Source organism: Enterococcus sp. CR-Ec1 (assembly GCF_002850555.1).
Classification (GTDB): domain Bacteria; phylum Bacillota; class Bacilli; order Lactobacillales; family Enterococcaceae; genus Enterococcus_D; species Enterococcus_D entomosocium.
Genome location: NZ_CP025223.1, coordinates 173,015 through 288,357, shown reverse-complemented (window position 1 = coordinate 288,357; position 115,343 = coordinate 173,015). Strand labels below are relative to the sequence as shown.

The window sequence follows — 115,343 nt, the reverse complement described above, 5'->3', positions numbered from 1 at the left end:
GGGAGGATTGAACAATTTATGATAAGTTGCCCCACAATTGCGGCACATGAAGCGGCCGGCTAAACGTTCTACAAGAACTTCTTCAGGAACATGAATATCAATAACGGCATCAAGTTTTTTGTTAAGGTCAGCTAGCATCTCATCTAACGCTTTTGCTTGATCCAAAGTACGAGGAAAACCATCTAATAAGAAACCTTTCTCGGTATCAGGTTCAGCTAAACGTTCTTTAACGATCCCATTTGTAACCTCATCAGGAACTAATGCGCCTTGATCCATGTATGATTTTGCTTTAAGGCCTAGTTCTGTTTCGTTCGCCATCGCAGCCCGAAACATATCGCCTGTTGAAATATGAGGAAGACCGTATTCAGCAACGATACGTTCTGCCTGAGTACCTTTTCCAGCACCAGGTAATCCCATTAAAATGAAGTTCATTCTAATTCCTCCTGTAAGTTTTTGAATAGTGTTGAGGAAATCCTCAACACTTCAATAACTTTAATTGATGAAACCAGTATATTTCCGTTTCAGCATAAGCCCTTCTAACTGCTTGGCAGTATCAAGTGCCACACCGATAATGATCAATAGACTCGTTCCACCTAGTCCGATCGATTGCGGTAAATTCCAAGCCATCTGAGCGATGATTGGAAGTAAAGCAACCAATCCTAAAAAGATCGATCCCACCGTGCTTAATCGCATCAACAAACGCGATACATATTCTTCTGTTCCTTTACCAGGACGCACACTCGGAATGTAACTTCCTTGTTTTTGCAAGTTTTCCGCTAATTTCTCAGGGTTCACTTGAACAAATGCGTAGAAGAAGGTAAACGCAACAATCAAGACAGTGTAGATGATCGCACCCGGTACAGTGTTGTAACTAAAGATCGTTTGCACCACTTCGTACCAAGTTTCTCCTCTATATGAACTACCTAATGCTTGAATGATCGCATTTGGTGTTGTAATAAAAGAACTGGCAAAGATAACTGGGATAACCCCGGCAGCATTTACTTTCAAAGGAAGGTAACTGCTGGTAGGCGCTCCTGCTACCCGTTTTGTATATTGGATCGGAATCTTGCGTTCTGCCTGTTGAACATACGTTACTAAAGTAATGACGATCAACACAGCGATCACAAGCAGCGCCATAAAGATAGCATTTAGCCAGATATCCGATTGATCCACGTTAATGAAGTAATCTTCAATCAATTCTTTGATGCTTGCTGGTAAGCGTGAAATGATCCCCGCAAAGATGATCATTGACACACCGTTTCCGATACCACGCTCGGTGATCTGCTCTCCTAACCAAGTGACTAACATCGTTCCGGCTGTTAAAATCAGTCCGATCACGATATAGGTTGCCATATTAGGATTGTTTACAAACCCGAGTTGAGTGTAATAGTTAAATCCAGCCGTTAATGTCATGGATTGGACAAAGCCTAATACCAACGTCAAGTAACGTGTTGCCTGATTTAATTTCTTACGACCCACTTCACCTTGTTTCGACCATTCAACAAATTTAGGGACGATATCCATCTGCAACAACTGAATGACAATTGAGGCAGTGATGTAAGGCGAAACCCCCATCGAGAAAATCGAAAATTGTTGCATGGCGCCACCACTTACCAAATTCAACATGTTTAAAAATGGTAGATCCGCGATGGTATTTAGGCGACTTGCGTCTACGCCTGGCACAGTAATATGTGTTCCCAGACGAAAGACAAACAAGATTAAGACGGTGAACAATATTCTGGATCTAATATCCTTAACCTTAAAGGCATCCTTCAATAGTCTGATCATTAGATCACCTCGATTGATCCACCAGCAGCAACGATTGCTTCTTCAGCTGCTTTTGAGAATTTAGCTGCTTTCACAGTCAATTTCTTCGTTAATTCTCCGTTAGCTAATACTTTGATTCCAGCTTTTTCGTCTTTGACGATTCCAGCTTCGTGTAAAGCAACAGGTGTTACTTCAGCACCGTCTTCAAAGCGGTTCAAGACATCAAGATTGATGACTGCATATTCTTTGCGGTTCACATTTGTAAAGCCACGTTTTGGTAAACGACGGAACAATGGTGTTTGTCCACCTTCGAATCCTAGACGTACTCCGCCGCCTGAACGAGCTTTTTGACCTTTTTGTCCACGTCCAGCTGTTTTACCGTTACCAGATGAAGTTCCTCGTCCGACACGGTTACGTACTTGGCGTGAGCCTTCTGATGGTTTTAATTCATGAAGTTTCATAGGTTTGGCACCTCCTTAATCAAACTAGATCTGCTGATCCTTAGACCTCTTCAACGTCCACTAAGTGAGAAACAGTGTTAACCATGCCTTTGATTGCATCATTAGCAGGTTTTACAACTGTTGAATTCAACTTTGTAAGACCTAACGCTTTTACAGTATCACGTTGGTTTTGGGGACGTCCGATAATACTGCGTTTTAAAGTAATTTTCAATTCAGCCATTATAGTGTCCTCCTTAACCGATTAATTCTTCTACTGATTTGCCGCGAAGTGCTGCCACTTCTTCAGCGCGTTTTAATTGTTTTAAACCTTCAACTGTTGCGCGAACAACGTTGATTGGTGTGTTAGAACCTAAAGATTTAGATGTGATATCAGCTACCCCAGCTAATTCCAATACGGCACGAACTGGTCCACCAGCAGCTACCCCAGAACCTTCTACAGCAGGTTTCATAAGGATGCGTCCGCCGCCGAATACACCGATAACTTCGTGAGGGATTGTAGAACCAACCATTGGTACTTCCACCAAGTTTTTCTTCGCGTCTTCGATTGCTTTACGGATTGCTTCTGGTACTTCTTGCGCTTTACCAGTACCGAAACCTACGTGTCCGTTTTTGTCACCGACAACAACTAATGCAGCAAAACGTAGACGACGTCCACCTTTAACAACTTTAGTTACACGGTTGATCGCAACAACGCGGTCTTCTAATTCCAAATGTTTTGGATCAATATAAACCATGAATGGTGTTCCTCCTTCTCTTAAAATTCCAGTCCATTTTCGCGAGCTGCTTCAGCTAAAGCTGCTACACGGCCATGGTAAAGGTATCCACCACGGTCAAAGACTACTACTTTAATACCTTTTGCTGCTGCACGTTCTGCGACTAATTTACCGACAGCTTGTGCTTGTTCAGTTTTTGTTGCACCTGAAACTTCTTTGTCTAAGGCAGAGGCACTTGCTAGCGTCACACCCGCTACGTCATCAATTACTTGTGCGTAGATGTTTTTGTTCGAACGGAACACGTTTAAGCGTGGGCACTCAGCAGTACCAGAGATTTTGTTACGTACACGACGATGTCTTTTCTGACGTGTCTTGTTTTTATCTGGTTTTGTAATCACAATTTGTCACCTCTTTTAATTTTGCTAGCCTAAGCTGCTAGTCGTAAAGAATTACGACTATTTACCAGTTTTACCTTCTTTACGGCGTACAAATTCGCCAACATAACGAATTCCTTTGCCTTTGTAAGGTTCTGGAGGACGAACGCCACGGATATTGGCAGCCAATTCGCCAACGACTTCTTTATCTGATCCTTTAACGATCACAGAAGTGTTTGAAGGAACTTCGATTTCGATTCCAGCTGGCGCTTCGATTTCAACTGGATGAGAGTAACCAACGTTCAATACAAGTTTTTTTCCTTGTAATTGAGCACGGTACCCAACCCCGATTAATTCTAACGCTTTTTGGAAACCTTCAGAAACACCAACAACCATGTTGTTGAAGTTTGCACGGGTAGTTCCGTGGATAGTTTTCATTTCTTTACTATCATTTGGACGAGTGAATGTTACTTCGTTTCCTTCGATATTCATTGTGATATCAGAAGAGAAAGTACGTGTTAATTCACCTTTAGGTCCTTTAACTGTAATGTCGTTTCCGTTTTGCTTGATTTCAACACCAGCAGGAAGAACGACGATCTTATTACCGATACGACTCACTTAGAGGCACCTCCTTGTGGAATATTTTAAATTACCATACATAAGCGACTACTTCGCCGCCAACATTTTTTGCTCTAGCTTCTTTGTCAGTGATTACACCGTCAGAAGTTGAGATAATCGCGATTCCTAGACCATTCAATACTTTTGGTACTTCGTCAGCTTTGACATAAGCACGCAAGCCTGGTTTAGAGATACGTTTTAAGTTTGTGATAACACGTTCACCGTTTTTACCGTATTTAAGAAATACGCGGATCACGCCTTGTTTGTCATCTTCAATGTATTCAACATCGCGGACGAAACCTTCACGTTTCAAGATTTCAGCGATATCACGTTTGATTTTTGAAGCAGGTACTTCTAGGCTTTCGTGTTTAACCATGTTTGCGTTACGCACGCGCGTTAGAAAATCTGCAATTGGATCTGTCATGACCATGGGATAATTTACCTCCTTTATGCGAGTATAGTTTACCAGCTAGCTTTCTTCACGCCGGGAATTTGTCCTTTATAGGCAAGTTCGCGGAAGCAAATACGGCAAAGATGAAATTTACGATAAACTGAATGTGGACGTCCGCAACGTTCACAACGAGTATATTCTTGCGTTGAGAATTTAGCAGGGCGTTTGTTTTTAGCAATCATTGATTTTTTAGCCACGTAGTTCGCCTCCTTTTTTTATTTTTGGAATGGCATGCCTAATTGTGTCAACAATTCACGAGATTCTTCATCTGTGTTTGCTGTTGTTACAATCACGATATCCATACCACGTACTTTGTCGATCAAATCATAATCTACTTCAGGGAAAATCAATTGTTCTTTGATACCTAAAGTGTAGTTTCCGCGTCCGTCGAACGCTTTTTTGCTCACACCGTGGAAGTCACGGACACGTGGCAATGACACACTTACTAGTTTATCTAAGAATTCATACATTCTTTCGCCGCGTAGAGTTACTTTCGCACCGATTGGCATTCCTTCACGTAAACGGAATCCTGCGATAGATTTTTTCGCTTTTGTGATCAATGGTTTTTGACCTGAGATCAATTGTAATTCTTCAACAGCTTTGTCTAAGTTTTTAGCATTAGAAACAGCGTCACCGACACCCATGTTGATAACGATTTTATCAACTTTTGGTGCTTCCATGATTGAGCTGTAGTTAAATTTGTCCATTAATGATGGGACAACTTCTTTTGAATATTTTTCTTTAAGGCGGTTCATCTGTTAGCCCCTCCTTCCTTCATCAGATTATTTATCAAGAACTTCTCCGGTTTTCTTAGAAACGCGGACTTTTTTGCCGTCAACTTCTTTGTAACCGACACGCGTAGCTTCACCGTTCGATGGATCAACCACCATCACGTTAGAAACATGAATTGGTGCTTCCATTTCAACGATTCCGCCTTGAGGAGCAGTTTGAGAAGGTTTTTGGTGTTTTTTGACAACATTGACACCTTCAACAACGACTTTGTCATTTTTAGGAAACGCTGCTAGCACAACGCCTTCTTTGTTTTTGTCTTTACCAGTGATAACTTTAACTTTATCGCCTTTTTTAACAAACATGTTTGTTTCGCACCTCCTTTAGATAAGAATCACTATTACAATACTTCTGGTGCTAGGGAAACGATCTTCATAAAGTTGCCTTCACGCAATTCGCGGGCAACTGGGCCAAAGATACGAGTTCCACGAGGGCTCTTATCGTCACGGATAATAACCGCAGCATTTTCATCGAATTTGATGTATGAACCGTCTGTACGACGAGCTCCTGATTTAGTACGAACGATAACGGCTTTAACGACGTCACCTTTTTTGACAACCCCACCTGGCGTTGCTTGTTTAACCGTAGCAACAATCACGTCACCAATATTGGCAGTTTTACGACCAGATCCGCCAAGGACTTTGATCGTTAGAATTTCACGGGCACCTGAGTTGTCCGCCACTCTTAATCGGCTTTCTGCTTGGATCACGATGTGTATCCTCCTTTCAGATTTTGCAATTCACAATCTATATAGGAAAATCTCGTGTGATTAGATAATCACTGCCTTTTCAACAATCTCTACTAGACGGAAACGTTTCGTAGCTGATAATGGACGAGTTTCCATAATTTTCACGATATCGCCAACTTTTGCTTCGTTGTTTTCATCGTGTGCTTTGTATTTCTTAGAATAGTTCAGACGTTTGCCGTAGATAGGGTGGTTTTTCTTTGTTTCAACGACAACAGAGATAGTTTTATCCATTTTGTCTGATACCACGCGACCTTGGTAAACTTTGCGTTGATTTCTTTCTTCAGTCATACGCTAAATGGCCTCCTTCCACTATTACTTAACTTGTTCACGCAATACTGTTTTAATGCGTGCAATCGATTTACGTACTTCTTTGATACGTGCAGTGTTTTCTAATTGACCTGTTGCTAATTGGAATCTAAGATTGAACAATTCTTCTTTCAATTGTTTTTCTTGATCTAGCATTTCGGCAGTGGTTAATTCTCTGATTTCTTTAACCTTCATTCGATTCACCACCCATTTCCTCACGTTTTACGATCTTCGTTTTCACTGGTAATTTGTGAGAAGCAAGACGTAGCGCTTCGCGCGCAACTTCTTCAGGTACACCGGCAATTTCAAACATGATTTTACCACGTTTAACTGGTGATACCCATCCTTCAGGAGCCCCTTTACCAGAACCCATACGTACCCCGATAGCTTTGGCAGTATAAGATTTGTGAGGGAAAATTTTGATCCATACTTTCCCGCCACGTTTCATATAACGAGTCATTGCGATACGGGCAGCTTCGATTTGACGGTTTGTGATCCAGTGTGATTCAACAGCTTGTAAGCCGTATTCACCGAATGCTACTTCTTTTCCGCCTTTCGCTTCGCCACGCATTTTTCCGCGGAACTCACGACGGTGTTTTACACGTTTAGGTACTAACATGTTTATTTCCCTCCTTTCTCAGTGTTCTTTTTAGTTGGAAGAACTTCTCCACGATAAATCCACACTTTAACTCCTAGTTTTCCGTATGTTGTATCTGCTTCTTCCCATGCGTAATCAATGTCCGCACGTAATGTATGAAGTGGAACTGTTCCTTCTGAGTAACCTTCTGAACGAGCGATATCCGCACCATTTAGACGGCCAGAAACTTGTGTTTTGATTCCTTTAGCGCCAGAACGCATTGTGCGTTGGATCGCTTGTTTTTGAGCACGACGGAAAGCAACACGGTTTTCTAATTGACGTGCGATTCCTTCGCCTACTAATTTAGCATCTAAATCTGGTTTTTTGATTTCAACGATGTTGATGTGAACTCGTTTGCCAGTTAGGCTATTTAATTCTTTTCTTAGGTTTTCGACTTCAGATCCGCCTTTACCGATAACCATACCTGGTTTAGCTGTGTGGATTGAAATATTCACGCGGTTTGCTGCACGCTCGATCTCAACTGTAGACACAGCGGCATCAGCAAGTTTAGATGCGATAAATTTACGGATTTTCAAATCTTCATGTAGAAATTCAGCATACTCTTTTTCAGCATACCATTTAGCATCCCAGTCACGGATGATGCCTACACGCATTCCAATTGGATGTACTTTTTGCCCCACTGATTGTCCCTCCTTATTTTTCTGATACGACTACAGTAATATGACTTGTACGTTTGTTGATCGGTGAAGCTGAACCTTTCGCACGTGGACGGAAACGTTTCATCGTTGGTCCTTCGTTTACGAATGCTTCAGAAACAATCAAGTTTTCAACATCTAAGTCAAAATTATTTTCTGCATTGGCAATAGCTGACATCAAGACTTTCTCGATGATTCCAGCTGCTTTATTTGGTGTGAACTTTAAGATCGCGATTGCTTCAGCAACGCTTTTCCCTCTGATTAAGTCAATAACTAGACGAGATTTACGAGGAGAAACGCGGACTGTTTTAGCAGTTGCTTTCGCTGATGTGATTTGTTCTGCCATTTTTGGATATCCTCCCCTCAAAATTAGCGTCTTGTTTTCTTATCATCGGCAGCATGTCCGCGATAAGTTCTTGTTGGTGCAAATTCACCTAATTTGTGTCCTACCATGTCTTCTTGGATGTAAACTGGTACATGTTTCCGTCCATCATACACAGCAATTGTAAATCCGATAAAATTAGGGAAAATTGTAGAACGACGTGACCAAGTTTTGATCACTTTTTTCTTTTCAGCGCCTTCTTGTGCTTCGACCTTTTTCATCAAATGGTCATCGACAAAAGGTCCTTTTTTCAAACTACGACCCATGGTGTACCTCCTCTCAAAATGTGCGACACACGGTCAAGTATATTACTTAGTTTTACGACGACGAACGATAAGTTTGTCTGATTTTGCTTTTTTGTTACGTGTTTTGTAGCCAAGTGCTGGTTGTCCCCAAGGAGAAACTGGTGCTTTACGTCCGATTGGTGCTTTACCTTCACCACCACCGTGTGGGTGATCATTAGGGTTCATTACGCTACCACGTACAGTTGGGCGTTTGCGCATCCAACGAGAACGACCGGCTTTACCGATGTTGATCAATTCGTGTTGTTCATTACCAACAGAACCGATTGTTGCACGACATGATGCTAAGATCATCCGTACTTCACCAGAGTTCAAGCGAATCAATACGTATTTGCCTTCTTTACCAAGTACTTGAGCACTTGTTCCAGCTGAACGAATCAATTGTCCACCTTTACCAGGTTTCATTTCGATGTTGTGGATAACAGTACCGACTGGAATGTTTTCTAGTGGTAATGCATTCCCTACTTTAATATCTGCATCTGGACCAGAAACGACAGTCATGCCAACTTCTAATCCTTTAGGTGCTAAGATGTATGCTTTTACTCCATCCTCGTAATGTACTAACGCAATGTTAGCAGAACGGTTTGGATCATATTCAATCGTTTTAACCGTAGCAACGACGTTGTCTTTGTTACGTTTGAAATCGATCAAACGGTATTGACGTTTGTGACCGCCACCTTGATGACGAACCGTGATACGTCCGTTGTTGTTACGACCAGCATTGTTTTTCAAAGGAGCTAACAATGTTTTTTCTGGTGTTGAAGTTGTGATTTCAGCGAAATCAGAACTTGTCATATTACGACGGCCGTTCGTGGTAGGTTTGTACTTTTTAATCGCCACGTCTTTTTCCCTCCCATGTAAAATTTATGCGTGAGTTGCTTATTCAGCAGCTTCGAAAATTTGGATTTCTTTAGAATCTTCAGTTAAAGTCACAACAGCTTTGCGACGTTTTTTTGTATATCCTGCATATTTACCCATGCGTTTGAATTTAGGACGAACGTTGATGATGTTCACGTTTGCCACTTTCACTCCGTCAAAGGCAGCTTCTACAGCTTGTTTTACTAAAGTTTTGTTAGCTTTTGTGTCCACTTCAAAAGTGTATTTCTTGTCATCCATGGCAAGCATTGATTTTTCAGTGATCACTGGGCGTTTAATAACGTCTAGTAAGTTCATTATGCAAGCACCTCCTCGATCTGAGTAAGAGCAGTTTGTGTCACTAACATTTTGTCGTTAGAAACGATGTCTAGCACACTAATGTTATCAGCAGTAACTACAGAAACTTTTGGCAAGTTGCGCGCAGATAAAGCGGCAAAGTCGTTTTCAGATTCTAAAACTACCAATACTTTAGAGTCAATTGTCAAGTTAGCTAAAACTTGTTTGAATTCTTTTGTTTTTGGAGCATCAAAGCTTAATCCTTCTACTGCTACCAAGTTATTTGAAGCAACTTTTTCTGACAATACAGATTTCATTGCTAAGCGACGAACTTTTTTAGGAAGTTTGTAGCTGTATGAACGTGGTGTTGGTCCGAAGACTACGCCACCTCCACGCCATTGTGGTGAACGGATTGAACCTTGACGGGCACGTCCAGTTCCTTTTTGGCGCCATGGTTTACGGCCACCGCCACGAACGGCACTGCGGTTTTTCACAGCGTGTGTTCCTTGTCTTAATGAAGCGCGTTGCATGATGATTGCATCATAGACAACTGATTCATTTGGTTCGATTCCGAAGATTTCTTCGTTCAATGTAATTTCGCCATTTTGGCTTCCATCTTGTTTGAATAATGCTACATTCGGCATTCCTTAGTTCCTCCTTTCTTCCTATCTACTTATTTAGCTTTCACAGCTGATTTGATTGTAATCAATGATTTTTTCGCGCCAGGTACATTACCTTTGATCAAGATAACGTTGCGTTCTGCGTCTACGCGTACGATTTCCAAGTTTTGGATCGTGATGCGATTTCCGCCCATACGTCCAGCAAGACGTTTGTTTTTAAATACACGGTTAGGTGCAACTGGACCCATTGATCCAGGACGACGGTGGTAACGAGAACCGTGAGCCATTGGTCCGCGGCTTTGTCCGTGACGTTTGATAACGCCTTGGAATCCTTTACCTTTCGAAGTGCCGGTTACATCGATGATGTCTCCTGCTTCAAAAATATCAACTTTGATTTCTGATCCTACTTCTAAGCCCTCTAGCTCTACATTCTTGAATTCGCGAATGAAGCGCTTAGGAGCCGTGTTTGCTTTTGCAACATGACCTTTCGCAGGTTTGTTAGACAAAACTTCACGCATATCTTGGTAGCCGACTTGAATTGCTTCGTAGCCGTCATTTTCGATTGTTTTCACTTGTAGCACTACGTTTGGTGTAGCTTCTACTACAGTTACTGGAATCAATTCGCCAGATTCAGTGAAGATTTGAGTCATTCCCACTTTTTTCCCTAAGATTCCTTTGGTCATGATTACACCTCCATCTTAATTATTATAGTTTGATTTCGATATTAACACCGCTTGGCAAGTCTAGCTTCATTAAAGCATCAACAGTTTTTGGTGTTGGATTCACAATGTCGATTAGACGTTTGTGTGTACGCATTTCGAATTGTTCGCGTGAATCTTTGTATTTGTGCGTCGCACGGATGATCGTGTACAAGCTGCGTTCAGTTGGTAATGGAATTGGACCAGATACGCCAGCTCCAGTTCTCTTTGCAGTTTCTACGATTTTATCCGCTGATTGATCTAAAATACGATGTTCATACGCTTTTAAACGGATACGAATTTTTTGTTTTGCCATTGTTTTCCCTCCTTCGCCTATTTTGAAAAGTAGACATAGCTCCACGAAAATTTTCCGTCACGCTCGTCCATGGCAAAGCGTCCGGGCGTGTCGCAACCTCTCGTTTCGTAGCCGGCAGAAAATTTCTTTGCTGCCAGTGTGACTTACGTATTTACGTAAACAGCACCTTTATGATTATATTACGGATAAACATTGATTGCAAGCTTTTTTTATGGAAAAACCGGGATTCTTTTGCATTTCTTTCAGAAAATTTTCTTTTGTTTTCGAAACACAAAAAAAGAAGCGTTGCCCGCTTCTTTTAAGCGCTTCTTCAATTCCTATTTATATAGAAGCAAACCTGCTATTGCGGCGCTTCCTCATTCATACGTCCTTGGGCGTGGGTATAGGCACCATGCCACACATGGCCCACATAGGGATTGATGACCACGCCTTCTTTGATTGCTGCTGTGACAAAGGCTTTTGCTAAGCGAATACTTTCCACGACGGGTTTGCCTTTTGCAAGACCAGCAGCGATCGCTGCTGAAAAGGTGCAGCCTGCTCCGTGATTAAAATCGGTAGCGATTTTGTCACTTTCCAACAGGAGGAAGGATTCTCCATCATAAACAAGGTCGATGGCTTTTGCTCCTGGCAAGCGATGACCGCCTTTGATCACGACGTATTTAGCACCTAATTGATGGATTTTTTCAGCAGCTTGCTTCATGGCTTCCACACTCGTCAAATCACCCAAACCTGAAAGAATCCCCGCTTCTACTAAATTAGGGGTGACAACATCTGCTAAAGGCAACAAATGCGTGATGATGGCATCGACACTTTTTGGCTGTAAGATTTCTGCGGTCCCTTTGCAAGCAATGACGGGATCGATCACCACATTTTTGACTTGCTGTTGTTGAATCATCTTCGCTGCTTGCACAATATTGTCTTCATTGCCTAACATCCCCGTTTTAAGGGCATCCATCGGATCACCTGCAAAGGCGGAGATCAATTGCTTTTCAACAAGCGCTGGTTCCATTGCTGTTACTTCATGGCTCCAACCCGCTTGTGGATCCATCGTGACGATCGAAGCAATCGTGGCAAAACCAAAGACACCATACTCCTGAAACGTTTTTAAATCTGCTTCGATACCGGCACCTCCGGTTGAATCAGACCCGGCAATTGATATTACTTTTTCCATCTTCCTCATCTCCTTGTGCTTTTTGCTAAGTATAGTCAATCTTCCCCTTGACGAAAAGAACCATTTGGCTTATTTTTAAACCATCCAATTGAAAAAGGTGGTGCAGGATGGCTTCATCAAGTATCGACAAACAAAAGAAACAACCGATTTACCAGCAGATCGTGACCCATTTTATCGAAGAGATCCAAGCGGGAACCTATGGGCCTGGGGATCGTTTACCACCAGAGCGCAGCCTTGCTCAGACTTTTGACGTCAACCGTTCCACCGTCGTCAAAGCGTTAGATGAATTGAAAAGCTTAGGATGGATCGAACGAAAACAAGGCAGCGGCTCTCGCGTATTGGAAGGTCGTTGGGGGAACCGACAAACACCGCTTTCTTATTTGCGCTCGTCTTTAAGCAGCCCTTACTTGCAGCAAGACCCTTACGTTCAACAGATTCAGCACTTGCGCACCGAGAAGGATGTGCTGGATCTGTACACAGGTGATCTACCTACCGATCTGATTCCCGACTTCACGTTTCCCGCCTTTACATGGGAAGAGATCCGCAAAGAAAGCACCAAAGTATTACCGACTGGTTATGAGCCTTTGCAAGAAATCTTATTGCAGCACCTTGCTGATTCCTTCAATTTGCCCATCAGCGGTCAAAAACTAGTAATTACTGCCGGTTCGACGCAAGGAATCACCTTGCTGATGCAAGTCTTATTGCATGCGGGGGATTGTATTGCGACAGAGGACCCTTCTTTCTTGTTCTCTCTCCCCTTGTTTTCCACGATGAATGTCCAGCTGATTGGGATCAAGCAGGATAGTGAAGGGATGCGGCCTGCGGCATTGGAAAAAGTGTTGAAGGAAAAGAAGATCAAATTCGTCTATCTGAATCCCACCTTCCAAAACCCAACTGGCCACACCATGAGCGAGCATCGGCGCCAAGCGATCATCCGCCTTTGCCAGACCTACCAAGTACCGATCATAGAAGACGATGTTTTTAGCGAGTTGGCTTTTGATGAAGTACCGCCCAAGCTAAAATCCATGGCTCCCGAAACCGTCATTTATTTAGGCTCGCTTTCAAAATTACTTGGGTCATCAATCAAAATCGGCTGGCTTTTGGTGCCAGAAGCGTTAGCCGACCAATTTGCCCAAGCGAAAAAACGGATGGCGATCGATACCACGATTTTCCCGCAAGTCCTTGCCAACATCGCCTTACGCTCCTCTGATTACCACCAGCAGCAGCGGACACTGCTTACAGAAATGGCCCAGCGCCAGCAAGACCTACTCCAACTCTTGCAGGCATTTCAGGAGGACTGGCAATGGCAGCCGACGAAAGGCGGTCTTTACCTGTGGTTGACTTGGCGTCACCGCACATTGACTCGCAAAGATTGGTCGCTCTTTTTGGCGAACGATTGCTTAGTAGCACCTGCGTTTCTTTTCAGTAACGATACGAATGGCTTGCGTTTGAACTATACCCGCTTAGCCAAAGATGATTTACCACGATTTCAAGAACGATTCACAAAAATCACCCAACAGTTAAAGGAGCAAACCTATGAACGAAACCATTGAGCTTTTGCACAATCATCGCACTTACCGACAATTTGACCCTGACTACCGCTTGAGCCAAGAACAAGTAACCGCGATTTTGACTGCCGCTCGTCAAGCACCAAGCTGGATGAATGGGCAAGCCTATTCGATCCTGGTGATCGACGACCCGCAGATCCGCCAACAAATGGTCGAATGGAATCCCGGCAATCCTCATATCGCAGCAAGTTCGCTCTTTCTGCTGTTTCTCGCAGATTTAAACCGAACCAAAAAAGTTGCTGAGAAAAAACAGACCCCCTATCCAATCGATGAGGGCTATCAGCCATTATTGATCGCCACCACTGATGCCAGCATTGCTTTACAATCTGGTGCGATCGCTGCTGAATCGCTGGGCTTAGGTACCGTCATTTCCGGCAGTGTCCGCAAAGACAGCGCCAAAATCGCTGAATTGTTGCACTTACCGGAATATGTCTACCCTGTGGCTGGCTTGAGCATCGGTAAACCAATCGTAGAAATGAAGGTCAAGCCTCGCTTGCCAGAAGAAGCGGTCATTCATTACAACCATTATCACGACTATTCTTATGAGGCGATCGAAGCCTACGATCAAACAATGACTGATTTTGGAGAAGCTCGCGAGACCAAACCATGGTCAGAAAAATTTGCTGGGTTTTACAGCAATCGCCCTGACCAAGGATTTGACGCCTTCTTGAAGAAGCAAAAACTAATAAAATAAAAAGCACCGCTCTCTTTAGCTTCGATGAACCGCAGTGGATTCGTCAACGCTAGAGATGGCGGCTCTTTTTTGGTTCTACGAGTCAAAAAAAAAGAGCAAAAGCGCGTACGCTTTTGCTCTTCGATCAATCAAATTAAGCTTGGATTGAAGTTACAACGCCTGAACCAACAGTACGTCCGCCTTCACGAATTGAGAAACGAGTTCCGTCTTCGATAGCGATTGGGTGGATCAATTCAACGTCGATTGTTACGTTATCACCAGGCATAACCATTTCAGTTCCTTCTGGTAATTCAACAACACCAGTTACGTCAGTTGTACGGAAGTAGAACTGAGGACGGTAGTTAGTGAAGAATGGAGTGTGACGTCCACCTTCTTCTTTTGTTAAAACGTAAACTTCAGCTTTAAATTTTGTATGAGGTGTGATTGTACCAGCTTTAGCTAATACTTGTCCACGTTGGATGTCTTCACGAGCAACCCCACGTAGCAATGCACCAATGTTATCCCCTGCTTCAGCATAGTCTAACAATTTACGGAACATTTCAACACCAGTTACAGTTGTTTTAGCAGTTTCTTCAGCAATACCAACGATTTCAACTTCGTCACCAACGCGAACTTGTCCACGTTCAACACGGCCTGTAGCAACAGTACCACGTCCAGTGATTGAGAATACGTCTTCGACTGGCATCATGAATGGTTTGTCAGTGTCACGTTCTGGAGTTGGAACGTATTCGTCAACTGCAGCCATTAATTCCATGATTTTTTCTTCGTATGAAGCATCGCCTTCAAGAGCTTTCAAAGCAGAACCAGCGATTACAGGAACATCGTCGCCTGGGAAGTCATATTCTGACAATAAGTCACGAACTTCCATTTCAACTAATTCTAGTAATTCTTCGTCATCAACCATATCCATTTTGTTTAAGAAAACAACGATGTATGGTACACCAACGTTACGTGATAACAAGATGTGTTCACGTGTTTGAGGCATAGGACCATCAGCAGCAGATACTACTAAGATCGCGCCGTCCATTTGAGCAGCACCAGTGATCATGTTTTTAACGTAGTCCGCGTGTCCTGGGCAGTCAACGTGAGCATAGTGACGTGCTTCAGTTTCGTACTCAACGTGAGCAGTTGAGATAGTGATTCCGCGTTCGCGTTCTTCTGGAGCGCCATCGATTTGGTCGTAAGCTGAAGCTTGAGCCAAACCTTTTTTAGATAATACAGTTGTGATAGCAGCTGTAAGTGTAGTTTTACCATGGTCAACGTGTCCGATCGTACCAATGTTTACGTGGGGTTTAGAACGGTCAAATTTTTCTTTTGCCATTTTAAAATGTTCCTCCTAAAAATGCAGTTTATTTTTTATATTTGATAGGTAGGGAGCCGCAGCTCCCCATCCCTTATCATCGATAATATTGTACACGAAACTCAGAAAAAAATATAGCTTTTTACTTAATTTCCTATACTTCCATCAATTATTCAGCTTTGCCGCCGTTTTTCTTGATGATTTCTTCTTGAACAGATTTAGGTACATCTTCATAGTGATCAAATGTCATCATGAACGTACCGCGACCTTGTGTTGATGAACGAAGTGTTGTTGCGTAACCGAACATTTCAGCTAATGGCACGATTGCGTTCACGATTTGTGAGTTACCGTGTGCTTCCATTCCTTCTACGCGTCCACGACGAGCAGTTACGTGACCCATAACATCACCTAAGTAATCTTCTGGTACAGTGATAACTACTTTCATCATTGGTTCAAGAATTACTGGGTTTGCTTTCTTCGCTGCAGCACGTAAAGCCATAGAAGCTGCAACACGGAAGGCAGTTTCACTTGAATCGACATCATGGTATGAACCATCATAAAGTTTTGCTTTGATGTCTACTAATGGGTAACCGGCTAAGACACCGTTCGCCATTGAGTCTTCAAGTCCTTTTTCAACTGCTGGGATGTATTCACGAGGAACCACACCACCGACAATCGCGTTTTCGAATTCGAAGCCTTTACCTTCTTCGTTTGGTGTAAATTCGACCCATACGTGACCGTATTGACCTTTACCACCAGACTGACGTACAAATTTACCTTCCGCTTGTGTTGCTGCACGGAATGTTTCACGATAAGAAACTTGAGGCGCACCTACGTTTGCTTCAACTTTAAATTCGCGACGCATACGGTCAACTAAGACGTCCAAGTGAAGTTCTCCCATACCAGCGATAACAGTTTCGCCTGTTTCAGCGTTTGTTTCCACACGGAATGATGGATCTTCTTCAGCAAGTTTTTGTAAAGCAACCCCCATTTTATCTTGGTCAGCTTTTGATTTAGGCTCAACAGCGACTTCGATAACTGGTTCTGGGAATTCGATTGATTCAAGGATTACTGGTGATTTTTCATCACATAGTGTATCCCCAGTTGTTGTGTCTTTCAAACCAACAGCAGCGGCGATATCGCCTGAGTATACTGTTTGGATTTCAGCACGTGTGTTGGCGTGCATTTGTAGGATACGACCGATACGTTCGCGTTTGCCTTTTGAAGCATTCAATACGTATGATCCAGAGTTCAAGATACCTGAATACACACGGAAGAATGTCAAACGACCTACGAATGGGTCAGTCATTACTTTAAACGCTAATGAAGCAAATGGTGCTTCATCGTCAGCCGGACGATCAGTTTCTTCGTCTGTTTTAGGATTGATCCCTTTAATCGCAGGAACATCAAGTGGTGAAGGCAAGTAGTCGATGACTGCATCCAACATCAATTGAACCCCTTTGTTTTTAAAGGCAGATCCACAAAGAACAGGGAAAAAGTCAACAGTCAATGTTGCTTGACGAATACCAGCTTTCAATTCTTCTTCAGTGATTTCTTCACCTTCCAAGAATTTCATCATTAGTTCTTCATCAGTATCAGCAACAGCTTCGATTAATTTTTCGCGCCATTCTTCAGCTAATTCTACATATTCTTCAGGAATTTCAGTCTCTTGGATTTCAGTTCCTAAGTCATTTGTGTAGATTTCAGCTTTCATTTTTACTAAGTCGATAATACCAGTAAAGTCATCTTCCGCACCAATTGGTAATTGGATTGGGTGAGCATTTGCTTGTAAACGATCATGTAAAGTTGATACAGAGTATAAGAAGTCTGCACCAATTTTGTCCATTTTGTTACAGAATACAACACGTGGTACGCGGTAATCTGTCGCTTGACGCCAAACTGTTTCTGTTTGAGGTTCTACACCTGATTGTGAGTCCAACACAGTTACAGCACCATCAAGTACACGCAATGAACGTTGCACTTCGATTGTGAAGTCCACGTGTCCTGGTGTGTCGATGATATTTACGCGGTTTTCTTTCCATTGCGCAGTTGTCGCAGCAGAAGTGATTGTGATCCCACGTTCTTGTTCTTGTTCCATCCAGTCCATTTGAGAAGCACCTTCATGTGTTTCACCAATTTTATGGATTTTACCTGTGTAATAAAGGATACGTTCAGTTGTCGTTGTTTTACCAGCGTCAACGTGGGCCATGATCCCGATATTACGAGTTTTTTCTAGCGAAAATTCTCTTGCCATTCTAGGTTGTTCCCCTCTCATTCTTACTTAACTTAAGCTAAGGTTGTCTCAGTACCTTCCAATAAAAAGCAGTGAGGATCTTACCAACGATAGTGAGCAAATGCGCGGTTGGCTTCCGCCATTTTGTGTGTGTCTTCGCGTTTTTTCACAGAAGCACCAGTGTTGTTTGCTGCATCCATGATTTCTTTTGCAAGACGTTCTTCCATTGTGTGTTCGCCACGCAAACGAGCGTAGTTTACCACCCAACGAAGACCTAGAGTTGTACGACGTTCAGGACGTACTTCTACTGGTACTTGGTAGTTAGAACCACCGACACGGCGAGCTTTAACTTCCAATACAGGCATAATGTTTTTCATTGCTTGTTCGAAAACTTCCAATGGATCATTTCCTGTAGATTCTTTGATAATGCCAAAAGCATTGTAGATAATATTTGCAGCAACACCGCGTTTACCATCAACCATTACACGGTTGATCAAACGAGTTACTAATTTTGAGTTATAAATAGGATCTGGTAAAACATCACGTTTTGCAACAGGACCTTTACGAGGCATCCGTAACTCCTCCTTCCGAGATATCAGTTCTGATTTAAATAAGATTCATTTGATCTGTTTGTCTTAAAGATTAAGCTTTAGGACGTTTTGTACCATATTTAGAACGAGATTGTTTACGATCGTTAACACCGGCAGTATCCAATGCACCACGAACGATATGGTAACGTACCCCTGGTAAGTCTTTTACACGTCCACCACGTAACAAGACCACGCTGTGTTCTTGTAAGTTGTGTCCGATACCTGGAATATAAGCTGTCACTTCAATCAAGTTTGACAAACGAACACGCGCATATTTACGTAGAGCTGAGTTCGGTTTTTTCGGTGTCATAGTTCCCACACGAGTAGCTACCCCACGCTTTTGAGGTGAGTTAACATTCGTTTGAGCTTTCTTGAAACTGTTATATCCTTTGTTCAATGCTGGTGAATTTGATTTTTCAACCTTGGATTTACGAGGTTTACGTACTAATTGATTAATTGTAGGCATCCCTAGTTGTCCTCCTTCCTTGATTCGCTTTATAGTCCCACACATCCAGGTGGTTCTTTTTTTGCGATAAAAAATAATGCATTCTCTGCATTCATATCAACTATGCTTTGATAGACAGTCAGCACGTCTCCAACGAGAGACCTGTAGATAAAGCACCTTTGATAGAATATCATGCTTATTCTTACCTGTCAAGTATCCTCCCAAGCTTTTTTCAAAAGAAATCTGTTACGAAAAAATCCGCAAATTTTGCGCTTCTTCCTATATAATAGAGACAAAGCATTTATTTAAAAAAGGCGGGAAGAAAATGAACCTAAAAGAAATGGTCGGCATTGAAGCGGCTAGTTATGTAAAAGATGGCATGGTCGTTGGCTTGGGCACTGGCTCAACAGCCTACTACATGATTGAAGAACTGGGTCGACGTGTAAAAGAAGAAGGTCTATCGATCACTGGTGTCCCAACTTCTTGGGCATCGAAAAAACAAGCAGAAGGATTAGGTATCCCGATTCGCACCATCGATGAAGTGGACGCTGTGGATCTAACGATCGACGGTGCAGATGAGATCAGCAAGGATTATCATGGCATCAAAGGCGGCGGTGCAGCCCTTTTATTCGAAAAAATCGTGGCGTCTAACTCCAAAAAAGTTTTGTGGATCGTTGATGAATCGAAAATGGTCGAAACACTTGGTGCCTTCCCGTTGCCAGTGGAAGTGATCCCTTATGGCAGCCAACAGCTGTTGCGTCTGTTCGAGAAGAAAAACTACCATCCAAAACTGCGTCTGAATGAAGAAGGCGAACCGTTAAAAACCGATTGCAGCAATTACATCATCGATCTTCATCTAGAAACGATCACCGCTCCTACTGAGTTGGCACAGGAATTAGATGCTACAGTGGGCGTGGTTGAACACGGTCTGTTTTTGGATATGGTTCATACGATCATTGTCGGATTGCCTGAAGGACCGAGTACCAAGCACGTTAGATAAAGGAAACAAAAAAGGAGAAGCAAAAATGCTTCTCTTTTTTTCGTTATTTTTCTTCAATCGACTTAATTTTTATTATTTTTTGTGCAAATTACCCTATCATTTAAGAAATAATTATGATACATTCAATAAAAAGGGAAAGGTAGGAGGGTTTATGAAAATCATAGGCTATGCTCGTTCAACGATCACCGACAACTCAACAAGTGAACAATTAAACAAGCTCGAAGAATTTGGGTGTCATGAATTTTTCCATGAGACATTTAGCGTGGAAGAAAGTGAAGAAAATCATTCATTGGAGTCAGTGGTGGCACAAATGCAGCCCGGCGACACCTTAGTCGTTACGGAACTGCATCGTTTAGGGAAAACGACCAGACAGCTGACCGATCTCACTGATCTATTAAAACAGCGAGAGCTTCATCTGGTTTCACTGGCAGAACAAATCGATACCCGCGGTCCGATGGGACAGGTTTACTTCAATTTAATGGAAGGACTTGCGATCATGGAACGCTCACTCATCAAAGAGCGCACGCTGGTCGGCTTAAATAAAGCCCGCAAAAAAGGCAAAATTGGCGGTCGTCCAAAAATCGATCCAAAAACGATTAAAAAAATCCGTCAATTGTACTACGAAAAAAAAGAAACGATTCAATATATTTCTGAAAAATGCGGTGTTTCTGTAGGTACATGCTATAAATACATAAAATTATCCGAAGAAGAATGGAACAAGTTACGTTCATAGTTGTCGACTCCCCCTAGAACAGCATGAAACAAAAGCGGTCCTCTTTTTAATGATCCCCTTTTGTTTTTCCTTAAGAATGGCGTTTTCCCCCAGCTTTTCCTCCAAAACCATGGAAATTCTTTGAGAAAGAGTGTACAATAAATACGGAATTGAAAATTTCAGAAAAATATCGAATATCTAAAGGAGAGTTTTACATGCCAAAATTAGTATTTTCTCGTCATGGACTAAGCGAATGGAACAAATTAAACCAGTTTACCGGTTGGGCTGATGTTGATCTAGCGCCAGAAGGTGTCGAAGAAGCAATCGAAGGCGGACGTAAAATCAAAGAAGCAGGCATCGAATTTGACGTTGCTTACACATCTGTTTTAACTCGTGCCATCAAAACTTGTAATTACATTTTAGAATATTCTGATCAACTTTGGGTACCAACGATCAAATCATGGCGCTTAAACGAACGTCATTACGGTAAATTACAAGGTTTAAATAAAAAAGAAACTGCTGAAAAATACGGTGACGAACAAGTACACATCTGGCGTCGTTCTTACGATGTTTTACCTCCATTGATGGAAGCTTCAGATGAAGGTTCTGCTGCAAACGACCGTCGTTATGCAATGCTTGACCCTCGCGACGTACCTGGTGGAGAAAACTTAAAAGTTACTTTAGAACGTGCATTGCCTTTCTGGCAAGATGAAATCGCCCCAGCATTAAAAGACGACAAAACTGTCTTAGTTGCGGCTCACGGAAACTCTCTACGTGCATTAGCAAAACATATCGAAGGTATTTCTGACGAAGATATCATGGATCTTGAGATCCCAACTGGTCAACCACTTGTTTATGAATTGAACGATGATTTGACTGTTGCGAAAAAATACTACTTATAAGCCTCGCTTATCGCTGCCCTTTTTAACCAAAGGGCAGTTTTTTTATTGGCATTTTCTCCCCCCTCTTTTATAATTGAGGGCATACTCGAAAGGAGCTTATTATGAAACTAGTCAAAAATGATACCGTTTTATTTTTAGGTGACAGCATCACAGATTGCGATCGTGATCGCCAAGACCCCCACGATTTAGGACATGGGTTTGCCCGTCTCGTTGCCGATCAGCTGGCAGAGAAATTCCCCACTGCGGGCTTTACCTTTTATAACCGCGGGATCGGCGGCAATAAAGCTGCCGATGTCTTAGCCCGTCTCCAAGAAGATTGCCTCCAATTAGCGCCTGACGTCTTGGTCTTTATGATTGGGATCAACGACACGTGGCACAATGCCGGTGGTCCCGATTTTGGTTCAGAAGCTGCGGCAACGTCCTTTGAGGCAACCTACCGTCAAATTCTGGAACAAGTGACCCAACAGGGGATCACGCGTATTTTCTTGCTGGAACCTTTTGTATTGCCATATCCTGAAGATCGCCAAACCTGGCGGATCGATCTTGATCCGAAAATCCAAATCGTTCGTCGCTTAGCTGCCGCCTTTCATTGTCAACTGCTGCCGCTGGATGGCTTGTTTGCCGAAGCATCCGTCGCTAGCTCCCCACAGGCACTGACAGGCGATGACGGTGTGCACCCTACTCCTGCAGGACACGCCTTGATTGCGAATCAGCTAATGGCCCGTTTGGCTTTTTCTTCTGAAGGGTAAATAAACAGACCGCTCCGCGACAACCAAGTCGCAGGAACGGTCTGTTTAATGATTAAAGATAGGTTGAAGGAGTCAAGGAATCTTGGTAGATTGCGATCACGTCTTCTTCTTGTAGCGGTACATACGCATTTGTTGCAATAGAGCTGAATTGAACTGCTTGAGCCGCCATTTCAGCAAAATGAGTGTCATCGGCGATTCCCACTTCTGGCAAAGTCATCGGAATATCGCAAGAAGCAAAAAAGTCATACAGTTTTTGAATCCCCATTCGGGCAGCTAATTCTGGCACTGCTTCTTGGACACCAAAGACTTCTCTGGCAAAACGCGCAAATTTCGGCGCCGTTTCTTCATTCAATACATGAAGCATCCAGCGTGGGGTCAGGATCGCTAAGCCGATGCCATGGGTAATGTCATAAAACGCACTCAACTCATGCTCCATCGCATGACAAGACCATGCACCACCCTTGCCGCTTCCAGTCAAACCATTTAAGGCTAAGGTGCTCGCCCACATCAAATTCGCCCGTGCGTCATAGTCCGAGGGATCCTTTAATGCGATGGGCAGATTTTTAATGACTGCTTTTAGCAATCCTTCTGCTACACCGTCTTGGACATCTGTTCCTTCTGTTTTACTGAAATAATTTTCAATCAGATGGCTCATGATATCCGCTGAACCGGCAGCCGTTTGATAACGACTGACACTAAAGGTCGTTGTTGGATCTAAAAAGGATACTTTCGGTAAAAATTCGGGTCCGTGAACGCCAAGTTTTTGTTTCGTTTCTAGATTAGAGATCACTGCGCCGCGATTCATTTCACTGCCGGTAGCCGCAAGGGTCAAGATCGTTACTAATGGAATCGCTGGTCCTTGATAGCTTCTGGAAAGTACTAAGTCCCAAGGCTCTTGCTCACTGCAAGCCGCCCCAGCAATCACTTTGCTGCAATCAATTACAGAACCGCCGCCAACAGCTAAAATGACGTCGATCTTTTCTGAACGACAAAGAGCGGCTCCTTGACGAACGGTTTCGATTCGTGGATTTGGATCGACACCAGTCAATTCAGTGACTTGATTGCCGTTGGCAGTCAATTGCGCCATGACTGCATCGTACAAGCCGTTTTTCTTGATACTGCCGCCACCATAGACTAGCAAGACGTTTTTTCCAAATGTATTCAGTACTTCTGGCAATTCGTTCAGACGGTCTTTCCCAAAACGAATGTCCGTCGTTACATGAAACGTAAAATTATTCATTGTCTCGTCTCCTTTTTACACCTTTTCTTTTCATTAAACCATTTTCTGGCAAAAGTGCAACGCTTCTTCGTGGCTTTTTGCCAACAAAAAAAGATAACACATTCTCGGTTGCATGCAAACCAATACGATTTGGCTGCTTGCTCTCTCAAAAGCAAGCAGCCCTCGCATCGTTCATGCACCGATCCTGTGGTATCTTTTTTACGCAATCGCTGTTTCTAAGCCAACTTTGATCATGTCGTTAAACGTCGTTTGTCTTTCTTCTGGCGTTGTTTCTTCTCCAGTGATGATGTGGTCGCTGACAGTACAGATCGCTAAGGTTTGAACGTGGAATTTCGCCCCTAAATAGTATAAGGCTGCGGCTTCCATCTCAACACCCATCACTCCAAGGTCTGCCAACTGTAACGTTTCCGTCATGTCATCTTTGTAGAAGGTATCTTCAGATAAGATGTTGCCGACGTGGGTCGTAAATCCTGATTCAATCGCTGTATCATAGGCTTTACGCAGCAGTGCAAAGTCAGCGATTGGTGGGAAATGGAAACTTTGGAAGTTTTTTGCCACCATCGATGAACTTGTTGCTGCCGCTTGGGCAATCACAAGATCACGCACGTGGACATCTTTTGAGATGGCACCACACGTACCGACCCGAATCAATTTCTTCACGCCGTAAGAGTTGATCAATTCATGGGCATAGATGCTCGCTGAAGGCATGCCCATGCCGGTTCCTTGGACAGAGACCCGCTCGCCCTTATAAACGCCTGTATAGCCCAACATTCCCCGAACATTGTTGTAACAGATCGGGTCTTCTAAAAATGTTTCAGCAATATATTTTGCCCGCAGTGGATCACCTGGTAACAAGATTTTGTCTGCGATCTCGCCTGCTTTTGCTTCGATATGAACGCTCATTCGTTTTTCTCCTTTGGTCTGCTTTTTATAGTACTGCTAACGTTTCTTTGATCAACGCTTTAAATTCTGCCTTGACCCGTTCCGTCGTTTCCACGACTTCTTCGTGATTCAAGCTCGCTTGCATACCAGCAGCCAAGTTTGTGATGCAAGAAACACCTAAGACTTTCAAGCCACTGTGAACAGCAACGATCACTTCTGGGACAGTCGACATACCGACAGCATCGGCACCGATCGTCCGAGCAAAGCGGATCTCTGCTGGCGTTTCATACGTAGGACCTGAGAAGCCCATATAGACGCCTTCTTTTAAGTGCAATCCTTTTGATGCGCCAACTTTTTGTGCCGCTTCCCGATAAGGCAAATGGTAAGCTTGGCTCATATCTGGGAAACGTGGACCCATTTCTTCTTCGTTTTCACCAATCAGTGGGTTGTCCCCCATAAAGTTGATTTGATCGGTGATCAACATCAAGTCTCCAGGCTGGAAGCTTTCGTTCACACCGCCACAGGCATTGGTCACGACTAAGGAATGAGCTTTCAATGCCGCCATCACACGGACGGGGTAAGTGACCGTCTGCATCGAATGGCCTTCATAATAATGGAATCGTCCTTGCATCGCTAAGACTTTTTTCCCAGCTAATGTTCCATAGACCAATTGTCCAGCATGACCGACCACTGTCGAAACAGGAAAATGCGGGATATCGTTATAAGGCAACACGATTGGATTTTCGATCTCATCGGCTAGTTCACCTAAGCCAGATCCTAAAATCAACCCAAATTCCACTTCACCGACGCCGCTTCCTTTGATAAATGCCGTTGTTTCTTGTAATTTCTCATGTAACGTTGTCATTTCATCACCTCTAATTTAAATGTTTTAAAAAGCTTGTTCCGTTTTCTGTAGCTGAAACACCAAAGTTTTCAGCGATCGTTGCGGAAATATCCGCATAGTAGCCTTGTGGCAATTGGCCTTGGCCTTGAAATTTCTTGCTGTACGCTAGTAATGGCACATATTCTCTCGTGTGATCCGTTCCCGTAAAGGTTGGGTCATTGCCGTGGTCAGCTGTGATCAACAGCAGATCCTCGTCTCCCATTGCTTCTAAGAGTTCTGGAATACGCAAATCAAAATCTTCAATGGCGTGGGCATACCCTACGACATCGCGACGGTGACCATAAAGCGCATCGAAGTCGACTAAGTTCGTAAAGCTTAGACCCGTAAAGTCTTGTTTCATCACCTTCAATAATTGATCCACACCGTCCATATTGCTCTTCGTCCGTACAGAATCGGTGATTCCTTGCCCGTTGAAGATATCATTGATTTTCCCAACGGCGATCACGTCTTTTCCAGCTTCTTTCAATGAATCTAACACTGTATGGCCAAATGGATCGAGTGCGTAGTCATGACGATTGCTCGTACGAGTAAAGTTTCCAGGCTCACCGACATAAGGACGCGCGATGATGCGGCCGATCATATACGGCTCATCTTTCGTGATATCCCGAACGTACTGACAAATACGATACAATTCTTCTAATGGAATGATTTCCTCATGAGCGGCGATCTGCAACACTGGGTCAGCCGAAGTGTAAACGATCAGATCCCCGGTCTTCATTTGATGTTCGCCAAAGTCATCAATGACTGCTGTCCCAGAATACGGCGCATTGCAGACGATTTTGCGTCCAGAGAACGCTTCGATCTGTTGCAATAATTCATCGGGAAACCCATCTGGAAATACGCGGAAAGGCTTTTGGATATTCAAGCCCATGATCTCCCAGTGACCCGTCATCGTATCTTTCCCAACAGAAACTTCTTCCAATTTGGTTGCATACCCATCATGGTCAGCTACCGCCTTTACGCCTTCTAAAGGACGAATCGTCCCTAGGCCTAATTGTTCCAAGTGAGGGATCGTTAAGCCTGCTTCTTTTGCAATATGGCCTAATGTATCTGAACCGACATCACCAAAAGCTGCCGCATCAGGTGCTTCACCAATTCCGACTGAATCCATCACGATCAAGTGTACACGTTTAAACATTCTATTCCCTACTTTCTTTATTTTATGCTTTTACAAGCGGATCTACTACCTCTATCATACTAAACTTAAGCAAAAATTGCGCTGGGTTGCTTTGGAAATTTCCTGACGCTTTCCTTTCACCCAGAGGATAGAAAAAGGGCAGGACGCAGCAACACATTCATGTCCCATAGCCCCACCCTTTCATACTGAAAAAATTATTTAGATTTAATGTAGTTCTTCCCGTTAGCTTTCGGACCAGCAGCTTTTCCAAGGAAAAGAACGAGCACGATGATCGTCAAGGCATAAGGCGCAGCTTGTAAGTAAACTGCTGGAATGGAAGAGATGATTGGCAGCTGGCCACCTACGATACTGATGTTTTGCGCGAAACCGAAGAAAATCGCTGCGCCCATCGCACCAAGTGGATTCCATTTACCAAAGATCATCGCAGCCATCGAGATAAACCCTTGACCGGCGATCGTTGTCACAGCAAAGCGACCCGCGATCGATTGAGCAAACAAGGCACCGCCCATCCCACCAAGGAATCCAGAGATCAAGACGCCTGAGTAACGCATCACGTAAACATTGATCCCTAAGGTATCAGCTGCTTGAGGATGCTCACCGACAGAACGAAGACGCAACCCAAAGCGTGTTTTGAAAATCACGAACCACGCGATCACTGAGATCAAAATAGCGAAGTACGCCGGTAAGAACGTTTGATTAAAGAAAATCGGGCCAATGATAGGAATATCTTTAAGAATCGGGAAATTGAAATACCCCAATGTCCGTTGGATGTTATCGGTTTGCCCTTTATTGTAGATCGCTTTAACTAAGAACACGGCCAAAGCTGGTGCCATCAAGTTCATCACCGTACCACTGATGATGTGGTCTGCACGGAAGTTGATGGTTGCCACCGCATGCAGCAAGGAGAAAACCACACCGACAAGTCCGCCGACGAGCATCCCTAACCACGGTGTCCACGCACCAAATTGTGACGCAAATTCAATATTGAAAACAATCGAGCTAAAAGCACCCATAACCATGATTCCTTCAAGACCCACGTTAACGATCCCGCTTCGCTCTGAGAACACGCCACCTAGCGCCGTCAAAATCAGAGGAGACGCATAAATCAATGTTTGAGTGACGATCGAAGAAATTAAACTAATATCCATTAGATGGTTCCTCCTTCCTGATCTTGATCGTTTGGTTGGGCTTCAATCTCCTGTACGACCAGCGCTTCTTTTTTGCCGTCAAAGATTTTTGCCAACAAGAAACGAATCACAAAACTGATCGCTACGAAGAAAATAATAATTGCGATATTAACATCAACTAATTCAGATGGAATACCTGCAAACTGCATGCCTTGTCCACCTAATTTCAAAATACTGAACAAGAGGGCTGAAAGCAAGATTCCGATCGATGAGCCGCTTCCTAACAAGGATACAGCCATACCGTCAAACCCGATGCTTAATGATGACCCTTGAACGAAGAAGTTTTCAAACGTTCCTAGTCCTTGAACAACTCCACCTAATCCGGCAAGTGTCCCAGAGATGATCATGGAGATAATGATCGTCCGTTTGCTGCTCATCCCAGCATATTCAGAAGCGCTTGGGTTCAAGCCCACCGCGCGGATCTCATAACCAAGAGTGGTTTTTTTCATCAAGAACCAAACCAAAACTAAGAAGATCAAGGCTAAGAAGATCCCTAAGTTCAAGCGAGAGTTGCTCGTGATGCTTGCTAGAAACGGCGTCTGCATGGAGGCATTTTCCCCCACCATTTTCGTGACCCCTTTTGTCGTGATCATGGATTCACTCATCACATTATTGACTAAATGGTTCCCCGTATAAAGCAAGATATAGTTCATCATGATCGTCACGATGACTTCACTTGTTCCAAAGAATGCCCGTAGGAAACCAGGAATCGCAGCTGCGATCGCCCCGCATAAAGCCCCTACGATCACGGCTAATGGCAAGACCACCAACCGAGGCGCATCCGGCATCGCCAGTGCGACCCAGATACTGGCAACCCAACCTGCTAGCGCTTGACCAGAAAGACCGATATTGAAGAATCCTGCTGAGTTTGCAACGGCAAATCCCAGAGCAGTAAAGATCAAGGGTCCTGCTGTAACAAAAATCTCACCAATGTTGCGGGCATTTAACCCACCTGTTTGTCCGTTGATAAAAACGGTCCGGAACATTTGTGTATACCCTGTGATCGGGCTGTAGCCGAAGGCCGCCATGATGATTCCGCCAAGGACGAATCCCAACAAGACAGCGATGATCGGCACTAATATATTGCGGATCTTTTCTTTGCGGTTATTCAACCGAACCACCTACTTCCTCCATTTGCAGCTCTCGTCTTGCTTCCTCCAAGGAGTACCCTGCCATCAACAAGCCAAGCTCTTTCTCTGATGTTTCTTTCGGATCAACGACCCCAACGATCTCACCAGCATGAATAACAGCAATGCGGTCTGATACATTCAAAATTTCATCTAATTCAAAGCTGACTAATAAAACAGCTTTGAACTTATCCCGTTGTTCAATCAAGCGTTTGTGGATAAATTCGATCGCTCCGACATCCAACCCACGGGTCGGATTGGCAACGATCAATAGATCAGGATCGCGGCTGATTTCTCGTGCGATAATCGCTTTTTGTTGATTCCCGCCGGACAATGCCCGTGCCGGTACGATCTCATTGACTGTTCGTACGTCAAATTCTTGAATCAAGTCACGAGCAAACTCGTTGATTTCTCCATAATCTAAGACACCTGCATTACTCAAAGGTTTTTTGTAGTAGGTTTGTAAGGCGATGTTTTCTGATAACATCATATCCAAGACAAGCCCGTATTTATGGCGGTCTTCTGGCACATGACCAACGCCGGCTTCGGTGACTTTCCGAGGCTTGAAGTTGGTGATGTCATCGCCATTCAGCAAGACCTTGCCACTTTCGACTTTCCGTAAACCAGTGATGGCTTGTAACAGCTCTGATTGCCCATTGCCATCGATCCCAGCAATCCCCAATACTTCACCTGCACGTACTTCTAAGCTTAAGTTTTTGACTGCTTCTAAGCCACGGTTTTCTTTTACGACTAAGTTTTCAACAGAAAGCACGACTTCTTTTGGTGACGCTTCTTTCTTCGGTGTCTTGAAGGACACAGAACGACCAACCATCATATCGGCCAACTGTTGCGAGCTGACGTCTTTGACATTGACAGTGCCGATCCCTTGTCCCCGACGGATAACTGTACAACGGTCTGCCACCGCTTTGATCTCATCCAGTTTGTGGGTGATCAAGATAATCGATTTGCCTTCACGCACCAATCCGCGCATGATTTCGATCAGCTCTTCGATTTCTTGCGGTGTCAAAACTGCCGTTGGTTCATCAAAAATCAGTACATCTGCGCCGCGGTAAAGAGTCTTCAAGATCTCTACCCGTTGTTCCATCCCGACAGAGATGTCACGCACATAAGCATCTGGATCAACCGATAAACCATATTGTTCAGAAACTTTTTTGATTTCTTTGCGGGCTTTCTTGCGATCTAACACACCGAGATGATGGGGTTCGCTCCCCAAAATGATATTTTCTGTTACAGTAAAGGCGTCTACCAGCATGAAATGCTGATGCACCATACCGATCCCCAATTTGTTTGCTGCGGTCGGACTCGTGATATTCACTTTTTCACCATTCATCCAGATTTCACCAGATGTTGGTTCCAATAATCCTGACAGCATATTCATCAAGGTCGACTTGCCCGCTCCATTTTCACCAAGCAATGCGTGGATTTCTCCCGGCCTTACTTGCAAGTTGACATCGTCATTGGCTTTGAACGTTCCAAACTCTTTGGTGATATGACGCATTTCTACAACATATTTTTCCTCAGCCAAATTACTCACATCCTTACTTTCTAATTCGCTTATACAAACCATTCGTCATGTCAAAAAAATAATTGCTATTGCTTAGGATGATTACTATCCTCATGAAAACCCTTAGCTTTCATCAACATAGTAATCCAACAACGATCATCTTGCCCTAAGCTAGGGCAAGATAACCGAAAAGCATAACTTTATTTTTCAGGTGTTTCTGGTACTTCTACTTTGCCGTCGATCACGTCTTGTTTCGCTGTTTCGATCGCTGCTTTGGCATCATCTGAAAGGAAACCTTCAGTAATGTCTACACCGCCATCTTTCAAGCCGTAAACAATGTGTTCGCCGCCAGGGAAGTTATCTTCTAACGCACGAGTTGAGATATCTTGTACCGCTGCGCCAACACCTTTCAATGTTGAAGCCAATGTGAAGTTATCTTCTTTGCCGTCAGCAGTTGTAAAATTACCTTCGTCTTGTTGATCGCTATCTACACCGATGACCCAAACTTTTTTGTCTTCTAGGTCTGCTTCGTTCAATTGTTCGTTGATTGCTTTTGCTTCTTGGAAGACACCTGCACCAGTACCGCCAGATGCGTGGAAGATTACGTCAATGCCGCTTTGGTACATTGAAGCTGCCAAAGCTTTCCCTTTGGCAGGATCACCAAATGATGCTGCATATTGAGGATCAACTGTGATTTCTTTGCCTAATTTTTCAGCTGCGTCTTGAACACCTTTCATGAAACCAGCTTCGAAACGGTCGATAACGACGCCTTCTTCACCACCGATGAAGCCGACTTTGTTTGTTTTGGTTGTATAAGCTGCTGCAAAACCAGCTAGGTAAGCTGCTTCGTTGTCTTTAAATGTTGCTGAAACAACGTTGTCTTTGCCTTCGATCACATCATCGATGATCCCGAATTGTGTATCAGGGTTTTGATCAGCTGCTGCTGCGATTGAATCTTTCAATAAGTAACCCACACCGAAAACTGTTTTGAAACCATTTTGAACGGCACCATTTACGTTTGTTGTGTATTCTGATGCTTCATTTGATTGCACGTAGTCATAACCACCAGCACCGCGAGCGATCCCGTGTTCTTCCCCCCATGCTTCTAAGCCTTCCCATGCGGATTGGTTGAATGAACGGTCATCCACCCCGCCGATATCGGTAACGATTGCGACACTATGCGCTGCATCAGTCGTACCGTCTGCAGAACCGCCACCAGTTGAATCAGTTGAACCTGAATTTCCTCCGCCACAAGCACCAAGTAAAGTCAACCCAGCTACTGCAACAATACCTAAACTAAATAATTTTGCTTTTTTCATTGCTGTAAAGCCCCCTAAAAATATAGTTTTTTTCAACAGCCGCATCGACTGAATGAACATGGTTTATAAATCTTTGTTCGTAAAGTAATAAGGCAATAGGCCTTCTACCGTGGTTTCTTTGATCACTCCATCATCGCCGACTAAGGTCACCGGCATATCTGGCGCACAAAATTCCACCATGACCTGGCGGCAAGCACCGCAAGGAGAGATCGGTTCTGGCGTATGACCCGCCACAACCAAATGTTGAAACTCTTTTTCGCCTTCAGAAACGGCTTTGAAAAAAGCGGTTCGTTCTGCGCAATTTGTTAAGCCATATGAGGCATTTTCAATGTTAATCCCTTGATATATCGTACCATTTTTGGCAACGAGACAAGCACCGACCGGAAACTTAGAGTACGGCACATACGCTTTATCTAAGGCGGAAACGGCGGTGTCGATCCACTCTTTTTTCGCTGTTGTCATTGTCTTCCCCGCTCTTGTTTTTATTTTTTGCTACTTTACTTAATAATGCTAAGCTTAGTAGCCAGCACCTGTTGAGCCAGTCACGATAGCAACACTTGCGCTTGTTCCTAAGCGATTTGCCCCCGCTTCGACCATAGCTGCAGCTTCTGCTTCGTTGTGGATACCACCGGAAGCTTTGACACCCATTTCTGGTCCTACTGTTTCACGCATCAAGCGAACATCTTCAATGACTGCCCCACCAGTTGAAAAGCCAGTTGAGGTTTTCACGAAATCTGCACCGGCTGCTTTGGCTAATTCACAGGCTTTGACGATTTCTTCGTTGTCTAGTAACGCTGTTTCAATGATTACTTTGACAAGCGCTTTGTCTTTGGCCGCTTCAACGACTGCTTCGATGTCTGCTTGAACTTTTTTGTATTGTTTTGATTTCAAGGCACCTACGTTAATTACCATATCGACTTCATCTGCGCCATTTTTGATCGCATCTGTTGTTTCATAAGCTTTGACTTCAGATGTGTTTGCCCCTAAAGGAAACCCGATCACGGTACAAACAGCCGTTGGTTCGCCTTGTAATTTTTCTGCTGCTAATGAAACCCACGTTGGATTGATGCAGACAGAATAGAAGTGATAGGTTTTTGCCTCTTCGATGATTCGTAAAACATCTTCCTCCGTTGCGTCTGCTTTCAAAATCGTGTGGTCGATCATGCGATTCAATTCCATTTTTATTCGCTCCTTATTCTGTAATAATGTCATGGATCAATGGCGGTTCTGCGCCATCTTCCCCAATTTCAATATTTTGGTCGATCAATGCTTTGACATCCTCGATTGCTTCGGTATTGCTATAGATCGTCAATAGCGATTCTCCTTCAGTTACGGATTCGCCAACTTTCTTATGCAATTTGATGCCCACGGCATGGTCGATGTCTTCGTCTTTGGTCTTACGACCTGCCCCTAACATCATCGCCGCGATCCCTAGCTCATTGGCAACTAATTTCGTCACCACGCCGCTAGTTTTCGCTGGGACCTCCACTTCATATTTCGCTGTCAAAATCTTGCTCGGGTCATCGATCACTGAAGCGTCTCCGCCTTGATCTATGATCATCTGTCTGAATTTTTCTAACGCTTTGCCTGAATGCAAGGCTTCTTCCAACAGTTGGCGTGCTTCTTCCAATGAATCAGCTTTTTTCGCTAAAACGACCATTTGGCTGCCCAGTGCATAGCACATTTCTTCCAAGTCTTTCGGTCCTTTTCCTTGCAGTGTATCAATAGCTTCCACCACTTCCAAACTGTTCCCGATCGCTTCCCCTAGAGGTTGTGACATATCAGAAATGACTGCCATCGTTTGGCGATTTGCCAATTTTCCGATGCGGACCATCGTTTGGGCTAAGCGTTTGGCATCCTCCAAGTTTTTCATAAAGGCGCCATCGCCTGTGGTTACATCTAACACGATCGCATCGGCACCTGCCGCGATTTTTTTACTCATGATCGAGCTGGCGATCAATGGGATCGAACTAACCGTTGCCGTCACATCTCGTAAGGCATACAGTTTTTTGTCCGCAGGAGCTAAATCTCCTGATTGACCGATCACGGCCACTTTGCTTTCGTTGACTAATCGGATAAAGTCGGCTTCAGAAAGCTCGATTTTAAATCCAGGGATCGCTTCAAGCTTGTCTAACGTCCCACCGGTATAGCCTAAGCCGCGGCCAGACATTTTCGCAACCGGTACGCCAACACTAGCCACTAATGGCGCTAGGATCAACGTGGTCGTATCACCAACACCACCAGTCGAATGCTTATCGACTTTGATTCCTTCAATTGAGGATAGGTCGATCACTTCGCCAGAATTTGCCATTGCTAGCGTTAAGTTCGTGATCTCTTCATCTGTCATATCTACATAAAAAATAGCCATCAACAAGGCACTCATTTGATAATCTGGAATACTTCCTTCAGTATACGCAGTTACAATGTAGTCAATTTCTTCCTTCGTCAATGACTTGCCGTCACGTTTCTTTTCAATTAAATCCACCATTCGCATCGAAATGACCCTCGCTTCCTTTAACATTATACAATAATTTTTCGTAGGGTAAACCACTTTAGTAAAACAGTTTACTAAATATCGCAAAACTATGAAAACACTTACAAGAAGAAATATACCGCATTATTTCTCGCTTGTCAATGTCTTCACGCTCTCACGAATAATTAATTTTGTATCAAAAATCTTATTTGGAATTCGCCGTGTCGGAAACTCAATGGCGTCCACTAAAAACTTCGCTGCGGTAAAACCGATTTCAAAGGTCGGCTGCATGACCGTGGTAAGCGGTGGTGTGATATATTCCGATAATTTCAAGGCATCAAAGCCGATCACCGAGTAGTCTTCTGGTACTTTTTTGCCAGCCTCATAAATCGCTTGATAACAGCCGATTGCCATGGCGTCGTTGCCGCAGAAAAACGCTGTGATCTCTTTGTACTTCAATAATTCCTTCGTTGCTTCGTACCCGCCGGTAACCGTTAATTCAGCATTTTCTACATATCGGCCTTTAAAAGGGATCTGATGGTCCTTCAAGGCATGGCGATAGCCATTGAACCGTTCCTCTAATTGATAGTAGCCGGTGATTTCTTTGAGCATCGCAATGTTGCGGTGACCGTTTTTGATCAAATAACTGACGGCTTGGTAGGCACCTTCGTATTCTTTCACGATTAAACGACCATTGTCCCGCTGATTGATCCCGCGATCGACTAAAATAATTGGTCGGTCATCAAAGAACCCGCTCTTCAAGGAATAATCCTCCGGCAGTAAATGCGGCGTCGCTAATAAGATACCATCTACCGAACGATGAGACAGTTCATTCAAATATTGAACCTCTTTTTCTTGGCTGTGGCGCGAATTGCATAACACTAGCATGTAACCTAGTGGATTGAAATAACTTTCCGCCCCTTCAATGACTTTAGAGAAAAAGAAATCCGTCACATCAGGCACGATCATTCCGATCGTTTTTGAATGGCGGTTGATAAGATTCGAAGCAAAAAAATCCGGCTTATAGTGATATTTATTTACGATATCTAAGACCCGCTTCCGGGTTTCTTCACTAAAACGGCTGCCTTTATTGTTTAGGATCTGCGACACGGTCGTGACAGAGACGCCAGCCATTTCAGCAATCTGTTTAATCGTCAATTTCATCTGCTTCTCTCCTCTCTTGCCTAAAGTGTAGCAAATTTTTCTCAAAAAAAATAGCACACTTTCAACAAGTGTGCGACTTTCTTTTTCGTTGATCAAAAATAGCCCGATGATATAGACAGCTGATTAACCAACGCTGCAATTGCCCGAAAGGCTGTTGGCAATAGGCTTTTTGAGAAACCAACTGGTCCAGTTGCTGCTAACCAGCGCTTGCCTTGGCGATGCCTTTGATCTGCTGAGAATCAAAGAGCAGCTACGCTTCTTTTACGCTTTGAATGATGTAATAGCCTTTGTCTTTTTTGATGATTTCGGCATTGCCAAAGGTCTCTTGCATTTTCTTTTGAGCACTCGGCGCCCCTTGTTTCTTTTGGATCACGATCGTTAAAGTCCCCCCTGTTTTTAGTAGCGGAAACGCCCCTGTCAAAATCTCATGGACGACTTCTTTTCCTGCCCGAATCGGTGGATTGCTGAGGATCGCCGCATAAGCAGGTTGATTTAATTGGGCATAGATATTGGATTGATGGATATCTACCTGTTCAATGCCGTTACGCTGGGCATTGCCTTTTGCCAAATCCACTGCCCGCTGATTGATATCGATCATCTCGACAGGTCGCTGACTTGCATAAGCCAACGACAAGCCAACAGGACCATAGCCACACCCAACGTCTAGCAAACTTCCTTCTGGCAGCTCCGCCCACTCAAACGCATCGATCAGCACCCGCGAGCCGTAGTCCACCGTCTCACGGGAAAACACCCCGCTATCTGTCACAAAATGAAAGTTCTTTCCTCTTAATTCAAACGACCACTGTTCAAAATCATGGGCCGTATCAGGATTTTCTGTATAGTAGTGATTACTCATGTTTATGCTCCTTTCTTCTATTCCCTTTTCGCTTGTTTTTTCTACTGGCTTCTACTGGTTTTTTCCTTGTTTCTTCTATTTGAACGAGTGAACATAGTGAAAACACCAATAAAAAGGCGTGCAAGATTTGTCTGCTGTTTCTTTCTAATCATACCGAAAAACAGCCAGAAGTAAACGCCCAGCAAAAAAAACAACGAAAAAACAGTTTTTTGTTGTTTCTGCAAAGGAAATCATGTCTTTTTTCCAAGTTCAGCTGGTTTCTATGGTAAAATACTTTCGAACAGTGGCCTATCGCTTCTAAGAGAAACCGATGATGCCGCAAAAAAGGAGCCTACTATGCAAGAAACCATGAATTTTTATCAAATTCCTCGTGAGCAATGGCAAGGGTTTTATACGAACGGAATGATGCCTTTCACTCAAGAAGAATTGGATAATATCAAAAGTTTGAACGACCGGATCTCGGTCCAAGATGTGGAAGATGTTTACGTGCCTTTATGCCATCTGATCCATCTTTATATGAAAGAGTTTGAATCATTGACCCTCAGCAAGGGACTCTTTTTACACCGCTATGTTAAAATGCCGCCTTTTATCATCGGCATCGCCGGAAGCGTCGCCGTCGGCAAAAGCACCACCGCACGGCTCGTCCAAAATTTGTTGGCCCGTTTGTTTCCCCGCAGAACCGTCCAACTGATCACCACTGACGGCTTTTTGTACCCGAACGAAGTCTTGGAAGAACGCGGCAACTTGAATCGCAAAGGATTTCCAGAAAGTTATGACATGGAAGCCTTGATCAACTTTTTGAATGCGGTCAAATCAGGAGAACCAGACATCCAGATCCCCGTCTACTCCCATGAAGTCTACAATATTATTCCTGATACGTATGAAACGATCAGTCAACCAGATATCTTGATCGTGGAAGGCATCAATACCTTGCAATTGCCTGCCAACCAACAAATCTATATCAGTGACTTTTTTGATTTTTCAATTTTCGTGGATGCCCAACCGGCACTGATTGAAAAATGGTATTTGGAACGATTTGAATCATTACTAGACACTGCCTTTCAAGATCCCAGCAATTATTATTACCAATATGCGATCGGGGATCGCAAGGAAGCGATTAAAATGGCAAAAGAAGTATGGAAAAATGTGAATTTAAAGAATTTACACGAGTATATCTTGCCTACACGCAGCAGAGCCGATATAATTCTTCATAAAACAAAGCACCATTTGATCGATGAAGTGTTCTTGCGCAAGTATTGACCGCTTCATTTTTATAATTATGCTGTTGAAAAGGCCCAGCCTTTTTTCAATAAAAACTAAAAGAATTGAGGTAATTTATTGTGACAAACGTTGACACTTTGCCAAACGTCGAAAAAATTATCGTACTTGATTACGGTAGTCAGTATAACCAGCTGATTACACGCCGTATTCGTGAGTTCGGTGTTTTCTCAGAATTATTGAGCCACCGCATTACCGCTGAAGAAGTAAAAGCGATGAATCCCAAAGGGATCATCTTATCTGGCGGACCAAACAGCGTCTACGACGAGAACTCTTTCGGCATCGACGAGAAAATTTTTGATTTAGGCATCCCAGTTTTAGGGATCTGTTACGGCATGCAGTTGATTACTTATAAATTAGGCGGAACAGTTGAACCTGCCAAAAACCGTGAATACGGCAAAGCAGAATTGGAAGTCACTTCTGATGCAGCGGCCCTTTTCCAAAACACGCCCGCAACCCAAACCGTGTGGATGAGCCACGGGGACTTGGTCACTCAAGCACCTGCAGGCTTTGATGTCGTGGCAACGAGCAAAGATTGCCCGATTGCTTCTATCCAAGATGCAGAACGCAAAATGTACGGTATCCAATTCCACGCAGAAGTTCGCCATTCAGAATACGGCAACGACTTATTGCGTCACTTTGCCATTGACGTTTGTCAATGTACAGGTGATTGGACAATGGACAACTTCATTGATATGGAAATCGCAAAAATTCGCGACCAAGTGGGCGACAAAAAAGTCTTGCTTGGTCTTTCCGGCGGGGTCGATTCTTCTGTCGTTGGTGTTCTTTTACAAAAAGCGATTGGCGATCAACTGACTTGTATTTTTGTTGACCACGGCCTCTTGCGTAAAGGGGAAGCCGAGCAAGTAATGGAAAGCTTAGGCGGCAAATTCGGCTTGAACATCATCAAAGTTGATGCCAAAGAACGTTTCCTATCAAAACTTGCTGGGGTTTCTGATCCTGAAGAAAAACGCAAGATCATCGGGAATGAATTCGTGTATGTCTTCGATGATGAAGCAACCAAACTAGCTGGCGATGAAGGCGTTTCTTTCCTTGCCCAAGGAACCCTTTATACCGACGTCATCGAATCAGGAACCGAAACTGCTCAAACCATCAAATCACACCACAATGTGGGTGGTTTACCTGAAGACATGCAATTCAAATTGATCGAACCATTGAACACCTTGTTCAAAGACGAAGTCCGTGAATTAGGGACTCAACTTGGCATGCCAGACAGCATCGTATGGCGCCAACCATTCCCTGGACCAGGTCTAGGTATTCGTGTCCTTGGCGAATTGACAGAAGAAAAACTAACGATCGTCCGCGACTCGGACGCAATCTTGCGGGAAGAAATCGCAAATGCCGGCTTAGACCGCGACATTTGGCAATACTTCACCGTCTTACCAGGCATCCGCTCCGTCGGTGTCATGGGTGATGGCCGGACCTACGATTATACCGTCGGCATCCGTGCAGTCACTTCAATCGATGGCATGACCGCTGACTTTGCCCGCATCCCATGGGAAGTCCTACAAAAAATCAGCGTCCGCATCGTCAACGAAGTCGCACACGTCAATCGAATCGTGTATGATATTACGAGCAAACCACCTGCTACTGTGGAGTGGGAATAAAGTAGCAACCTCACTTGGTTGCGAAATGTTGATTTAACAGTTTTTAGTTCACTTGGAATGGATAACAATGACCTGTTTTACCTAGGTTCACCACCAAAATCCCGTCAGATTTCTCTGACGGGATTTTTGATTTAGGCTTAATCTGACAACCCTTTCGGGAAAATACGATAAGAAATTGTTGATTCTCGTTAACTATGTTAATCCCAATAGTGGGACTAACGCTCATATTGGAAATCAGATACGATAAAATAAGCTTAAATGCTTTTATTGCCTAAGTTTCTATAGAAGGTTTTTATTAAAAAATAAAAAACACTAAAAAGGGTGGACCTGAACTATGAAGAAGAAAGCTGTCGTTTATTGTGTTACGGGGTCACATATTCAATTAGCTGCAGTATCCATTGCGTCAATAGTAAATACTTATGAAGGGAATGAACCTTTAGATATATTAGTAGTTGTAAATGAACTAGGGAACGAAGAAATACTGAAATTGAAAAGTATTTCTAGATTATATGGAGAAAAAAATGTAATTATTACTATTTGGTATCCACCTAAAATAATAAACGAAATAAAGAATTATAGTAATTCGCGTTTTCCTGAAGTCACTCTGTGGAGATTATTTCTACCTTCATATTTTAGCAATTATGATTACATTCTCTATTTAGATAATGACACTATTGTATACGATGACGTATCCAATTTCTTTGATTTGATCCCTGATCAAAAATCAATTGCTGCAGTTAGAGACTTCTACTTCTCAGTTATAAGTGATACAGAGGACAGCTTTAAATATTTTGGCGTAAAAACTATGAAGAATTACTTCAATTCTGGAGTTATTTTATTTAATGTAGTTGTGTTCAATGAACAGATACGACCAGAAGCCATAGTACGTATGATAAATAAGAATGAATACTTGTATTTAGATCAAACCATTTTAAACATTCTTTGTGAGAGAAGTGTTGAGTTGTTGCCTTATGAATACAATTACCAGAAAGATGATCATTGGTTATTTGATTGGGCAAAAAATGTGAATCCACTCAAATTTTTGAAAATTGAAAAAGCTAGAAAAAATATAAAGATTCGACATTTCGTTGAATTTGAAAAAAATTCGATGCCCTGGGAGCATCTTTCCATACAAGATAAATGGGAAAAAGATTTTTGGAATTATCTGTATGAAATCAAGTCAACAAGTTTAAGGAGTGGAAAACAATGAAAAAAAATTTTTTCAAGAATTCGTTCGTTATTTTTAATTGCATTAATTTACTCTATAGGAACAATTTCTGTAGATGCAAAGTCAGCCGACATAGCGAAGACGCCTATTGTTGATTATTACTATCCTGGAATATTGTATGGTACAGCTACTTGTGTTAACGAATACGGTACCATCATTTACGACTCAAACTCACTAGGAGAAGCCTACCAAGAGGCTGTCAATGAAGCTGCGCAATCATGGAATCAGTCGATTGGGAGATCGGTAATTGTCGAAAAATCAAGTGTAAATGCAGCAGATAACCAAGTTGATTTAGTTTTGCAATCAACGGATGGCGATTCCTATGCAGATATGGGGTACTCCGGATTTGGTTGGGGGAATAGTACGAACAGAATATTTTTGAATAAAGCTGCTTTAAATGACGCATCATCTGGAAAAGGAACCTCCGGCTACGTACAGCTGGTTTCAACTATCCGACATGAAATGGGGCATACTTTAGGTCTCCAACATGACAATGGATCAGTGATGGCTGATTTATATGATGCCCAGGTTAGCAACAATCAAGAGATGCTGGATGCAGCGCAAAAAACGGCGGACTCAATTTCTAAGGGGATACTTCCTGCTGTCCCATTATTCAACAAATATGCGATACTAAATATCCTTAATAATAGGGATAAAATCTATTATTTGAATAATCATCGTTCTAATCAAATTGCCTCAATCTTTTTAGATTCTCCTGCTGGAAAAATTTCTGGCGTTACTTTCATCGATCAAACAGTTGAAATAACAGGTAACTATAATTTGTATAAACTGTCTCTGTCCCCAAGAGATCCGTATGTAGGAACAATTTCTAGTAATAATCTTATGAATAGAACTGTTTCAGTTACTGAAGATATTGTTTCTATTTATGGTCAACACTATTATCTTTTTGAAATTGATGGAGAAGAGTATATTGTTAATCGCCGCGCCTTCGGATAAATTCGCTACCAATTCTTACTTGAAAAGTTGCCACTGCAATCTTGGAAAAGTGTGCTTGCAATCTTAGATACATTCTTTAGTGGCAAACATACGCCTTTTAAGTAAGAAGAAAATTAGCAAACGTTTCATGCTAATGCGCAAGTTTTCAGCATTTTCTGTGAGGATTTTTTTGACAAAACCTCGGCCCTTGAAAAGTAGTTAAAGGAATTAATAGTCAAAGAAAAGTCTATGTTTAGCCTTTCATCGTATCATTTTCTAGCTGACAAAAAACAGCTAGAGATTGATCCCTAGCTGCTGATGATGAGACAGATAGCATTGAAACACCTTACTCGACTACAATCACTTTATTTCCACCGTCTTGCTCCGCAAAGTTCACCGTAAATAGATTCGTCGAAGCATCATAACTGATTCCATCGCTTTGAGAAACGATTTTTTGGTAGTCTTTTGGCAATTTTAAGGTCATGGTAGTCGTTGTTTGAGTTGGATCAGAAAAGGCATAGATGGTTTTGCCTTCTCTACTTGTTCTAATCAATGAAAGAGGTTTGTTAGTAGTAATATCGGCGACACTACCTCCATCATTCTGCCAAAAATTGATACCTAAATAGTCAGTTTGATCAAGTTTTACGGCTTGAACTTCCGAGGTATTGGCTAAAATCTCCAGCGGTTCTTCTTGGGCATAGGCAGTCAGTTCTGTTTCATTGATACCTGGCAACATGACATACGCATAATGATCCTCCATGGGATTTTTGCCATGATTGATCAAGAATTTTCGATATTCTCCGGTATAAACCGCATTACTTGGAAATGCCTCATTGATTTCTGTATAGCTGCCTGTTCGTGTTTCACTTACCACGTTTACTGTCGTTTCTTCTGGAAAATAGTAACCGATATTGGCCTGGGAATGATCGGAGTCTAACAACAACCACTGCTTGCTACTTGTTTCATTTAACTGATCAATACTTCCTTGATCAGAAAGGATTTGATAAGTATACGCATCGTTTAGTAAGCGATTATCCACGACCGTCTCAATAGAAGCTGTCGTATCACCAGTGATTCCCGCACCTAAAGCGACAATCTGCCCATCAATGATAAACCACGATTTTTTTGCCCGCACGTTCATAGGTAAAACATTCCCGTTATTTTTTGTACCCGTTTTGTTTAATGCCATTCCCACCGCAGCTGCACCATCATAAGCCACACCGCCTACCCACTTTTCTGGAGACGTTACCGTTGTAAAAGCTGAATTTTCATCCGCTAATTGTATGGTGTCCACGGTTGTTCCTGGCAAGCGATATGGATCGACGGTCGGCCAATAGCTAGAATTGAATTGAACTTGATCATCATTATAGAGGTAGAGCATCCCGTCTGCTGTATGCCACCCACGCTTGTTTTCCTTGTTGCCAGCTTCAAAGGAAGAAATGCGACTGGAATATAGTCCTAAACCCACCATATAATCAGTTGTTCGTTGAACAAAGCGATCCATTGAAGCGTACAGTTTTGTTCCCGTAAAAGGTAATGCATCCCCTGTAATCGATGGGTCTGCCAAGAGATTCATTGTCATTTGTAAATCATTGAAGTCTCTTGCATTCGTCAAATAATAGTCTGGATTTTCTTTGAGCCAATATTTGGCAGCTTCACGGAATCTTTGCTGGTATTGAGTTGGTGCGAATTGGGATACGATCAGCAAATTATAAACTGTTGATGAGCCATAACCGACTTTGTTTTTGGCTGGAGCTCTTGAAATCGAACGACCATTGACCAACGGCAACATTTCTCCTTGATAGATCAACGGCAAGAATGCTTGATCAACATTTTTGACAAACGTTTGTACGAGATCGGCATCCATTTCAAAACTTGACCCTTGCGTGATAGCTAGAATTTGTCCCACACCCTTGATCAGTACATTTCCATAAGAACCAGTATAAGGGATCGTATTATGCTGAATAAAGGAGCCATCTTTATAAAAACCATCGCCTTTTGTGACTAACTGAAATACTTCTTCGATACTTGCTGAAGCTTGGGTGATTTTCCCAGCGTCCCTTTGCAAAATGCCCAAGCCTAATACAGTAAGCGCGAGATCTGTACGATTAGCACCAGAAGTCACAAAATTTGGAATAAAAGCAAGCTCAGTAAAACTGCCTTGTGTCTTCGTATACAATTGCTTGAAGGGATCTGGTACATAACTGCTGATAATGGCAGTGTATTGCTGTAATTTCTCGGACGGTAACTCAGCGCCTAAAATCATTAAAGTACTGATCAGTTTTTGCGGGACACCGATTTGCCAATCCCACCAGTTTCCATGGTACTTTTTCCCATCATACCCTTTTCGAGTGACCATGAAATCTATCCCATCAATAATCGTCGTCGCCACTGCATCATCTTGATACAAAGAACTACCTTTCGTGCCATAGGCTAAAGCCATTTTCTGTAATTTTGTAAATTGAGTCGTTACATCCGCTGAAGCAGTATTCCCTTGTTCGAGGGGCCATAGGCTCGTTCGATCAGATGCTTTATTTATGGTTTGATACAACGCCTCAGCTTCTGAGGTGACCATCTGCACGTAATCAGCCATAGTCGGATTATTTGGATCATAGTGATCGGAAACCAGTTGATTTTGCCATTTTTCTTGCAGCTGCATAAATTCTGCTGTATGATCTTCCACGGGCAAGCTGCCGATAGGACCGCTGCGCATCGATAATACCTTCAGCTTAGATAAATTGCCAAACAAACGGATACCCACATACCCGGACCAGTCCCCATCAATTGCCGTACCATTGGGATAGTTTACCTTTTGATTCTCATAAAATAGCTGATCATTTAAAAAGGCACGAAAACTCGAGCCCTCATACTGAAGCAAGAGTTTATATTTTTGTCCCGCAATCAAAGTAGGTCCAGAAATAGCTGTCAGCCATTTTCCACCTGGTTGACCAAGTTGCCACTGCCCATCACGATTATAAGCAAACGATTGCCACTGATCTGTCTTTTGTTCATCTGCGCGAAAGACCACCCCAATGTTCGCTTGGTCTTCATATAAGAAAGTAGTTTCAAAATCCCCTGAAGACCGCTTGGGAGCATCTTTGTTGAGCGTTACTGATTCCAGATTGGTGCCTTGCTTCGTATTACTGATCATTAAACCAGTAGCATTTTGTGCTACTTCGGCTTTCCCGACTAAATCTTGCCAAGACCCTTTCTGGTTTGAAAAATCCGAGTGATAGATCGATTCTGCTTCCGGCAATTCGGGTATTTGTTCCTCGGCATTTCCAGAAAGACGAGTGGCGCCAACTACCGAATACAGCAACAAGAAACACCCCATGATCAGCAGATATTTTTTCCCTTTTTCCATCCTTTACTCCTCCTATTTCCCCGCGCAAAAGATAGCGCTATCATTTCGTGGAATAGGAAAAGAGTGAAGAAATTCATTTCCGCACTCTTTTCCATTTAGTTCAACTATTCTAAAAAAGAAAACAGGTTGACTACCCTAACTGCTTATACGATTTACAAAACAATCACAGCAGCTGCCCATTTCCTTTTACACCATGATTCTTTCCTAACCCAAAATACCAAATGCACTCAAAACGATCGACAAGATCAAGATGATCCAAATCACTCGAGTGGAATTTAGTTTCTTTTGGCCTAACATCCAGTAGGTCAGCAAGACGAGCAAGATAGGTACAAGGGATGGCAAGATGGCATCCAACGTGTCTTGGATCACTAATTCGACGCCGTCTTTTTATAGACAAAAGGAACAGTTGCTTTGACGACAGAGGGAATCAAGGCACCAATCACTGTGACCCCTAAAACGGTTGCGGCATTGGTGAAGGCAGATAATTTGTCTTTCAAGGTCGTCACTAATTTGACCCCTTGTTTGTAACCTAGGGGAAGCAACGCTGCCCGACCGAAAAGTAACGCGATGTTGGCGATGATCCAGATGACACAACCAACGACGGAACCATTTTGCGCCAATGTGCCAGCAACAGAGCCAAAGATCGTTCCCCAAATCACGTGGAACAAGGAGTCACCGACACCGGCTAAGGAACCCATCAAGGCCGTTTTCAAGGCGATGATCGTTTCTTTGGCTTTGTGTCCGTCTTGTTCTTCAATCGCGACATCGATCCCCATGATCAAGTTCCCAAAGATCGCATTGGTATTAAAAAATTGATTGTGGGTCCGCAGCATATCTTGCAGCTGGGTTTCATCATGGCCATAGAATTTTTTCAAGACGGGCAGGATGCCGTAAAGGTAGCCTGAACTCATCATTCGCTCATAGTTCCAGTTTAATTGGCTTGCCAAAATATAACGCCAGCTAATGGTATTCAACTCTTTTTTTGTCAGTTTTTGATCACTCATCGCCATCATATCCTCCTTCAAAATCTCCGGCAGCTGCCGTTGCAACCGTGCCTTTTTCGCTATCACGTTTAAAGACTAACATTGCTGCTACAAGTCCGATGATGGAAACGCCGAGCATTGGTACTTGCAGATACGCAGCTAAAAAGAAGCCTAATAACAAATAAGGAATGTAGTGCTTTGTTGGCAAGTAGCGCAATAAGATCGCTACCCCGACGACTGGCAAGACGCCACCAGCGGTTTTTAGTCCGGTCATCAGCCATTCTGGCGTGTTATCGGTAATCGTCGTAACGACTGCATCTCCAGCTAAAAGCATCAATAAAATCGGAATCGCCCGTGACAATCCCCATAAGAAAGAACCCGATAAAACTAACCGTGGGATTCGTTTGACTTGCATGTTGTCGATGGCTCTATCGATCCGGTGTAGTAGAAATACGTTACAAAAACGAGCCACGACATCCAGTTGCAGCATCAGCAAGGACACTGGAACTGCTAAGCCGATGCCATATTCCGCGCCGTTTCCTGAGATCACGGCAAACGCTGTTCCCAGTACTGCGCCGGTAAAATAATCCGGGACGGATGCACCACCAAATGCGGCGATCCCCAAACGCATCAACTGTAAGGTCCCACCGACCATCAAACCGGTCTTTAAGTCCCCCATGATCATTCCAGAAATCATTCCGGCGATCGCTGGTTGGGTCAACGTATTGGAAATAAGTGAATCATTAATAGCAATAAAAGCATAAACAGTAATAAGAATGATTTGATACGCTGCTAAATGCATGAATTTTCCTCCTAATTGTATGAACGAGTCTTAACTGGCTAGTTATCGATCGTTATGTCGCCTCAGATAAATCGTGAAAAACACTCGTTTTTTGACAAATCTTCCGCTACATATTCTCCTCGATTCAATCCCTGCCTGGTTTATCCTCGTAATTTCTCCATAAAGTCGATCGATGGTTCATTGGGTACAAGCTGTGCCGTGACGGTGATGCCTTTTGCGGCGATCGCTTCAAAGATCGGCTCTTCTTCTGGCAGTACTTGAATGCTTTTGGTCACTTCCCGTGCGCCTTCTTTGTAGCTCATGTTGCCGACGTTGATCGCTTTGATCGGTCCATCTGCTTCAATATAACGCAAAACATCTTGGGGATTTTTGAAAAGTAAAAACAACCGTTGTTTTCCATAACGACCGGCGCGAATATTTTTGGCTGCCGTTGCCACTGGAAGGACGGAAAGTCGCATCGAAGTTGGCGCTGCCATTCGTAAAGAAGATTTTTGTAATGGGTCTACGGCGGCTTCATCATTGGCTACGATGATCCGTTGCGTGTTTAAACTGGTGGACCAGATACCGGCGACTTGTCCATGGATCAAGCGCTCATCGATTCGACTATTGACGATATTTTCTTGCCCAGCATACGCACTGTAATCCCCTAATTCCTCTTGCTTTTCTTCTAACATCTCTTGTTCTGCTTGGTTCATCCCTGCTTTGACATCAACGATGTTTTCTTTGGCTAAGCAAAGCAGCTCTTTGATCGTCGCTCGTTGATTGACGACTGCCTCGATCACTACGGACAATGTCATTCCAGCGAAGATCGCCACTTCGTCATCCTCTAAATAATTCTTGACTGCAACGTTGCACGGGGTTCCTCCTAATAAATCCGCAATAATCAATGTTGAACCGTTAAGGGCTTTCATTTTCTCGTTCAATTCTTTCTCAAATTGTAGATTGTCACTATCTGGTCGTAATGAAACGGTGTGAACGTTTGCTTGCTGGCCTACGATCATCTCCAGACTGCTTTTGACCCCTTCTGCCATGCCGCCATGACTGATCAATACAATGTTTTCCACTAATTTCCCTCCTACTCCGCAGGTCGCCCCACTTAACATGTTATGTTCCTTGTAAGCATACTATACCACATGGCAAGCCATTCGTAAACCTAATATCTTAACATATTGAATTTTATTTTTCAGGCCTGTATAGACTGGAAAACAACGAATTTTCTACACTAATTAAGTGGCAGGAAAGGATTTAACATGTTATGCTTGATGTATTCATATGGAATGGAGGGAAACCACTGTGCTGCCAAAGTATGAGCAGATCAAGCAAGATCTTTTACAAGAAATCAAAGACCATAAATTCATTCCCGGTGATAAGTTTTATTCAGAGGCAGATATCAAGCGGATGTATTCTGTTAGTTCAATCACGGCAGTCAAAGCGTTGAATGAATTGACGAGTGCTGGCTATCTGTATCGCATCCAAGGCAAAGGGACCTTTGTTTCAAAAGCAAAAGTATCTCAGAGTGTGAAGTTTTCCGACATTGAGCTGCATTCACTGGACCAAGAAAAGGTCAAGGTCCTTGCGGTGGAAGAAGGAAATGACCCAGAGATTTTGAAAGAATTAGGATTGGCTGCCAGTGCTTCCTACTACCGAATCAAACGAGTCCGCTATTTTGGCGACGTTCCTTTCTTGGTTCACATCACTCATTTGCCGAAGAAGCTGATGAAAGAACCGATCGCCAAAAACCTCAACCAATATGCTAGTGTTTATGAGCGGGTCCGAAAAGACTTTGCGATCGACATTTTCTCATTGGCTTCTGTTGAAACCAACGAAATCGTCTTTCCTGATGACGCTGAATTGTTGAACTTATTGCAACTGAGCTTCCGAGAGCCTGCGGTCAAACAAGTCAAGCACTCCTATTTGGCAGATGGAAGTGTCGCTGAATACATCGTCAGCTACAAGCATTGGAAATATTTCAAAACAAAAATAGAAGTAGAGCCCGCGTAAATTTGGGTCTCTACTTCTAGTTTTTTATTCTACGACAGGTTGATCACAGAAAACGAGTTCCTTGATCTCAACGCCATCGGTTTCAAATACCACGACTTCGTTGCTGCCTTTTTTCAAAAATTCTTTCGGACAGTATAAGGAATGCACGGGGCCACGTTGCCAATAGCGACCAAGATTGATGCCATTGACGATAACGACGCCTTTCCCATACCCACGGCAATCGATAAACGTATCTCCTACCTCTGTCAGCGTGAAGGTCGTTTGATAAAAGGAGGGGTGTGTCGGATTTTTTCCTGCTTGATAATCGATGGCTTGTAGCTGCTCTGCGGAAAGCGTCAATGGGTAATGACGATAGCCTTGATGAAAATGAATATCTTGCATGATGCCTCCACGGATACCTTTGGCTTGTGTAGGCCCGTTCAATTTAAACCCGTAATTCACGCGCCCTAAGTTTTCCACTAAGACATCTAGCTCGATGGTTTCTTTATCTGGTGCCCCTTGGATCAACAGCTCCTCGCCTAGCGTTTCTTGGTATTGAATCGCCTGTAATTGGCCGTCGGTAAAAATATGCAACCGATCGCTAGCTTCTACCACTTTTAGTTTGTTTTCTCGATGATAGTTTTTTAACTGAACCGAATAGAGCAAATAGCCGTAGCCTGTGCTGGCAGCTTCCATTGTTAGAGGATACATGCTTTCTTGTGGTGCCATCAGCTGATCTTTGATAGCCAATAATGAGACACTGTTTTCGATGGGAAAGGTTCCTAATGCCGCTAATTGCTTGGTCCGTGGTTTGGCTTGCCACACTTCGGGACAGGCTTCTTTTATGGCTTTTTGTACATGATAGTATTTGTCGGTAGGTGCTCCTGCTTCTGTCAGTAAAGCATCGTAATCATAGCTGGACACTTGTGGTAGATCCAGCGCTCCCCGAGCGGAACAGCCATTGTAAAAGCCAAAGTTCGTGCCTCCATGGAACATGTAGAGGTTCAAGGAGCCGACCGCTAACATCTCTTTGACTTCATTAGCTAAGTCTTGACCGTCTCGCTTGATGATCGGCTCGCCCCAGCGGTTGAACCAGCCATCCCAGTATTCCATGCACATGATGGGCCAATTTTTGCCATGTTTTGCCATGAAATCTTTCATCACAGCCGCATTTTCCTTGGAACGACTGCCGAAATTGCCTGTGACAAAGACGTCGTCTTCAATCAATGTCCCAGCGTCCAAGACTTCTTCCCATGCCCCATCTGAGGTAAACAAGGGTACATCGATGCCGTATTCTTCCATCAACTCCTTGGTCTGGCGCAAATACGCTTTTTCCATTCCATAAGAGCCGTACTCATTTTCCACCTGCATCATGATCACTGGTCCCCCATGGGTGATCTGCAACGGCACAAGCTTTGGCAATAAGACCTGGAAATAGTTGCGCACCTTTGCCATGAAGCGTGGGTCGGTTGAGCGCAACCGCATCGGTTCATTTAACAGCCAAGCTGGCAACCCGCCAAATTCCCATTCAGCACAGATGTAGACGGACGGGCGTAAAATGACCATCAAGCCTAGCGTTTGGGCTTGCTTTACAAAAGCACAGATGTCTTTCATTCCTTCAAAGTCGTAGACTCCTTCACGAGGTTCGTGGAGATTCCAAGGAATGTAGGTCTCAACTGTGTTGGCTCCCAGTGCTTTTAGATTGTAGAGGCTATCTGTCCATTGCGCCGGTGTCATGCGGAAATAATGGATCGCTCCGCTGATCAATTTGATTGGTTTTCCATCTAACAAAAAATCTTCTTTTATCTCAAACGTTCGCATGTCGTCTTCCCCTTTACCAGTATCTTTGCCAATCAGGCAATGCCAATCGGATCAATCCTTCTAAATAGAAATAATCACCCCAAAGATTGGGCTCATCGATGCCTTTGCCTTCCGCATGAGCATACACACCATGCAGCAATAAGCCTTCATTTTCTGGTACTTGGCTCGCTGCATACTGCTCGCCTAATTGGTAAAGCATTCCTTTAGCGATTTTTTGGGCATCGGGATATGCACCCATTTTCTCTGCTTCCAACAAGCCACAAGCCGCAATCGCTAAAGCAGAGCTGTCTTTTTCAGCAGGATGTTGGTCGTTAAAATCAAAGTCCCAATACGGCACCAAATCTGCTGGCAAATAAGCCAAAAACACCTCCACGATCTGCGGATAATTTTCTGGAAAAGGCTGGCTATGCAGGTAGCTTTCATTCAAAGGAAGCCCTAAAATCGCCCAGCTCTGTCCTCTTGCCCAAATCGATTGGTCGCTGTTTCCTTGATGCGTCGCACCGTGACTTGGCTGCCCCGTCTCAGGATCGAAATAATACGTATGAAAGGTGGTGGCGTCATTCTTGATGACGGTCTTTCGGACTGTCTGATAATGCTTACTCGCGGCCTCTGCGTAACGAGGCTCTCCCGACAATTGAGTTGCTGCAAATAAAAGCGGCAAGTTCAGTAGCGAATCAATAATCAAGCGGTATTCTTGTGGGTCGCCATAAGTGCCCCATGCTTGAATAAATTCCCCCTTTTCTTGAAACCGTGCCAGCAAAACATCTGCTGCTTGAATGACTTCTTGCTTGCAGTGTTCATTGCCAGTGATCTTGTAGCCCGCACCGGCAGATAAGCTATATAAAAAACCAATATCATGATGATCTAATACAAAATGGTCGTCTAAACGCGTTTGAAAACTGTCGATATTTGCCATAGCTCGATCAAGAAAGTTCTTTTCCTTGGTCCACTCATAGGCGAGCCACAACATCCCGGTCCAAAAGCCATTGGTCCAATCATCGTTGCCTTTCAGCCGATATTTGCCATTGGTGGCACAGGCTGAAGGAAACTGTGTGCCAAAGCGCTGACTATTTTTTTCGATCTGTTGGATGCACGCGGTGATTTTATCCGCTACCCACACATCGGTCACTTTTTCTCCTAACAGGATCAAGCGTTGTTTGTTCTCTTGCAGACGCATGTTTACCCTCTCCTTAACTTGTTAACATATTAACTTAAATCATTATAACGTAAACGCACAAAAAAAGCGACCTCCCTTTGTTGATTCCCAAAAAAAGAGCATGACAACTGCACACAAATGCAGACCTGTCATACTCTCGTCCTCTTTTTTTAACAGTTCCAACCAAATACTTCGATTTGTGAAAGAGCTGGGAAGGGGGAATCATCCTCTGCTTTTTGCAGCTCTTTATAGGTCAGCTTAGTCGTTTCTTTTTTCGGAAAACGGACTTCTTGAAAAGACGCCGTATTTGTCGTTTCCACCACCAGCTCTTCTCCATCAGCAAAGACCAAGGTCCCTTTGGTCCAGTAGCTATCATGGGGATAATCTGCCCGCAATAGGAAGCGAACCCGATCAATCAAGACGGGACGACCAAACTCAATGGTCAACGCAGCATCGGCTTGCTGATTGATGCCCCAAGAAGCAAACGGATACGACCCGTGGGATCGGTTGCCATATTTTCCATCAATCGCATTCTTAGCAAAAAAGACGGAATCATCTCGCGTTTCCACATTCGCTGAAGCATGAGGATACGCCCCTGTCGCTGACTTTTGATCATGGGCATTGAAGGATAAATTTTGATAATTCGTGATCTCAAACGCATGGGCTTTGCGCACCATCAGGTGATGGCGCTGCGAGGTAAAGGCCGTTTCCACCAAGGACTTTCGAGCGGATTCCGTCCAAGGAATCTGATACTCCCAAGTGGATTGGGAAAGATAGATCAGTGATGGTGCTAAGGTTTCATCAAGCTGAAGGACATAATACGGATTTTCCCCCGTCACCTCAATAACGATCTTATCTCCTTCCTCATAGGGATAGTTTTTAATGGCTAATACGGCCAAATCATCATCAGAAACTTGAAATGGCGCGGGTTCTTTTTCATGGTCGATGCGACCGACGATCACCTGGTCCTGCTTATTTTTTATTGCTAGCGTAATCATTTGGATCGATCCTTTCTTTTTCTACGATACCACCGACTAAACAAATCAAACGGTGCTTCCCTGGCGGAATATGTTGTGCTAAGTATGGAAAACTGGTTCTTGGAAAAAAGACGGAGGTATTGGCTTCTGGCTGAACAATACTGGCTTGTTGATAGCCTTCGATGTTGATGATTTGAGAACAAAAGCCCCCTTCACTGACTCGACTCCAGGTCGGTCCTGTTTGGGCCTGAGGCAACCGTCCAGTCAGCGGTACACTAAATCCGCCCTCACGAAGGTCCAACGAAATCGTCGTCGTCAACTCGTGCACGCGCACATGCCACTGACCAAATGGATAAATCTCAGTTTCAATAACTACCTCCTCAAAGGGAGCCCATTGGAAAAAGACGCCTTTTTCCGTCACTCGATAATCCATGACTGCGCCCTTCGTGCGAAAATAGCTGCCATCTCGAGCAATAGCTAATGTGCTATCGAAGGCGCCTTCGGCATACGTGACGCCGGCTTTCGGCACACTGAAGCCAAATTTGCTCGAATAGACGAATTTGCTGTATTTTGCTTGAGCATGCGCTTGCTGTTCAAGCATCAAACCTGCAGGATACCCCAACAAATGATGGTTTTTTTCATTGTGCACCAGCAACATATTGCCTTTTTCAATCCGTTTTTGCAGCTCTCTCTTGATTGGCTCAGGTTCAGCCCGCCAAAAAGGATGCGTTTCTGCGACCGCTAAAAGCAAAAAGGTCTTAAGCCCCCAGTAAGGCGAGCCTGGTGCATTGTACCCTTCTGCCATCACTTGATTTTCATAGTGGTATCCGATGGACAAGCGACCATCGAAAGTGAAAATCTCCTGCGCCATCCAATTGCGCAAGTGTTTCGCCAGTAGTCCTCGCATCTGTCCCCATGGGATCGCTTCGACATCTGCGAAAACCAGCGCCGAGAAAAAAGCACCTTGCGCAAACCGATAGGTCAGGCTCCGGCCATAGGGCAAGGCTTCGCCGTCTTCATCAAAATAATAGATGAAGTCTTGGGCAAATCGGGTGGCCCGTTCTTTAAAACGCTGTGCCCATTCTGGGTCTTCGTCTTGCATAAATGTAGCGTAAATCAAGCCATAATAATGAAACGCAAAAGGAATATAGTAATCTCGCTGCGTCGTTTTCCCATCTACGTACCAACCATCGCCAATGTACATGGAATCGATCAATGCCAACTCTTGGGACAATGCTTCTTTTGCCAACGGTTCCCCACAGTGAAACAGGGCAATGCGAATCAACACTTTGAAGAATGTCCAGTTGTTCTTAGGAATCTTGCACGCAAGTGCTTGGGATAGCCAAGCCACTAGCTTTCGCTGGTTCTTCTGCGGCAACGCTGTCCAAAAAGCATCCTTTTGCAATAAAAGAGTCAATGACAATGCGGCTGCTTCCACGATGTATTGATCATAATCCGTGATCCTTCCCCAGTAAAATGCGTGTTCAGGATCTGTCCCCGCCATCACTTTTTCCACATAAGCTGCTCGTAACGGATCATCTGAGCAAATCCTCCAATAAGGCGCCAACCCCCACAAAGGACGCACAAGCGCTTCCATCTCAGCCCGTGTTCGGTCATACACGGCCCCACTGCTACCTAGATTCAATCCTGGATAGTCATCTGCCAATATTGCTGCTTGCAAAGGAGCGATCATGTCTTCCAATGCCCGCTGATAATCCAGACGCGTCAAAAACGGATTCTCTTTGATTGCCATTTGCTTCATACGCCATCTCCTTCTGTCAATTTACAGAACAGAATAGCAAGCAACGGCTTTTTTATCAAGCGATCTTCTACTGGCAATACTGTTGAAAAATGAGAAAAGATTTTGAGGGATTTTTGACTTAACCTGTTAACAAAAAAGAGGAATTGAAGCTATGGGAAAGTGATTGGAGAAATGGCGAAAGTTAACTGATTTAATATTAAGAAAATATGATAATCAATAGGAATATTTATTAAAAAAATCATAGAAAAGTTTTAAACTCATTTACTAATCAACACATACAAACACCATTGAAATACAAATACGCGACAGCAGTTGAAACTGCTGTCGCGCGCTTTGGGTCTTATGCTTTTAAAAAGCCAAGCATGAGGCACACTCCTACTTGCAACGATTGTCTGAGTTTTTCTGTTTCTATCTTTTTGCTCCCCTGCTCATTCACAGCCTTTTTTATAATTCATCTCCATTAGAAGCAATCACTTTCTTGTACCAATAAAACGAGTCTTTCCGATAACGAGCCAAACTTCCTTGTCCTTGGTCATCTTGATCCACATAGATAAAGCCGTAGCGTTTTGACATTTGAGAAGTTCCGCAACTGATCAGATCAATGCAGCCCCATGGCGTGTATCCCATGAGATCAACACCGTCTTTAACGGCTTCGCGCATTTGTTCAATGTGTTTTTTTAAATAATCGATTCGATACGCATCGTGGACTTCCCCATTGACTAACTCATCTTTCGCTCCTAATCCATTTTCACAAACAAATAAAGGTTTTTGGAAACGATCATATAATTTGATCAATGATATTCTTAACCCAATTGGATCAATTGGCCAGTCCCATTGAGAGAGCTCTAAATATTCATTTTTAATTGGGCTATCAAAAGTACCTGCTAATTTAGATGCATCTTCTCTCGCCTCCGCAACATGAGACATATAATAACTAATGGCCACAAAGTCCACTGTCCCCTCTTTAAGGTTATCCGCGTCTTCTGGTCGGATATCGATGGACAAGTCATTCTCTGAAAAGTAGCTATAAATATAGCTAGGATAATACCCCCGTGCTTGAACATCTGGATAAAACATATTCAACTGGTTGGATTTCACTGCTTGCAGTTGATCTTCTGGCTTTGTCGTATGTGCATATGCTTCTATTTGATTGATCATACACCCAATCTCTACATCAGGAATAATTTCTTTCGCAGCTTTTACAGCCAATGCGCTTGCCAAGAATTGATGGTGAGACGCTTGATATGCCGCTTGCAATGAATCATCCACTAAATCTTCTAAGATCCCCGCCCCTGTATATAAGCTATTAAGATTCATATTCATTTCATTGAACGTGATCCAATACTTCACCTTATTTTTATAGCGTTCAAGAATGACTCGGGCATACTTCTCAAACAAGGGAACTAGCTCACGACTGATCCATCCGTTGTACTTCTTCGTCAGTTCGATCGGCATTTCATAATGTGACATCGTTACCAAAGGCTCAATACCATATTTCGCACACTCATTGAAAACAGCATCATAAAAAGCTAGTCCTGCTTCATTCGGCTCATCTTCAAGTCCCGTGGGGAAAATCCTCGCCCATGAGATTGATAAGCGAAAACATTTAAATCCCATTTCTGCAAATAAAGCAATATCTTCTTTGTACCGATGGTAAAAATCAATGCCCCAACGTTTTGGGAAAAGATAATGTTCAGGATGCATCGCATACTCAGCTAACTCTTTTGAAGTAACGTTAAAAGTAAAATTATTTACTTTTCCAGAAGCATAAGGGTCTTTGTATGCGGCAAAATCTGAAGTGGATAATCCTTTTCCGCCTTCTAAATAAGCACCTTCGATTTGGTTAGCAGCGGTAGCTCCTCCCCATAAAAAATCATCTTTAAATCCTGTAAATTTTTTCATTATTTTCTCTCCTTTTCTATTATTGAATGCACATCATCAAGCGCGATGTCGTTGACTCCACATGCCTATCTCCAGTAATGATCACGTCTAAAAATTCTGAGCTATTGGTCACAATGATCATTGTTGTTAGATCATACCCACTTCTAGCTATTTTTTCTAAGTCAAACCTAATGATGGGTTGTCCTTTTTCGACTGCTTCGTCTGCTGCAACAAGATAATCAAAAGATTCGCCTTGCAGCTTGACAGTATCGATCCCAACATGGATCAAAAGATCGACACCTTCTTCTGAACGTATTCCTACCGCATGCTTCGTCGGAGTCATCATCGTGATTTTCCCGGAAAATGGTGCGTAGACTACGCCTTCTTCTGGAAAAATTGCTACCCCTTTTCCCATTAGCCCTGTTGAAAATGTCTCATCTGCAACGGTCGCTAAATCTCTGACCTCGCCTTCCATAGGAGAATAAATTTCAATTGGATATTTGGTTTCAACTGCTATATTGGTCGTTTTTTCTGATGCTTTTTCTGATGCTTCTTCTTCAAATCCCAAAAACATTGTTAGAACAAACGAAACGACAAAACTAGCGATATAACCGATCAGCGCATAAATAAAATTATTCGAATCCTGAATAATGTATGTTGGTAAAGCAGTAATACCAGGAATAGAAAATGCGGTCACTTGGACAGCAAAAAAGCCAAAAATCGTTCCTCCTACAGCGCCTCCTGCCAATGAGGCATAGAAAGGTTTCTTCAAGCGCAACGTTACGCCATAGATAGCTGGTTCAGTAATTCCGAAAATTGCAGGAATCAGAGTAGAAAATGCCAAAGATTTCGTGGTCGCTTTTTTCGCCTTCAAAGCTACCCCTAAAACAGCTCCAGCCTGTGCACTATTCGCAACCAAATTCATCGGCAAAAGCATAATATCGTAGCCTAATTTTTGAAGACTAGCAAATGTTCCAGGAAAGAAAGCATAATGCATACCTGTTATGACGATCAGCGGCATCAGTCCTCCCATCAACAAGCCCGCTAAAGGACCTGCAACGGTGAACAACGTGGTAAAGATTTCTTCTAAATATTTACCTAAAAAATTTCCTAGTGGTGCAACGATCGCTAATAGAATCGGTGCCGTGACTAGTAAGGTCAACATTGGACTAAAAACGATGTTAACTGTTTTAGGAACTACTCGATCCATCCATTTATTGATATAGCTCATAAGAAGTACACCTAAAATAATCGGTAATACCGTAGAAGAATAGTTATTTAATGGAATGGCTAGACCAAATAACGATAATGCACTTCCTCCTTCTGCCGCACCATTGATCAGCGTGGGATACATGAGGATCGCTGCTAACGCAGCAGCCAGAGACTCTTTCGTCTGAAATTTTCTAGCTGCTGTGATAGCAACAAAGAAAGGCAAGAAGTAAAATACCGCATCTGAGAAGATATTCAATACTTCATAGGCAGAGCTCTCTGGTGAAAGCCACCCAACTACAACGAATAATGCCATGAGACCTTTGATCAAACCTGACCCGATGATTGCAGGCATCAGTGGCGTGAAGATTCCACTAATCACATCGAAAATTTTATCTAAGAAGTTCATTTTCTTATTCGAAGACCCTTCCTTAGTAACCTCTTCCCCTAATTGATCGGCAACTTCTTTGTAGACTTCAGCCACCTTGGCACCAATGATCACTTGATATTGCCCCCCACTAAATTGACTGCCGATCACTCCTGCTAATTCATTGATCTCATTCTTTTCTACTTTCGAATCATCTATCAAATTAAATCGTAAACGGGTAATGCAATGCCAGCTTTGGGATATGTTACTTTTTCCACCAACTAAGGCAATGATTTTTTTCGCTAATTCTTTATTTTCCATTGTTGCTCCTCCTTTACTAAAGAAAAAGCCCAAGTGAAAAAAACTTCCACTTAGGCTTATGCTCTTTTCTAGATAACACACCTTATCTTTATTTAGTTGTAATTCGTTCAATATGAATGACTAAATATACCAATTCATCCTCAGAGATTTTCCAATGGTACTCTCTATCTAGCATATCTTTAATGAGCAGACCACAGGCATAACTTTTCATATATCGTTCCTGAATCAGTTCACGTATTTGCTCGTCCATCTTCAACGACGTTTTTTTGTTTTTTTGGCGCATAATGAAATAACGAATATGAGTAATAAATCGTGAATAATCTGCTGTTGTTTTATCTAAGACTGTTCCATAAAGGATTTGGACGATTTTAACAATTTTTTTGATCACTTCTGTTATTTGCAATGTATCTGCCATATTCGACTGATCAATCTGTCCATTCACAAAATGAAGCGCAATAAATGCTGCTTCCTCTGGCAATAATTGCACAGCTAACTCTTGTTGAATAAGTGCCAACGCTTGCTTACCGATTTGATATTCTTTGTAATATAGATGAGGAATCTCCCATTTGATGGGATTTTCATTTTCTACCGAATTGTTCAACGAAAAAGTTAAATGGTCTGCTAAAGAAAACAACAATCCGGTACCAAACTTTTGATTTAATTCTGCTTCCCCAAGATCAATAATTTTTGCTGCAATACTTAATACTTCCGGCGTATAATTCTCTATCTTATGGCTATGCTTCTCCTCTTCATTGGGAGTAAAAATTTTACTGATCAATGCTTCATCAACCATGTCTCCACGTTTCTTTTTAAACCCAATTCCTGTCCCAAATAAAACTTTCTCAGTCCCTTGATCATCTCGTACCAAAACAATATTGTTATTCAGTGTTTTTACTATAGTCATCATTTCCACCTCCTTAAAGACAAAAAAACACCAAACCTAAAACGAAGCTTCCTGCGCTGTTACGCGAAGAATAACTTTGCTTTTGGACTTGGTGGTGCCTGACTTGTTTATCAGTAACACTCCTGCATCTTTGACAACATCGTACTATCTACAAAAGAAAATGTCAACCCTTACATTTTTCTTAAAATCGATGACTATACAAATCGATAAGGGCACCAAGTCGCAGTATTAGTTATAAAAACCAACGATTTTTTATAGCTACTTTTTCGTAATGTTTACTCATTTATTTAGGATTGTTTTCCAGAAAATCTAATTTAATAAGGAGGTTTTTTAAATTTTCATAACCGAATGATTTGTTATTTAATTCTTGCTTCACCTGTTGTTTAAGAATTTCTGATCTTTTTCTCAAAGCAGACCACACTTACCTTCTGATCATTGACTGTTGTCACGGCTTTTCGTGTTTCTTTAAATCCTTGACTCTCCCAGAAAGATCTACCGGCTGTATTTTCTTCAATAACAGCGAGAGATACGAGAGAAATCCCCTTTATGCGCCAGTCTTGTTCTACTTGATGATAAAGAGCTTGCCCGTGCCCCTGACGTCTTTCGCCAACCAGCAGCAAGCCAATATACGCAGTGCCCTCTTGCGGATAATCAACAAGATAATCCATGATAGCAATAGGTTTTTGATCAGAATAAATGATAGAAAATACCTTTTGCTCTTGAACCACGGCTGGCGGAAGAACAGTCATGTCACGCATGAGTTGTTCGATGGAAGGTGTCTCTTTCGTTAAAGCAAAATAGGCCTGGTTTTTCTGATAAATACTATAGGCAGCTTGTTGGTTTTCTGACGTGACGGAATGAAACGTATACTCGTTCATGAATGCTCCTTTATTGTAGGTTTATTGAACTTTATTTCGACCAAAAGTGAAGCAGGTGGATTTGATGGCTCTTACTGCTAGTTTATCCTATTCAAGTCCCCTCGTAAATTACTCTCGCAACCTCTTCCTATTTACGTTGCATTCCTACGATGATAACCGAACTTGTCAAGGCATAAAAAGACACCCTAAAGCCTTAAGTCAGAAGCCTATCACTTCTTCTCAAAAGCCCTTAAGATGTCTGATTACTGGCCATTTCTCTTGTCAAACAGCGAAAAAACTATTCTTCGACTGCGACTTTGTCCCACCAAGAAGTGGCGGTCTTTTGGATCACTTCATTCAAGTCTTCGATGTGCTGTTTTCCAGTACTTGCTAGCCATTCTTTGGCTGCTTCTGCTCCTTGTTTTACAAAGGGTTCAACACCATCTTTCCACGTTGCTCGGCCGCACAAGACGCCATTGAAGGTGGAGCCAGCTTCTTTGGCAAAAACCAGTGTTTCTTGGAATAAGCTGGCTGATACGCCTGCACTGAGAAAAATAAACGGCAGATGCGTCGCGTCGCTTTGCGCTTTGAAATACGCGGCAGCTTCTTCCTTGGTATGCACGGCTTCTCCCTTGGCAAAACCTGCCACATAATTCATGTTGACTGGTACTTCCACTTTTAACACATCAACTTTGTACTGCGGTTTTGAAAATTCCTTCATCAATCCGATGACTTTTTCTGGTTTGCGTTGCGCATATGCTTTTGAGTCGACTTCAGGCAGCTTAGCATCATAGGAAAGGACTTCTAAAAAGAAGGGCAGATCAGCCGCTTGGCATTCACTGCCGAGTCGTTCCACAAAGACGTGTTTCAACTGATTGATCTGGGCATCTTCATCTACATCATAATAAAGCAAAAATTTGATGGCATCGGCGCCTGCTACTTTTAATCGCTCAACTGACCATTCCCCTAATAAATCAGGCAAACGTCCCGGCGTAGTCGCATCATAGCCGGTTTTTTCATACGCCAGCAAAAGCCCCGCCTCTGGATCACGACTTTGCGCAGCTGCCAACCCATATTCTGGATCTAGTAAAATGGAAGACGCGTAAGGGGTCAATTCTTGTGAGACTAGCTTTTTAAACTGGCTGATTTTTTCTGCATCAGCCTCCACGCCAAGTGCTGCCATCATTTTTTTCAAGGCACCTCGTTGGTCGATTGCTAAAGCTGCGATCACTCCTTCTTTCGTTGACAGACGATCCATCGCTGCTTTTTTGGCTTTCGTTACGGTTGCTTTCATTAAAATTCCTCCTTTTTTGTCCATGCCAAAGAATCAACCGCTTTCACTTTTTTCAGTGTTGGCGAAACGGTTGTCAGCACGTATAAAAATGTCTATTGATGAAGCCGTTCGACTGATTGACCACCGCACGTATCGACTTCGTACAAGAAAAGATACGTGCTCGTGGTGGTCTTTCTCAGTCATCGTTAGTTGTTATACGGATGAATCGTCACGCCTTTGACCACCCGATTGACGGTACGCGTTGGCGAAGGGGTATCCGGTGTATTACCGACTTTGATCGATGCCAACAGTGCGATCGTTTGCGCAAAAACAATGTCTGCTAAGGCAAGATAGCCATCTGGCAGTGAAGTGTCATCTGGAAAGAAAAAGTTTGTTCCTGAAAAATTCACAGCTGCCGGCTGTCCGATGGCGGTCACTGCGACGGCGATGCCGTCACTCTTTAATTCTTCCAACATATCAAGATCATACTGCCGCGTGTAGGGCGTATTGCTGACAAACACAAAGACGAGGGTTTGATCATCTACGAATGATTTCGGTCCATGACGGAAGCCCATCGAAGAATCGAACACGGTGGCGATTTTTCCCGCAGTCAGTTCCAATACTTTTAGCTGTGCTTCCCTGGTCAACCCCGACAACGTGCCTGACCCAAGGTAAACGATTCGCTTAAAGGAACGGTCCGTCAGTACTTGGAGATCTGTTTCTCTGTCGATCACTTCTTGCCCCAAACGGCTAAGGGTTTCAACATAATGCCCTTTTTCCGCCAGAGGCGTCTGGTCAAAAATCAGCAGTGCCGAAAGGGCCATGCAAGAAAAGCTTCCCGTCATCGCAAATCCAGCATCATTTGACCTCTCAGGCATCAATAACAGATAACTCGCTTCATCAGCGGCAGCTTGTTGTGCCAAAGATCCGTCGGCTGCACAAGTGATCGTCAAATGATAGCTGTCGGCAACGAATTGATCGACGATTTTGACCGCTGCTAAACTTTCTGGTGAATTGCCACTTCTAGCAAAAGAAACGAGCAGTGTTGGCTCATCCGCAAATAAAACTTGTTCTGGAGCAGCGACAATATCCGTCGTAGCAATACTTTCAAAAAGATAATCCACCGTTGCGCCGTTCTTATTCAAGTAAGTAACGATCGTATCTCCAACATATTGCGATGTCCCCGCTCCCGTGAAGACCACGCGGATTCGCTTGTCCGTCTTTTGCTTGATAGTACGTAAGAAAGCCGCGATCGCCTCTTGCTTTTCTTGATAGATCGTCAAGGTTTCTTGCCACAGTTCTGGCTGTTGTTTGATTTCTCTTGTTGTAATCTCCGCACCTAATTCTGCTAATTCCTTTGTTGACAGTTGAAACATCTTTCTTCCTCCTAGCTGCTGGTTTTCCAGTATGTATTCCCAGTGACGGTACGAGGAGCGTTGTCTTGGATGAATACTTAGCGATCACCCAAAGGGCAAACTTCCTCGACCTCACTGGTTTTGAATACACACCTTTTCTTTGCTCGAGCGGATCATTTCAGACTGTCTAGGAAATGCGCTACTCGTCGTTACGCAAGTGGCGGACTTTGTATCTAAATTGGTCTGCTCGAGCAACACTCAAGGTGTATTCGATCACTTCATTTTCAATATTGAACGTGCTGCGTACCAGGTTCAACACCGGCGCACCTTCGTGGATTTTTAGCAATGCCGCATCTTTCGCACTGGCAATGCTGGCAAAAAATTCTTCGTCCGCTAGGCGGATCACTTGATGAAAATCTTCATGGAAGATATCGTACAATGGTTTTTGCTCGATCATCTCACTCGTTAAATTCATGAAGCGCTTGACGGGCAGATAAGAACGCTCGATCATCATCGGTTGGCCATCAGCAAGACGCAATCGTTTTAACTTGTAGATCGGCTCGCCAATGGAAACTTGCAACTGAGTGGCAAAATATTTTGTCGCTTCCATTTTTTTGAATGCCAATACTCTAGTTTCCGGTTGTTTCCCCAGTGCTTTCATTTGTTCGGTAAAACTATAGGAACCCGATAAATTGGTTGCCTGCTTGCGGATCTCCGAGACAAAGGTTCCTTTACCATGTTGGCGATAAATATAGCCTAATTTTTCTAACTCCTGTAGTGCCAAGCGAACGGTGGTCCGACTTAACCCGTAGCGCTTTGACAGTTCTCTTTCTGAGGGAAGCATCGTGTCTGCTTCCATTTCATTTTCGATTTTTTCAATCAGTAAATTTAACAATTGATCGTATAATGGTTGTCGATTTTTATTGATATTCATAAGCCCCTCCAAACTGGTTACTACCACATAACGAGTGTACTATTTCCCGATAGGCGTGTCAAACAATCGTCTACAGGGGCTCTGTTTCCTGTACTTGCAACTCTTCACGCAGGAAAATGAACCAATTGCCAGCACGAGCTAAGCTGAAAAGTCAGCTTTTGCTTGCTTAGCAAAACTCCTCCTACGGTTTGCGCCGTTTCTTCTGCTAGCTTGCTTATTGCGGCCAAATGGATGGATACAGACCAAAGCCAGAACCGATCAAGCCGATCACTAGCAGCAAAGCGATACATTTCAACGGCGTCCAGCCGCGTTTTGATAAGAAGAAATACAGCATCAGTGTGATGGTCAATGGAATCACTTGCGGCAAGATCCCATCGAGGATTTTTTGAATATCGATCGTCACGGGCACTTCGTTGACTTTGTTAAACGTCAATTCATATTTGCCGTTAGCCAATTCGTTGACCGCCGCATTTTCTTGCAGTGTGTCGGTCAATTGTCCATTCTCATCCGTGGTATACAGCATGTCTTCGTAAGCGGCAATGGCTGCTTGATCATCCACGATCGTCGTCGCTTGTGTCACTTCATTGGTAGTACCGTTAGGGATCTGAATATCCAAAGACGTCGCCCCATACACGCAGGTCAAGGAACCGACAACAAAGATCCCTAAAATACTCGCTGCTCGGGTGAACTCTTTGGCATTTTCCGTTAAGATCCCAATCGCATCTGTCCCTAAACGATAGGACCAATGCATCAAGAAGAACCGTAAACCAAATTGGGCCGCATTGAATACCAGTAAGAAAATAAACGGTGCAGCGATGTTGCCGTTGATCGCCATATTGGCTGTGATACCAGCTGTTATCGGTACCAGAGTGAACCAGAATAACGCGTCACCGATCCCGCCTAGCGGTCCCATCGCGGCGACTCGCACTGCCCGAATCATGGGAATATCGGCTTTGTTTTGTTCCATCGATAGAATGATCCCCATCACAAAGTTCACGAGGAATGGATGAGTATTGAAAAACTCTAGGTTATGGCTCATTGAAGCAGCCAAGTCCTTTTCATTTTTGTGGATCTTTTTCAATCCCGGTAAAATACTGAATAACCAGCCTCCTGCTTGCATTCGCTCATAGTTGAAAGAGGCTTGTAGAAATAAGGAACGCCAGACCATATTGTTCAAGGTCTTTTTATCCAGTTGTTCTGCGGGCGCTTGTTCGCTATAAGAATCGGGAATATTATATGCCATCTTCATCGCCTCCGAAATCATAGGTATTGGCTGTTGCTACTTTAAATTTGGACTGGATTTGATAATCCCAAAAGGCTAATGCAAAACCGATAAAGGCTAGAATGATCAAGGCTGGTCCTTGCAAGGAAGGTGCCGCCATTACGATCGTGGCTAAACCAAACCCCATAAAGAAGAAGCCCCACATTTCTTTGGAAACCATCACTTTTAGTAAAATCGCAAAACCGACATACCGCATCATGCCCCCAGCTGCGCCGAGCCCACCCATCAACCATTGAGGGATCGCTGCGACCGCCTGATTCCCGAAGGCAGCACCGCCGATAAAGAATAAGACCACAATCAAGCCGAAGATCGTTCCAAGACCCACCATCGCTAAATAATTGATCCGGTCAATGCCCTTCGTATTGGCATCATGGGCGTAGCTGTCAGCTTTTGACATCACTGGCGACATTAGTGAGAAGATAATCGTCACCCCATATTGCCCCAGCAAAGAAAACGGAATCGCCGTAGCGACGGCCACTGTCGGTTCCAGCTGCAGCGTGATCGCTAAGATTGCTGCCATAATTCCGCCAATCACCGCATTTGGCGGTTGCGCGCCGCCCACCGGCATATTGCCGATCGTCATTAACTGATAGGTTCCGCCAACGATCAAGCCGGTTTGAAGATCTCCAAGAATAAGTCCGATAACCATCCCGGTAACAATGGGCTGGTACAATGATTCTAAAAAACTAAATTGATCGATTGCGGCAATGAATGTAACTATGAAGACTAAAATGATTTGAAAAATCGTGTAATCCATTTTCTTTCTCCTTCCTTATCTCTGCATCACTGAAATAATTTCTTTTCATCTTCAACAGGTGTCGTTGGAACCCGCTGAATCACTAATTGCACCCCCATTTCCTTCAGTTTTTTAAAGGCATCGACATCTGCTTCATCGACGGCAACTGTCGTAGCAACCTGTCTTTTCCCTTCTGACATATGCATATTCCCAATGTTGAGTTTCTTGATTGGCACCCCACCTTCAGCTAATTTCAACGCATCTTGAGGATTTTCAACCACCATGAAAATCTTTTGTTTTGGCGATGCTTTATGAATGATCTCGATGGTTTTTTGAATCGAGAAATACCTCGTTTGGACGCCAGCTGGCGCCGCCATATCCATCAACCCTTGTCTGACTTTGTCTTTGGCGACCTTATCATTTGCCACTAAAATTAGATTTGCCCCCAACGTACCGTTCCATTGGGTGGCAACTTGCCCATGAATCAACCGATTGTCGATTCGCGTCAACAAAATATTTGGTTCTCCCATAAATATGTCCTCCTTCTATTTACTGCATGATTTCTGCAACCGCACTGCGTTCTACTTCGATCACCGTTCCCGATTTCACCCTTAGATCGACCGTCTCTTTCCCAAGTGCTTGAATCTCCCCAATAATGCCGCCGTATAATTTGATTTTCTGCCCCTTTTTCAAGGACTGCTGCAATTCAGCGAAATAGCCTTTTTGCTTTTTCAGATGTTTCCCATTCAAGAAAGATGAGACCGCCAAAAAGAGAAAGAGAAAAACAAGCACCACGATTGAGGCTGCTAAGATCATTTCCCACATCGTTAAATCCCTTCTTCCTCATTGGTTTCCTCATGGCCTTTGATCTTTCCGTGAAAAATACCGCTCTTGCCAATCTCTGCCAGTTCTTGACAAAAACGCTCTGGATCAGTTGCCGTATATCTAGTCAACGAACCTTCCACTAGCAGCAGTAGATTGATGCCGCCGATGACCTCGACTTGCGGGTCCTCATTGGCAGCGGTCATCGCAACATTAAAAGGGGTCCCGCCTACAAGGTCTGCACAAATCACGACCCCATCACAGGTTTCCTTTAATTGATCGATTGCTCCTTGCAACTCTTTTTCAAAGTCAGCTAACGGATTTTCCTCTAAAAACGACACTGCTAGAAACTGTTCTTGCGGCCCTGCAATCATCGCAAGCGCATTTTCCATCCCTTGCGCAAATCCTCCATGACCTGTTAAAACCAAACCAAGCATCTTATGTCCTCCCCTTACTCTCAACTGGTAGTAACCACATATCCAATATAAACGCTTTCATTTTGTCTGTCAACAATTTTTTTGTTTTTATATAAAAATGTCTTTGTTATCTTTAAATACGAAAAACGGCGCCAAAACAATGATTATCAATTAATAACCCAATTGATAAAGGTATTGAAATCCATCAAGGGAACGACCTTAATGTTATTTTTAACAAGTACGTTCACTGGTTTTTGAGTCTTGGTATCTAAAGAACCACAAGTCACTCACTATTCACCGATACAACAATCAACGTTGTTAAATAAAGGAACTATCAACAAATTTGCTTCCTTACTAAAAAACCAGCTAGGTATAATCCCTAACTGGTTTTGATCATCACCAAACTCATTTTCCATTATGCGTTTTATTAAATTGTATCTCCAACATTGCCAATACCACTCAGATGCCATCCTGTTTTTAGTTCGGATAGATGATTTGCGTCAGTTCTCCAATCTTATCGTTATAAGCATCAGAAATAATGACAACGTCTTCTGTACTAAAAGCTTTTACCGCGGCGACTTGTCCATATTTCGAACTGTCACACAATAAATAGGCGGTTTTGGCATTATTTAGAATTTCACGCTTTTTGTTCGCCTCTACCAAGTTGGGCGTGCTTACACCTTTTTCAGCATCAATACCATTAGCACCTAAAAAAGCCGTTTGAAAGTTAAACGTTTGTAAATTTGCATCCGTCAATGGACCATTCAAGGATGAAATAACGGGATTGTATCGGCCACCAAGAAGTAAAATCTCGGCAGGAGTTTCTTGTTGAATTGTAAAGACACTCGTATTGGTAGTAATAATCGTGATTTTTTTATTAATGATTTTATGCAGTAACGCTGTACAAGTCGAACCAGAATCTAGGTAGATCACATCACCATCGTGAACCAACTCAGCAGCCAAAGTAGCGATCGCTTCTTTCTCTTGGGAATACAAAGCAGCCTTAGCTGCAATCGGCATTTCGGAAGCCGTTGAACAAATCTTCACTGCGCCACCAGCCAACAATTCAACTCTTCCTGATTTTTCTAATTCTTTTAAATCCCGCCTCAATGTTGAGATAGAAACAGTAGGCAAAATGCTTTGCAATTGCTCTATTTTTAACAGTTCATCTTGAGCCAAAGCTTCTAAAATTTTTTCTTGTCTTTCATATGGAATCATAGCAACCTCCATTAATTGGTCAACTTCACTTTTTTTCAAATTATACCATACTTTTTCTCTCGGTATGAGCAAGGACTTTCATTGTTCGTCAATTTGATCTCGATTATGGGATAAATTTCTCGTTAACAAAAAAAGACGAGGATTCGCTAATGCGAATCCTCTAACCTTTGATCATTCTACTTCTAACTGACCAATCATTGCTACCCGTTTTTGGTGACGACCACCTTCAAACTCAGCAGCCAGCCATTCCTTAGTAATCATTTTCGCTAGTTCGACGCCCACGACGCGCGAACCAAACGCCAATACGTTGGTATTGTTATGCTCTTTTGAGAGCTTAGCACTATAGGGTTCGCTGCACACCACGGCTCGGATGCCCTTGATTTTGTTGGCAGCAATTGAGATACCAACGCCTGTGCCACAAATCAAGATTCCCAAATCACACTTTTGGGTTACCACCGCTTCTGCAACAGTCGCCGCATAATTGGGATAGTCAACGCGTTTATCACTTTCTGTCCCAAAATCCTGTACCGTGTGCCCTAACGACTCCAAATAGGTGATGATATCAGTTTTTAATTCAAACCCAACATGATCACAACCGATTGCTAGTTTCATGCTTGATCCTCCTCTTTATATATTGAGATCAGTTCTTGATACGATTCTTCTTTTCCAAAAAGAGCGGAGGTCCCTAAAACAAACCCATCAACACCTAAGGCGCTTAAGCGAGTCATTACGGCAGGCGAAATCGCTCCATCTGCCATTAATTGGTAGAAATAACGTTCCTTAACTGCAGCAAGCTGCTTTATTTTTCCTTCCACATGTGTCAAATACGCTTGACCTGAAAAACCGGGATCAACAGTCATTACCATCACGTAATCGATCAATGGCAGCAGTTCTTCAATCATTGCAACACTTGTTCCAGGATTGATGGCGATTCCGGCTTGTTTTCCCTTTTGCTTAATTTTGTTGATAGTTCTTGTAGGATGGCGATCTGCTTCCGGATGAAAATAAATGATATCTACACCTATATCCGCAAATTTCTCTACATACGCTCCCGGATCTTCAATCATCAAGTGGACATCAACTAAGGTTTCTGACCATTTGCAAATAGCTTCGATATCTTGAAGTCCCATACCAAAATTTGGAACAAATCGTCCGTCCATAACATCAAGATGAAAAATATCGATTTTCGCCGCTTGTAAAGCGGCAACCTCGTCCTTTAGCATTGAAAAATCAGCACACATCATAGATGGACACAAGATTTTTTTCTTCAAAACACTACCTCCTGTCAGCAAATGCTCTCACTCATTAATAACGCCAATCGCTTGTCCACAACGCCCTTGCTTCTCTGTAATCACTAAGGTTCGCTGTGCGGAATTAGTGAAAACAACGATTACATCCGTTTCTTTGCCCTGTGATGCCAGAAACGGAAAATCAACGTTTGCCAGCACACTCTCGGCAGTAACTTTGTCACCTTCAGAAACTCTGGTATCGAACCCTGCGCCATTTAGCTCCACAGTATCGATCCCAATATGGACTAGAACTTCTAAGCCATTTTTGGCTTTTAACGAAATCGCATGTTTTGTAGGAAACACAGAGACCACTGTTCCTTCAATCGGTGCTGTAACAAGATCATCTGTTGGTACCACAGCAAACCCTTCGCCTAATAGTTTGGTTGAAAACATCTCGTCCTTCACTTGTTCAATACTTTTCACCACGCCATTAGCTGGTGCATAAATAACATTTTTCTTCTTAAATAACCCCATATTCCCCCTGCTTTCTACGCCAATGTCTCGTCTCGATTGGTAAATACAAATGCTAAGACTGCTGAAACCACCATTGAAATCAGTAAGCCGATCATCGCTTGTATGAAATTCGAGGAAGTTGAGCCTACAAAGGCGGGAAAAGTGGTGACACTACCAAAGACAAAGGCATTCGTTACAACTTGCATCAACCCTAAATAGGCACCACCCACAGCACCACCAATAATTTGCGCTAAGAAAAGTTTTTTATTTTTTACAAGTAAGCCGAACAAAGTAGCTTCGATAATCGCTGATAATGCGATCGTGACTAAGCCAGTTAAAGCAAAGCTTCGCAGTTTTTTATCTTTCGCTTTAAAGTAAACGCCAATCGTTGTACCTATCACGGCGAAGTTACATGCAAAAGTAAAAGGAACGATGTAATCAAAGCCATAGGTTGAAACGTTATTAATCATGATTGGATTGACTGCCCAGTGAATGCCCAAACTTACGAGAACACTCCAACCACCACCAACTAAGATTCCAGTTAGCACACTACTACGCTCGATCAACCAATTCACCACATTAGCGACTGCTTCGCCACTATAGACCCCGATTGGTCCAATAACGATCACTGTCAATGGAACCATAATCGCTAGTGAGACTAAAGGAACGACCACCAATTTTAAAGTCTCCGGTATGTGTTTGTCTAAGAATTTGTAGAGATATGAAAAAGCCCAAATCGAAAGGATGATTGGTACGACAGTCGAATTGTAGTTCATCAAAACGACTGGAATCCCAAAGAACTCCGTCGTTGCACCGTTGCCTGCTCCTCCCATCAATGCAATAAAATCAGGATTGATTAACGCAGCCCCGATCAATGCAGAGATATACGGACTGGCACCAAACCGCCGCGCTGAAGTAAACGCTAACAATACGGGCAAGAAATAAAATACACTCATAGAAGCAACAAATAAAATCGAATAAGTGCCGCTGTCTTCACTGATCAACCCGAGCTGAACAAACAAAATCAGTAGTCCTCTTAAAATACCTGAGCCCGCCAAAACTGGTAGTAGTGGCGCAAAAATAGCAGATACGGCAGAAAAAACATTGCTGATAATACTGCCAGAAGCTTGTTCTTCTGTGGTAGGGCTACCAGCACTTTCGTTACCTTTAACTAACGGCTCAAACTCATCGTAGAGCTTCCCGACTTCTGTCCCAATCAAAAGCTGGTATTGGCCCGCCTTATTAATGACATTGATCACTCCGTCGATATTCTCGACGGCTTGATCATCCGCTTTTGCGGTGTCATGTAACGTTAGACGCAACCGGGTGGCACAATGTGTCATATTGCGAACATTATCCGCTCCGCCTATTTTTTCTAAAATATTTTTTGCCATCACTTTGTAATCCATCTTCCCCACTCCTTTTATTTTGATTGATTTGTTGGTGACAAAAATTCAAGCAGCAACTGATTGGCTGCGACTGCATCGTTTTGATCGATCACAGCTTGAATCGCAGCCAAGCCTACGTTATCGATCATTTGATCCATTTGTTTGATCATTTTCATGTTTTGTTCGCACTCTTTTGAGGCATGTTCAATTACAGGGAACGTATCAAAATAAATCACACCGTCATAGTTATGCTTTTTGACATAATACAAGAATTCTAATGTTTTGAAGGGTGTTGCTGAACCAATCATCAATCCATCGTCGTTTAACCCATACCCATCATTCAGATGCACCCCGTATAATAACCCTTTTCCAGCAAACAGATCCGCAGCAAAAGCAGGGTTTTCGTGTTTCATTAGCATGTGGCAATAATCAAGGGTCACACCTACATTTTTGCGGTTGATCTCATTAAGCATCATTCCAGTGACACCCATACTATCAATGAACGCATAGGCTCTTGGTTGAAATGGTTTATACTCGATACTGATTTTCAAATCTGGTGCGTAGTCAGCAATTTCAATAAAAGCATCCCGAATCTGATTCCAAACCTTTTGGTAATTGATTTGAAAACTATAGTCAAAGCCATCAAAACCGAGCCAAATGGTTACGACTTCTCCACCTGCTGCACGACAATAATCAGCAGCTTCTTTGCATAATGTCAAGGCATGCTGCGCAACCTGTGGGTCAGCATTGCCTAATTCACCGTTGATAAACTCTTCTCTGAATCGCAATGCAACACCATTCAATTTCAAATCAGCTTGTCCCAATCTCTCTTTCATTTCAGAGGCAGTCGTCCCACCGACGTGCTCCGGATAATTTAAATCTACGTAATCAAGCCCCAATTCTTTGAATGCGCCAAATACATTGTCTAAATCATTTTCGTAAATTGATAAAAATGAATTGATTCTCGTTGCTAATTTCATCTTCATTCTCCTTAGCCATTTATTATAGACTCAGAATAGCACAAAATTTTTCCATTAACAACCATTTTATTCCATATTATTTCAAATTAATTCATAAAGAAGCATTGTTTCTATTAGAAGAAATACTTCAAAAAATTGATTTATAAGCATTTATTTTGTTAAAACTTCATTTCGGAACTATTTGAAATAAATTGATTTTTTATGGATCATTTTAAAAAAGTTGTCTTGATTCACTGATTATGCTGATTTGACTCTATTTGTTTCAGAAAAAGGATCATTTGGCAAATCCTTAGTGGGCTGCTATTGAACTAGGCGTCCCTAGTGATATATCTCCTTTCACTCCTTCGAATTGTTTTCACGTGAAACAAAAAAAACCTAACCAACCAGCAGGATCGCTGATTGATTAGGAAACAGACTGCTTTATTGTTTGGTCAACCACGTGCGCGAGTGTTCAACTTCTTCATACGTTAACTGATGACTCGGGGTCCACACAGTTGAAAGGACTGCGCCCCGTGAGGTGAAGATTTCTTGGACGTAAGCACTGTCGGCTAGGGAAACGATCGGGTCGTTTCTGCCAAAACTCATAAACACATGAGTGTCAGGCAAGGAATTCGTCGGTATATTATCGACTGGATACATGGCGTGGTAGAGGATCGCTTTTTTGAAGTGGTCACTATCATTTAGTAATAAGCGAATGGCAATGTTGGCGCCATTGGAATAACCCACCAGTACCACTTGCGCTAACGAAAAGTTGTATTCTTTGGCGGCTTGCCGAATGAAATCGGCTAATTCGTCGCCGCGAAGTGCTAAGTCGGCTTCATCGTACACCCCTTCAGCTAGGCGTTTGAAGTAACGGGGCATGCCGTTTTCTAAGACATTGCCGCGAATACCTAATAGTGACGCTTGGGGATCAAGGGCTTTTCCTACTTCTAGCAGCGACTGTTCGTCGCCACCGGTGCCGTGGAGCAGCACCAAAACTGGTGCGTCAGCTGCTCCTTGTTGGTAGATTGCTTTCATCGAAGTTCCTCCTTTAACTTGGTCGTTTGATATCGAAAATATCCCCAATCGTTGCGTAAGAATTTCCCGCTAGCCGGCTAACTGCTTGTAAGGCACGGGGATCGATCTTGCCATCTTGATAGACATCCTCTGCAATCTGGTAGCCGACAACTTCCAACAATAAGAGATCGGCAGTGGTCTGCTGGTCTTTTGTGATGGGTACGTGTTGATGCAGAATCGTTTCTAAGCGTACATTGGCTTCTTTCAAGCCAGGAACGACAATTGTTTTCGATGTCGTTGTGGTAAATCCAGAAACCGTCAACTCGCTTTGGTCTGCGGGCAATAATGCCGCGGTTTTATTGGCCTCTTGGACATTTGTTTGATCTAAAATATGCACGACGGCTTCTTTCGTCGCCAACAGATTGCGGGCGGTGTCTTTCAGTTCCCCCTCTTTACGCTGGATAGCCAACGAGAGGATCACGGGTTCTGAGCTGACGATGTTAAAAAAACTGAATGGGGCGATGTTGACGATACCATCGGCTGATTGCGTACTGACCACTGCCACTGGCCGTGGAATGATGGAGCCGATCAGTAGTTTATAATTTTCTCGTTGGGTCAAATTCTTGGGATCTAAATAGTGCATACAGCGTCTCCTTTTTTCTAAACCGATAAGTCTGGCAAGCGATCCTCGATCTCTGCACGACGGCTTTCAAATTGGGCTGGCAGCATCAACTGCTGTCCTAACGTTTCCAACGGTTCATCAACGAAAAAGCCCGGGGTTTCTGTTGCGATCTCAAAGACGATATTGCCCCTTTCTTGGAAATAGACGGCTTTGAAATAGTTGCGGTCTTTGATTTCAGTGACTCCGTATCTTTGATCGTACAAGTATTCTTGCCACTCTTTTTGCACTGCTTCCGTTGGCACGGACCACGCGATGTGATGGACGGTGCCGACACCCCAGCGCCCTGCTGGCATTGCTTCATGGGGCACGACGATCTCATGAGCGAGGGTACCTGCGGTATGGAGATGCGTGCTTTTATTTGTTTGATTAAAAATGTCCAGACCTAGATCATCTGCCAACGTTTGAATGGTCGCTTCTGGTTGTGCCGAAAGCAAGACGGCCCCATGAAAGCCTAAAATCGCTGGTGTTTCTGCCGATTCTTCGGCTTCGACTAACGCCAAAGACAGGTCATGCTGATCATGAAGTTCTAAAGTTGGCCGATCAAACAATGTACTTTCTTGGACAGTTACTTGATGTTTCGCCAGATGTTCTTGCCAATAGGCACTGCTGCCTTTAGGAATACGAAACGCGATCGTGCCGACTTGTCCGCTTCCTACTCGCCCAGGATGGGCATTTGCCCATGGAAAGAAGGTGATGATGGTCCCATTTTCTAATGCTTGATTGCTGTAATAAAGATGATACGTGTACGGATCATCAAAATTGACGGTTTGTTTGACGAGGCGCAACCCCAACACGTCACGGTAAAAGGCAACGTTCGTTTGCGGATCGCCTACGATGGCTGAAATATGGTGGATCTGTTGAATGGGTTGCATACTATGTGCCTCCTTAGGCGCGTTTTGTATTGAAGGGTTTGATGACTCCTTCGATGTATTCACGGCGATTTTCTAAAAATGGTGCCAATGATAAGGATTCACCCAATGTTTCATACGGCTCATCCCCCATAAACCCTGGTTCATCTGTCGCTAGTTCAAAAAGAATATGGCCGATGCGCACATACAACGACTCAAAATAGTAGCGATCGACATAGCCAGAGTTGGCCAATCCCAAGTTATCAAAGACTTCTTGCCAGACTGCTAATGAGTCATGGTGGGCTAAACGAAAAGCGACATGATGCACTTCACCGTCCCCTTGTTGTGCTTGCGGGCTCGTGGTATCTTCCACTAAAACGATTTGGGCGCCATTGCCGCCTTCACCGACTTCTAGCAAATAGCGATTATCTACTTGATCAATGGTTTTGAAATCAAAAACGGATTCCAGCAGCCCTTTGAAATCTGCCAAGTAAGAAACAGACATTTCGACAGGACCTAAGCCATAAATCGCAAATTCAGTAGGAACCGGTCCTTTTTTCCAAGGAGTACCAGCTTTCACGCCAGTATTGTGTTCGTCAGAGATCAATTGATAAGCTTGCGTATCAAAATCCCAAAAACGCATCACTTTTTTCCCAAATTCGGTGGTGATTGCCTCGTGTTTTACCTCAAATTCATCAAAGCGTGCGGCATAATAATCAAGGGCTGCGTCACTGGGCACTCGGAAACTGGTACGGGTGATCGAGTTGGTTCCTTTGCTACCACGAGCGGTATTGGGAAAATCAAAGAACGTCATGGTCGTTCCCGGTGACCCTAAATCATCCGCAAAGTAGGTATGGTACGTATAAATGTCATCTTGATTGACGGTTTTTTTCACTAAACGCATCCCTAACACATCTGTAAAGAAATGGTAATTCCGTTCCACATCACTTGTCATGGCCGTCACATGGTGTACCCCTAATAATTGATCTTGTTTTCTCATTTTCTTTTCCTCATTTCTGATCGTAAGTTATTTTTCGTAAAATTGTTTTTAATTGTTGCAATTCTTCACTGCTGAGTTCGGAAAAACTCGCCGCAATCTTTTGTGCATGACTGGGAAAAATTTTCTCCATCAATGCCCTGCCTGCTTCCGTAATCCTGACGTAAGTTACCCGTTGATCTTCTTGGCTAGGTTCCCGGCGCACGCAGCCTTTTTTGACTAATTGATCGACTACATAGGTTGTCGAGCTGCTGGCGATCAAAATTTTTTCCTTGATGGCTTGCGTCGTATGGGTGCCTTTATGGTAAAGCAATTCCAGTACAGAAAACTCTGTGATATTTAAGCCATAACAACGAACATCTTTTTTTGCCACTTGTTCCAAACGACTCGCCGTACGCAGCAAACCAATGTACGCTTTGAGCGCTTCTTCTTGATGCGCCATTTTCCTCACCTCTTTATTTCGAATTCGAGATAATCATAACTTACTTTTTGTAAGTTGTAAAATGATATGCTTTGGTTGTTTAAGAAAATCATTCAATGCTTATTTTTATAGAGGTTAAGAACGGTTAGACACTAACGAAGGTCCCACCTTTTCTCTATGTCTCCTTCAAATCTAATAAAAAACGGAACTCATGAAAGGTTCCATGAGTTCCGCTAAATATATATTTTACTGAAGAGGATTCGATCCATTCCATGTACTGATCGATGAAGCGCTGATTCCCACGCATAGTTATCTCTTTTTCAAATCTTTACAGTCGGCTGGACCTGCTTTTCCAAAGCCAGCAACCACTTTTTGCGTTCGACACCGCCGCCATAGCCGCCGATGCTGCCATCGCTATTGATGACGCGGTGGCATGGAACGATCAACGCCAATTGATTTTTTCCGTTGGCATTGGCAACAGCTCGGGTGGCTTTTTCATTGCCGATTCGCTGTGCCAATTGTTTGTAAGAGTATGTTTCTCCGATCTTCATCGCCAACAGCTGCTGCCAGACGGCTTTTTGAAAATCAGAGCCGATCAATGCGATGGGTACCGTGAAGGCAGTTCGATTCCCTTCAAAATATTCCGTCAATTCTTGCTTGAGTTGCTGAATGATTGCTGTTTGCTGGGGAATAATCACTGCATTCAAACGGCTTCTCAAAACAGCGATCTCCGTTTCTAGCCCTCTGCGATCCACGAATTCTAACAAGTAAAGCTGCTGCTGGTCGCTGATTGCCAGCATCGATCCCAGCTTGGTCTCAAGCCAAGCAGAAGAAAGAATCTTTTTTTCACGGCTGTTGGAAGGCAATTCCCCCATAATCCGGGAAAACGCATCTCGAAAGCCGTTGCCAGAATCGAAGCCGGCTTCTAATTGTGCTTGGATCAGCGGTTCTCCTTCACGAATCTGCTTAAACGCTAACCCTAAACGGCGTGCACGGGAATATTCGATAAAGGTCATGCCAAAATATTTTTTAAATTGTCGACGCGCAGTATTGGGATGGATCGCTAGCGCTTCAAAATCTTTGTCGGTCCACTTTTTCTCCGGGTTGCTCTCCACCGCTTCCACAAGGCTTTTCACGTCAGGGGATAAGTGGCTAGGTGAGCTGAGCGGGCGACATCGTTTGCAGGGACGATACGCCGCCAGCAGCGCTTCTTGTGCCGTCTGAAAAAACTCGCAGTTTTTCTTGAGCGGTTTTTTCGCTGGACAGGTAGGACGGCAAAAGACGCCGGTGGTTTTTACCCCAACGTAAAAAATCCCTTCATATTGGGAATTTTTTTCAATTAGCATGTCGTAATAGTGGTCCCGTTGTCGGCTATCTTCAATCATCTTGCGCATCCCTCCTTCTTTTCTACACTTACAAAAATACTTTGTGCTTGTCCAAACACACGACCAACCAATGCAGCAGCCTGCAAAGGCAGGTCGAAAATTTGCCCACATCCTTCTGATGACATACGATCACCCTTTCCTCTGAATGACCTTAGTGTACAAAGAATGGTCTTGACGCATCCCATAAAAATTAACACCAATTTTTTAAAAAGGATCGAAGGCAGTTATCCTCCGATCCTTTTGATTTCCCGTTTGCCTATTTTTCGGCGAATCTTAAAAGCAACGCCTACATGAACCTAGACCGTTGCCTTCTGCTTGACTTGCAGGGCACTTTTTTTCAGCAAGACTCGCTCCAAACGGGGGCGATTATAGCGTTGGATCATGATGAATGGGCAGTTTGCCAATAACGCATAGGCGATCATCACCCAGCCCGCCCACGTAGGATTCCAGAGGAAAAAGAACGGTGCTGGAACAATCAGCAGCCAATGGGTCAGCTCTGCTCGGCGTGTTTCGATGACGAATTTTTCCAGATAGTCCTTTTGTTGCTGAGCCAAGCGAGATTTGTCAAAGCTTTTTTTGGCAATCACAGTGCCGTCGGGCAATTTGTCTTTCCACTGACGAATACGAAATACCTCCGCCCAGATTCTGCCGCCTTTTTCAAAGGCAAAAGAACGGAACCAGTTGGCATGACGTTCAAAAAAAGCATCACTGACTTTGCGCAAGCCAAACGAGATGCCTAGATGAAACAGCAGCCAAGCCAAGCTGTCTGTAATGAGCAAGAGCAGTGGAGATAAGGTGATCAGCGGCATGTGCATCGCCTCCTATAAATTGATTTTTCGTCCTTTCCAGGTCACGGATTTCAACAAATGGGTTTGGATCCATGACCAACCAAATAAGCCTAGGAAAAAAAGAAAGTAACATGGGAAAAAAAGCAGCAAGACTCGGTTGAAGTTGCCGACACGGCGAGCAAAGCACAGAGTTTGTCCAAAATAAGCAGCATAAAAAAGCAGTCCTAGCCAAAGCGGTTCCATCAGAAACGGTGCCGCCAGTACCCCAATGCCGCCGCTGATCCACAAGATGACACCCGCCATGATCAAAGGGTGAGTGAATTGCGAAGCAGTGGCAAAGTCCTTCGTCCAGCCTTGAACAAGTTGACGAACACCAGCTGGATACATCCGAAAGGCCAACAGGTCTTTTCCACCATACAAGGTGATCGGCAAGCGTTTTTTCTTAAAGCGTCTCGCTAATGCTAGATCATCTAAGATTCCTTGTGGCATGTCCTGATGCCCATTGGCTTGAAGGTACGCTGTTTTGCTGCACAAGATACACGGACCAAAGGCGCCGCCGGCTGAGAGTTTTTCGCCTACGATAGAAAAGCGGTTCAACCCGACAGGTAAGATGACATTAAAGAGGGCAGATAGTTGTTCATACAGGCGCTTCGTTTGATGATAGGGCTGCACCGAGAGCAGGCCTTGTCCCGATCGCTCCTCATACGCAGCGAAAAGGCGCTCTAAGCCATCTTCTGCTAGAAAGAAGGTATCGGCATCCAAAAATAATAGATACTTGCCCACCGCTTGTGAGGCGCCTAACCAGCAAGCCGCCGCTTTCCCAGCAGAATCAGCAGCGGTTTGCAAGACCGTCGCACCGAAGCGCTTGGCACAGGCGATCGTCTCGTCTTCCGATCCGTCATCAACCACCAAAATCTCCACAGGATAAAGGGTTTGCTGCTGCAAGGATGCCAACAATTGCGGCAAATTTTCTGCTTCATTGCGGGCGGGGATGATGATCGACAATTCTGCCCTCTCCTTCAAGTCTTTGGATGCGGCTGTCTCCTTGCGGGTGGGTATCGTCGGCAGGCGGAAAAAAATCAGCCAGCCTGCCAGCCAAGCAGCGCAAATACCAGCGAGCAGCAGGTACACAGTCATCATCCTTTCTTGTCTTAGTGTTCTCTTTTGGTGATCATCTCACTGACTTGCTGGCCACTAAGGGTCACCATCGGCATGCCGGCACCGGGATTGACCGTACCGCCAACGAAGTATAGATTTTCGTAGCGTTCGCTGTGTTTCGGGTGTTTAAAGCCATGATTTTTCTTGCGATTAGAGACCGTGCCGTAGATGGCGCCGCGATGTGACAAATAATTCTTTTGGATGTCTTCGGGTGTCCAGCGGTCTTCATACACGATGTGCTTGCGTAGATCCGTTAAGCCCATGTTTTCCAGCTTGATCAAGATCCGTTCACGAAAGGCATCGTATTCCGCTTCCGTAAAGGGTTTATCCTGCAAATAAGGGATATGGGGCAGGATTTTGATGTTCTCATGCCCTGCCACTGTTTGCGAAGGATCGGTTTTGTTGGCATTGACCAAATAGATCGTTGGGTCTTCCGGCAGCTGATGCTGATGGAAATTTTGATCAAAGTTTTCTTTTGAGGCATTGGAAAAGAAAAAGTTGTGGTGCGCCAGTTGCGGATAGGAGGTTTTGACCCCTAAGTGCAAGACAAAGCCAGAACTTGCTGGTTCAAATTTTTCTTCCAGTTTTCGAGTAAAGGTCGGCGCTTCTTCTAACAGCTCTTCATAAGCCGGGATCACTTCCATGTTGGAAACAAAATAGTCGGCTTCGATCAACGTACCATCATCCAAACGAGCGGCACGGATTTGTTCTTGTTCAACGATCAATTTTTCCACTTTATGTCCCGTATGGAAGGTCACACCGATCTCTTTTGCTAAGCGAACGATGCCTTCGGCTAACCGATGCATCCCGCCTGGCACGTACCAGACACCTTGGGCATGCTGCATGTAGATCATCATGTTCAAGACGGCTGGGGCGTCATAAGGAGACGACCCGACATACTTGATAAAATAGCTCAGCATGTCTTGCAGCTGCGGATTGCTGACACGTTTTTGAATGGCATCATGCATGGAAGAGAAATAATCAAAGCCTTTCAGCGCTTTGATCACGCCGTGATACTTCAAGATTTCTTTCGTGGTATCTAAGCCTTTCTCGAAATAGCCTTTTTCCGTGATATCATAAATCTTTTGCGCATAGTCCAAAAAGTTTTGGTACTCTGCCATGTCTTTTTCCGACAAGTGGGGGTTTTCCTTTGCCATGCGGGCAAGATCGCCATAGAGATCAATCTTGGTGCCGTCGGGGAAAAAGGAGCGCCATTCCAATGGCAATCGGCGAATCGCAACATAATCCGCCATATCGCGATTGCTGCCAGTAAATAATTTTTCAAAAATCTGCGGCATCGTCAAAATCGAAGGACCTAAGTCAAAGCCGAAGCCGTTTGTTTCCAGTCGGTTCAATTTGCCACCTAAATGGTGATTTTTTTCATATAATGATACATCAAAGCCATTTTGGGCTAATGAGACCGCCGCTGATAGACCACCAAGTCCGCCGCCGATCACTACAACTGTTTTTTTCTCATTCATTGAATTGCTCCTCGTTTGCTTTAATAAACGTCCCTATTTAGCCAATTCTTTTCACCGAAACAGACGGTTGCGTCTCACTGCAACTGCGTGTCTTCGCACTATTTTGGCATTGGCAACTTGAATCAAAGGATCGTTTTTCTAGATAATTCTATAGTATCACACCTTTGAAAAAATGACGGGGATGAGCCTACCGGTCAACTGATGCTGTTTTTTCTCAACCATGATTTCAGCGAATGAAAAAACAACCAGCTGGAAAAGAAAGGAAACCCAGTCATTTCGTCCATTCCGAAAATATTCTTTTTATAACAACAATTATCAGAATAGTTGAACATTTTTGACGTTAATACCAGCGAAAACAAATCTTCGTATGGTTACGAAAAAACGCGTTTGAGCCAATTTGGAATATCCTGTACATTGAATGTAGCGAAAGTCCTTCCCCCAATCATTAAAAAAACAAAAGGGCCTTCTCAGTAAGACATTGCTTAACAGTGACTCTTTTTGATAATGACACGTATTGTCGCCCTTTCCTAACACTTATAAGGAGTATTGATATGAACTTAAAAACGATCCAATCAGCCGAAGAATATGTAAACTTTTTTGACGTAGAATTTATCCACTCGCCCTGTTCTTATACACACCCAAAAATCTTTAATTTTTATCTCTCTTTGCGCCAACGATTCTTGGCGATCTATGAACAAGACGAGGGTACTTTTTTCGAAAAAATGTCGTTGCTATTAGATATCGACGCACAGCTGCAAATACTAAAAGAACTTTATGTTTTAAAAATTTCTTCTCTAAACGAGTATACGGAAGAAGAGATCATTCAGCTGACGGTCAAAGACAAAACCTGTTTCTATCGGGAATTGACCGGTCTTCAGCTAAACCAAAAGGCGCCTTGGAGTTTGATTTACTTAAGTGAAGCCCAATGATTTCGCCCACATTGATCGATTGAATTGAAAACCGCTGGTTCCAAAGGCTTGCATCCGTACCTGATGCACTCCCCACTTCCCCTCCCCACACTCCTGCACAGCTGCGGAGAGTCAAGCCATTAAAAAAGAAAGCATCTTTCCTTCTCACTGTCTAAGCAGTGAAGGAAAAGTGCTTTCTTTTCATGTAAAAGGCCCTTTCTAGCAACTCTTTAGGTCAAAACAGAATGGGAAACTAGAAGAGGTCTTTTAGGGCAAATTGGCGGGTGACGTTAGGATTGATCCGTTCAAGCAGCCGATTCCAGTCAGAAGAAGAAGGGATCGTTTTGAAGACGATACATTCAACGATATCTCGAAATTCGGTCGCATGCTCGGCATAGTTCGTAACTAGCAGATCAATGGTATTTTGTTCTAAATATTGAGCATTGACTTCCCCTGAGTCAGGATAAAAGACTTGATGGGATCGGCTAAAATAGCGGTTGGACCAGCCCTCAATGTACTGAACGATATTGTTATTTCCTTCGAAGATAAAGGCGATATTTTTTCGGGGAAACCAATGACGTTCTCGAACAGATTCGATAAAAATCACTAAGTTTGCACAAAAATCCGTCAGATACTCCACAGAATAAAGGGTGTGGTACTCGCAACTACTTTCTAAAAACTCTCGGTAAGCAGCAAACTCCTTAGAAAAAGTTTTCTTAATAAACGCATTCACATCATAAATATTACGATTGGCCGAAGTGGATAAGCACTCCTTCAATTTGGCAGAAGTAAAAAAGGATTCGATCAGAATCTGATCTTCCTTAGGCTTTTTCGACGATACATTCAACATCTGATAAAACTCGTTGGTCAACGTGCGAATCTCGGTCCAATGATTATAAGAAAGACAAAACTTTTGTTCGACGATCACATTTTGCAGTTTTTTCTTTGTGATAATACTAACAAACAAAAAGATAAGTTCATCGTTCGTCAATCGACATTGAAAGTACTTTTCAATAATGCCATTGATTCGCTGAAAGTGCATCAGCTGAATACTGTGTCGCAAGGCGTGGTACAATTCGTCGTTGATTTGCACAGTTTTGCCTTGCATAAATCGCTCAAGCGAAATATAGAGTAGATACGTATATTGTGAAAACGAAACGGTGTGATAACTATTTTTGTTAAACATCCTGCCGATTTCCGTTACTGCCTGTTGGACCGCAGCTGGCGGAAAGACAGTATGGGGTGTGCTATCCGTTTCATAGAAAAAGGTACAGAAGAAATTGCGGATATCTGCTTCTTGTCCAACGATATTCAGGGGATCTAGTGCTAGTTGGAGATCAAAACGTGCCAGTTGTTCATGAATGCGCTGCAAGTATTTTGATAAGGTACTCTTGGATAAAAACAAGCAGTCCGCCCACTCATCGATCGTCTTTAACTCTCCAATAAAAATATTTTCCAATAAAATAAAGAGCGGTTCATTCGCTAAAAGCGAGGCTTTTTTCTTTTCATACTGTGAATAATCAAATAGTTCAAACGAATAGCCTTGATTGGTGGAAGTGATCAGGATCAACCCACAGAAATAATCATTAATCTGACTGATGTCTTTGCCAATCGTCCTTGTGGTACTACTTGTTACTTCAGCCAAATGGCTGGCACTGCAAATTTCATTTTTTTCAAATTCACTTAGAATCTGCAGCCATCGGACGGTCGATTTGCTTGTGACAAAACTCAATTGAAAATTTTTCAAACATAAGCTCCTTACTAAGAATTTCTTTTTTGCGGCTAATTTACGCATGAAAGGCGCCTAAGCAGTCTCATTATATCGGTTTTCATCCTACATAAAAAATCGGTTTTTTCATAGACTGATGAAAAAAAGCGTTGTGTCCAGACTACTGTCTTATAACAATTATTTTATCGGCTATTAAAAATAGTGCAAGGATTTCGCTTTTACTTTCATCAGATTCTGCTTAAGGAATAAGAAAATTCTTTGTATTATTTGCTTCATTTTGAAAAAAAACTGCTATGTTGAAAATCACCTATGTTTTCTTTATTTGTCTAAATGTGTCTGTCATGATGTTTAAAAGCTGTTCATATTGCGTTTCTTGACTTACTTTTTTCATCTGCACGTTAAAGTCCTGTTCAATAAATTGTTTGGGTATCAACTGATCCATTTCTATTTTTGAAAGCCTCTCGGTACATTCCGCTAACAGTTGGTAATCCTTTACGAGTGTTTGCGGCAGCTTGTATGTTTGTGTAAAAAAGGAATAGCTCGCATTCTTTTGAATCGTTAGTGCCACCTGCTTTTGAATCAAATAGTGTAATTTTTCTAATTGCTTATCTGTGACGGATCGTTCACCGTTTTGTTCAAATAATTGACAGTAATAGTCTAAAAATTCGCTATTGGCCATCACTGCCTCAAAATCCGTTTTATTTATTCTCATAAAATGTTCCCCTCTTTTTTTATTTTATGCATCACTGTGTAAAACATTCTTTTCGTTTAACAGAAAAAAAGAGCAGCTCATTTATCTCTTCTACTTTTTTATGGTTAATCATTTCTTGTTAGTTCTTTTCAACGATCAATACTGATTAGAAAAAAAGGAATAGACTTATAATTGATGCACTTCCTGATTATTCGCTCCCCTACTTCGTTAGCAAGTTTTTATTCGTAGGGGTAAAAACTGTAACGATTTTGCTTCTCCGCTCATCATCAATAGCATTCGAACCTACCATTTGTGCTGCTGGCTGACCGATCTGTTCACGCCAGTTTATGGGTTAGCAACTGTTACGGTTATGTGAAAATTATAAAGAATCTATGCACGATTTTTTTAAACATTTTTTCGGTTTTCATGAAAAAAAAATTAAAATCGTTGCTCCCAAAAAATTGCTGGAAAAGACAAAAAAAGAAAGTATCCACGATACTCTCTTTTCGGCAATCCTTATTTTGTTAAAAAAGCGATGGGATCGACCAATTGCTCTTGGCTCAAACTAGGCGATGCACTGACTTCAAAGTGCAGGTGTGCGCCTGTGCTATTGCCCGTACTACCCATGAGGGCAATCGTTTCTCCTTGTTTCACTTGTTGGCCCACCCTCACAAGGTTCTGTTGATTATGGGCATAGAGCGTCGTCATCCCGTCGTCATGAAGAATTGCTACATAATTCCCCCAAGAAGGATGAACCTCTGAACGGATGACCGTTCCAGATTGACTCGCCATGATGGGTGTCCCAAACGCTGCGGCAAAGTCAACGCCCCGATGAAAGCTTCCCCAACGTGGGCCAAAAGTAGAAGTGACAACGGCTTTTTCAACAGGAAAAAGATACGTCTCGCTTGCGGTCACATCAGGTTTTTTCTGATCATAACGGGTCAACGCATAGGCTTCGATCAAAGCTGTCAGCTTTTGATCATACGTCGTATCTGTGGCATACCGACCAGTCAAATAACGGGCAGCCTCTTGATAAGAAGTCGCTTCTGATTTCCATACGCCTTTATAAAAATCAGACTGCTGCCCGACCCCTTCTTTCAACAAACGAGCATAGTCCATCAATGACTCTTTGTACCCAGTATATTGGCGGAAAGTTGCCGTGATTGTGTAGTGATTTCCCGAACCATCATCTTCTTGTGTCCGAAAGGCAACACCCTGTCCGTGATAGGTTCCTTTGATACCAAAGAGATTGAAGTACGGCGCCTGACTCAGTCTGCTTTGCCCGCCACCTGATTCTAAAATAGCCTGTGCAATCATAACAGAAGCGTACAAATCATTTTTCAAGCCAATATCTCGGGCATCTTCGCCGATTTCTTGGATAAAATCCCACACTTCTTTTACTGGTGTGACCGTCAAGCTCGTTTCGCTACCTTGCTGCGTTATAGGATCGGATTGACTTGGCCCGCTTGGTGCTTGGGTACTTGGTGGTATGATCGGAGACACAGCCGCCGGTGTTTCTTGACTTGCTCCCCTATTTTCTTCTGGTGTCGGTTGCGTTTCTACAGGTTCTGACGGTTGGGGCTTCTCTGGCTGCGTCTCAGGTTTGGGCGCTTCAGGCTTCGTTGGTTTTTCTGGTTTCGGTGCTGGGGTTGGTTCTTCTGGCTGAGAAGGCTCTGGCTTACTCGGTAGCTCTGGCTCTGGTTTCGGTTCTGGCGTCGGTTGGGGATCTGGGGTTGGTTCTTCGGTTTGCTCTGTTCCCTCCGGCGCTGTCTCAGATCCTTCTGGTACACTTTCTACAGGTGCCGATCCTTGCTCCGAATCGGACACTTGTCCTTCCCCTGCTGGAGCAGTTTCTTCAACCGTCCCTGCTGTGCTGCTACTGTCACTTTCTTGTGCAGCTGTTTCTGATGTTTGGGCAACGATCGTACCTTCCGATGCAACAACCGCAGCTGAAACTGGCACACCAGCTAAAAGTTGTCCGCAAACCAAAAGAAGCGCTACCCCTTTTTGCGAATGCTTCATAGGCGATTTCCTTTCTCTCCTTTTTTCACTTAACAACCTCTATCAAAAAAACATGTTGTCATCCAAATAGTAAATAAATATCAATTCTCTTTTATTATACTACGCTTCGTTTTTTCGACTCAAGCAAATGACTCCCGTGCTTGTCAAAGAGAACGAGTTGTTGGAAGAATGGGTCTACTGGTAAAGGATCACGTTTTGCATCCAATTCGTTATCGAGTCTGGGTTGCAGCTTTTACTTTCTGTTGCCTAAGATCCTCTGGCGTCATCAGAAAAAAACACAGTTGTTCAAATGGGCAACTGCCAGTTGAACAACTGTGTTTTTATCGTCTTTTCTTGCTTCATTAGCTTTTTATCTAGCGTTTGGAGCCTTTCTATTAGCGTTTCGTTTTCTCAAGTTTATGTATGATTTTTGGCAATTGGTTTCTCAGGTCCTTGCTATACTTACCGTGAACGATTGATATTCCCGGAAATGTTCTGCTGGTAGTCAGAGCCTTCAAGGCACTGTGGCAAGAACGCCTAACAGTTGAACGTTTCATTCTCTGTGTAAATGATTATGCTATAATTATTTAAACTTATTTTTCGGAGGCTGACATGAAAACATTTCAATTAAAATTCATGCGAAATCGCACGTTGATTCGCTGGCTGCAATTGTTGAATGAATTTGAGAAAAGTCCCTCCCGTACACTGGGAGAACTCGCTGAAGTGACCGAGAGCAGTACGCGTACGTTGATTACTGACATTGCTAGCTTGCGAGAGTATTTTAAAGAGGCTATGGCGATCCATACAGCAAAAATCGGGTATCTTTTTGAAGAAATCGATCATGATAGGTATCGAAAGCAAAAGCAAGAACTGATAAAAGATGAACCGATTTTCCAGATTTTAGAAAGTATTTTTTATGATGAGCAGCAAACCCTCTTTGATTGGAGCTTAACGCTTAATATTTCTGAACAAGCGCTGATCAGCTACTTCCGGAAAATACAGCCATTTTTATCCCCTTTCGGTTTAAAAATCAAAACGGATCCCGTCTCTCTGGCAGGTTCGGAGATCGATATACGAAAATTTTTCTGTCTTTTTTACTACGAGTCTGACATTAATGTCCACACGTTATTTCCCTCGATCCATGTACAAGATGCGGTGATGGAAATCACTGACCTTTTGGAAACGAAGGCCTTACAGAGCTCTTCGTTTTCTTATTTTGCTTATATCCTTTATATTAGCGTGGAGCGCAGCAAACGCGGTTTACTTGCTGCCCCCTCTCCAGAACTAAGCGAGTTAGTTAAAAAAAATGGTTTACTTTCAAATTATGAGGACCTTAAAAAGATTATCCAGCGTTATTTTACCTTTGATTTTCCTCAAGAAGAAGCAATCTATCTTCTGACTTGCATCATTTGTCGTCGCAAACTCAACACCGATCTAGAAACAAGCAAAGCGTTTTGTCTTAACTATAACCACTGGCCCGCGATCAAACAAATCACTGCTGATTTCTATGCCCAAAATCGCGGCAACAGCTTTGATGAACAAAAAGATTTGCTTTTGTTAGAGTCATTCTTCACTATTTTCAAGCTTCGTGAGTTGTTATCGCCAACGATGAACGTCAACATCGATGATTTGAATGCTTTCGTCAAAGAGAAATTTGCGGCTGAATATAAAAAAAATCGCCAGTTTTTGCTCTCACATCCTCTTGTGAAAACACTCTATTCTTTCGACCATTTGGATGATTTTTGTGCAAGTCTCACCTTCCACATGGAAGCCATCATTGAAGAGAATTGGGGCACGCGGAGAACTATAGCTGTTATTTTTGAAGGTAACGAGTATGTTTGTGAGTACGCTGAAAGTATTATCCGAAAATATCTTGGCGTTTATCATGAAATGTACTACCCTGATTCAAACGAACTCTCCCACGAGTATTTAAAAGAAAAAAACATTAATTTTCTCATTACTAACTACTCCGAATACGCCACTGAATACTTACTGGATGTTGAAAGTGTCTTATTAAAATCAATACCCGACGCTGCCGATTGGAATTATCTTTTGAATCGAATCAATCCGAGAATTTTGCGGTTGGTCGTTCTTGATAATACGTAGTAATTCCAATCATTCACGCCGCTTCTCCAAAGAAAGAGAATTGATATTTCCTTGTCGCCTTTAAACGAACGCCTGACTAATCCTCCCATATAAAGCTGTTCTTTTTTAGTGGAAGCAGCTTTATATGGGACTTTTCCAATGAATCAAGTACGCTTTTTCCTTCTACGCTGCTACTATCAGCAATCATTGCTCTTTGGATTGATCTGCACTTAAAAATGTCCGTTTCGTAAAAGCCAGTGCGCCTACGAGGGTCATGAGTACGATGATTGGATGAGAAGATGCAGACAAGATCCCCAAAATCGCCGTCAACAGCGTGCCCGTATAACTCAAACCGACTGCCCATTGCTGAAGCCTTGAAAGCTCTCGCAGCTGCCCTTTAAAGGCCACCCCCAGCATCATTGCTCCGACAAAAGATAAAAGACCAAAAACTACATGTAAAAGTAACATTCTTTTTCCTCCTTTCTTAAATGTTCACATCGATCGCTTCAGCGATTCGTCTGCCGTATTCTGGGTCCGCACAGTAAAAATGCATGACCTGCCGTTCTTTGATCTGTTGATTTTGAACCTGTCCCAAACTTCCCGCAATCGTTTGAATTAAACGTGTTCGTTCTTCTTCTGAGAGCAAACGATAAAAATCACCTGCTTGGCTATAATAGTCTTCATCGTAAGCAAAGGAACCGATCTCTCCTTCTAACGAATAGTGGATGCCCTTGGCATGCGGGTTTTCTTTGATGCCATCGAAACTGTTCGGTTCATAATTGATCCCTGAAGAATTCGTTTTGGTATTCATGAAACCGTCCTGTTGGTGATTATGGACAGGCGCTTTTGGCGCATTGATCGGCAACTGGCTGCTGTTGGGTCCAACTCGATAACGATGCGCATCACCGTAAGCAAACAACCGACCTTGCAATAGTTTGTCCGGAGAAAAATCAATCCCTGGAACGATATTGCCCGGTGAAAAAGTGACTTGCTCGACTTCGTTGAAATAGTTCTCTGGATTGCGATTCAAAGTCATTCGTCCCACTTCAATGAGCGGATAGTCTTTTTGTGAGACTGTTTTGGTCACATCAAAAAGATTGACGGCAGCTGACCAACCTTCTTCAAAGGGAATGATTTGAACATAGAGTGTCCAAGAAGGATACTCCTTTGCCTCAATCGCTTTATATAGATCTTCAATATGATAATCAGGATTGCTTCCCGCAAGTTCTGCTGCGAGTGCCGCACTCATGTTCATAATGCCTTGATCCGTCCGAAAATGATATTTCACCCAAAAGCGTTCTCCCTCTGCGTTGAGCCAAGCGAATGTATGGCTCCCATACCCATGCATATGACGAAAGGTTGCCGGTAAGCCCCGATCCCCCATCAACAGGCTGACTTGATGGAGGGATTCCGGTGAATGGGACCAAAAATCCCATACCGCCTCTGGATTTTTCAAGGGCGTTCGCGGGTCTCTTTTTTGGGTATGGATAAAATCAGGAAACTTCAACGGATCACGAATAAAGAAAATCGGGGTATTATTGCCCACGAGATCATAATTCCCCGCTTCCGTGTAAAATTTAACCGCAAACCCCCGAGGATCGCGCAACGTATCCGCAGACCCTAGTTCTCCGGCAACCGTTGAAAAGCGAATAAACATCTCCGTTTCTTTCCCGATGGCTGAAAGAAACGCCGCTTTCGTGTACATCGTTACGTCGTTTGTTACTCGGAAGACCCCATGAGCCCCCGCACCTTTCGCATGAACGACCCGTTCGGGAATCCGCTCACGATTAAAATGTGCCAGTTTTTCTAGCAAATGGACATCTTGAATCAACACTGGTCCACGGCGCCCCGCCGTCAAAGAATTCTGGTTATCCGCTACACTGGCTCCTTGCGCAGTCGTCAACTTTTTTTTCATATCTTTCCTCTTTTCTCTATAAAATCAGTCAAGTGCAATTACTCTCAACAAAATACTTCTAATTAGCACAAAAATTATCATCATTCTTAAAACATATCAATTTATTTGCTCGAAAATAAGAATTAATTCAGATTTTTGACCATTTCCCAACTTTTCTATCGAAGTATCCAGGTTTTGCAGCAAGCCTCATGAATAGAAGGAAGCACAAAAAAGCAGTGAAGCGTTGGCTTCACTGCTGCTTTGCGTTCAATTCGATCCGAGACCACTCTACTGGCGATCAATTATTTTTTGCTGTCTGCTGCTTATTCGGCAGCTTCAATATCCTTGGCGATTTTTGCGACATCGATCTCCCGCTGCAAATAGTCTTGGTTGTCGATAGGAAAATGCTGACGAAATTCGGCTAGTTCCATCAATTCGACTTCGCCAGCTGCCACTTCAAAGTCTAAGACATGACCAGCAAATGTGCGATCATCACTAATAAAATGCAAATGGAAACCGGCGGCCGCAGCACCGTGGAACAGCAACGGGGTAAAGAACCCGACGATCGTGCCGCTGATATCTTCTGCTTGAAATTCCGGCTGATGCTGGATGATCTCAATGAATTTTGGGTACGGTTTTTCTTGCTTTGGGGCAACGCGGACGTGCATCTTGGTAAATACCCCATAAATCTTGACAGCGGAAAACAAATTCGGGCTGACTTCTGTCAGGACGTGGTTTTTCACTTCTTCATCGGTCATTTCTTGGCTGACCTGCAGGTGCTTCGCCGCAGAAAAATCAACGACTGCCGCATAGGGGGTTCCTTCATTTCCTTGGAGCACTTGTACCTTGCCCGACTCGTCTACATGGTAGATTTCACCATCTAAAATAATCACTTCACCATTGGAACCAGCCAAAGTACCAATCCCAAAATTGCCATATTCAAGCATTTTTCCGATTTGCTCCGTGCCATCCATTAAATCCTGCATCAACCCACCTAGGGTGCCATGCTGATATAAATAACTTTTGTTTTTCACTTTCATCTTGATGCTCCTTTGGTCTTAATAAAATTGATCAGGTAGGATCGTTTTGCCAAGATCGGCATTGTCTGAATAATCCACAGGGATATCAATGATCACTGGACCATCCGTTGCAAAGCCTTCTTCGATGGCTGCCATCAATTCTTGTTTGGTGGTTGCCCGTAAGCCTTTGGCACCAAACGCTTCGGCATATTTCACGAAATCAACTGGTCCAAAATCAACCCCAGAAGCACGATCATATTTCATTTCTTCTTGGAATTTCACCATATTGTAGGTACCGTCATTCCAAATCAAGTGAATGATGTTTTGTTTCAAACGGACGGCTGTTTCTAACTCTTGGGCAGAAAACAAGAAGCCACCATCGCCAGATACAGAGATCACTTGAGTATTTGGTCGCACGAGCGCTGCCGCGATCGCCCATGGCAAAGCTACCCCTAAAGTCTGCATGCCATTACTAAAGAGCAGATGCCGTGGCTCATAACTGCGGAAATGACGGGCCATCCAAATGTAGTGGCTGCCGACATCCACCGTCACCGTCATGTCATCGGTCACTTCTTGTTGCAAAGCATCAATGATTTCCAGGGGATGCAAGGTATTGTTGCTGCCTTCGACATCCGCTGGTTTTTCATTGAGTTTGGTTTGCAGCGTCGTTAAATAGTTTTGAGCGTCTTCGGTCAAGTGATACTGATCGATGGCTTTTGATAGTTGTTCAATAATTTTCGCGATACTGCCCATCAGTTCAACTTCTGGCTGCATAAATGGATCGATCTCCATCGGTACTTCATCGATGACGATCACGCGGGCATCTTTTTCCGCATTCCAGTTGCGAGCTTCGTATTCGATCGGGTCGTACCCCACAGCGATCACTAAGTCGCTGCGTTTCAACAGCATATCACCAGGCTGATTGCGGAACAAGCCGACGCGGCCAAAGAAATGCTCTTCTAATTCACGAGAAATGATCCCAGCGCCTTGGAAGGTCTCTACGACAGGCAACCCAGTTTTTGCAACTAAATGACGAATCGCTTGTGTTTCTTTCACGCCTGAAGCCCGCATTCCTAAGAGTAAGACAGGCAGTTTGGCTTCTTTGATCCGATCGACGAGTGCCTGGATATCTTCTGCATCGGCACTGCCTAATTTAGGCGAAGATAGTGGTTTGATCGCTGCCCCTTGAACGGTTCCGTCCGTCACATCTTGAGGAATGGATAAAAAGCTCGCCCCTTTTTTCGCTGTTTTTGCGATGCGAAAGGCGTTGGCAATACTTTCAGAAAGGGTTTCAGGATCTTGGACTTCACTGCTGAATTTCGTGATCGGCGCAAACAATGCCGCATTATTCATGCTTTGGTGGGTCAATTTTGAAAGGTCAGAACGCTTCACTTGTCCTGCTAGTGCCAGGACGGGATCACCTTCGGCAGTTGCCGTGACCAACCCAGTCGCTAAATTACTGGCTCCTGGTCCACTTGTCGCAATGACGACTCCTGGCTCTCCTGTCAGGCGACCGATTGCTTGTGCCATAAATGCCGCGTTTTGTTCATGTCGCGCCAAAATCAACTCTGGTCCCCGATCACTCAACACATCAAATACGCCATCGATTTTTGCACCGGGAATCCCAAAGATATAAGGCACCCGATGATTTTCTAAACTTTCAACAATGATTTCTGATCCTTTTGCACTCACTGTATTACCTCTTTTCGAAAACTGTATTAATCACAATACATATAATAGCACTTTCTATTTATTTATCAACGAAAAACACTCATTAATATCTGTACTATAAAAACGTAGTTTTTTAGAGAGCGTTTGCATCTGCTTCAGACTGCAGGTGTATGTCTTTCCATTTTTCCGACAAAAAAAGGAGTGGATCGCTCCACCCCATAAATCCTTTACTGTATCAGAACACCTCTAAAAAGAAGCTTCTTTTGTCGGTTTTTTATTCTGCTGGGACATTTTTTTCCGTCAGCCAACCGACAGCCAGTGTCATGGCCGCTCGTGCAGCTTGGGTCTGATCCATCGCATTGACCATCACAAAATCATGGATGATTCCTTGCAGACGTGCTTGGGTAACTTCCACGCCAGCTGCTCGTAAATGCTGCGCATAGGCTTCCCCTTCATCCCGCAAGACATCTGCTTCCCCTGTAATGATCAACGCTGGTGGCAGATCGGCTAACTCCTCTTTGGTCGCTCGTAAAGGAGAAGCGGTAATTTGATTCCGCTGTGTTTCATCCGTCGTGTATTGATCCCAGAACCATTGCATCCCTTCTTTGGTCAGAAAATAGTTTTCGCCGAATGCTTCATACGAAGGCGTATCAAAGCGGGCATCTGTCACAGGATAGAACAATAATTGCTGTGCGATCGGAATGCCGCCACGGGCTTTCGTCAACAAGGTCATAACGGTCGCCATGTTCCCACCTACGGAATCACCAGCCACGGTCAAACGGCTAAGGTCTAAGCCTTTGACATCGACAAATCCCGGTAATTGCTGCAAGACCGCATAATTTTGTTCGATCGCCGTTGGGTATTTTGCTTCTGGTGAACGACTATATTCAGGAAAAATGACGATCGAGTTGGTTCGTACCGCCAATTCACGGATCAATTTATCATGAGTCGCGGCACTGCCGAAGACCCAGCCCGCGCCATGGAGATAATAAATGACAGGGAGAATCGCATGATTTCCTTCAGGACAAACAAAACGAACATTGATGGTCCCCCATTCGCCTGTATCTACGGTCTGATCTTCTATCTCAACCGCCAATTTATTGACGGGTGACTCTTGGACTTGTTCCAATAGTGCGCGCCCTTCTTCTGGCGGTAATTCATAGATCCGTGGGTGCGGTGCATTTGCCTCACTAAATTCAACGGCTGCTTTTTCCAACGAAATTCTATCTGTCATACGATTCTCTCCTTTTGTTTGAAATCGTTCGTGTTGACCTTAAGGGTACCACCAAGTCATTCTGATGCAAAGAATCTTGCTTCCTTCTGCTTCCAGGCATTTTGTTCGACAAAAAAGGTGGTTTTTGCACTCTTAACTGCCTTGCCTTCATGACCGATAACTGTAAGACACTCGCTGTGTAAACTTCCCAAAAAACTGAAAGGCGTAGGTAAGTACGTATGAAATTCACATTAGATGAAACACAAAATAACCGTCTGCTCGCTGCTATTTTTCAAGAACTCGCTGTCATAGTCTTTGATCCGCAAAAAGAAGTTGTTTTCGCCAATGCCAACATGACTGATATCCTAGGGTACAGCCAAGAAGAAATCATTGGCTTGCCGCATCGGACCTTTTGTTTTGACCATTATGCTGCCAGTACGGATTACCAAGCTTTTTGGAATCAACTGCTGTACTCAAAGCAACGGTTTCAAGACAAAATCATCCGAAAAAACAAACAAGGAGAAAAACTGATTTTAGAAGGAATCTACTTCCCCGTCCTCGATGAGCAGCAAGAAGTCGTCAACGTCGTCAAAATCGCTTTTGACATTACCCAAAGAGAACAAGCCTTAGCGGTCACTATCAAAAAAGTGCAAGAAAGTGCTGCTTCCCTGACACGACTTTCTGCCAACGGGCATCAGCAAGTCGATCATTTGTCAGAGAACTTGGCGCAAGTCAAACGGCTGTCTGATCAAAATCAAGCAACGACCCATGCCTTAGAAATGGATAGCCAACAGGTGACAGCGGTGCTGCATGACATCGACCGCATTGCACAACAAACCAAACTGCTATCCTTCAACGCTTCCATCGAAACAGCACGGATCGGCGAACAAGCAGCTGGCTTTCGGGTAGTTGCCGATGAAATGCAAAAATTAGCCGAACAGACCAAGCAGTTGACCCAAACCATTGCCGCAACCATGCAAGCCATCAACCAACAAGCCTTAGTCGTGTTAGATAGTACCGAGTCGACGACTATGAAAATCAGTGATTCGCAAAAAAGTCTCGCTGCCGTTTTGCATTCTTACGACACGCTGCGAACGACGGCCAGTCTTTTAAACGATGAAGCCGAGTATTTAACAGAGACCAACAATGCTGAGTTGGAAACCACATGAAGTGAAAGAGAGCGCCGCTGTTTGCGACGCTCTCTTTGTTTTTTTGACCAATAAATTGATTCCCTATTTGATTTCATCGATACTCAGCACTAGCCAGTCTCCCACTCTTGCAACAACTGCTGTAATTCTTGCAAAAATGATTGGGTCGCAAAGCCCAATGCTTGAAGAGGAACACGATATTCCTGTTGAATCACCAAAAAGCTACTAAACATTTTATGCTGGACCTCAAAACCGAGGTTTTTCCAAACACTCCAGGAAAAACTGACTATTCGTTTTTCTTTCTTTTCGTACGTGCACAAATACACTCGTTCAACGCCAAAAAGCAGTCCCGCATTCGCTTTCTTGCCAGTCATCTTTGACGTTAGCAACGCAAGAGGGGTCTCCGTTTCAGGCACTTGAAAACTAGCGAGGACTTGTCTTTGCCATTGCCTTGGTAGCACTTGTCTTTCTCCAGAAAAATAGAACAAAAAATTTTGCTCTTGCAAAAAAGCATTCAAACGAGTTTGTCGCTCCTTGACTGGATCGCGTGGCGCCCGCTGAATCAAAGACGTCTGATTCATTGCCGCTTGCTTTGACTGCTTGTGATTACTTGAACCCCCTGCCGCTGAGGAGTTTCCCAGGGGAAGAGGATCCATCGTTTGGTTGGCAGCAGCTGATTGACTGATTTTCTTCAGCAAAACAGCAAGGTGCGTCAACGAAAGCTGTTTTGCTGTCATAGGATTGGCATGCGGGCTTTTGGTAGGATCGAAGGACCGTTTGATCACCATTTTCCCACGACAATACAGACAAATCGCCGTGCCAGCGTCCCAATTGACTTCTAGTTCTCCTAAGCAGTGGGGGCATTGAATCGGAATAATATCCATTGAATCATCCTTTCGTTTCGATACAGGTATCGGAGCTATCCGTGGTAAAGATACGGATCGTATTCCAGCTGAAAAACGCCAGCAGCACTAGAAGCGATATGCCATAAAAACCGAAATACCAAGTCAGGAATGTTAAAAAAAGGATCAAGGCGAATTCATACGCCATGTTTTCCAGACTGCTGTAAAATACTGTCTGTCGGACGAGTTTCTTCCTACGCGTTTCAAAAGCTTTCTTCACTGCAGTTGCTGATGCATCCGATTGACTCAATGCCTGAGAAAGTTCTGCTTTGAATTTGCCGTACTCTGAGAAAAACTTGACCTCTGGTACGAGCAAGAAATACCAAGTCACGACACAAGCAATCAGCAAGATGACCGCTGAAACAATCAGACTAAAGGCAACGGCAGGCATTAAAAATCCACCAAAAAAAAGATTCAAGAACGTTCCTGAAAGCATACCTAACAATAAAAATATACAGAAAGAATTTCCAAGGATCCTGCTGGTTTTGGAAAAACTTTTCTTCACTTGCACCAGCTGTTCACATTCAGGAAGCTGGGTTGGAAAGAGACGTTCAGCATCGGTGCCATCAGCCACGAAAGAATAGGTTTGGTTTCCGTATTTGAATTCGCCAATGTAATAAGGAAAATACAGTTTTTCCGTATCACATTGTTTCGGAAAAAGAGTCAGTTGAACCTCATTGGCAACATCTGCTCCCACCAAATGGTCTTTGGCTTTTGCTTCAAAGACTTCCATTAGATGGGTATCAGAGAGTGCCGCTTCTCTGGAAATATCAAAGGGCAGCACCTGAGCGCCTTGGCTAAGTGCCGAAAACTGCTGCATATCCGTGCAATAGGCGGCTCCTTTTTGAAGATGCAGCGGCAGCTTACCATTGATACTGTAATCCGCTTCTTTTTGGGTATCCGTAGGGAAATATTCATTGAAAATTGTTGTGTTCCCGCTGTTATGTAAAGAAATATCGGCAGTAATGCGCCCACTCCCCCTCTGCTGTTCCTCGTGGACATAGCTCCCTCTCACTTGAGCATCATAAGCAATTTGAAAGTAATACATCGGGATAAATACACGTTTTAGATGAACCATCTCTAGCTCAAAAAAGATACTTTCCGAGATGGTCTCTTGCCATGCTAGTTTATTTTTTAACGCCGCTTCACATGCCTTTTCATCATAGGCAAACGGATAAAACCCTTCTTTGACAGTCCCTTGAATGTGTGGCAACTCTTTAAGCGAGACGACTTGTTTTGTTTGTTCCTGGTTTTTTTGTTCCGGTTTGATCAACAGCTCATTTAAACAATACTGACAGACTGCTTTCCCTGAGTCCCAATCAACTTCTAGACGTCCCAGACAGCTGGGACATTGGATTTGGGTGATTTTCATTTTTTCTCCTTTTTTATGAATCGTTTTTTCTTTTCAACAAGATGGTTTATCAAAGAAACCGAAGAATGTTCCAAATAAGGATAACGACCACGACCACATAAGCGAGCGTATCGAGCCATTCATAAAATTTCCTCATTCTTGCAAGATGCTTTCCACGCTTCTCGTAGTTTGCTAAAAAAGCTGTCCCAGTTTTCTTACCTAATAATTCTCTTTGGAGCTCATCTCTAAATTTTTGGACTGTTTTGAGGTACTGTTCTTTTAGAAAGTGCAACACTATCCCCGATACTACCCAATAAACTGCAGTTGGCAGGGAACTCATGACAATCCCCCCTATGACAGCCCTAAATACTCTTCCTAGAGGAAGCCATTCAGAAATGAATAGCGCCAAGATCATCAGGATCACACCTAACGTAAAAAAGAGTACGGAGGACCAGCCAAAAACCTTACGAGCTTTTGAAAAATTCGCAACCGTTTGATAGGTAGCTTGGCACTGTGGGATAATCGGCAGCTTCATTCGGTCAGGATCTTTGCCGTCGATCGCAAATTCAAAGGATTGCTCTTGGTACTTGAAGGTGCCCATATACAGGGGAAAGTAGAGCTCTTCTGTAGCACAGCTGATCAGGGAAAGATTTAGGTGCAGCTCTTTTAGATGATCGGCAGATTCTTTCTTCTGGATCACCGCATTCGCATGAGCTCTCAATTCCGCTTGTTTTTCAGAACCAAAGAGCGCCTGCTCTTGCTCAATATCAAAGGGAAAAACATGAATAGCATGTGCTGAGACTAGCTGTTGAAATTCCTTTTGATCGGTATTAAAGTGCGGTTTTCTTTTCATTTCATCATTGACCTCAAAGCTCTGAGGAATTTCTTGTTCGATCACCTCCGAACTGCCGCATTGATAGAATATAACCGTCTCACCTGAATGGTCGCCTCGCTTCTTTTCCCACGTGGTCGTATGCGAGCCTGCCCATGCAATGGAATGGGTATCGTAGCCAAAGGCCCCCTCCCAGTGCATCGTATAGGTCACCTGAAATTCATAAATCGGAATAAAATATCGTTTTACCTCGCTGACTTCAAGATGAACGATAATGTCCTCAGGAACTGATTCCTGTTGGATCAGCCATTTTTTCAAGGCATTTGCTACCTCGTCTTCATTAAAGGCAAACGAATAAAACCCTTCTTTGACTTTTTGAAAAACTACGGGAGCCTGTTCATTCGAAGCTTCTTGCGTTTGTTTTGGCGGCGACTGTAGGACTGACTTAGTTAAGCAATACTGGCAGACTGCTTTTCCTGTCTCCCAGTCAACGGTTAACTGACCCAAGCAGCTGGGACATTGGATTTGTGTGATTTTCATTGCTACTCCTTTTGCACATACTGATTTTCTTATCAATGAAGTGGCTTAGTTGCACATGAGGGGGAATGTCTTTTTTATGGTGTTATTTGGGGAAAGCCGCTTGTTTGCAGGTATTTGCTCGATTTCATCCGTTTGTTCAAAGCGTCTTTTTCTAGTAATGAAGTAAATACGTGTATTAGGACCAAGAGCTGTTTAGCAAAAAAAGCAAATACAAACAAAAAAACTCTTTCTACATCACTTTATAATAAAAATTTCCGTAAATCTATTTATTATTGATAAAAATCTATTGGTTTGCTAGTTGAACTCCCTCCATACGTTCAGCAACCCTTGCTAGCCGGTTATTAATGGCGGATAAGTTAGGAAAAATGTTATAATTAAATTATTCACAAGAAAGGAAATGGAAAAAAAGTATGGGGATATTTATTTTTGTTGTTGGTTTTTTGACAATGGTTGTAAGCGGAATCTTTTTTGTTCTTAGTTTGATCAAGAAAAAGTCGCTTCGCAACAAAATCGTTATTTTTATGGGTGGTTTTCTCTTATTGATTGGCGGAGCACTAATGACTCCAGCAGCAACACCGGAGCTTCACGTAGATGAAGCAGAACTGGTTACCAACGAACAAGGCGAAGCGGCGATTACGGGTCAAACCAACCCAGAAGCGCAACTGACGATCAACGGGGTGGAGGTTTCGCTGGCGGACGAAACATTTTCTTACACCGTGCAACTTGAAGATGAAGAGGAACAGGAATTTACTCTCCAAGCCTCAATGGGTGGAAGCGCCAAAGAAGAAGTCGTCACCGTCAAACCTTCTCGCGCATTTCTAGCGAATTTACAAGCTGAAAGACAAGAACAAGCAGCACTGGAAAAAGCTGAGACGGCACTGGCGCTTGCCGAAACCCAGCCAAACCAAAAGAATTATGACGAAGCCGTGACGCTGATTCATGCTTTAAGTAAAACCTACGAAAATTTTGCTACCCGGCTAGCTGTAGTTGAAGAACACCTTGCCATCGGCAAAGCCCTTGATACCGCTGAAGCTTCTCTTGAGCGCAAGGATTTCGATCAGGCAAAAGAATTGGTCGCACAAGCAGTGTTGAACAAGGAAACGTTTGAAAGTCGGTTATCCACTGTAGAAACTAAGATTTCTGAGAAAGAAGCAGAAGCACTCGTTGCAGAAGCTGTCCAAGCGGTGGAAGCGGCAGAGGCGGAGCCGACAAAAGATACCCTTGCTCGTGCAGAAGATGCTGTCGCTCGTCTCAAGACCCCCGATGAGGAATTAGCTGCTCGAACAAAAACAGTGGCGCAAACGATCGCTGCCAACGAACAAGCAGCCGCTCAAGCCAAGGCGGAGGAAGAACGGCAGGCAGCCGCCGCTGTGCCAGAACAAAGTCAGCCAGTCGCTGCTAGCAATCAAGCCCAAACGTCGGTCCTCGTTACACCAACAGGTTCGAAATATCATACGAGAAAATGCGGCAACGGTACCTACACGCCTGCCACTTTAGCAGAAGCGCAAAGTCGCGGACTTACTCCTTGCGCAAAATGTTTTCCGTAATAGTCACTAATATTTTGCAACGAAAAAAAACAAACCTCATTTTTGTCTAAGGTTTGTCTGCAGTCTAAAGTGGTTGTCTCGTCGGAGGCAGCTGCTTTTTTATCACTTGCTATTTCTCATCGTAAGAAAACTCGTACTCGTTTTGTTCATCATCGATCAGACGCTTGTCATTGTTGTCCACCATTTTGAATACTTTCTCAAAATCATCGCCAGTCATGCGCACTTCCTTTTTCTCTTGATCAATGATCACTTGGGCATTTGTCACTTCAAAGGTGTGCATAGTGCCGATGTCTGCCGCAGTCAGTGCTTTGCTTTTGGGAAACTCTGCTTGCAGTGTTTCGTTGATCTGCACTAATTGCGCCTCTTGTTCTTCTACCAAGTCCGCAGGTTCCTGATTCGGATCGACCAAAAAACTCAGCGTTTTATTGACAGTGATCCTTCCATCTTCAAATAGATACAAAGCATATTGTTGATGACTGTTGCTATTGGTCAATACTTGATTTGCAGCTGCAGAGTCAACCCCTGCGCGGCTGCAGCTTGCCAAAAAAAATAGCACCGCCAAACAAACGGTAGCAAACATTCTTCTACCTAACTTGCTTTTCGTTTTCATTTTTCCCCTCCTCGTTTTCCCTAAGTTTCCTTCTTTCATGATTTTTCGCAAACCCGTGGGTTTGTGTTTCCTGTCAAATTTAGTTATTTTCAGTATAGCATAAACAATTTGCTTTTATAGCTTTTTTTTATAGTGAGATTAATTTCACGCGCAAAAAAACCAACCTTGTCGAGACAAGATCGGCTTTCTTTAGGATTGATTCGTTGAGATCTTTGAACGTTCTCGCTGGGATATGATCGCTGCCTATTGTCCAATTAGTCCGACAACAAGCCCTAAAACGATCACTCCTAGAAACCCATTCACAAGGTGCAGCCCAACTAATTTACGGGACTGTCCCGAGTAAACAGCCATCACGAAGGTGGCGACCCCATACACCCCTAGCCACAATAAGCAAGCGACTTGCAAGGAGGTCATCAGCCAACCATCATGATCGAATGTGGCAAACCAATAGACGACTTGATAGGTCGCTGCCGATAAGAGAATCCCACCAACAATCGTGCCGCCAAAGGTAAAGAGCATGTCACCGGTCGTCATCTGCTGACCGTCCATCTTCTCTGCCATTCCTGATTCTTTCGCCCAAAACTTGCCCCACTTATGCATCGGGTTGTAAAGCAGACTTTCCACCACAACCCAGCTGAGGGTGCCGAAAATCAATGTCCAAAAATTAACCATTTTCGTATTCTCCTTTACTTTATTTTTAGCCATGTTCCTGAGAAGCGAAAAAATAGCCAAGCGGGCTGTTCCTTCTCCATCAGTTTATGCCTTAAGGGAGGGTTCTTCAACTTTTTCCACTGGTGTCCCCTATTTTTCGATGGTTCCAATAAAAACTAAGAAAAATGATCGTATACAGCAATGCGGTGAAACCTGTAACCGCTAATGGGTTAGTGATCAAGATTCCGGCAAACAGCAAAAGCAACGCAAGGATCGCCCCACCCAAAAAAATCGTATAGCCCATTTTCTTCTGCTTGCGTACCAAAACAAACGCCGCCACACTGATCAACAACCAAATCAGTAATACAGTATACGACAGGGAGCCTGCCAGATAATTGAAGAGTTTGTCGCCTAAAAAGTAAGAAAGAACGACTCCAAGATATAAAGTACCGCTGCAAAACATGATCGCTCGTTGGGGCACGCTGTTTTTATTCAGCATCGTGAAGCGGCTTTTTTTCTGGCCATTGTTGCTTAACCGGAAAAACAACGTTCTTGAAGAAGCATAGACCCCAGAATTGATGGAGGAAAACAAGGCCAAAATGATCACTAAATTAACGATGTCGGAAGCAAAAGGCACATGGATTTTTTGAAACACCATTACAAAGGGACTGACATTTGGATCTGCTAATTGATTCCACGGATAAATGATCAGTAAAAGAAACATGGGAATGATGTAAAAAGCGGCAATCCGAGTCATTACTCCTTTGATTGCTTGAGGGATCGCTTTTTTTGGATTTTCTGCTTCACTAATCGTGATGGCTACTAACTCAGAACCGCCATAAGAATAGATTACGACCAATAAAGAATTGATAAATCCTTTGAGACCGTGAGGGGCAAAACCACCATAGTCTGTCATTTGTCTCATCGTCGGTAAAAAGCCCAGATCAAAGACTTGCGTGGCAACCAGATAGAGACCCACCAAGATCAGCACAATCACCACACTGATTTTGGCCCACGAAAGCCAGTATTCCGTTTCTGCAAACAAGCGGACCGAAAACAAATTGATGATGGTCGTGAGTAGTGCCAAAATCAAAACAAAGATCCAAGCTGGAATATTGGGAAACCACAGCTGCAAAAAGCTTGCGGCAGCAACTGCTTCGGCGATGATGTTGATCATCCACATTGACCAGTAGATCCAATCAATGAAATCAGCTGTATGCAAGCCAAGATACGGCTGGACTAAGCCCGAAAGGCCATGTTGTTTTTGGTCAGATAAAACCAACTGTCCCAGTCCTGTCATGACGACAAATAAGATCAGCCCACAAAAAATAAACGCTAGCAAGACCGCAGGCCCCGCTAACTGGATCGCTTCCCCACTGCCTTTGAATAGGCCGGCACCGATTGCGCCACCTAGTGCCAACATAGTGATGTGCCTGGTTTTCATCTGTTTTTTTAATTGATTTTTTTCTGTCATACGTTCCTCCTCGAAAACCGTTGATCCTTCATACACAGTGATTCTCTCACTGTTGCTATTTTTAATTATATGAATGATTTTTTTTAACTACCTCATAGAGAATACCAGACGTTTCTGCTATTGCAACTAAGAATTGAAAAAATTATCTATTTTTTCTGAAAATTCTATCATCCTCTAATCTTTTTCACCCAAATCAAATCTTGGCGAACTTTTCTTTAGGTGAAGGTACTAAAAAAAGCCATCTCCCAACATGTGGGAAATGACTTTCTGTCCGTTTCTTCAAGCAGGCTCGATGATCAATGGGTCGTAACCAACTCGTCTTTGATAGCGTCAGGGAGATCTTGCTCGGTCACCTCTTGATACGACTCCACATGTTTGCCCTTTGCATCAAGCTCTAGGTAGGCATTTTCTTTTAATTTTTGTGGTGCCCAAAACGTGATTTTTATTTTTTGTCCATCTTCATTGATTCCTTCTTGCGTATATTCATAGGCATCATGTTCTTGCGGCACGCCATACTCATCGGATGTTTTGACATAAACCTTTTTCTCCGGTACGAAAGGATTGAAACGATCCACCAGCTGAACCAGTTCGCTGGAATCATCTTTCGTAAAATAAGACCATGTAACCAATGTGACGGTCCCGATCGTTAACACGAGCAGGATCATACTAATTGCTTTTTTCAAGTGATTGTCCTCCGTTTTTTCTATCTGCCTTCAGTATAAAAAAACAAGCGATAAATATAATCAAACTTAAGACGTATTTTTCCGTCGGTCATTGTAACTAAGGTATCAATGGAATATTTTCTGCTTTTTCCACCTAAATGTATAGGCAAACAACTAAGTTACTCCTACAAAAACGTCCCTTCTCACAGGAAGACCAGACTGTTTAATAAGTATCGTGATTTTTCATTCTTTGTAGTAAACTAAACTGCAACAACTTACTTTTAAATACTCATGATTGAAAACTATAGAAAATCGAGGTGTCCCATGCTAGAAATCAAACTGATCGATCAAGAACACCAAGCTGATATCCGCTTGAAAAACGAACCCTTCTCCTTATGGGGGAAAATGCTGCCGTCTTATAATGAGGGCAACTGGCAGTACACAATCTGTAAATTTGCACCTGAAGACATTCAGACGATGCGTTTCCCAGATGAAAATTATTGCTATGATGAAATGAGCCGAAACAGTCTGTTTATCGGTGCTTATGATGATGGAAAATGCATCGGCTTAGCGATCGTTCAAGACGCTTTTTTCAATTATCTGTACCTATATGACTTAAAGGTCAACACAGACTACCGCAAGCAAGGAATCGGTCAACTGTTGATCCAACATGCACTGAAAGCGGCCCTTGCCAAAGACTATCGCGGCATCTATACACAAGCGCAGGACAACAATCCTTCTGCCTGTCTGTTTTACTTGCGAGCAGGCTTTCGTATCGGAGGCCTGGATACGGAGGTGTACAAAGGAACCAATCAGGAAGGCAAAAGTGACATTTTGTTTTATTTGGATGCAGCGGAAACGGCAGGCAAAAAATAGCTGAAAAAAGAAAAAAATTCCTCCTGCCAGATGGTACACTTAAGGCAACAATGTTTTAGAAGGTGAGGAAGAAGAATGTACGTAGGATTTGATATTGGCGGAACAAGTATTAAATATGGGGTTTTAGATGAAACCGGAGCGATCCTTGAAAAATCAGCGATCCCTACTAGCTATGAGCCAGCCCAGTTTTATCAGGATCTACTCACGATCATCGAAGATGCCCAGAGCCGCCACACGATTGATGGCATTGGGATCAGTGCCCCAGGGATCGTTCAAAAAGACGGGTTTATGTTAACGGCTGGAGCAATCAAATCGTTATATGGTGAAAATTTTAAAGCAGTCTTGGAAGCGCGTACAGGATTGCCGGTGGCGGTGGAAAATGATGCCAATGCAGCAGCGATTGCTGAAAAATGGATCGGGAATGCGCAAGAGGTAGCCAACTATTTGTGTCTTGTCCTAGGCACTGGTGTAGGCGGTGGGATCGTAATCAATAATCAAGTCTACCGAGGTGCTCATGGCATGGCTGGTGAATTTGGTTGGATGGTGATCGATCAGCTGCCAGAAGAAGGCAATATCGAGGAAAGTTCCATCAATAAAAAAACTGCCGTCGTGGGCGGCTTGATTCGCCTCTACAATTTATCTGGCGCAGCAGTTCCTGGCTTTGAACCCACCCAAGACGCCAAAGAGATTTTTGACCGCGCGCAGCAAGGCGAAGCATTGGCGTTGAAGCTGACGGACCAATTTCTGACGGATCTGTCTGTAGGGTTGATCAATTTGATTAGCTGTTTTGACCCAGAATTGGTATTGATCGGCGGCGGCATCAGTGCCAATCCTTATTTCTGGGAACGCCTGCAGGCTCGCTTGACGATCACGGAAACACGGCATGAAGCGATCAATTATTTGCGCGGACAAACCATCGCGCCTGTTCGTCCAGCGAAGCTAAAAAACGATGCCGGCTTGATCGGCGCAGTCTATCAGATCCACCAACAGCTGCACCGTTAAAAGTTCGGATATGCTATACTGGTGTAAATTGATTATCTAGGACAGCGAGGAACCAGCATGGCGCTTTTTGAACAATTAAACTTGAACAAGCTCTCTGCGGTAGAACAAGAAATCTACCGTTTTATCGTCAATCACTTAGAAAAGATCCCGTATATGCGTGTGCGCGACATTGCCGATGATGCTCATGTCTCTTCGACTTCGGTCTTTCGTTTTATTCAAAAAGTCGGCTTTCAGTCGTTTCCAGAATTTCGCTTCTATATCAAAAATCATTTAGAAAAAGCCCATTTTGACGCGCATCCTGAACACTTAGGTTTAGAAGCGCGCATCAAAGGCTTGAATATGCAGATCTTCCACCCTGATGCGGAATACCAAATACGAAAACTTGCCGAAGCGATGCGGGATGCCGATTTGATCTTATTTATGGGGATGGGGGCATCCGGTGCGATCGCGCAATACGTTGCCCGCAAGCTAGCCAGTCTCGGTTACTTTAGTATCAGCATTGATGAGCTGACCTACCCAATCAAAAGCTTTTTGCGAAAAGATCAAAAAAATGTTTTGGTTTTTCTGAGTGTCTCTGGTGAAACCAAAGAACTGATCGAAGTCATTACCGGTTTAGACAATCAAGCGATCGTGCAGAAATACTGCATTACCCCTAATCGGGAAAGTACGTTGGCACGCCTGTGCGATTATTCGATCGAGTATGCGATCAAAGAGGAACGCAAAGACATCTTTCTTGATTTGACTAGTCAATTGCCTTCAGTAGCGATTTTAGAAACACTGATCGGCTATTTACAAGATTATCGTTCCAACCCTTGATGGTTCAGTTTACTGAACCATCTTTTTTTGTAACACTGTGTTCCGGATGCGGAATTTTTTTCATTTCTTGAGAGATATGTACGGAATCCGTATCCGCTTACTTTTAGCCGCTTTCATTCGCTATAATGATGGCATCAATTAAGGAAAGGTGTTATTATTATGCAAAAATTCAATGACCTGTTAGACCGCTCGTTGGTACCAATCGCAACAAAGTTGAACAATCAACGCCACGTAGCAGCGATCCGGGATGCATTCATGCTGATTTTCCCACTGACCATCGCTTCTTCTCTCGTTATTTTGGTCAACAATATTTTATTTTCCAATGAAAGTTTCATCGTGCAATTATTTCAACTGAATCGGCTTTTTCCTAATCTGGAAAGCGCCCAGCAAGTTCTAGCTTCCGTGGCGAACGGGACCATCAACATCATGAGTTTATTCATTGCGTTTCTTGTTGCCCAACTTTTAGCCAAGCATTTCCAAGCAGATGCTACGCTAGTTGGTTTGACAAGTGTCGCTGCCTTTATGATCTTGTACCCGACCTCGTTTGCAGTAGATGATGTCAATGTGATCTCTACACAATATTTAGGCGCCCAAGGGTTGTTCGTAGCTATGATCGTGGCTTGTTTGGTCGGTGAATTCTTACCGAAGCTTTTCAAGGTCAAACGATTGCAGATCAAAATGCCTGAAATGGTACCACCAGCTGTTTCCCGTTCCTTTTCTGGCATGATTCCGATCGTGATCATCGTGGCAGTCACTGCTTTGATCAATTTCTTAGTTTTAATGATTGCACCGGAAGGCATCAATGAACTGATTTACAACGGGATCCAAAGTCCATTGCGGGATCTGGGGGGCAATGTCGTCGGTGTCTTGATCTTGGCATTTTTGCAAACCACGTTGTTTGCGATTGGGATCCATGGACCAAACACATTGAATGCGGTTCGTTCAGCGATTTTTACCGAACAAGATCTAGCTAACCTAGACTTTATCAACCAGGGCGGCTCCTTGTGGGACGTTCCTTACAAAGAAACCTGGGGCGTTTTAAATGATATGTTCGCAAATATGGGCGGAACTGGTATGACATTGGGCTTGATCATTGCGATCTTCATCGCTTCAAAACGTCCAGAACAACGTGAGATCGCTAAGATGTCCTTAGTTCCAGGAATTTTCCAAATCAATGAACCGATGATCTTCGGTCTACCGATCGTCTTGAATCCAATCATGATCATTCCGTTTATTTTGACACCAATGGTCAATATTTTGGTGGGTTATTTTGTCACTGTTGTCTGGCCGATCATGCCGACCCCAGCGATTGGGGTACCATGGACGACCCCAGGAATCATTAATCTCTTTTTAGGAACTGGAGGAAATGCGATCGCTGCGGTTGTCGGTGTCGTTTGTCTTGCGATTTCGGTCTTGATCTATTTGCCTTTCGTGATCGCCTCTAACCGTTCCCAGAAAGTAGAATTATAAGCAAACGAATGAGTCGAGGAGGAATGAAATTTATGTCCGCAAAAATGCCGAAAGATTTTTTATGGGGCGGCGCGATCGCTGCCCATCAAGCGGAAGGCGCTTGGAATGTTGCTGGCCGTGGAATGAGTACCGCCGATGTCATGACGGCCGGTGGCAACGGTATTCCCCGTAAAATCACCAAAGGAGTCATTGAAGGGGAATATTACCCGAACCATGAAGCCATTGACTTTTATCACCGTTACAAAGAAGATATCCAGTTATTCAAAGAACTGGGCTTGAAATGTCTACGGACATCGATTTCTTGGAGCCGGATCTATCCAACTGGAACAGAAGAAGAACCAAATGAAGCCGGTCTCCAATACTACGATGATCTTTTCGACGAATTGCAGGCAAATGGCATCGAACCCGTCATCACTTTGTCTCACTTTGAAATGCCTTATGCCCTCTATGAAGAATTTGGTGGGTTTGCTAACAAAGAAGTGATTCCCCTCTTTGTCAAATTCGCTAAGACTGTTTTTCAACGGTATCGTGACAAAGTGACGTATTGGATGACTTTCAATGAGATCAATAATCAAGCAGATGGGCAAGAGCCGTTGCACGTTTGGACCAATTCTGCCATGATCATCGAGGATGACAGCCAAAAAGAAGCACTCGTCTTTCAAGCGGGCGTCAATGAGTTGATTGCCAGTGCGGCAGCCGTGATCGAAGGCAAAAAAATCAATCCAGAGTTTCAGATTGGTTGTATGATGGCCTATGTCCCGGTCTACCCCTACTCTTGTGCGCCAGCTGATTTGATGGCATCCGTCAAAGCCAATGAACGGCGCTATTTTTACAGCGACGTCCACGTACGAGGCAAGATCCCAACCTATGTGCAAAAATATTGGGCAAAAAAAGGCATCACGATTGAGATCACGCCCGAGGAACAAGCGCTATTAAAAGCGGGAACCGTTGATTATATTGGGTTCAGCTATTACATGTCAGGAACGATCTCAACCCTTGATGAAGTGGCTGGCACACCAACTGAGGATATCCCGGGAGCAAAAATCGTGAGTAATCCTTATATCAGTGCTTCTGATTGGGGCTGGCCTATCGATCCAGTCGGGTTGCGCTATGTGTTAAATACGATCTATCAACGCTATGACTTGCCGCTATTTATCGTAGAAAATGGCTTTGGTGCTTACGATCAATTAACCAATGAACAGCAAGTCCATGATGACTACCGCATCACTTACCTGAAAGAGCATATCGAACAGATGGAAAAAGCGGTGGTTGAAGATGGTGTACCGCTATTAGGTTATACGCCTTGGGGGATCATTGATATCGTCAGCTTCGGCAGCGGCGAAATGGAGAAACGCTATGGCATGATCTATGTCGACAAAGACAATACCGGCAAAGGAACCTTGAATCGTTTGAAAAAAGATTCCTTTGCGTGGTACCAGCAAGTAATCGCCTCTAATGGTGAAACGCTCTAATTACTGCTTCCATGACTAACACAAAAACCGCCCCCTCGTTTCGCCATCCTCCTTTTTACATTAGGAGCCTGGCAACGAGGGGGCGGTTTTCTTATTAAAGAGGTGCGCCATTGCGAGGATGCTTTTCTTATCATCACTAAACACTCCCCCGATGCTGTGGTACACTATAGCTATTCATTTACTTTTACGTTAAGGAGGAACTGCATGAAGCCGATATTTCGTCCGATCCAATCTCAAGATGATGCGCCATTAGCTGCTATCATTCGCAAAAGCTTGACCGACCACCAGTTGGCGGTTCCAGGAACTGCCTATTTTGATCCCGAGTTAGACCACTTAAGTGAATTTTATGCAGCAGATCCTGCTAGCCGCCATTATTTTGTCGTCACCGATGAATCGGGTATCCTTTTAGGCGGCGGTGGTCTTGCCACTTATGATTCAGAAGGGCAAATCGCCGAGCTGCAAAAATTTTATCTCAGTGATGCCGCCAAAGGGCAGCGCCTCAGCTATCCCCTGCTGGCGAAGATCGAGGCCAAAGCTTTTGAACTAGGCTATCGGCAACTCTATTTAGAATCCCATCATTCTTTAGAAGCTGCCTTGCATGTCTATCAAAAAGCCGGCTATCGCGCATTGTCCCAGCCACTATTGGCGGCACAGCATACCACGATGGATCGCTTTTATGTGAAAACACTCGTTGAAGAAAACGAATAGAAAAGCAGCCATTCCTTGATCGCTAGGAATGGCTGCTTTTCCGTTATCCTTGTCCATAATAAGCATGTTCGCCATGCTTGCGGAAATAATGTTTATCCAGCAAATAATCAGCGATCGGTGTTCGATCCAAGGTCAAAGCTTCGGTACCTAGTGCCATTTCTGCAACCTCTTCTAAAACAATACTATTGCTGACCGCTTGTTCCGCAGATTGCCCCCAAGTAAAGGGACCGTGTCCCGCTGTGAGGACAGCTGGGCATGCAAGCGGATCTAATCCCCGCTTTTCAAACGTCTCGACAATGACTTTGCCGGTTTCTTTTTCGTAGTCTGCCGTTACCTCAGAGGCCCGTAATGGTCGTGTACAAGGGACACTACCATAAAAAGTATCCGCATGCGTCGTTCCATATGCAGGAATGTCTCGCTGTGCTTGCGCCCATTTTACCGCATTTGTCGAATGCGTATGGACGATCGCCTTGACGCCTTCGAAGTGCTTATACAATAGCGCATGGGTTTTGATATCCGAGGAAGGCTTCAACGCCTTCGCCTCTTTCGGCATTCCCGCTAAGTCGCAAACCACCATTGAGTCAACCGTCATCGTCTGATAATCAACACCGCTGGGTTTAATGACGATGATCCCTAAATCTCGATCGATCTCACTGACATTTCCCCAAGTTAGCTTTACTAGTCCTTCCTCAGGCAGTCTCTTATTGGCTTGATAGACTCGCTCTTTCATCAATTGAAGCTGATTGATCAAGGTAACCGACCTCCTTTAGTTTTGGTAATAAAAATGCTTTGGCTTGTTCGATTTCCGCAATCGGGTCAGCGCTCGTCTCACTCCACATCTCGATGACAAAAGAACCGTTGTAATTCAACCGCTTCAGCGTGCGTAAGCAGCCATCAAAATCAACACACCCAGTGCCAAACGGTACTTCTTTAAATTTTCCTCGAAACTTATCTGAAACCGCCAATGTATCTTTCAAATGAATCTGGGTTATCTCGCAAATGCCTTTTTCTAATTCATAACCGACATCATTTTCTGGCCAGGCCGATAGGTTCCCGACATCTGGATAGACTTGTAGATAGGGCGAAGGGATCTGCTCCTTGATCCGTAAATACTTTGAGATAGAATTTAGAAACGGATCATCCATGATCTCTAGTGACAAAACGACACCCTTTTCAGACGCCCTAGCGACCGCTTCTTTTAGATTGGCAATGAACCATTCTCGGCTACAAAGACTTTTTTCCTCATAGTACACATCGTATCCGGCTAATTGGATGCAGCGAATACCCAAATCTGAAGCCAGGTCAATGGCTTTTTCCATCAGATGCATCGCGTGCTTGCGCTTTTTTTCATCGATCGAACCAAAGGGAAACCGCCGATGTCCACTGAGACATAAAGACAAGATTTTGATCCCCGAGGCATAGATTGCCTCGACGATCTCTTTGCGCTGTGCTTGGTTCCATTCTAGGCGTGCCAAGCGTTCATCGGATTCATCGATGGACATTTCAATGAAGTCGAAACCTCGGTCTTTGACAAACTGCAATCGTTCCGGCCAAGAAAGGGCTTTGGGTGTTGCTTTTTCATATAGACCGATCAAACTCATAGAAAACTACCCCCAAATCCGTAAAATCTCTTGCTTGAAATCAACTGCTGCTTGTTGCGGATCGTCAGCGGCAGTGATGCCTCGTCCTGTGATAAAGGTATACACATCAATGCCGACAAACAGAGCCAACGTCTCGACGCTCAATCCTCCCGTGACGGACACTCGAAACCCCATATCGATCAATTTACGGACTTTCGTTAAATCTTTTTCTCCCCATGTTTCACCAGCTAACAATGCGTCACGACTTTGATGATAGATGGCTTGTGAGATGCCGGCATCTAGCCACTGCTGTGCTTGCTGGTAGGTCCAGTCACCATATAATTCTACTTGGATCTCAGCAATTTCTTTTGCTGCTGCCTTCATTGTTGGGATCGTTGCTGCACAAATCACGGTCATATAATCCGCGCCAGCTTGCTGGCAGTTTTTGGCGACCGTCCCACCGGCATCGGCACATTTTGTGTCTGCTACGATCAACTTCTCCGGATACATTGCTCGGAAACAGCGTAATACCTGTTCTCCTTCTTGCAACAATAAAATAGTCCCTGCTTCAATAATATCAACCACATCGCCGACTTTTTTGATATCTGCCAGTGCACTAGCTAAATCGGAGTGATCGCAAGCAATCTGTAGTTTTGGTATGCTCATGAAATTCCCCTCTCTTTTGTTTGACCAACCTTTTTGTTTTGCCACATCCTGTTACGCTGACTACTCCTTTGAAAGACCCGCTTCTCTGACCCGCTCAATGATTTCTTTTGGAGACATCACATTTCTGACCCCGATTACTGTTACGCCCTTTTCTTTTGCTTTATCGAACATATTGACAAAGTTCATTGGCGTAAAGACCACATCGTAATTCTTGGCGGTGCTTTTGCCTTCAGAAATCGCGCAGTGGTGGATAGAGGTGATCGTGATCCCTTCAGACTTCAAAGCTTTTTCAACACTCCGCATCATCATCAAACTTGTTCCTGATCCATTTGCACAAGATACTAATACTCTCATCTTTTTTTCCTCCTAAGAATTCATTATTTTTGTTTTTCTACATACGCATCGTAATCATCTACGATCAAGAAATATCCTTCTGGATCTCTGCGGTACTGCAATTGCGGAATCACTAATAAGATCACCACCACAAGAACCACACCAATGATGCCTAAGAATTTCATCAATACTGTAAAGAATGGCCAGACGGTCGCCCAGTCGAACATACCAAGATAGCCGCCATATTGGGACAATCCTACCCAAGTAGCGATCAAGGCCGAACCACCGATCTGAATGATGCCTGATAAGAATGGGAAAAGACAAGCCGCCTTGATACCTCCACGGTTGTTGGCAAAAACGGCAATCGCTGCATTATCAAAGAACAGTGGGATAAACCCGGCAATCACGATCGTTGGTGACCGGAACAAAATCAGTAAAGCAATCATTAAAAATTGTCCTAATGCACCGAATAAAAAGCCCACCGTCACAGCATTTGGTGAACCAAAGGCAAAGGTTGCGGCGATATCGATCCCCGGAACAGCACCTGGTAAAATCGTATTTGAGATTCCTTGAAATGACTCGGTCAATTCGGAAACGAAGGTGCGCACACCTAATTGAAGAATTGCTAAGTAGACGGCAAACATCAGTGATGTTTGTAAAATATAAAATAAGAAACTTTGTCCTTCTGCCATAAATCCTGCTGTTATTAAATAATCTTGTCCAAGTGTCACTAAAATGATACCGAAGAAAAAGAGCATCAGGATCGAAGTCGATACCATATTTTCATTGAAGACCGATAAAAAACCCGGTAGTTCGACATCTTCTAATTTCCGGTTGGATTTGTTCTTTTTGAACCGTTCCGCAAGTCTCGCAAAGAAATAAACACCAAACATCTGTTGATGGGCAATCGCAAAACCAGCACCTTCCGTCAAATCTTGACAGATGCCCACGGTCAAATTGGAACCAACCGCCCAATAGCAGCCTAAGATCAAGCCCATGACAAGTAAGACTTCGATCCGACCCAAGTCTGGAAAACAAAATAGCAGCAGCCAAAAGGCCGTTGCGGCTTGCTGTACTTGCACATTTCCAGTAGTGAAGACGGCCCGCAGCTTCGTATATTTTTTGAAGCGAACGAGTAAGATATTAAAAACAAAGGCAATCAATAATAAGAGCATCGTGTCACCAAAGGTGCGTCCAAATCGTTCTTCAATGCCGGCGGTGATCGCATTTTGACCAAAATACGGGTCAGTGACCATCGCATCTAATTCAAAACGCTCCTTAAGCCCCACCAGGATCGGACGGAAATTATTGACCAATCCACCAGAGCCAATCGTCAAAATCAAGTAACCAACGGTGGCTTTTAAGAAACCTGCGACACATTCAACAAACGGCCGTTTCAATAGTAAGTAACCAATCAGTACAATAAAACCGATCAAAAAAGCTGGCTGCATCAAAATATTCTGAGCAAAGTAATCCCAGCATCTCAATAAGAAATCTCCTACCACTTCCATCTAATCCCTGCTTTCTTTTTGGTCATATTTCTCCATCACCATTTCAAAATCTGCCATCGTTTTTACACCTAATAGATCTTCTACCAGCCCCTCTTCCATCAACATCTCTGATAAACCAGCGATATTGTTCATATGTGCTTCAGCGTTTTTGGCAGCGAGCATAAAGAACAACTGCGCCTCCTTGTCCGGATTATCTTCCTGAAACGAGACGGGCGCTGGAAAAATCGTCAGCCCGATCCCTGTTCCTAAGACGCCTTTGCTTTCTGCTGAAGAATGGGGCATGGCTACTTTGGGAATGATCACAATATAAGGACCGTATTGATGGACATCCCGAATGACATCTTCAATGTACTGATCCGTAATCAACGCCTTTTGCTTTAATCCTTCGCCACTCGCCCAGATAGCAGCTTCCCAGTCTTCGGGCTGTTCATGGTTGATTGCAACCAACTCATTTTCATAAAAATAACGCAGCATTACGTTTGCTCCTTTCAAATTTGGCTTTTGCAGCATCCCCCCTTCTTTTATAAGAAAGAAGGGAATGGCGTATCATTGTCGACCGAAAAAACATCTTTGAAGCCACGATAGAAATTAAATTCAAGATCATCTTTATTCGTTGGGTAGGTGAATTTGCCGCCAACTTGCCAAATATACGGTTTAAACTCATAGTTCAAACGATCTTTTTTAAACTTCCAAATCTCGGTGATCTCTTTTGGATCAGCCATAAAATTGGACCAGATATCATAATGTACGGGAATCACCACTTTGGCATTGAGGGATTCGGCCATCCGCAACATATCGACTGATGTAACTTTGTCGGTGATGCCTCGCGGGTTTTCGCCATATGCACCTAAGCAAACATCGATCTTGTACTGATTCCCATGTTTAGCAAATACATTCGAATAATGAGAATCTCCTGCATGATAAATCGCCCCACCGGAAGTCTCAAACAAGTAATTGACTGCGATACGATCCATGTCCTGTGGCATTTTTCCTTTCAAGCTGGTATCCGGATCTTCACAAGTAATCAGAGCGGTTCGATCGAATGCTTCTAAAGCGACGATTTTCACCTGCCCAATGGTCACTTCATCCCCCGGTTTGACCACGATGGTTTTTTCTTCTGGTATTCCCCATTTCAACCAAGTTGCAACGACTTCATGGGGACCGACGAATTTTGCTTCTGGACAATTTTGATGGACTGCGGCTGCGGTATTGATGTCTAAATGATCGGAATGGATGTGGGTCACCACTAACGCATCCACTCCTTTGATTGCAAATGGATCGATCACAAAGGGCTGAGTCCGTAGGTTAGGCTGCATTTCTTGTACACCACTCATTCGCATCATTTGATGGCCTTTTTTCATTTGCCCATTCCCATGACTGCGCTTGCCAGTGCCACACCAAAGGTCGCATAAAATATTGGTTCCTTCCGCACTCTTCAGCCAAATACCCGTACAGC

The 115,343-nt window shown here is 43.5% G+C and carries 118 protein-coding genes and 1 pseudogene (2 of these 119 running past the window's edge); 21 read left to right on the top strand and 98 right to left on the bottom strand.

Translation table 11 applies throughout. The features are described 5' to 3' along the window. The 24 genes from CXM95_RS01425 to thiD form a co-directional block, all read right to left on the bottom strand. Positions 1-432: the 5' portion of an adenylate kinase gene (locus tag CXM95_RS01425; protein ID WP_086298991.1), read on the bottom strand. 213 nt of this gene lie to the left of the window's left edge; the window shows 432 of its 645 coding nt (coding positions 1-432); it begins with the start codon at positions 430-432; its stop codon lies beyond the left edge, outside the window. A gap of 60 nt (positions 433-492) precedes the next feature. Beyond that, entirely contained in the window at positions 493-1,788 is a 1,296-nt protein-coding gene (gene secY / locus CXM95_RS01420) for a preprotein translocase subunit SecY (RefSeq protein WP_005227099.1), read from the bottom strand. Continuing rightward, positions 1,788-2,228 (bottom strand): 50S ribosomal protein L15, encoded by a 441-nt coding sequence (gene rplO, locus CXM95_RS01415; RefSeq protein WP_003128016.1) that lies wholly within the window; start codon positions 2,226-2,228, stop codon positions 1,788-1,790. Before rplO ends, secY begins: the two co-directional genes overlap by 1 nt. Before the next feature lie 40 nt (positions 2,229-2,268). Continuing rightward, a complete protein-coding gene (rpmD, locus tag CXM95_RS01410; protein ID WP_003128015.1) occupies positions 2,269-2,448 on the bottom strand; it encodes a 50S ribosomal protein L30 in 180 nt (59 codons plus the stop codon). A gap of 13 nt (positions 2,449-2,461) precedes the next feature. Further along, positions 2,462-2,962 (bottom strand): 30S ribosomal protein S5, encoded by a 501-nt coding sequence (rpsE, locus tag CXM95_RS01405; RefSeq protein WP_003128014.1) that lies wholly within the window; start codon positions 2,960-2,962, stop codon positions 2,462-2,464. Positions 2,963-2,982: 20 nt separating this feature from the next. Beyond that, positions 2,983-3,339: a 50S ribosomal protein L18 gene (gene rplR, locus CXM95_RS01400; RefSeq protein ID WP_005227097.1), complete on the bottom strand. Its 357-nt coding sequence runs from the start codon at positions 3,337-3,339 to the stop codon at positions 2,983-2,985. A 57-nt stretch (positions 3,340-3,396) separates the two neighbouring features. Then, positions 3,397-3,933 (bottom strand): 50S ribosomal protein L6, encoded by a 537-nt coding sequence (rplF, locus tag CXM95_RS01395; protein WP_005227095.1) that lies wholly within the window; start codon positions 3,931-3,933, stop codon positions 3,397-3,399. Positions 3,934-3,964: 31 nt separating this feature from the next. Continuing rightward, positions 3,965-4,363 carry a 30S ribosomal protein S8 gene (gene rpsH / locus CXM95_RS01390; protein ID WP_005227093.1) on the bottom strand — a complete coding sequence of 133 codons (399 nt, stop codon included), beginning with the start codon at positions 4,361-4,363 and terminating at the stop codon, positions 3,965-3,967. A gap of 32 nt (positions 4,364-4,395) precedes the next feature. After that, positions 4,396-4,581: a type Z 30S ribosomal protein S14 gene (locus tag CXM95_RS01385; RefSeq protein ID WP_003128010.1), complete on the bottom strand. Its 186-nt coding sequence runs from the start codon at positions 4,579-4,581 to the stop codon at positions 4,396-4,398. 18 nt (positions 4,582-4,599) lie between these two features. Beyond that, a complete protein-coding gene (gene rplE, locus CXM95_RS01380; protein WP_005227088.1) occupies positions 4,600-5,139 on the bottom strand; it encodes a 50S ribosomal protein L5 in 540 nt (179 codons plus the stop codon). A gap of 27 nt (positions 5,140-5,166) precedes the next feature. Then, positions 5,167-5,478, bottom strand: a complete 312-nt coding sequence (gene rplX, locus CXM95_RS01375; RefSeq protein WP_005232526.1) for a 50S ribosomal protein L24 — start codon at positions 5,476-5,478, stop codon at positions 5,167-5,169. Between the two features lie 35 nt (positions 5,479-5,513). Next, entirely contained in the window at positions 5,514-5,882 is a 369-nt protein-coding gene (gene rplN / locus CXM95_RS01370) for a 50S ribosomal protein L14 (RefSeq protein ID WP_003128006.1), read from the bottom strand. A 60-nt stretch (positions 5,883-5,942) separates the two neighbouring features. After that, positions 5,943-6,209: a 30S ribosomal protein S17 gene (gene rpsQ / locus CXM95_RS01365; RefSeq protein WP_005232528.1), complete on the bottom strand. Its 267-nt coding sequence runs from the start codon at positions 6,207-6,209 to the stop codon at positions 5,943-5,945. A gap of 24 nt (positions 6,210-6,233) precedes the next feature. Continuing rightward, positions 6,234-6,422, bottom strand: a complete 189-nt coding sequence (gene rpmC / locus CXM95_RS01360; RefSeq protein ID WP_005232529.1) for a 50S ribosomal protein L29 — start codon at positions 6,420-6,422, stop codon at positions 6,234-6,236. After that, on the bottom strand, positions 6,412-6,846 hold the full coding sequence (rplP, locus tag CXM95_RS01355; RefSeq protein WP_005226918.1) for a 50S ribosomal protein L16: 435 nt from the start codon (positions 6,844-6,846) through the stop codon (positions 6,412-6,414). Before rplP ends, rpmC begins: the two co-directional genes overlap by 11 nt. Positions 6,847-6,848: 2 nt before the next feature. After that, the gene (gene rpsC / locus CXM95_RS01350) at positions 6,849-7,505 is read right to left on the bottom strand and encodes a 30S ribosomal protein S3 (RefSeq protein ID WP_005226916.1); all 657 of its coding nucleotides are present in this window, start codon (positions 7,503-7,505) and stop codon (positions 6,849-6,851) included. Positions 7,506-7,518: 13 nt separating this feature from the next. Continuing rightward, a complete protein-coding gene (rplV, locus tag CXM95_RS01345; RefSeq protein ID WP_003127973.1) occupies positions 7,519-7,866 on the bottom strand; it encodes a 50S ribosomal protein L22 in 348 nt (115 codons plus the stop codon). 23 nt (positions 7,867-7,889) lie between these two features. Next, on the bottom strand, positions 7,890-8,168 hold the full coding sequence (rpsS, locus tag CXM95_RS01340) for a 30S ribosomal protein S19 (RefSeq protein ID WP_005226914.1): 279 nt from the start codon (positions 8,166-8,168) through the stop codon (positions 7,890-7,892). A gap of 42 nt (positions 8,169-8,210) precedes the next feature. Continuing rightward, entirely contained in the window at positions 8,211-9,044 is an 834-nt protein-coding gene (gene rplB / locus CXM95_RS01335) for a 50S ribosomal protein L2 (RefSeq protein WP_005226912.1), read from the bottom strand. Between the two features lie 39 nt (positions 9,045-9,083). Next, positions 9,084-9,377 carry a 50S ribosomal protein L23 gene (locus tag CXM95_RS01330; protein WP_005226911.1) on the bottom strand — a complete coding sequence of 98 codons (294 nt, stop codon included), beginning with the start codon at positions 9,375-9,377 and terminating at the stop codon, positions 9,084-9,086. Beyond that, positions 9,377-10,000 carry a 50S ribosomal protein L4 gene (rplD, locus tag CXM95_RS01325; protein WP_005226910.1) on the bottom strand — a complete coding sequence of 208 codons (624 nt, stop codon included), beginning with the start codon at positions 9,998-10,000 and terminating at the stop codon, positions 9,377-9,379. The genes CXM95_RS01330 and rplD overlap by 1 nt, the downstream gene beginning before the upstream one ends. A gap of 29 nt (positions 10,001-10,029) precedes the next feature. Next, positions 10,030-10,659, bottom strand: a complete 630-nt coding sequence (gene rplC, locus CXM95_RS01320) for a 50S ribosomal protein L3 (protein ID WP_003127967.1) — start codon at positions 10,657-10,659, stop codon at positions 10,030-10,032. 22 nt (positions 10,660-10,681) lie between these two features. Continuing rightward, positions 10,682-10,990, bottom strand: coding sequence for a 30S ribosomal protein S10 (gene rpsJ, locus CXM95_RS01315; RefSeq protein WP_003127966.1), 309 nt, complete (start codon positions 10,988-10,990; stop codon positions 10,682-10,684). A gap of 340 nt (positions 10,991-11,330) precedes the next feature. Next, on the bottom strand, positions 11,331-12,161 hold the full coding sequence (thiD, locus tag CXM95_RS01310) for a bifunctional hydroxymethylpyrimidine kinase/phosphomethylpyrimidine kinase (RefSeq protein WP_086372535.1): 831 nt from the start codon (positions 12,159-12,161) through the stop codon (positions 11,331-11,333). A gap of 107 nt (positions 12,162-12,268) precedes the next feature. Between thiD and CXM95_RS01305 the strand changes: the two genes are divergently transcribed. Both CXM95_RS01305 and CXM95_RS01300 read left to right on the top strand, forming a co-directional pair. Continuing rightward, a complete protein-coding gene (locus CXM95_RS01305; protein WP_016611501.1) occupies positions 12,269-13,714 on the top strand; it encodes an aminotransferase-like domain-containing protein in 1,446 nt (481 codons plus the stop codon). After that, positions 13,698-14,423 carry a nitroreductase family protein gene (locus tag CXM95_RS01300; RefSeq protein WP_086298989.1) on the top strand — a complete coding sequence of 242 codons (726 nt, stop codon included), beginning with the start codon at positions 13,698-13,700 and terminating at the stop codon, positions 14,421-14,423. The genes CXM95_RS01305 and CXM95_RS01300 overlap by 17 nt, the downstream gene beginning before the upstream one ends. Before the next feature lie 133 nt (positions 14,424-14,556). Here the strand turns inward: CXM95_RS01300 and tuf are convergent, their stop codons facing one another. The 4 genes from tuf to rpsL form a co-directional block, all read right to left on the bottom strand. Then, positions 14,557-15,744, bottom strand: coding sequence for an elongation factor Tu (tuf, locus tag CXM95_RS01295; protein ID WP_005226902.1), 1,188 nt, complete (start codon positions 15,742-15,744; stop codon positions 14,557-14,559). A gap of 148 nt (positions 15,745-15,892) precedes the next feature. Continuing rightward, on the bottom strand, positions 15,893-17,977 hold the full coding sequence (fusA, locus tag CXM95_RS01290; protein ID WP_005226900.1) for an elongation factor G: 2,085 nt from the start codon (positions 17,975-17,977) through the stop codon (positions 15,893-15,895). Between the two features lie 80 nt (positions 17,978-18,057). Further along, entirely contained in the window at positions 18,058-18,528 is a 471-nt protein-coding gene (rpsG, locus tag CXM95_RS01285) for a 30S ribosomal protein S7 (RefSeq protein WP_003127957.1), read from the bottom strand. A gap of 70 nt (positions 18,529-18,598) precedes the next feature. Next, a complete protein-coding gene (gene rpsL / locus CXM95_RS01280; RefSeq protein ID WP_003127956.1) occupies positions 18,599-19,012 on the bottom strand; it encodes a 30S ribosomal protein S12 in 414 nt (137 codons plus the stop codon). A 304-nt stretch (positions 19,013-19,316) separates the two neighbouring features. On the opposite strand from rpsL, the gene rpiA reads away from it, so the two are divergent. The 4 genes from rpiA (at position 19,317) to CXM95_RS01260 (ending at position 22,354) form a co-directional block, all read left to right on the top strand. Beyond that, on the top strand, positions 19,317-19,991 hold the full coding sequence (rpiA, locus tag CXM95_RS01275) for a ribose-5-phosphate isomerase RpiA (protein ID WP_005226875.1): 675 nt from the start codon (positions 19,317-19,319) through the stop codon (positions 19,989-19,991). A 151-nt stretch (positions 19,992-20,142) separates the two neighbouring features. Then, on the top strand, positions 20,143-20,724 hold the full coding sequence (locus CXM95_RS01270; protein WP_005226873.1) for a recombinase family protein: 582 nt from the start codon (positions 20,143-20,145) through the stop codon (positions 20,722-20,724). A gap of 194 nt (positions 20,725-20,918) precedes the next feature. Next, positions 20,919-21,605, top strand: a complete 687-nt coding sequence (gpmA, locus tag CXM95_RS01265; RefSeq protein WP_005226871.1) for a 2,3-diphosphoglycerate-dependent phosphoglycerate mutase — start codon at positions 20,919-20,921, stop codon at positions 21,603-21,605. Positions 21,606-21,706: 101 nt separating this feature from the next. Continuing rightward, positions 21,707-22,354: an SGNH/GDSL hydrolase family protein gene (locus CXM95_RS01260; protein WP_005232551.1), complete on the top strand. Its 648-nt coding sequence runs from the start codon at positions 21,707-21,709 to the stop codon at positions 22,352-22,354. Positions 22,355-22,406: 52 nt separating this feature from the next. Here the strand turns inward: CXM95_RS01260 and CXM95_RS01255 are convergent, their stop codons facing one another. The 13 genes from CXM95_RS01255 to CXM95_RS01195 form a co-directional block, all read right to left on the bottom strand. After that, on the bottom strand, positions 22,407-23,594 hold the full coding sequence (locus CXM95_RS01255; protein ID WP_005232552.1) for an iron-containing alcohol dehydrogenase: 1,188 nt from the start codon (positions 23,592-23,594) through the stop codon (positions 22,407-22,409). A 198-nt stretch (positions 23,595-23,792) separates the two neighbouring features. Then, positions 23,793-24,497 carry a purine-nucleoside phosphorylase gene (gene deoD / locus CXM95_RS01250; protein WP_005226852.1) on the bottom strand — a complete coding sequence of 235 codons (705 nt, stop codon included), beginning with the start codon at positions 24,495-24,497 and terminating at the stop codon, positions 23,793-23,795. A 25-nt stretch (positions 24,498-24,522) separates the two neighbouring features. Next, a complete protein-coding gene (locus tag CXM95_RS01245; protein WP_008376402.1) occupies positions 24,523-25,341 on the bottom strand; it encodes a purine-nucleoside phosphorylase in 819 nt (272 codons plus the stop codon). A gap of 10 nt (positions 25,342-25,351) precedes the next feature. Beyond that, entirely contained in the window at positions 25,352-26,518 is a 1,167-nt protein-coding gene (gene deoB / locus CXM95_RS01240) for a phosphopentomutase (RefSeq protein WP_008376404.1), read from the bottom strand. A 194-nt stretch (positions 26,519-26,712) separates the two neighbouring features. Continuing rightward, the gene (locus CXM95_RS01235; protein WP_005232556.1) at positions 26,713-27,666 is read right to left on the bottom strand and encodes an ABC transporter permease; all 954 of its coding nucleotides are present in this window, start codon (positions 27,664-27,666) and stop codon (positions 26,713-26,715) included. Beyond that, on the bottom strand, positions 27,666-28,817 hold the full coding sequence (locus CXM95_RS01230) for an ABC transporter permease (RefSeq protein ID WP_005226844.1): 1,152 nt from the start codon (positions 28,815-28,817) through the stop codon (positions 27,666-27,668). Before CXM95_RS01230 ends, CXM95_RS01235 begins: the two co-directional genes overlap by 1 nt. After that, positions 28,810-30,420, bottom strand: a complete 1,611-nt coding sequence (locus CXM95_RS01225) for an ABC transporter ATP-binding protein (RefSeq protein WP_005232559.1) — start codon at positions 30,418-30,420, stop codon at positions 28,810-28,812. The genes CXM95_RS01230 and CXM95_RS01225 overlap by 8 nt, the downstream gene beginning before the upstream one ends. Positions 30,421-30,557: 137 nt before the next feature. After that, complete coding sequence (locus CXM95_RS01220) at positions 30,558-31,676, bottom strand: BMP family lipoprotein (RefSeq protein ID WP_008376407.1); 1,119 nt, start codon at positions 31,674-31,676, stop codon at positions 30,558-30,560. A 63-nt stretch (positions 31,677-31,739) separates the two neighbouring features. Continuing rightward, the gene (locus tag CXM95_RS01215) at positions 31,740-32,138 is read right to left on the bottom strand and encodes a cytidine deaminase (protein WP_008376409.1); all 399 of its coding nucleotides are present in this window, start codon (positions 32,136-32,138) and stop codon (positions 31,740-31,742) included. 54 nt (positions 32,139-32,192) lie between these two features. After that, a complete protein-coding gene (gene deoC, locus CXM95_RS01210) occupies positions 32,193-32,855 on the bottom strand; it encodes a deoxyribose-phosphate aldolase (RefSeq protein WP_008376411.1) in 663 nt (220 codons plus the stop codon). Positions 32,856-32,868: 13 nt separating this feature from the next. Continuing rightward, positions 32,869-34,170, bottom strand: a complete 1,302-nt coding sequence (locus tag CXM95_RS01205) for a pyrimidine-nucleoside phosphorylase (RefSeq protein ID WP_101698776.1) — start codon at positions 34,168-34,170, stop codon at positions 32,869-32,871. 123 nt (positions 34,171-34,293) lie between these two features. Beyond that, positions 34,294-35,313, bottom strand: coding sequence for a LacI family DNA-binding transcriptional regulator (locus CXM95_RS01200; protein WP_005226832.1), 1,020 nt, complete (start codon positions 35,311-35,313; stop codon positions 34,294-34,296). Between the two features lie 250 nt (positions 35,314-35,563). Beyond that, positions 35,564-36,169, bottom strand: a complete 606-nt coding sequence (locus tag CXM95_RS01195) for a class I SAM-dependent methyltransferase (RefSeq protein WP_061053625.1) — start codon at positions 36,167-36,169, stop codon at positions 35,564-35,566. 336 nt (positions 36,170-36,505) lie between these two features. Between CXM95_RS01195 and coaA the strand changes: the two genes are divergently transcribed. The 4 genes from coaA to CXM95_RS01165 all read left to right on the top strand — a co-directional run bounded on the left by coaA (position 36,506) and on the right by CXM95_RS01165 (position 41,260). After that, positions 36,506-37,429 carry a type I pantothenate kinase gene (gene coaA, locus CXM95_RS01185; protein WP_087664785.1) on the top strand — a complete coding sequence of 308 codons (924 nt, stop codon included), beginning with the start codon at positions 36,506-36,508 and terminating at the stop codon, positions 37,427-37,429. An 80-nt stretch (positions 37,430-37,509) separates the two neighbouring features. Further along, a complete protein-coding gene (gene guaA, locus CXM95_RS01180) occupies positions 37,510-39,075 on the top strand; it encodes a glutamine-hydrolyzing GMP synthase (protein WP_086332897.1) in 1,566 nt (521 codons plus the stop codon). A 334-nt stretch (positions 39,076-39,409) separates the two neighbouring features. Continuing rightward, on the top strand, positions 39,410-40,285 hold the full coding sequence (locus tag CXM95_RS01170; RefSeq protein ID WP_016619592.1) for a glycosyltransferase: 876 nt from the start codon (positions 39,410-39,412) through the stop codon (positions 40,283-40,285). Positions 40,286-40,417: 132 nt separating this feature from the next. After that, a complete protein-coding gene (locus tag CXM95_RS01165) occupies positions 40,418-41,260 on the top strand; it encodes a matrixin family metalloprotease (RefSeq protein ID WP_233499076.1) in 843 nt (280 codons plus the stop codon). A 325-nt stretch (positions 41,261-41,585) separates the two neighbouring features. On the opposite strand, the gene CXM95_RS01160 is transcribed toward CXM95_RS01165, so the two are convergent. The 4 genes and pseudogenes from CXM95_RS01160 to CXM95_RS01145 all read right to left on the bottom strand — a co-directional run bounded on the left by CXM95_RS01160 (position 41,586) and on the right by CXM95_RS01145 (position 47,491). Continuing rightward, positions 41,586-44,603 carry a polysaccharide lyase 8 family protein gene (locus CXM95_RS01160; protein ID WP_008376425.1) on the bottom strand — a complete coding sequence of 1,006 codons (3,018 nt, stop codon included), beginning with the start codon at positions 44,601-44,603 and terminating at the stop codon, positions 41,586-41,588. 204 nt (positions 44,604-44,807) lie between these two features. Then, a pseudogene (locus tag CXM95_RS01155) lies at positions 44,808-45,607 on the bottom strand (PTS system mannose/fructose/sorbose family transporter subunit IID). Beyond that, the gene (locus CXM95_RS01150; protein WP_005226797.1) at positions 45,600-46,388 is read right to left on the bottom strand and encodes a PTS mannose/fructose/sorbose/N-acetylgalactosamine transporter subunit IIC; all 789 of its coding nucleotides are present in this window, start codon (positions 46,386-46,388) and stop codon (positions 45,600-45,602) included. The pseudogene CXM95_RS01155 and the gene CXM95_RS01150 overlap by 8 nt, the downstream one beginning before the upstream one ends. Before the next feature lie 140 nt (positions 46,389-46,528). Further along, positions 46,529-47,491, bottom strand: a complete 963-nt coding sequence (locus tag CXM95_RS01145; protein ID WP_199559931.1) for a PTS mannose/fructose/sorbose transporter subunit IIAB — start codon at positions 47,489-47,491, stop codon at positions 46,529-46,531. A gap of 190 nt (positions 47,492-47,681) precedes the next feature. Here CXM95_RS01145 and CXM95_RS01140 point away from each other — a divergent pair, with 190 nt between their 5' ends. Next, positions 47,682-48,389: a GntR family transcriptional regulator gene (locus CXM95_RS01140; protein WP_034872082.1), complete on the top strand. Its 708-nt coding sequence runs from the start codon at positions 47,682-47,684 to the stop codon at positions 48,387-48,389. A gap of 24 nt (positions 48,390-48,413) precedes the next feature. Here CXM95_RS01140 and CXM95_RS01135 read toward each other — a convergent pair whose 3' ends face one another. The 31 genes from CXM95_RS01135 to CXM95_RS00980 all read right to left on the bottom strand — a co-directional run bounded on the left by CXM95_RS01135 (position 48,414) and on the right by CXM95_RS00980 (position 80,525). Beyond that, on the bottom strand, positions 48,414-50,189 hold the full coding sequence (locus tag CXM95_RS01135; protein ID WP_101698773.1) for a glycoside hydrolase family 35 protein: 1,776 nt from the start codon (positions 50,187-50,189) through the stop codon (positions 48,414-48,416). A gap of 13 nt (positions 50,190-50,202) precedes the next feature. Then, positions 50,203-51,366 (bottom strand): glycoside hydrolase family 88 protein, encoded by a 1,164-nt coding sequence (locus tag CXM95_RS01130; RefSeq protein WP_101698772.1) that lies wholly within the window; start codon positions 51,364-51,366, stop codon positions 50,203-50,205. A 149-nt stretch (positions 51,367-51,515) separates the two neighbouring features. Then, positions 51,516-52,343 carry a DUF7402 domain-containing protein gene (locus CXM95_RS01125; RefSeq protein ID WP_101698771.1) on the bottom strand — a complete coding sequence of 276 codons (828 nt, stop codon included), beginning with the start codon at positions 52,341-52,343 and terminating at the stop codon, positions 51,516-51,518. Then, positions 52,318-54,084 (bottom strand): DUF2264 domain-containing protein, encoded by a 1,767-nt coding sequence (locus tag CXM95_RS01120; RefSeq protein WP_101698770.1) that lies wholly within the window; start codon positions 54,082-54,084, stop codon positions 52,318-52,320. The genes CXM95_RS01125 and CXM95_RS01120 overlap by 26 nt, the downstream gene beginning before the upstream one ends. Before the next feature lie 444 nt (positions 54,085-54,528). Next, positions 54,529-55,986 (bottom strand): glycoside hydrolase family 1 protein, encoded by a 1,458-nt coding sequence (locus CXM95_RS01115; protein WP_101698769.1) that lies wholly within the window; start codon positions 55,984-55,986, stop codon positions 54,529-54,531. Positions 55,987-56,005: 19 nt separating this feature from the next. Further along, positions 56,006-57,862 (bottom strand): beta-glucoside-specific PTS transporter subunit IIABC, encoded by a 1,857-nt coding sequence (locus CXM95_RS01110; protein ID WP_199559930.1) that lies wholly within the window; start codon positions 57,860-57,862, stop codon positions 56,006-56,008. Between the two features lie 88 nt (positions 57,863-57,950). After that, positions 57,951-58,766 (bottom strand): PRD domain-containing protein, encoded by an 816-nt coding sequence (locus tag CXM95_RS01105; protein WP_223347153.1) that lies wholly within the window; start codon positions 58,764-58,766, stop codon positions 57,951-57,953. Between the two features lie 383 nt (positions 58,767-59,149). Then, positions 59,150-59,644 carry a GNAT family N-acetyltransferase gene (locus CXM95_RS01100; protein ID WP_101698767.1) on the bottom strand — a complete coding sequence of 165 codons (495 nt, stop codon included), beginning with the start codon at positions 59,642-59,644 and terminating at the stop codon, positions 59,150-59,152. A 277-nt stretch (positions 59,645-59,921) separates the two neighbouring features. Next, positions 59,922-60,917 (bottom strand): tagatose-bisphosphate aldolase, encoded by a 996-nt coding sequence (gene lacD / locus CXM95_RS01095; protein ID WP_324847117.1) that lies wholly within the window; start codon positions 60,915-60,917, stop codon positions 59,922-59,924. A gap of 185 nt (positions 60,918-61,102) precedes the next feature. Next, positions 61,103-62,272 carry an SIS domain-containing protein gene (locus CXM95_RS01090; protein ID WP_101698765.1) on the bottom strand — a complete coding sequence of 390 codons (1,170 nt, stop codon included), beginning with the start codon at positions 62,270-62,272 and terminating at the stop codon, positions 61,103-61,105. A 178-nt stretch (positions 62,273-62,450) separates the two neighbouring features. After that, positions 62,451-63,185 carry a GntR family transcriptional regulator gene (locus CXM95_RS01085; RefSeq protein WP_005232618.1) on the bottom strand — a complete coding sequence of 245 codons (735 nt, stop codon included), beginning with the start codon at positions 63,183-63,185 and terminating at the stop codon, positions 62,451-62,453. A gap of 214 nt (positions 63,186-63,399) precedes the next feature. After that, positions 63,400-64,428 carry a PTS system mannose/fructose/sorbose family transporter subunit IID gene (locus CXM95_RS01080; RefSeq protein WP_008376454.1) on the bottom strand — a complete coding sequence of 343 codons (1,029 nt, stop codon included), beginning with the start codon at positions 64,426-64,428 and terminating at the stop codon, positions 63,400-63,402. Continuing rightward, positions 64,418-65,224, bottom strand: a complete 807-nt coding sequence (locus CXM95_RS01075) for a PTS mannose/fructose/sorbose/N-acetylgalactosamine transporter subunit IIC (RefSeq protein WP_005232623.1) — start codon at positions 65,222-65,224, stop codon at positions 64,418-64,420. Before CXM95_RS01075 ends, CXM95_RS01080 begins: the two co-directional genes overlap by 11 nt. Positions 65,225-65,250: 26 nt before the next feature. Continuing rightward, the gene (gene agaV, locus CXM95_RS01070) at positions 65,251-65,733 is read right to left on the bottom strand and encodes a PTS N-acetylgalactosamine transporter subunit IIB (RefSeq protein ID WP_005232625.1); all 483 of its coding nucleotides are present in this window, start codon (positions 65,731-65,733) and stop codon (positions 65,251-65,253) included. Positions 65,734-65,752: 19 nt separating this feature from the next. Continuing rightward, positions 65,753-66,028, bottom strand: coding sequence for a preprotein translocase subunit YajC (yajC, locus tag CXM95_RS01065; RefSeq protein ID WP_008376459.1), 276 nt, complete (start codon positions 66,026-66,028; stop codon positions 65,753-65,755). A 2-nt stretch (positions 66,029-66,030) separates the two neighbouring features. Then, the gene (locus tag CXM95_RS01060) at positions 66,031-66,462 is read right to left on the bottom strand and encodes a PTS sugar transporter subunit IIA (RefSeq protein ID WP_008376461.1); all 432 of its coding nucleotides are present in this window, start codon (positions 66,460-66,462) and stop codon (positions 66,031-66,033) included. 456 nt (positions 66,463-66,918) lie between these two features. Next, on the bottom strand, positions 66,919-67,671 hold the full coding sequence (locus tag CXM95_RS01055) for a DeoR/GlpR family DNA-binding transcription regulator (protein ID WP_005226765.1): 753 nt from the start codon (positions 67,669-67,671) through the stop codon (positions 66,919-66,921). A 159-nt stretch (positions 67,672-67,830) separates the two neighbouring features. Next, the gene (rpiB, locus tag CXM95_RS01050) at positions 67,831-68,271 is read right to left on the bottom strand and encodes a ribose 5-phosphate isomerase B (RefSeq protein ID WP_016611535.1); all 441 of its coding nucleotides are present in this window, start codon (positions 68,269-68,271) and stop codon (positions 67,831-67,833) included. After that, the gene (locus tag CXM95_RS01045) at positions 68,268-68,930 is read right to left on the bottom strand and encodes a ribulose-phosphate 3-epimerase (RefSeq protein WP_101698764.1); all 663 of its coding nucleotides are present in this window, start codon (positions 68,928-68,930) and stop codon (positions 68,268-68,270) included. Before CXM95_RS01045 ends, rpiB begins: the two co-directional genes overlap by 4 nt. A 27-nt stretch (positions 68,931-68,957) precedes the next feature. Continuing rightward, entirely contained in the window at positions 68,958-69,422 is a 465-nt protein-coding gene (locus tag CXM95_RS01040) for a PTS sugar transporter subunit IIA (protein ID WP_101698763.1), read from the bottom strand. 14 nt (positions 69,423-69,436) lie between these two features. Beyond that, positions 69,437-70,810 carry a PTS transporter subunit EIIC gene (locus tag CXM95_RS01035; protein ID WP_016611538.1) on the bottom strand — a complete coding sequence of 458 codons (1,374 nt, stop codon included), beginning with the start codon at positions 70,808-70,810 and terminating at the stop codon, positions 69,437-69,439. A 14-nt stretch (positions 70,811-70,824) separates the two neighbouring features. Further along, positions 70,825-71,769 (bottom strand): sugar phosphate isomerase/epimerase family protein, encoded by a 945-nt coding sequence (locus tag CXM95_RS01030; RefSeq protein ID WP_061053596.1) that lies wholly within the window; start codon positions 71,767-71,769, stop codon positions 70,825-70,827. A 420-nt stretch (positions 71,770-72,189) separates the two neighbouring features. Beyond that, entirely contained in the window at positions 72,190-72,786 is a 597-nt protein-coding gene (locus CXM95_RS01025) for an alpha/beta hydrolase (protein WP_086298975.1), read from the bottom strand. Positions 72,787-72,799: 13 nt separating this feature from the next. After that, a complete protein-coding gene (locus CXM95_RS01020) occupies positions 72,800-73,408 on the bottom strand; it encodes a flavin reductase family protein (RefSeq protein ID WP_101698762.1) in 609 nt (202 codons plus the stop codon). Positions 73,409-73,425: 17 nt separating this feature from the next. Further along, positions 73,426-74,319, bottom strand: coding sequence for a VOC family protein (locus CXM95_RS01015; RefSeq protein ID WP_101698761.1), 894 nt, complete (start codon positions 74,317-74,319; stop codon positions 73,426-73,428). A gap of 13 nt (positions 74,320-74,332) precedes the next feature. Next, positions 74,333-75,295 carry a ring-cleaving dioxygenase gene (locus CXM95_RS01010; protein ID WP_101698760.1) on the bottom strand — a complete coding sequence of 321 codons (963 nt, stop codon included), beginning with the start codon at positions 75,293-75,295 and terminating at the stop codon, positions 74,333-74,335. Between the two features lie 10 nt (positions 75,296-75,305). After that, positions 75,306-75,734 (bottom strand): MarR family winged helix-turn-helix transcriptional regulator, encoded by a 429-nt coding sequence (locus CXM95_RS01005; protein ID WP_005232643.1) that lies wholly within the window; start codon positions 75,732-75,734, stop codon positions 75,306-75,308. Positions 75,735-76,033: 299 nt separating this feature from the next. Further along, positions 76,034-77,098 carry a bifunctional transcriptional activator/DNA repair enzyme AdaA gene (locus CXM95_RS01000; protein WP_086298971.1) on the bottom strand — a complete coding sequence of 355 codons (1,065 nt, stop codon included), beginning with the start codon at positions 77,096-77,098 and terminating at the stop codon, positions 76,034-76,036. A gap of 296 nt (positions 77,099-77,394) precedes the next feature. After that, positions 77,395-77,913, bottom strand: coding sequence for a glycosyl-4,4'-diaponeurosporenoate acyltransferase (locus tag CXM95_RS00990; protein ID WP_086298969.1), 519 nt, complete (start codon positions 77,911-77,913; stop codon positions 77,395-77,397). Between the two features lie 6 nt (positions 77,914-77,919). Next, complete coding sequence (locus CXM95_RS00985; RefSeq protein WP_101698759.1) at positions 77,920-79,026, bottom strand: glycosyltransferase; 1,107 nt, start codon at positions 79,024-79,026, stop codon at positions 77,920-77,922. An 11-nt stretch (positions 79,027-79,037) separates the two neighbouring features. Beyond that, positions 79,038-80,525: a phytoene desaturase family protein gene (locus CXM95_RS00980; RefSeq protein ID WP_086298967.1), complete on the bottom strand. Its 1,488-nt coding sequence runs from the start codon at positions 80,523-80,525 to the stop codon at positions 79,038-79,040. 551 nt (positions 80,526-81,076) lie between these two features. Here CXM95_RS00980 and CXM95_RS00975 point away from each other — a divergent pair. Continuing rightward, positions 81,077-81,454 (top strand): DUF7006 family protein, encoded by a 378-nt coding sequence (locus CXM95_RS00975; RefSeq protein ID WP_005232663.1) that lies wholly within the window; start codon positions 81,077-81,079, stop codon positions 81,452-81,454. A 232-nt stretch (positions 81,455-81,686) separates the two neighbouring features. Here CXM95_RS00975 and CXM95_RS00970 read toward each other — a convergent pair whose 3' ends face one another. The 3 genes from CXM95_RS00970 to CXM95_RS00960 all read right to left on the bottom strand — a co-directional run bounded on the left by CXM95_RS00970 (position 81,687) and on the right by CXM95_RS00960 (position 85,875). Next, positions 81,687-83,180 (bottom strand): helix-turn-helix domain-containing protein, encoded by a 1,494-nt coding sequence (locus tag CXM95_RS00970; RefSeq protein ID WP_233499075.1) that lies wholly within the window; start codon positions 83,178-83,180, stop codon positions 81,687-81,689. Between the two features lie 289 nt (positions 83,181-83,469). Beyond that, positions 83,470-83,874 carry a hypothetical protein gene (locus CXM95_RS00965; protein ID WP_061053586.1) on the bottom strand — a complete coding sequence of 135 codons (405 nt, stop codon included), beginning with the start codon at positions 83,872-83,874 and terminating at the stop codon, positions 83,470-83,472. A 495-nt stretch (positions 83,875-84,369) separates the two neighbouring features. Further along, entirely contained in the window at positions 84,370-85,875 is a 1,506-nt protein-coding gene (locus CXM95_RS00960; RefSeq protein ID WP_101698758.1) for a peptidoglycan DD-metalloendopeptidase family protein, read from the bottom strand. A 591-nt stretch (positions 85,876-86,466) separates the two neighbouring features. Here CXM95_RS00960 and CXM95_RS00955 point away from each other — a divergent pair. After that, a complete protein-coding gene (locus CXM95_RS00955; RefSeq protein WP_101698757.1) occupies positions 86,467-87,960 on the top strand; it encodes a helix-turn-helix domain-containing protein in 1,494 nt (497 codons plus the stop codon). Positions 87,961-88,143: 183 nt separating this feature from the next. On the opposite strand, the gene CXM95_RS00950 is transcribed toward CXM95_RS00955, so the two are convergent. The 5 genes from CXM95_RS00950 to CXM95_RS00930 form a co-directional block, all read right to left on the bottom strand. Next, positions 88,144-88,407, bottom strand: a complete 264-nt coding sequence (locus tag CXM95_RS00950; protein WP_005232670.1) for a hypothetical protein — start codon at positions 88,405-88,407, stop codon at positions 88,144-88,146. A 16-nt stretch (positions 88,408-88,423) separates the two neighbouring features. Further along, on the bottom strand, positions 88,424-89,854 hold the full coding sequence (locus tag CXM95_RS00945; protein WP_101698756.1) for a catalase: 1,431 nt from the start codon (positions 89,852-89,854) through the stop codon (positions 88,424-88,426). Between the two features lie 302 nt (positions 89,855-90,156). Then, positions 90,157-90,873: an acetolactate decarboxylase gene (gene budA / locus CXM95_RS00940; RefSeq protein WP_101698755.1), complete on the bottom strand. Its 717-nt coding sequence runs from the start codon at positions 90,871-90,873 to the stop codon at positions 90,157-90,159. A gap of 18 nt (positions 90,874-90,891) precedes the next feature. Further along, on the bottom strand, positions 90,892-92,544 hold the full coding sequence (gene alsS, locus CXM95_RS00935; protein ID WP_005232673.1) for an acetolactate synthase AlsS: 1,653 nt from the start codon (positions 92,542-92,544) through the stop codon (positions 90,892-90,894). A gap of 253 nt (positions 92,545-92,797) precedes the next feature. Then, entirely contained in the window at positions 92,798-93,757 is a 960-nt protein-coding gene (locus CXM95_RS00930) for an alpha/beta hydrolase (RefSeq protein ID WP_101698754.1), read from the bottom strand. A 218-nt stretch (positions 93,758-93,975) separates the two neighbouring features. Here CXM95_RS00930 and CXM95_RS00925 point away from each other — a divergent pair, with 218 nt between their 5' ends. Continuing rightward, complete coding sequence (locus tag CXM95_RS00925) at positions 93,976-94,905, top strand: methyl-accepting chemotaxis protein (protein ID WP_008376493.1); 930 nt, start codon at positions 93,976-93,978, stop codon at positions 94,903-94,905. Positions 94,906-94,994: 89 nt separating this feature from the next. Here CXM95_RS00925 and CXM95_RS00920 read toward each other — a convergent pair whose 3' ends face one another. From CXM95_RS00920 to CXM95_RS00910, 3 genes are read right to left on the bottom strand one after another with little or no spacing between them, the layout of a single operon-like run. Next, complete coding sequence (locus tag CXM95_RS00920; RefSeq protein WP_101698753.1) at positions 94,995-95,768, bottom strand: hypothetical protein; 774 nt, start codon at positions 95,766-95,768, stop codon at positions 94,995-94,997. A 4-nt stretch (positions 95,769-95,772) separates the two neighbouring features. Beyond that, positions 95,773-97,158 carry a hypothetical protein gene (locus CXM95_RS00915; protein ID WP_008376497.1) on the bottom strand — a complete coding sequence of 462 codons (1,386 nt, stop codon included), beginning with the start codon at positions 97,156-97,158 and terminating at the stop codon, positions 95,773-95,775. 49 nt (positions 97,159-97,207) lie between these two features. After that, the gene (locus tag CXM95_RS00910; protein ID WP_008376499.1) at positions 97,208-98,509 is read right to left on the bottom strand and encodes a hypothetical protein; all 1,302 of its coding nucleotides are present in this window, start codon (positions 98,507-98,509) and stop codon (positions 97,208-97,210) included. Positions 98,510-98,919: 410 nt separating this feature from the next. Here CXM95_RS00910 and CXM95_RS00905 point away from each other — a divergent pair, with 410 nt between their 5' ends. Beyond that, positions 98,920-100,056 (top strand): serine protease, encoded by a 1,137-nt coding sequence (locus CXM95_RS00905; RefSeq protein WP_101698752.1) that lies wholly within the window; start codon positions 98,920-98,922, stop codon positions 100,054-100,056. A 109-nt stretch (positions 100,057-100,165) separates the two neighbouring features. On the opposite strand, the gene CXM95_RS00900 is transcribed toward CXM95_RS00905, so the two are convergent. The 4 genes from CXM95_RS00900 to CXM95_RS00885 form a co-directional block, all read right to left on the bottom strand. After that, positions 100,166-100,666, bottom strand: a complete 501-nt coding sequence (locus CXM95_RS00900) for a hypothetical protein (RefSeq protein WP_008376504.1) — start codon at positions 100,664-100,666, stop codon at positions 100,166-100,168. A 243-nt stretch (positions 100,667-100,909) separates the two neighbouring features. Continuing rightward, positions 100,910-101,338: a DUF1761 domain-containing protein gene (locus CXM95_RS00895; protein WP_008376507.1), complete on the bottom strand. Its 429-nt coding sequence runs from the start codon at positions 101,336-101,338 to the stop codon at positions 100,910-100,912. 106 nt (positions 101,339-101,444) lie between these two features. Next, the gene (locus CXM95_RS00890; RefSeq protein ID WP_008376509.1) at positions 101,445-102,791 is read right to left on the bottom strand and encodes an amino acid permease; all 1,347 of its coding nucleotides are present in this window, start codon (positions 102,789-102,791) and stop codon (positions 101,445-101,447) included. 296 nt (positions 102,792-103,087) lie between these two features. Beyond that, a complete protein-coding gene (locus tag CXM95_RS00885) occupies positions 103,088-103,456 on the bottom strand; it encodes a YxeA family protein (RefSeq protein WP_016619558.1) in 369 nt (122 codons plus the stop codon). Positions 103,457-103,777: 321 nt separating this feature from the next. Here CXM95_RS00885 and CXM95_RS00880 point away from each other — a divergent pair, with 321 nt between their 5' ends. The 6 genes from CXM95_RS00880 (at position 103,778) to CXM95_RS00855 (ending at position 109,797) form a co-directional block, all read left to right on the top strand. Next, entirely contained in the window at positions 103,778-104,329 is a 552-nt protein-coding gene (locus CXM95_RS00880; protein ID WP_101698751.1) for a GNAT family N-acetyltransferase, read from the top strand. Positions 104,330-104,404: 75 nt separating this feature from the next. Next, positions 104,405-105,331 carry an ROK family protein gene (locus CXM95_RS00875; protein WP_008376516.1) on the top strand — a complete coding sequence of 309 codons (927 nt, stop codon included), beginning with the start codon at positions 104,405-104,407 and terminating at the stop codon, positions 105,329-105,331. A gap of 57 nt (positions 105,332-105,388) precedes the next feature. Beyond that, positions 105,389-106,147: a MurR/RpiR family transcriptional regulator gene (locus tag CXM95_RS00870; RefSeq protein ID WP_005232695.1), complete on the top strand. Its 759-nt coding sequence runs from the start codon at positions 105,389-105,391 to the stop codon at positions 106,145-106,147. 159 nt (positions 106,148-106,306) lie between these two features. Then, complete coding sequence (locus CXM95_RS00865; protein WP_008376519.1) at positions 106,307-107,617, top strand: PTS sugar transporter subunit IIC; 1,311 nt, start codon at positions 106,307-106,309, stop codon at positions 107,615-107,617. A gap of 32 nt (positions 107,618-107,649) precedes the next feature. After that, positions 107,650-109,089, top strand: coding sequence for a 6-phospho-beta-glucosidase (locus CXM95_RS00860; protein ID WP_034878166.1), 1,440 nt, complete (start codon positions 107,650-107,652; stop codon positions 109,087-109,089). Positions 109,090-109,293: 204 nt separating this feature from the next. After that, the gene (locus CXM95_RS00855) at positions 109,294-109,797 is read left to right on the top strand and encodes a GNAT family N-acetyltransferase (RefSeq protein ID WP_086316755.1); all 504 of its coding nucleotides are present in this window, start codon (positions 109,294-109,296) and stop codon (positions 109,795-109,797) included. 43 nt (positions 109,798-109,840) lie between these two features. Here the strand turns inward: CXM95_RS00855 and araD are convergent, their stop codons facing one another. The 7 genes in view from araD to ulaG are tightly spaced (at most 60 nt apart) and all read right to left on the bottom strand, a layout consistent with a single transcriptional unit that may run on beyond the window. Then, positions 109,841-110,527: an L-ribulose-5-phosphate 4-epimerase AraD gene (araD, locus tag CXM95_RS00850; protein WP_101699582.1), complete on the bottom strand. Its 687-nt coding sequence runs from the start codon at positions 110,525-110,527 to the stop codon at positions 109,841-109,843. Further along, entirely contained in the window at positions 110,499-111,398 is a 900-nt protein-coding gene (locus tag CXM95_RS00845) for an L-ribulose-5-phosphate 3-epimerase (protein WP_101698750.1), read from the bottom strand. Before CXM95_RS00845 ends, araD begins: the two co-directional genes overlap by 29 nt. A gap of 6 nt (positions 111,399-111,404) precedes the next feature. Further along, a complete protein-coding gene (locus CXM95_RS00840) occupies positions 111,405-112,043 on the bottom strand; it encodes a 3-keto-L-gulonate-6-phosphate decarboxylase UlaD (RefSeq protein ID WP_101698749.1) in 639 nt (212 codons plus the stop codon). A 60-nt stretch (positions 112,044-112,103) separates the two neighbouring features. Beyond that, complete coding sequence (locus tag CXM95_RS00835; protein WP_008376531.1) at positions 112,104-112,397, bottom strand: PTS sugar transporter subunit IIB; 294 nt, start codon at positions 112,395-112,397, stop codon at positions 112,104-112,106. 23 nt (positions 112,398-112,420) lie between these two features. Further along, the gene (locus CXM95_RS00830) at positions 112,421-113,887 is read right to left on the bottom strand and encodes a PTS ascorbate transporter subunit IIC (RefSeq protein ID WP_016611581.1); all 1,467 of its coding nucleotides are present in this window, start codon (positions 113,885-113,887) and stop codon (positions 112,421-112,423) included. After that, entirely contained in the window at positions 113,888-114,361 is a 474-nt protein-coding gene (locus CXM95_RS00825; protein ID WP_005232715.1) for a PTS sugar transporter subunit IIA, read from the bottom strand. A 47-nt stretch (positions 114,362-114,408) separates the two neighbouring features. Further along, a protein-coding gene (gene ulaG, locus CXM95_RS00820) for an L-ascorbate 6-phosphate lactonase (protein ID WP_005232716.1) crosses the window boundary here: on the bottom strand, positions 114,409-115,343 show its 3' portion. 130 nt of this gene lie beyond the right edge of the window; 935 of the gene's 1,065 nt are visible here — the last part of the coding sequence; the start codon falls outside the window, past its right edge — the gene reads right to left on this strand; the stop codon is at positions 114,409-114,411.

What these genes read in the sequence shown, in the direction of transcription:
- CXM95_RS01015 (WP_101698761.1), bottom strand. Translation starts at nt 74,319, where the DNA reads ATGCAACCCATTCAACAGATCCACCATATTTCAGCCATCGTAGGCGAT.
- CXM95_RS00865 (WP_008376519.1), top strand. Translation starts at nt 106,307, where the DNA reads ATGCAAAAATTCAATGACCTGTTAGACCGCTCGTTGGTACCAATCGCA.
- CXM95_RS00920 (WP_101698753.1), bottom strand. Translation starts at nt 95,768, where the DNA reads ATGGATATTATTCCGATTCAATGCCCCCACTGCTTAGGAGAACTAGAA.
- CXM95_RS00925 (WP_008376493.1), top strand. Translation starts at nt 93,976, where the DNA reads ATGAAATTCACATTAGATGAAACACAAAATAACCGTCTGCTCGCTGCT.
- rplO (WP_003128016.1), bottom strand. Translation starts at nt 2,228, where the DNA reads ATGAAACTTCATGAATTAAAACCATCAGAAGGCTCACGCCAAGTACGT.
- rpiB (WP_016611535.1), bottom strand. Translation starts at nt 68,271, where the DNA reads ATGAAACTAGCAATCGGTTGTGATCATGTTGGGTTTGAATTAAAAACT.
- rplV (WP_003127973.1), bottom strand. Translation starts at nt 7,866, where the DNA reads ATGGCAGAACAAATCACATCAGCGAAAGCAACTGCTAAAACAGTCCGC.
- rpsH (WP_005227093.1), bottom strand. Translation starts at nt 4,363, where the DNA reads ATGGTCATGACAGATCCAATTGCAGATTTTCTAACGCGCGTGCGTAAC.
- CXM95_RS00855 (WP_086316755.1), top strand. Translation starts at nt 109,294, where the DNA reads ATGAAGCCGATATTTCGTCCGATCCAATCTCAAGATGATGCGCCATTA.
- CXM95_RS00860 (WP_034878166.1), top strand. Translation starts at nt 107,650, where the DNA reads ATGTCCGCAAAAATGCCGAAAGATTTTTTATGGGGCGGCGCGATCGCT.
- CXM95_RS01130 (WP_101698772.1), bottom strand. Translation starts at nt 51,366, where the DNA reads ATGCGTCTGCAAGAGAACAAACAACGCTTGATCCTGTTAGGAGAAAAA.
- CXM95_RS00870 (WP_005232695.1), top strand. Translation starts at nt 105,389, where the DNA reads ATGGCGCTTTTTGAACAATTAAACTTGAACAAGCTCTCTGCGGTAGAA.
- CXM95_RS00900 (WP_008376504.1), bottom strand. Translation starts at nt 100,666, where the DNA reads ATGAAAACGAAAAGCAAGTTAGGTAGAAGAATGTTTGCTACCGTTTGT.
- rpsG (WP_003127957.1), bottom strand. Translation starts at nt 18,528, where the DNA reads ATGCCTCGTAAAGGTCCTGTTGCAAAACGTGATGTTTTACCAGATCCT.
- CXM95_RS01005 (WP_005232643.1), bottom strand. Translation starts at nt 75,734, where the DNA reads ATGGCGCATCAAGAAGAAGCGCTCAAAGCGTACATTGGTTTGCTGCGT.
- CXM95_RS01200 (WP_005226832.1), bottom strand. Translation starts at nt 35,313, where the DNA reads ATGAAATTGACGATTAAACAGATTGCTGAAATGGCTGGCGTCTCTGTC.
- rplP (WP_005226918.1), bottom strand. Translation starts at nt 6,846, where the DNA reads ATGTTAGTACCTAAACGTGTAAAACACCGTCGTGAGTTCCGCGGAAAA.
- rpmC (WP_005232529.1), bottom strand. Translation starts at nt 6,422, where the DNA reads ATGAAGGTTAAAGAAATCAGAGAATTAACCACTGCCGAAATGCTAGAT.
- fusA (WP_005226900.1), bottom strand. Translation starts at nt 17,977, where the DNA reads ATGGCAAGAGAATTTTCGCTAGAAAAAACTCGTAATATCGGGATCATG.
- rplC (WP_003127967.1), bottom strand. Translation starts at nt 10,659, where the DNA reads ATGACCAAAGGAATCTTAGGGAAAAAAGTGGGAATGACTCAAATCTTC.
- CXM95_RS01235 (WP_005232556.1), bottom strand. Translation starts at nt 27,666, where the DNA reads ATGGATATTAGTTTAATTTCTTCGATCGTCACTCAAACATTGATTTAT.
- CXM95_RS00890 (WP_008376509.1), bottom strand. Translation starts at nt 102,791, where the DNA reads ATGACAGAAAAAAATCAATTAAAAAAACAGATGAAAACCAGGCACATC.
- CXM95_RS00835 (WP_008376531.1), bottom strand. Translation starts at nt 112,397, where the DNA reads ATGAGAGTATTAGTATCTTGTGCAAATGGATCAGGAACAAGTTTGATG.
- CXM95_RS01125 (WP_101698771.1), bottom strand. Translation starts at nt 52,343, where the DNA reads ATGATTACGCTAGCAATAAAAAATAAGCAGGACCAGGTGATCGTCGGT.
- CXM95_RS00840 (WP_101698749.1), bottom strand. Translation starts at nt 112,043, where the DNA reads ATGAGCATACCAAAACTACAGATTGCTTGCGATCACTCCGATTTAGCT.
- CXM95_RS01120 (WP_101698770.1), bottom strand. Translation starts at nt 54,084, where the DNA reads ATGAAGCAAATGGCAATCAAAGAGAATCCGTTTTTGACGCGTCTGGAT.
- CXM95_RS00905 (WP_101698752.1), top strand. Translation starts at nt 98,920, where the DNA reads ATGGGGATATTTATTTTTGTTGTTGGTTTTTTGACAATGGTTGTAAGC.
- CXM95_RS00985 (WP_101698759.1), bottom strand. Translation starts at nt 79,026, where the DNA reads ATGATGACTGTGTACCTGCTGCTCGCTGGTATTTGCGCTGCTTGGCTG.
- CXM95_RS01020 (WP_101698762.1), bottom strand. Translation starts at nt 73,408, where the DNA reads ATGCACTATTTAGATCCCAAGAATTTGACCCAACGAGAAAATTATAAA.
- CXM95_RS01035 (WP_016611538.1), bottom strand. Translation starts at nt 70,810, where the DNA reads ATGGATTACAAAGTGATGGCAAAAAATATTTTAGAAAAAATAGGCGGA.
- CXM95_RS00845 (WP_101698750.1), bottom strand. Translation starts at nt 111,398, where the DNA reads ATGAGTTTGATCGGTCTATATGAAAAAGCAACACCCAAAGCCCTTTCT.
- CXM95_RS00950 (WP_005232670.1), bottom strand. Translation starts at nt 88,407, where the DNA reads ATGTTACTTTTACATGTAGTTTTTGGTCTTTTATCTTTTGTCGGAGCA.
- CXM95_RS00975 (WP_005232663.1), top strand. Translation starts at nt 81,077, where the DNA reads ATGAACTTAAAAACGATCCAATCAGCCGAAGAATATGTAAACTTTTTT.
- CXM95_RS01245 (WP_008376402.1), bottom strand. Translation starts at nt 25,341, where the DNA reads ATGACAACGTTACATGAGAAATTACAAGAAACAACGGCATTTATCAAA.
- CXM95_RS01195 (WP_061053625.1), bottom strand. Translation starts at nt 36,169, where the DNA reads ATGAGTAATCACTACTATACAGAAAATCCTGATACGGCCCATGATTTT.
- CXM95_RS00945 (WP_101698756.1), bottom strand. Translation starts at nt 89,854, where the DNA reads ATGAAAAAAAAGTTGACGACTGCGCAAGGAGCCAGTGTAGCGGATAAC.
- lacD (WP_324847117.1), bottom strand. Translation starts at nt 60,917, where the DNA reads ATGAAAGCAACCGTAACGAAAGCCAAAAAAGCAGCGATGGATCGTCTG.
- CXM95_RS00955 (WP_101698757.1), top strand. Translation starts at nt 86,467, where the DNA reads ATGAAAACATTTCAATTAAAATTCATGCGAAATCGCACGTTGATTCGC.
- rpmD (WP_003128015.1), bottom strand. Translation starts at nt 2,448, where the DNA reads ATGGCTGAATTGAAAATTACTTTAAAACGCAGTATTATCGGACGTCCC.
- rpiA (WP_005226875.1), top strand. Translation starts at nt 19,317, where the DNA reads ATGAACCTAAAAGAAATGGTCGGCATTGAAGCGGCTAGTTATGTAAAA.
- CXM95_RS01030 (WP_061053596.1), bottom strand. Translation starts at nt 71,769, where the DNA reads ATGAAATTAGCAACGAGAATCAATTCATTTTTATCAATTTACGAAAAT.
- rpsJ (WP_003127966.1), bottom strand. Translation starts at nt 10,990, where the DNA reads ATGGCAAAACAAAAAATTCGTATCCGTTTAAAAGCGTATGAACATCGT.
- CXM95_RS01330 (WP_005226911.1), bottom strand. Translation starts at nt 9,377, where the DNA reads ATGAACTTACTAGACGTTATTAAACGCCCAGTGATCACTGAAAAATCA.
- CXM95_RS00930 (WP_101698754.1), bottom strand. Translation starts at nt 93,757, where the DNA reads ATGACAGATAGAATTTCGTTGGAAAAAGCAGCCGTTGAATTTAGTGAG.
- CXM95_RS01080 (WP_008376454.1), bottom strand. Translation starts at nt 64,428, where the DNA reads ATGGCATATAATATTCCCGATTCTTATAGCGAACAAGCGCCCGCAGAA.
- CXM95_RS00915 (WP_008376497.1), bottom strand. Translation starts at nt 97,158, where the DNA reads ATGAAAATCACCCAAATCCAATGTCCCAGCTGTCTGGGACGTCTAGAA.
- rplE (WP_005227088.1), bottom strand. Translation starts at nt 5,139, where the DNA reads ATGAACCGCCTTAAAGAAAAATATTCAAAAGAAGTTGTCCCATCATTA.
- CXM95_RS01040 (WP_101698763.1), bottom strand. Translation starts at nt 69,422, where the DNA reads ATGGGGTTATTTAAGAAGAAAAATGTTATTTATGCACCAGCTAATGGC.
- CXM95_RS01115 (WP_101698769.1), bottom strand. Translation starts at nt 55,986, where the DNA reads ATGAAAAAATTTACAGGATTTAAAGATGATTTTTTATGGGGAGGAGCT.
- tuf (WP_005226902.1), bottom strand. Translation starts at nt 15,744, where the DNA reads ATGGCAAAAGAAAAATTTGACCGTTCTAAACCCCACGTAAACATTGGT.
- rplX (WP_005232526.1), bottom strand. Translation starts at nt 5,478, where the DNA reads ATGTTTGTTAAAAAAGGCGATAAAGTTAAAGTTATCACTGGTAAAGAC.
- CXM95_RS01205 (WP_101698776.1), bottom strand. Translation starts at nt 34,170, where the DNA reads ATGCGAATGGTGGATTTAATTGAAAAGAAACGTGACGGCAAGTCATTG.
- CXM95_RS01225 (WP_005232559.1), bottom strand. Translation starts at nt 30,420, where the DNA reads ATGGTTTGTATAAGCGAATTAGAAAGTAAGGATGTGAGTAATTTGGCT.
- CXM95_RS01260 (WP_005232551.1), top strand. Translation starts at nt 21,707, where the DNA reads ATGAAACTAGTCAAAAATGATACCGTTTTATTTTTAGGTGACAGCATC.
- CXM95_RS00910 (WP_008376499.1), bottom strand. Translation starts at nt 98,509, where the DNA reads ATGAAAATCACACAAATCCAATGTCCCAGCTGCTTGGGTCAGTTAACC.
- CXM95_RS01025 (WP_086298975.1), bottom strand. Translation starts at nt 72,786, where the DNA reads ATGAAAGCAATCTACCAACAAGGAGCAGCTGACGCACCAGTTTTGGTG.
- CXM95_RS01000 (WP_086298971.1), bottom strand. Translation starts at nt 77,098, where the DNA reads ATGATTGAAGATAGCCGACAACGGGACCACTATTACGACATGCTAATT.
- CXM95_RS01110 (WP_199559930.1), bottom strand. Translation starts at nt 57,862, where the DNA reads ATGGAAAATAAAGAATTAGCGAAAAAAATCATTGCCTTAGTTGGTGGA.
- coaA (WP_087664785.1), top strand. Translation starts at nt 36,506, where the DNA reads ATGCAAGAAACCATGAATTTTTATCAAATTCCTCGTGAGCAATGGCAA.
- CXM95_RS00990 (WP_086298969.1), bottom strand. Translation starts at nt 77,913, where the DNA reads ATGCACATGCCGCTGATCACCTTATCTCCACTGCTCTTGCTCATTACA.
- yajC (WP_008376459.1), bottom strand. Translation starts at nt 66,028, where the DNA reads ATGTGGGAAATGATCTTAGCAGCCTCAATCGTGGTGCTTGTTTTTCTC.
- CXM95_RS01300 (WP_086298989.1), top strand. Translation starts at nt 13,698, where the DNA reads ATGAACGAAACCATTGAGCTTTTGCACAATCATCGCACTTACCGACAA.
- deoC (WP_008376411.1), bottom strand. Translation starts at nt 32,855, where the DNA reads ATGGAATTGAATCGCATGATCGACCACACGATTTTGAAAGCAGACGCA.
- CXM95_RS01305 (WP_016611501.1), top strand. Translation starts at nt 12,269, where the DNA reads ATGGCTTCATCAAGTATCGACAAACAAAAGAAACAACCGATTTACCAG.
- CXM95_RS00895 (WP_008376507.1), bottom strand. Translation starts at nt 101,338, where the DNA reads ATGGTTAATTTTTGGACATTGATTTTCGGCACCCTCAGCTGGGTTGTG.
- CXM95_RS01090 (WP_101698765.1), bottom strand. Translation starts at nt 62,272, where the DNA reads ATGTTTCAACTGTCAACAAAGGAATTAGCAGAATTAGGTGCGGAGATT.
- araD (WP_101699582.1), bottom strand. Translation starts at nt 110,527, where the DNA reads ATGAAAGAGCGAGTCTATCAAGCCAATAAGAGACTGCCTGAGGAAGGA.
- CXM95_RS01010 (WP_101698760.1), bottom strand. Translation starts at nt 75,295, where the DNA reads ATGAGAAAACAAGATCAATTATTAGGGGTACACCATGTGACGGCCATG.
- rpsL (WP_003127956.1), bottom strand. Translation starts at nt 19,012, where the DNA reads ATGCCTACAATTAATCAATTAGTACGTAAACCTCGTAAATCCAAGGTT.
- CXM95_RS01150 (WP_005226797.1), bottom strand. Translation starts at nt 46,388, where the DNA reads ATGCATTTAGCAGCGTATCAAATCATTCTTATTACTGTTTATGCTTTT.
- gpmA (WP_005226871.1), top strand. Translation starts at nt 20,919, where the DNA reads ATGCCAAAATTAGTATTTTCTCGTCATGGACTAAGCGAATGGAACAAA.
- agaV (WP_005232625.1), bottom strand. Translation starts at nt 65,733, where the DNA reads ATGGGAGAACCAAATATTTTGTTGACGCGAATCGACAATCGGTTGATT.
- CXM95_RS00960 (WP_101698758.1), bottom strand. Translation starts at nt 85,875, where the DNA reads ATGAAGCATTCGCAAAAAGGGGTAGCGCTTCTTTTGGTTTGCGGACAA.
- CXM95_RS01085 (WP_005232618.1), bottom strand. Translation starts at nt 63,185, where the DNA reads ATGAATATCAATAAAAATCGACAACCATTATACGATCAATTGTTAAAT.
- CXM95_RS01255 (WP_005232552.1), bottom strand. Translation starts at nt 23,594, where the DNA reads ATGAATAATTTTACGTTTCATGTAACGACGGACATTCGTTTTGGGAAA.
- rpsQ (WP_005232528.1), bottom strand. Translation starts at nt 6,209, where the DNA reads ATGACTGAAGAAAGAAATCAACGCAAAGTTTACCAAGGTCGCGTGGTA.
- CXM95_RS00965 (WP_061053586.1), bottom strand. Translation starts at nt 83,874, where the DNA reads ATGAGAATAAATAAAACGGATTTTGAGGCAGTGATGGCCAATAGCGAA.
- rplD (WP_005226910.1), bottom strand. Translation starts at nt 10,000, where the DNA reads ATGCCGAATGTAGCATTATTCAAACAAGATGGAAGCCAAAATGGCGAA.
- CXM95_RS00880 (WP_101698751.1), top strand. Translation starts at nt 103,778, where the DNA reads ATGCTAGAAATCAAACTGATCGATCAAGAACACCAAGCTGATATCCGC.
- CXM95_RS00885 (WP_016619558.1), bottom strand. Translation starts at nt 103,456, where the DNA reads ATGATCCTGCTCGTGTTAACGATCGGGACCGTCACATTGGTTACATGG.
- secY (WP_005227099.1), bottom strand. Translation starts at nt 1,788, where the DNA reads ATGATCAGACTATTGAAGGATGCCTTTAAGGTTAAGGATATTAGATCC.
- CXM95_RS00980 (WP_086298967.1), bottom strand. Translation starts at nt 80,525, where the DNA reads ATGAATGAGAAAAAAACAGTTGTAGTGATCGGCGGCGGACTTGGTGGT.
- CXM95_RS00830 (WP_016611581.1), bottom strand. Translation starts at nt 113,887, where the DNA reads ATGGAAGTGGTAGGAGATTTCTTATTGAGATGCTGGGATTACTTTGCT.
- CXM95_RS01145 (WP_199559931.1), bottom strand. Translation starts at nt 47,491, where the DNA reads ATGTTAAGTGGGGCGACCTGCGGAGTAGGAGGGAAATTAGTGGAAAAC.
- CXM95_RS01100 (WP_101698767.1), bottom strand. Translation starts at nt 59,644, where the DNA reads ATGAACGAGTATACGTTTCATTCCGTCACGTCAGAAAACCAACAAGCT.
- CXM95_RS01215 (WP_008376409.1), bottom strand. Translation starts at nt 32,138, where the DNA reads ATGACAACAGCGAAAAAAGAGTGGATCGACACCGCCGTTTCCGCCTTA.
- CXM95_RS00875 (WP_008376516.1), top strand. Translation starts at nt 104,405, where the DNA reads ATGTACGTAGGATTTGATATTGGCGGAACAAGTATTAAATATGGGGTT.
- budA (WP_101698755.1), bottom strand. Translation starts at nt 90,873, where the DNA reads ATGAAAGTGAAAAACAAAAGTTATTTATATCAGCATGGCACCCTAGGT.
- CXM95_RS01170 (WP_016619592.1), top strand. Translation starts at nt 39,410, where the DNA reads ATGAAGAAGAAAGCTGTCGTTTATTGTGTTACGGGGTCACATATTCAA.
- CXM95_RS00825 (WP_005232715.1), bottom strand. Translation starts at nt 114,361, where the DNA reads ATGCTGCGTTATTTTTATGAAAATGAGTTGGTTGCAATCAACCATGAA.
- rpsS (WP_005226914.1), bottom strand. Translation starts at nt 8,168, where the DNA reads ATGGGTCGTAGTTTGAAAAAAGGACCTTTTGTCGATGACCATTTGATG.
- rpsE (WP_003128014.1), bottom strand. Translation starts at nt 2,962, where the DNA reads ATGGTTTATATTGATCCAAAACATTTGGAATTAGAAGACCGCGTTGTT.
- deoB (WP_008376404.1), bottom strand. Translation starts at nt 26,518, where the DNA reads ATGTTTAAACGTGTACACTTGATCGTGATGGATTCAGTCGGAATTGGT.
- CXM95_RS01160 (WP_008376425.1), bottom strand. Translation starts at nt 44,603, where the DNA reads ATGGAAAAAGGGAAAAAATATCTGCTGATCATGGGGTGTTTCTTGTTG.
- CXM95_RS01055 (WP_005226765.1), bottom strand. Translation starts at nt 67,671, where the DNA reads ATGGAGGTTGCTATGATTCCATATGAAAGACAAGAAAAAATTTTAGAA.
- CXM95_RS01135 (WP_101698773.1), bottom strand. Translation starts at nt 50,189, where the DNA reads ATGCGAACGTTTGAGATAAAAGAAGATTTTTTGTTAGATGGAAAACCA.
- CXM95_RS01060 (WP_008376461.1), bottom strand. Translation starts at nt 66,462, where the DNA reads ATGCTTGGTTTGGTTTTAACAGGTCATGGAGGATTTGCGCAAGGGATG.
- thiD (WP_086372535.1), bottom strand. Translation starts at nt 12,161, where the DNA reads ATGGAAAAAGTAATATCAATTGCCGGGTCTGATTCAACCGGAGGTGCC.
- CXM95_RS01220 (WP_008376407.1), bottom strand. Translation starts at nt 31,676, where the DNA reads ATGAAAAAAGCAAAATTATTTAGTTTAGGTATTGTTGCAGTAGCTGGG.
- CXM95_RS01270 (WP_005226873.1), top strand. Translation starts at nt 20,143, where the DNA reads ATGAAAATCATAGGCTATGCTCGTTCAACGATCACCGACAACTCAACA.
- CXM95_RS01075 (WP_005232623.1), bottom strand. Translation starts at nt 65,224, where the DNA reads ATGGATTACACGATTTTTCAAATCATTTTAGTCTTCATAGTTACATTC.
- deoD (WP_005226852.1), bottom strand. Translation starts at nt 24,497, where the DNA reads ATGAGCGTTCATATCGAAGCAAAAGCAGGCGAGATCGCAGACAAAATC.
- CXM95_RS01105 (WP_223347153.1), bottom strand. Translation starts at nt 58,766, where the DNA reads ATGACTATAGTAAAAACACTGAATAACAATATTGTTTTGGTACGAGAT.